Origin of the sequence: Nonlabens sp. Asnod2-A12 (genome assembly GCF_045063745.1) — a bacterium.
Taxonomy (GTDB): Bacteria; Bacteroidota; Bacteroidia; order Flavobacteriales; family Flavobacteriaceae; genus Nonlabens; species Nonlabens xylanidelens.
Window position 1 is genome coordinate 2775001 of sequence record NZ_JBEFOB010000003.1, and the last position, 115343, is coordinate 2890343.

Sequence of the window (115343 nt, forward strand, 5' to 3'; positions counted from 1 at the left end):
GTCAATTCAAAATATCTAATAAGGCGCTTTGAATTCTCAACGTCTAAAATTTCCTATATAATTTAAATGAACAATTATGATAAATCATTATTGTAGTCTCAGGCAGACTCGAACTGCCGACCTCTACATTATCAGTGTAGCGCTCTAACCAGCTGAGCTATGAGACTATAACTCCGAAGAGTAGGTCTTGCGACTTCTTTTATTGACAACTTTATAAATAAACACGCTAATTAAGCAATCTTTCATAAATCACTTTTGTAGTTCTGTTATTTCAAGAACTCCAGAAAGGAGGTGTTCCAGCCGCACCTTCCGGTACGGCTACCTTGTTACGACTTAGCCCCAGTTACCGGTTTTACCCTAGGCAGCTCCTTGCGGTCACCGACTTCAGGCACCCCCAGCTTCCATGGCTTGACGGGCGGTGTGTACAAGGCCCGGGAACGTATTCACCGCATCATGGCTGATATGCGATTACTAGCGATTCCAGCTTCACGTAGTCGAGTTGCAGACTACGATCCGAACTGAGATAGGGTTTGAAGATTCGCTCCTTCTCACGAAGTGGCTGCTCTCTGTCCCTACCATTGTAGCACGTGTGTGGCCCAGGACGTAAGGGCCGTGATGATTTGACGTCATCCCCACCTTCCTCACGGTTTGCACCGGCAGTCTCACTAGAGTCCCCGACTTGACTCGCTGGCAACTAGTAATAGGGGTTGCGCTCGTTATAGGACTTAACCTGACACCTCACGGCACGAGCTGACGACAACCATGCAGCACCTTGCAAATTGTCCGAAGAAAAGTCTATTTCTAAACCTGTCAATATGCATTTAAGCCCTGGTAAGGTTCCTCGCGTATCATCGAATTAAACCACATGCTCCACCGCTTGTGCGGGCCCCCGTCAATTCCTTTGAGTTTCATTCTTGCGAACGTACTCCCCAGGTGGGTTACTTATCACTTTCGCTTGGCCACTCAGTACTCAATCGTACCAAACAGCTAGTAACCATCGTTTACGGCGTGGACTACCAGGGTATCTAATCCTGTTCGCTACCCACGCTTTCGTCCATCAGCGTCAATATATTGTTAGTGATCTGCCTTCGCAATTGGTATTCTATGTAATATCTAAGCATTTCACCGCTACACTACATATTCTAACCACTTCACAATAATTCAAGACTAACAGTATCAATGGCAGTGCCGGAGTTAAGCCCCTGCATTTCACCACTGACTTATTAGCCCGCCTACGGACCCTTTAAACCCAATGATTCCGGATAACGCTTGCACCCTCCGTATTACCGCGGCTGCTGGCACGGAGTTAGCCGGTGCTTATTCTTACGGTACCGTCAAATATCTACACGTAGATATATTTCTTCCCGTACAAAAGTAGTTTACAACCCATAGGGCCGTCTTCCTACACGCGGCATGGCTGGATCAGGCTTCCGCCCATTGTCCAATATTCCTCACTGCTGCCTCCCGTAGGAGTCTGGTCCGTGTCTCAGTACCAGTGTGGGGGATCTCCCTCTCAGGACCCCTACCTATCGTAGCCATGGTAAGCCGTTACCTTACCATCTAGCTAATAGGACGCATACTCATCTATTACCGTAACCTTTAATTATCAAACCATGCAGCTTAATAATACTATGAGGTCTTAATCCAAATTTCTTCGGGCTATCCCTCAGTAATAGGTAGATTGTATACGCGTTACGCACCCGTGCGCCGGTCGCCATCTTCTAGCAAGCTAGAAATGCTGCCCCTCGACTTGCATGTGTTAGGCCTGCCGCTAGCGTTCATCCTGAGCCAGGATCAAACTCTTCATCGTCGAATCTTTTAAAGATCATTTAATTATATGACTTTATCGAAACCACTCAATTAGCTTTGTGTCTATCTTATTTTTTTAACCTACTGTTATTAAAACAATAAATCTTTTTTTTGTGCTGTCAATATCTCAATGAACTCCTTCAAATACCTTAGCTAAAATCTTACTGCAAATCTTCACGACTCACTAACTGATCTTTTAACCTATCTGAAGAACATTTGCCTCGTTAAACATTTAGCTGTTTTCCTAAGCGGCTGCAAATATACAATGGTACTGCTATTTGTGGGAGAGTATGTCGCCGCCTTCTTTTAAACCCTTGTCAATTAGACAAGGGTTTTTTTTGTTTATACATGTCCGTGCTAGAATGAATAATGTTATGAGTTTGTTCATCTAGGGTTATTACTGTCAAGACTTCATTATAAAAAAAAGAGTGGGTGTGTTGGGTTGTTAACAGGATTAACCCTTTCATTAATGACTAGGTACAAATAACATTTATTCGGTTGATTGAATATTTTGTCAACTTGAGTATTGATTAATTTGTTGACATTGTTTAGATCGCTTAAATTGTTTGTTACAGCTGTCATGATCTAAATGAAATCAAATCTATAATTAGATATCATATTTGTTATATTAAAATTATTAGCTATTAGATTAGTTTTATTAGATATTTCAACATGATATACCAAAAGTTTTTAAAGATTGTAATCCTTTTTGAATAAATATTACACTTTTATTGCCAATTTGTATAGCCTTAAGCTGTTTAAAATTAATATTTAAAGTCTTTATTATCTTTTAATTTGAAACCATCTTCGACCATATGAAAAGTGTGTTTTGTTTTTCGTGTTGATATTTATTTTACGTGTATTAAAATAAGCTTTAAGATACTAGTTAGCGGCTTTTAGTTAAAAGAGTTGGAATTTTATAGAAGTTTTTGAAATCAATAATCTACAGACTAAGTTCTTTTTGATTTGAATTTATTCAGTTGATACAAGAATATCTTCTAAATTGAATTACTAGAACAATTGTATAGTAATTTATTTGATTTGTGTTTTTTTGAATTGAATAAAATAAAATCCAGGTACCAAAATCAATAAAAATATTGGGTGAATCAGAAACCTTCTAATGTAGAATAATAGCATTTTAATCCAATTACTTTCAAATTCTGAAAATATTATGAAGCTTGTTAGAAGAATTACAAAAAAGGTGAAATTAACCCAGAGAGATGCTTTGAGATAAGTTTTATTTTTAAATAATACCCATATAATACTTAAAGAGATTGTTAGATTGATTAGAAAGCGTAGTGTTAGTGAATATGTTAATCGTACTATGTTAAAATCAGGGATTGGTAAATTTTGAAAGTTACTTTTGAAGTAAAAATTGAAAGGATCGTAAAATAAATTTGATTCAAAAACTCTTACTGATATCAATGCTACGATTAATAGAGAAACGGAGATAATCATCTGGACTTTACGCATTTTTAATATGTTTGATCCAGTATAGCCATAGTGCGATAACAGCACCGTAGATAATAGTTGGGAATATTATTTCATGAGCAAAATGTGCATGTTCTTTATAGGATACATATATTAATGCCAACAGTACTAATCTAATTAAATTAACTATGTATATAAAGACTATTCCAAATAATATAAATAAAAGTGTTTTCTTCAAGCCTTGAGCAAAAGCAATGATAAATGATGTAAATAATATCATTACGCTTACCGCATTACAACCTTCTATCACTCTGTAAATTCTCATTTCATTTATAAACATAATTACAGATGGATGCTTTGGTGAATTGATGGTTTCTGCTTGATGTCCTATTAAGTTGAGAATTCTTTTAGTTTGATGTGCTATTTGTGAAGTTATAGGGTCTGGATAGTTGTAACTACTCCAATCCCAATTTAAAAACAGATAGTAACTTATTGAAAGCAGAATGTATATACCGAAAAAAACAGCAACAAACTTGAATATAGGATAATAAGGTTTTAATGTTTCCAAATAGATTTATTTTACACAAATTTAGTTATTATAAGGAAACCAAATACTAGCTTTGCTTTTAATTAAAGTTAGAATATGAATTTAGATACCTTAAAACCTCAAATTACAGATATTATAAATAATAATGTTGATGTTAAGAAAACTATGCAATCAATTTGTGATCTACTACAGAGTAATATCGATACATATAACTGGGTAGGTTTTTATATGGCTCATCAGTCTGAGCCTACCTTGCATCTTTGGAGCCAGGCAGGGATACCGACAGACCACTTAGTAATACCATTTGGTAAAGGTATTTGCGGACAAGTAGCTGTCTCTAACTCTAATTTTGTTGTCGAAGATGTGCATGCGCAGGATAATTATATTGCTTGTAGTATTCATGTGAAAAGTGAGGTAGTTATTCCCATGTTTAAAGATGGTAAAAATATCGGTCAGATCGATATAGATAGTAATACTATAAATGCTTTTAATGAATCTGATGAGCGTTTTCTAGAGTGGATTAATGTTCAAGTGGCAACATTACTATAAGATGTTTATTTTTAAGTAAATTGCAGTATGAATAATTTACTCTATTTTGATGCTGGTCTTGGAATGATGATTGCTCAGGGAGCTATTGCAGCACTAGCAGGTTTTGTTTTGTTTTACAAAAAAGTTATTACTATTATAAAGGGTTGGTTCGGTTTAAGAAAAGCGGCAAAGGAGAGTAGTTTTGAAAGTAATTACAACAAAGACTCTGAAATTAAGTAATATTGAGACACCCTTCATCATATAGAGATCCTTCTGGATTTATTTTTAAAGAGAATAATAAAGTCTATAGACAGATTAATCCGGTATTTTTTGATGAGTATAAAGCCGCGGTGTCTGCAGGTATATATAATTCTCTATTTGATAAAAAATGGTTAGTCCGACATAAGGAAATATCTTCTGATTCTAGTAGAATTGTACTAGAGCCAGTGCAATTAGATTTCATTACTTATCCGTATGAGTGGAGTTTTACACAATATAAACATGCTGCGCAATTAACTCTCAGATTGCAAATATGGTTATTAGAGAATAATTTTTCCCTTAAAGATGCCACTGCCTTTAATGTAACGTTTCAAAAGGGAAAGGCAATCTTTATAGATACTCTTAGTATAGAGCAATATAAAATAAATACGCCATGGAGAGGGCTCAAACAGTTTAATGAGCATTTTTTTGGGCCTCTTTTACTTGCTCAGTACCATGGAAGTTTACATTTGAAAACTCTACAACATTCTATCAATGGTATTGATCTTAATGTGGTAAAAAGGCAATTACCTTTTATTAGTAGATTTAACCCTACGGTTTACAGTCATATTTATTTATTATCTAAATCTGAAGCAGAAAATGATAATAAAGAAGGTGGATCTGACCGATCTGTGGATCTTAGTAAAGCTAGACAGATAAAAATGCTATCTGCCCTGGAGATGTATATAGATGGTATGGAATCCAAGGAGAACACAGAGTGGTCTAAATATTATTCTGAGACCAACTATAATAGGAAGTCTTTTGAGTTTAAGAAAGATCTTATTGTCAAATGGAATAAAGAATTAAATTCCAAAAAGGTTATTGATCTAGGTGGTAACGACGGTACGTTTGGTAAAGAATTATTACCACAGATAGATCAACTCATAGTGTGTGATATAGATCAGCCTGCTATTGATCAATGTTATCTAGAACACATTAAAAATGATTCTAGTAAGTTAACATGTTTGGTAAATGATCTGTTGCAACCATCTCCAGCAATAGGGTTTAATAACCAGGAGAGAGCTTCTTTTAATTCTAGAGTTATTGATTTTGCACCAGATTTGAGCATGGCGTTAGCTTTAATTCATCATATTACTTTAAGTGGAAACGTTCCATTTGAAATGAGTGCTCAATATTTTTCGCAGCTTTCTAAATACTTAATTATTGAATTCCCAGATAGAGAGGATAGTTGGGTTGAATTTATTCTAAATAGTAAGCGAGAGGCTCGTCATTTATTTGATGATTATACTATTTCTGCTTTCGCGAAAGCGTATCAAAAGTATTTTAATTTGATTAAATCTGAAAAGATACAAGGAACAGCACGTACATTATTCTTGTTTCAAAGACTGTAGTGACGAGAATTTAGATGTGTCTATATTTCTTTGATTATTATTCTTTCTTCATCATTCTAAATAAATAGATAATGTTTGTTTAATTGATTTAAGTAAAATCAACTTGTAGTTTCTTATATATGTTAAATGAAGACGATAATGAGTTTTTACAGCTGATTTAACTCATGATATTCTTGTGGTTACTGCCCTTTGAGATTCTACTTGATGAGTTTTATGTTTTTGCGCTGTGTTAAGCTCTTTAGAGGTCTTACTTTCTATTTTAACGCATACCTTTCTTTTAAGTGAATACATTGCTTAAAAGCTGCTGTAAGCCTTTATGGGTGTTTCTTATGGAATCGGTTGTGATCTATTTTGGAAAGAGTAAATCAATAGTATAAGATGATTGATTTTAATGAATTTTTCATGCTGCTAATTTAAGCTTGTTTCTGCTTAAATTTATTGCATAAAAAAAAGGTCTTCATTTCTGAAGACCTTTTGTGGGCGCTAAGGGATTCGAACCCCTGACCCCTTGGGTGTAAACCAAGTGCTCTGAACCAACTGAGCTAAGCGCCCTAAGCGGTTGCAAATATACGACCCTTTTTTGGAACACAAAGAATTTTTGGAAGTTTTTTTTAAATTATTTCTGAAATAACAAATGTACTACCAGTTACAAGGATCAAATCTTCATGTTTTGCAGCTGTTTTTGCAGTTTCAAATGCCTGATTTAGAGTAGTAAAGATGGTGTTGGGTAAGTCGTGATTATTTAAATGAGAACTTAAAATATTTTTTTTCATTCCTCGAGGAATATTTGGTGTTGAGATGTAATATGTGGCATTTTTGGGTAAAAGTTGGATAACACTATCCGCATCTTTATCGCTTACCATTCCTAAAACTATGTGTAATTCTTGAAATGACTCCTTTTTTACCTGATTTATCAATAGATTTATTCCTGCTACATTATGTGCGGTATCTAATATTGTTTTAGGACGCTCGTTAATTATATCATATCTGCCCCTTAATCCTGTATTGTGGGCCACGCTCAGTAAACCTTTGCTTGTGTGTTCTTTTGTAATAGTGAAGTGTGTTGGACTAATTAACTCTATCATTTTACTCGCAACTCTTACATTTGACTTTTGATAATTGCCTTTAAGATCTGTTGGTAAGCTCGTTGTTCTATGGTCTATGATATGTATAGGGCTGTCTAGCTCATTAGCAATTTGGGTGAATAGCTGTTTTAAGTAGCTTCTTTTTTCACCTATAACTACCGGTACAGAATTTTTAATAATACCTGCTTTTTCTATTGCTATTTTAGAATAAGTATTACCTAAAATAGCAGTATGATCTTTATCTATATTAGTAATAGCACTGATAATAGGAGTGATGATATTAGTAGAGTCTAGTCTACCACCTAGACCTGTTTCTATAACAGCTATATCAACATTCTCTTCTTTAAAGTATTGAAAAGCCATGCCTACGGTCATTTCAAAAAATGATAGTTGGTTGTTCTTAAAGAATGTTTGATGTTTGTGGATAAAATCTATTACAAACTGTTCGGTACACATTTTACCGTTTATCCTTATGCGTTCTCTAAAATCCTTGAGATGTGGTGATGTGTATAAGCCTACTTTGTAACCAGCTTCTTGTAATACGCTAGCAATCATGTGGCTGGTAGATCCCTTACCATTAGTACCTGCTAGGTGTATTGTTTTATATGCTTTATGAGGGTTACCTAGATAATTATCTAGGTTTATGGTGTTTTGTAAATCGGCTTTATAGGCTGCTTTTCCAGCTCTTTGATACATAGGTAGCTGTGAGAATAGCCAGTCTAGGGTTTCTTTATAAGTAAGCAATGTTATTCTCCTACTTTAAATATGACTTCTATAAACCCTACTTGTGTAGGCTGGGCTTTAGGTGCAGGGCTAAATTTATAAGTCATAGCACTTTGTTTTGCTGCTTGCAATAAACAATTTGCTTTATTTGTGGTTCCTTTCTTACCTGGGAATGCTTGTGTAACCTTTCCAGATCGATCTACATGAATCTCTACGATTACTTTACCACTTTCAAAACAGTCAGGAGTAACGCCGCTACCAGCAACTTTACCGCGACCATTTAATCCATATCCTTTACCGCCTTGTCCGCTGCCAGGTGCTCCATAATACGTGTTTGCATAAGGATCTCCATTAATGTCTCCTTTATTACCAGGACCGTCTCCAGGACCTTGTCCTGTGCTAGTTTCTCCATCTACAGTTTCTGCTCCTGCGACACTATTTAAAGCATCTAATACTGAAGAATCTGGTTTAGGTTCTGGCTTAGGTTTTACAGGTTTGGTGACTGGTTTAGTTACAGGCTTCGGATCTGGTTTTGCATCAGGATTTGATTCTACCGTAGGTGCGTCTGTATTTTCTTGTGTGACTATATTTTCAGATTGCGGCGTTTCTTGTTGTTCAACCACTTCTGGTTTAGACTCTGGGGCTACTTTAGTTGGTTTTGCCGGTTCAACAGGTCCAGATCCTACAGCTGTGTTACCAAAGTTGATAGCGATACCTGCATCTTCTGGTGGTTCAATTACATTAATTACAGAGACAAATCTGAATACGAGAATAAGCATCAGAATAAGTAGAGTACTTATTCCTGCAGATATCTTTTGTTCTTTTGTCTTTAAGTAACTCATGTTTAATTGTTTTTGACCGCCAGGACTATTTGAATTTTATTCCTATTTGCAATATCCATTACTTTGACAGAGTAACTAACTGCAGCGTCTTTGTCAGATCGCAACATGATAGTAGGTTTTTCCTTGCCTTGTAAGGTGTTCAATATTCTACTTTCTAGATCTTCTTCTGTTGCCTGTGTTGCATCTACATAGTACACACCTTCTTTAGAGATGCTTACAGTTACCTTACCTTGTGTAGATGTTTTACCGCCAGCACTAGGTAATAATAGGTCCAGAGCTTCTGGAGTTATAGATGGAGATGTGAGCAAAAAGAATACCAAAAGTAAAAACACGATATCAGTCATGGACGACATCGAGAATTCTGGACTAACTTTATTTCTACCTCTTAAATTCATAATTAAGCAGGTTCGTTTAATAGATCTAAGAAGTCAGATGCATTCTCTTCCATCTGGTGTACCACCTTGTCAGTTTTTACAACTAGATGATTGTAACCTATATAAGCAACGATTCCTACTATAAGACCAGCGACTGTAGTAATCATAGCTGTATAAATACCACCAGCTAGACTTCCCATGTCTGCACTACCACCAGCATCTGCTAGTGTTTTAAAGGCTAATACCATACCGATAACGGTACCTAAGAATCCTATCATAGGTGCGGCACCTGCAATAGTTGCTAGCATGCTCACGTTTTTCTCTAATTTGTAAACCTCTAATTTACCAGCGTTTTCTATCGCACTATTGATATCTTCTAGAGGTGAGCCTATACGGCTTATACCTTTTTCAGTCAGTCTTGCTACTGGAGAATCTTCTTTTGCACAAAGCATTTTTGCACTGTCTAGTCTACCATTAGAGATATGGTCTTTAATGTTAAGCATGAATGAGCTGTCTATTTTAGAACTAGATCTTATTTTCATAAGTCGCTCAAAATAAATGTACAAAGCAAAAAATAACAAAAGAATTAATACAGCTATAATGATAGTTCCAGATGGTCCACCAGCGGTAATTAATCCTAGCAAAGATTCAGATTGTTCGTTTACTAGAGGTGCTGCCTCTGTGGTAACGTCTGCGGTTTCTTGAAAAAGTAGGCTCATTAATTAAGTAATTTGTATGGTTGTTAACGCAATTTAAGGGCGTTTCATTGCCTTTTAAATTGCGTTTTAATTTTAAATGTTCCGCTTTCGCGAAAGCGAGATCACAACAATCTCTTACAATAATACTCTTTTATTATAAAAAGTATACTACACAACCTAATCCTACTAGTGTCAATACAATAGTATAAGGTAAAGCCATTTTCACCATTTTACCATATGATAAATTGATAAGAGGTGCTAGTGCAGATGTCAGTAAGAATAAGAATGCCGCCTGACCATTAGGTGTTGCAACACTAGGCAGGTTAGTACCTGTGTTAATAGCTACTGCTAGATGTTCATACTGTTCTCTTGTGATAGTTCCTGCAGTATAAGCGTTACTAACCTCGTTAATATATACGGTTGCAACAAAAACATTGTCTGAGATCATACTTAAGAAACCATTTGCAAGGTAAAATATTGCTGGCTGACTAGATGCGTCCTGGCTTAATGCCCATTTTATAATAGGAGCAAATAAGTGTTGATCATGTATCATAGCAACGATTACAAAGAAAACAACTAATAAACCTGTAAAAGGTAATGCTTCTTCAAATGCTTTACCTAGACTGTGCTCGTCAGTGATACCCATAAATGCAGTTTGAATCACTATTAATCCTAGTCCTATAAATCCTACTGGGGCAAGGTGTAATGCAAGAGCGGCAATTAATAAAACAGCAGATATACCTTGTACAACTAATGCATATTTTTCTTTACTAGTTCTTTCTGCATCTCTTTTTTCCATCCATCCTTCAATAATAGATCTTACTACAGGAGGCATTTTTTGACCAAAACCAAAAGTTTTAGTCGTTTCTAAAAAGACAGTTGTCAATACACCGGCAACGAGTACAGGCATAGTTATAATAGACATTACTTTAAAGAATTCAATGAAATCCCAACCCATTTTAGAACCTATCAATAGGTTTTGAGGTTCTCCTACTATTGTACAAACACCACCTAGTGCAGTACCTACAACACCGTGCATTACTAAACTACGTAAGAAAGCACGGAACTGTTCAAGAGTTTCACCACTTAATTGTTCTCTATCTAATTTGTTGTCTTTATCTAAATCTAGATCACTAGAATGAATAGTGTGATATACATTATAGAAACCTATACCTACACTTATTAATACAGCTGTCACAGTAAGAGCATCTAAGAAAGCAGATAGAATCGCACTTAATAAGAGGAATACTAGTGATAGAACTATTTTTGATTTAATCTTAGTAAAAAGTTTTACAAAGATGTACATTAATAGAGGTTTCATGAAGTAGATACCTGCTACCATGAATACCAGAAGAAGAATTACCTCTAGGTTTTGAGCAACCTCTGCATATACACCACCCAGCACATGATTACCTAGCTCATCCAGAACAGGCTTGTGTGTGTCGTGGTCTATTTTATACATAGGGTGCGTTAACCCTAAAACTAAAACTTGTATGGCTAGTAGACCACCAGATTGTAGTGGGTAACATTTTAATGCCATCGCTAGACAGAAAATAAATTCTGCAATGAAAACCCATCCCATGACCATACCGCTTAGTGCAAAGTAACCGATCACGTTAAAGATTAAGAAAAATATCATGGTTAATTTAAACCACTTGGGACTATTACCTAAAAAGTATTTCATCAAACTAATTGTTTAAGTGCTATTTCAAATGCAGTAGAACTGATTTGTTTTTTTGAACTGTTATTATTAAAAGTATTCTGAATAGCATTACGTATAGTCATGCTAGTATCATTAAAAATTGCTTCGTCGGTCATTTGTACACGACGCTCCATGAAGTAGGCAAATACTCTAGCCATACCACAATTAGAGATAAAGTCAGGGATTAAACTAACTTGCTCATCTGTATGCTCCATAATAGAGCCGAAGAAAATTTCCTTGTCTGCAAACGGAACATTTGCACCACAAGAAATAACCTCTAATCCAGATGCGATCATTTGATCTATTTGATCTTGAGATATTAATCTAGAAGCCGCACAAGGAGCAAAAATCTCAGTTTTGATTTTCCAGATGCGATCATTTACTTCTTCAAAAGGTATAAGATTTTTTGCCTTAAGAGTGTTTCCGTCCTTATTTAAAAATAATTGGGTAATCTCTTCATGGCTAAAACCATCTTCATTAATCAAACCGCCAGCGCGATCTATAATTCCTACTATTTTTGCTCCCATTTGAGAAAGGTAAAAAGCAGCAGAGCTACCTACATTACCAAATCCTTGAACAACCGCGCGTTTTCCTTTTACGTTACCACCATAAATATCATAGAAATGCTTTACGGCCTCTGCAACACCATAGCCGGTGATCATGTCTGCAACAGTATATTTTCTAGAAACGTCTGGAGAAAATGTAGGGTTTTCTATAACTTTAATTACACCCTGACGCAATTGTCCGATGCGATTAATTTTATCTGCTTCACTAGGAGAGAAATGTCCGGTAAAAACACCTTCTTGTGGGTGCCATACTCCACAATCTTCTGTCATAGGTATAACCTCGTGAATTTCATCTACGTTAAGGTCTCCACCGGTACCATAATAACTTTTTAATAATGGAGATACTGCTTTGTACCATCTTTCTAGAACGCCTTTTTTACGAGGGTCTTGTGGGTCAAAGTTAATTCCAGATTTTGCTCCACCTATTGCTGGACCAGAAACTGTAAACTTTATTTCCATTGTTTTTGCTAGAGAAAGCACCTCGTTTTTATCAAGTCCTTTTCTCATTCTAGTACCACCACCTGCTGCACCACCACGTAAACTATTAATAACTGTCCATCCTTCGGCATCTGTTTCTGGATCATTCCAGTGGAAAACGATTTCGGGACTCGCGTTTTCATAACGTTTAAGTAGTTCTTTCATTTAGCTAGATTAGTTTGCACAAATATAATATAGTGACAATTGGAAATCTACTTTTTTACAATTTCTTAAGGTACGTAGATAACGCCGCTACTATGGTCTTTATTTGCTCCAGTAACACTTGATAAACAGTTGTTTGTGTTGCGCAATTTTAAAATGCCTAGTAAGGCAAATATTAAAGCTTCCTTATTTTCTACAATTTCATCTTCTGGAATGGTGATTTTTACCGCTGTATGTTTCTTTAGAGAATCTATTAAATAAGTGTTGAAAGCGCCGCCACCAGTGATTAGTAATGTTTTTTTATCTTGTAATTGGTTTGCTATTTGAATTGCAACGTGTTCTGTGAATGTAGCTATAGCATCTATGGTTTGAATAGAGTCTAGGATCTTAAAAATGTGTTCATTCACCCATTCCATGCCTAGGGATTTAGGGGCGACTTCTTGATAAAATGCTAGTTGATTTAATAATTTTAACTGAGGTGTTTGAATTTTTCCCGCTTTCGCGAAAGCGCCACCTGCATCATACTCTTTACCTAATTTTAGGGAATAGTGATTGAGAACAACATTTACAGGGCATATGTCATAAGCGATTCTTTGCGTGTGTTTTTCAAAACTCAGGTTTGCAAATCCGCCTAGGTTAAGACAGTAGTCGTAATTTCCAAATAATAAACGATCGCCTATGGGTACTAATGGTGCTCCCTGCCCATGTAATTCTACATCTTGTACTCTAAAATCGCATACCACGCGTTCTTTAATAATTTTAGCTAGATGAGGAAGATTACCTATTTGTAGCGTATATTTTTCTTGTGGTTTATGAAAAATGGTATGACCGTGAGAACAAACGGCTACTATTTCTTTGATTTGATTATTAGTGATAAAGGTATTTATTGTGTTACCTAAATACTCAGTGTATTCTTCATTTAGTTCTTTTATTGCCGCAGGATCAAAGTGAATAGCCTCGGCTAGTTTTTGTTTCATCGATGGCGTGTAGGCTATAGTTTCTGCACTGTGAATTTGAAAGCTCCAGACATCTTTGCGTACTAATGTAATGTGTGCGATGTCTATGCCGTCTAGGGAAGTTCCGGACATTACTCCTAAAACGTTATAGTACTGATGATTCATAAGTTAAAGGTGTTGAAAATGGTGTAGAATAACATTAGATTTGCAAAACGGAAAAATAACTAAAAAAATACAAGAATAAATGGATTTTGGCCTAACAGAAGAGCATCTAATGATAAGAGATGCTGCAAGAGATTTTGCAAGAACAGAGCTTTTACCTGGAGTTATAGAAAGAGATAATCTTCAAAGATTTCCTGCTGAGCAGGTTAAGAAAATGGGTGAGCTAGGTTTTCTAGGTATGATGGCTTCTCCTAAGTATGGTGGTGGTGGTATGGATACTATTTCTTATGTACTAGTGATGGAAGAGCTTTCTAAAATAGACGCAAGTGCATCAGTAATCGTTTCTGTAAATAATTCATTAGTATGTTGGGGTCTTGATACATATGGTACAGAGGCTCAAAAGGAAAAATATCTAACTAAGCTTACTACTGGAGAATCTATAGGAGCTTTTTGTTTATCTGAGCCAGAAGCTGGTAGTGATGCTACATCTCAAAAGACTACAGCTATAGATAAAGGTGACCATTATGTACTTAATGGAACTAAAAACTGGATTACTAATGGTAATAGCGCAGATTTTTACCTTGTAATCGCGCAAACTGATAAAGAGAAAAAACATAAAGGTATCAACGCTTTTATAGTAGAAAAAGGTTGGGACGGTTTTGAAGTAGGTGCAAAAGAAGATAAGTTAGGAATACGTGGTAGTGATACTCATTCTTTAATTTTCAATGATGTTAAAGTGCCTAAAGAAAATAGAATAGGAGAAGATGGTTTTGGATTTAAATTTGCCATGAAAACTCTTTCTGGTGGTCGTATTGGTATTGCTGCACAGGCATTAGGTATCGCGTCTGGTGCTTATGAGCTAGCTAGAGATTATTCTAAGGTGAGAAAAGCATTTGGTACTGAGATCTGTAATCACCAAGCTATTGCTTTTAAACTAGCAGATATGCACACTAATATTACTGCTGCTCGTCATCTAGTTATGCAAAGTGCCTGGGATAAAGATCAAGGACGTAATTATGATATGAGTGGTGCTATGGCAAAACTTTTTGCTTCACAAACTGCAATGGACGTGTCTGTAGAAGCGGTGCAAGTGCATGGAGGTAATGGTTTTGTTAAAGAATATCACGTAGAACGTTTAATGAGAGATGCAAAAATCACTCAGATTTATGAAGGTACTAGCGAGATTCAAAAAATAGTAATCTCTAGAGGATTACTTAAAGACTAATATTCTTAAAAGAATATAATTTAAAGAGCTGTAATTTTTACAGCTCTTTTTTTATGTCATTTATTTAAATAATGTAGCTTTACAATCTATGAAAATATTAGTAACAGGAGGTTTAGGTTATATAGGTTCTCATGTGGTGGTGGAGCTACAAGAACAAGGTTATGAGGTTGTAATTATAGATAACTTATCTAACACTTCTATTGATGTTCTAGATAATATAAAATCCATTACTAATATTGAGCCGGCGTTTGAAAATGTAGACGTAAGAGATAAAGATGGTCTGTCTAAGTTTTTTAATCAGTATCCAGATATATCCGGAATTATTCATTTTGCCGCTTCAAAAGCGGTAGGCGAGAGTGTGAATAATCCATTATTGTACTATGAGAATAATATTAACGCATTAGTTTATCTATTACAAAATGTTCAAGATAAAGAAATGAGTATTATATTTAGTTCTTCTTGTACTGTTTATGGTCAGGCAGACGTGTTGCCAGTTACTGAAAATGCACCTATAAAACCTGCGGAATCTCCATATGGTAATACAAAGCAAGTAGGGGAAGAGATAATTAAGGACACATGTAAAGTAAAACCTAATCTTAAAGCGATTGCATTAAGGTATTTTAACCCTATAGGTGCTCATGAAAGTGCAAAAATAGGCGAGTTGCCACTAGGTGTACCTCAAAATCTAGTTCCATATATAACTCAAACCGCTATAGGTTTAAGAGAACAACTTTCTGTTTATGGAGATGATTACCCAACTAGAGATGGTACAGCTATAAGAGATTATATTCATGTAGTAGATCTAGCTAAAGCTCATGTAGCGGCTCTATCCAGACTGTTAGAAAAGAAAGCTGATGAAAACTTTGAAGTATTTAACGTAGGTACAGGAACTGGGTCAACTGTGTTAGAAGTTATTGCTGCTTTTGAAAAAGCTAGTGGACAAAAATTAAATTATAAAATAGTAGGCCGCCGTGCAGGAGATGTGGTAGAGGCTTATGCTCAAACTGATAAAGTAAGAAATATTCTGGGTTGGGAATCAAAATATAATCTGGAAGAAGCATTAGGTAGTTCTTGGGTTTGGGAAAAAAGAGTGAGGAATAAATAAATAATATTTATATTTTAAAAGCAGCCGATTCATTACTTATGAGTCGGCTTTTTTATGGTTACACTTTCTCCATCCTGATTAAAGTATTGATAGACGCCACTATTACTCGTCTCTTTAATTATTATGTAACTAGATGCATCTCTAATGGTGTGAGGTTGGGACTGGCCCGAAAGGTAAGTGAATAGTTCTGGGAATAAGTTGATAGAACTGGTTATTCGTTCTTGATAAGGGGCAAACGATTCAGGTGCTTTAACTGCTAGCAAAGAATTAAATATACTTTTCTTTAATTCTAAATTATTAGTAATTTCCTGATAAGCCTTCTCGGTATATTCAAAGCCGGCAAACCCTCCATGATCTGCTGCAATTATAATTATTCCATCCTTGTCATGAGTTGTAATTAAATTTATAAGCTTATTTACCTCTGTGTTGATATCAGGTATTTTTTCTAAATAAATCTCAGTTTCTTTTTCAATTCCTAAACTAAATGTTTTGCTGTGACTAATATGACTAGGGCTCAATATCTCTATAAAGAAAAATTGCGGTGCTATACTTTGGTTATCGTTCAATCTGTTTTTGAAATCAAAATAATAATCAATATCATTATGAAATACGGGAAAAAAGGAAATGTCTTCCATTTCTATGTTTGTATAATCATAGAACACATCAGGTCTATTATATAATAAGTAGTTACTCTGTAGAATAGCATTTGTCTCGTATCCATTATTTTTAAAAGTTCTCAAAACTGGATTTGTTCCCATGATTTTATCTCTGGCATTAAATAGCTCGTTCTTTGCCTTGCCTTGGTTGAAATAATGATGTTGTGCGTTAAATAGTGTACTGTTAGATGATAGTGTAGAGGGATAGTTACTGCGGTAATTGTGATTAAAATTAAAGTTGTAGGTTTCTAGATTATCATAAAATTGATCATTTGGGTAATTGTATAGCTGTCCAGTCATCGTGGGTTTACCTACATAACCATCTGGTTGAATAAGATATATATTAGGTTTTTTTTGAAAAGTGAATTTTTCAAAATCTTCTGGTGTAGACCATTCTTGAAGACTGTATACAGATTGATAATAATAATTGCCAAATTGTAATACTGCCGGAATAATCATAAGACCTAAAAGTAGTACGCCTATTTTATAGAATTTAGATAAGTATTTAGAAGTAGCTATGGTTATTATAAATACTAGAATAAGAGGTTTCCATCTCCACCTCATAAAAACAAATAAGGATAGAATGATAGCAAGGTTAATGATTAAAAAACAATAGTATAAATGTTTTCGGTCTATACAGACTTTCTTTTTGAATACCAAGTCCAATAAAACTAGAGCTGTAGATGGGGCAACTATAAAATAAATTAAGAAGGCTATAAACTGCTCCCATGAATTAATTAAAGTAAAGTTGTTTTGGTATAAATATAGCAGAGAATAGATGCCTGGTAAAACAGCTACGGTCCACCAGTAATGATGGTCGTTTTTCAAATATTCTAAAATTTTGGCTTTCATATTTTAATTGGAATATTCGTTTTCTTCTTAATATAGTTTAAGGATGGAGTAGGAAGTAGAGTGAATATGGTTAGGAATCAAATATAAATAAATAGCTTTTAAATGTGGATTATGATATCTATTCAGTTGATTTTATTGAATAGAAAAAGCCGATTCATTTATATGAATCGGCTTTTGATGAATTTCTAAATGTAAACTAATTACTTAGGATCAAGTATCATGTTAATTCTTTCTACTAAATCTTGTAGGTGAATTTTAGATAACTTATCACTAGTACGACTAGCTGCACGAGTAGCATCTCTTTTAAGAGTAACTAACTCTGCACGTACGATAGGTCTAATATCACTTTGTTCTACATCTACTCTTGTACCACCAAAACGGCTTCTAGGAGCTTCATTAGTCATGATAAACTCAAGTCTTTCTACATAAGCACGTTGTAGGTTACGACGGTAACGATCAATAGTTTGACCTTTAGGTAGTTCTTTGAAGAGACCTTTTCTTAATTCAGTCATCATATCAAGTAAACCATATGCATTGCTACCGTTAACTTCTTCATTTTCCATAAGTCTAGCCATACGGCCAAAGTCAAGAACACTATTAAGTGTGCGTACTTGCATACCACGTATTCTCTCTATACCACCAGCAGATTCTATTTTATTGAAAATATTTTGATCGATTAACCACTCTGGTGTATCAAATAATTGAGTGTGTAAGAAAGCCATTGCACGTTGTTGTTTGTCCTTTGAAGCATGCTCATAAACAGCTCCTTCTTGGCCATAAGCTTTGTAAGTTTCTTTAACTCCACCTATGTTTCCAGTAACGTGGCCCATATAACGGTTAAACTGTCCTACAAGTTGACCATACATACCTTCTAACTCGTCAAAGTTCTCACCTTCTTCACCTGTCCATTTACCTAAGTTAGGAACAATACGTTTTAAGTTTTTAATACCGTATTCACTAGCACGCATAGAGTCATCCCCTAAATCTTCAGTTTGTGAAGTATGGTCTACCACACCAAATTGCTGACGACCAAATCTATAAACTGGATCTCCAGCCTTTTCAAGAATCCAGCTGTCAAGTGTTTTCTTTTCTTCAATTGCAGTTTTATCAGGTATAGGCATGTAACCCCATTTGATAGAGTATTTATCATAAGGACCTACTTCTGGCATAAGAGCTACATCTCCATCTTCTGGCTGTGCGATATAATTAAAACGAGCATAATCCATAATAGATGGTGCAGTACCGAATTCTTTAGTAAAAGCAGGGTCTCTTAATTTTTCTACAGGATAAGCAATAGAACTACCCATGTTATGAGGTAAACCTAGTGTGTGACCTACTTCATGAGAACTTACAAAGCGTATTAAACGTCCCATAACCTCGTCATCAAAGTTATTCATACGTGCATCTGGATTAATTGCAGCCGTTTGTATAAAGAACCAGTTGTGTAATAAAGTCATTACATTGTGGTACCAGTTGATGTCGCTTTCTAGAATCTCTCCAGATCTTGGGTCACTTACGTGAGGCCCATTTGCATTAGGAATAGGAGATGCTAAGTATCTTACCGTTGAGAATCTAACATCTTCAGGACTCCATTCTGGGTCTTCTTCTTTGGTAGGTGCATCTTTTGCTATGATAGCTTCTTTAAAACCAGCAGCTTCAAAAGCAACTTGCCAGTCTTCAATACCTTGCTTGATATATTTTCTCCATTGAACAGGTGTTGCAGGATCGATATAATAAACGATTTGCTTTTTAGGTACTACTAATTCACCAGCCTTAAATTTAGCCATGTCCTCATCTCTTACCTCAAGTCTCCATCGGTCTAGGTAGGTAACTGTTTTTGTTTTCTGATCATTAAGACCGTAATCTTGTTGGCCTCTAGCAAACCATCCTACACGCTGGTCAAAGTAACGTCTCTTCATAGGTACTTTAGGTAAAAGTATCATAGAGTTACTTAATTCTAATGATATAGATTGCACACTTCTGTTAGAAGGTGGTGCGCTAGAAAAGTATGTTTTTACGTGTCTAGTTTCTATATTTTGTGGATAAGAACGTAGAGTGTCTATGTATGATCTCGTAGCGTCGACTCTACTTACTTTATATCTTGTTCTAGCTCTTTGTGGAAAACCTATAGCCTTAACATCCTTAGTAAAGAAGTCTGTTACGTCTATTACTGTATTGTTAGTAACACTGTCTTTCTTTATAGCCTTAATAGGGAAAGAGTAAAGAATAGGTTCAAAATTTGAGTTTTCTACTGCAATACTTACCGGTAAAGAGTCTGCTGCAACTACTTGATGAGATACAACTCTTAGAAGTACGTCTTTATTTTTCTTTTGCCATCTTAAGGTTTGGGTATTTTGTTTACCACCTCCGAAACCTAAGCCTGAAGCAGTTTTTGCAATACGAGTTACCATTAACATCTCTCTATTAAAAAGGCTGTCAGGTATTTCATAGAACCACTTTTCTCCTACTTGATGTACGGTAAATAAACCTTCATCACTTTTAGCTTTTTTAGTGATTACCTTTGAGTAAGGTTGTATGTCACCTTTTTTAGGTTTCTTAGCTGCTGCGCTTGTCTTAGGCGCTGTTTTCTTTTTCCCTTGGAAAACAGAACAGCTTGTTGTCATGAAGACTGCTAGTAGCAGCATCATCAACATTTTAATTTTGCTCATTGATTTTGTTTTTTTATTGATGCCTAAATATATTGTCATAAACCTCAATATTTCTTAACAAGACGTTAACGCGATATAGGATTTTCTGTTAAAGTTAATTTTTGTAAATGAATTCTTACGTATTCCGCTTTCGCGAAAGCGAGATTAAAACAAAAAAAAACTCGATAATTAAATTATCGAGTTTCTAGTAAAGGATTATAAAGATGTGATTTTACATCAAAATTTAAATAGTTGGCTAATCCTTAGTTTGTAGGAAATGCCCACATGTCGTTGTCTAGTAAATGTCCACCTTGTGCACTAATTGCTGCATTATAATTAGTACCGTTAGTTAATCTTTCAGAGATAGGGTAAAGAAATCTACGAGGAATAACTCTAGAAGGATTAACACCACCTACAGCACTTGGATTAGGTGTTAAAGCAGGGAATTTTGTTCTTCTAAAATCTGTCCACGCTTCAATCGGCGCGTTACCATAAAAAGATTTGTACTTTTCAGTAATAATCGTTTCTATTTTATCATCCATACTTCCTGAAAGAGCTAGAGCTGCAGTATAAGTGTCTGCATCTGCTTGTGATACTCCTACATAAAGCATGTTAGCCTCTACAGCATCTTGCAATGCAGCAAGAGCATCTGCATCGGTACCGCTTGTTCTTACGATAGCTTCAGCTTCTATGAATTTTACTTCCCAATAAGAAATTAATGGAGTAGGAGAGTCTGCTTGTCCCCAAAATAATCCTGCTCCTGCAAAATCACCGTCTACGTTAGTGTAAACTGGTAGCCTTGGATCTCCTGTCATTAAAGAAGTTAACTGTGGGCTTACACCTAGTGTACCTGGTCTGTCATTGTCAAACAAGAACAAAGGATTTGAATTTGCTGCTGGCGAAGAATAAACAAAATCTGCTTGTTCACTTGTACTAGATAATGCTAACTGTGCTTGTGCAAGAGCACTAGCTGCAGCAGTATTATCAACTGAAGTTAAATGGATGTAATAACGAGCCTTTAATGCTCTCGCTGTTTTTTCCCAATCTGCTCCACCAGATCCAACACCATAAAATTCTCCGATACCACTAGATACTCCTCCAGCTATAGATTCATCTAGTAATCTTTGGATAGTAGCATAAACATCTTCTTGAGAATCAAATGTTGGGTTAAAATTTCCTTGATCTCCAATAAATGCATTATCATAAGGTACATCACCCCACATAGTAGTAGCTAGACCTAGGTTAGTAGCCATATATAACTTTGCTAGTGCTCCTACTTCTTCAGTGTTACTTGTGAAAATACCATAACAGTCTGGCATTGCTCCTGTACCGTAAAGTGCCGCATCCCAATAATCATCAGTGTCATCTTCACCAATATTATACTGGTCATATGCTATTTGCTGTGCATCTAGCCCTTCATATTGCTGGGCAACTATACCTGCTATTCTAGCATTGATGGCAACCATATTTCTATGTGTTTGTGCAATCATACCAGGGTAAACCGCACCTGCATTTACTGATGCGCCATTAGGGTTATTTTGATCTATGTTTTCGTCTGTTATTTCACAGGATACTAAGCTGAGAAATAGGACTCCTATTAATATTTGTATTTTTTTCATATCGGCTTTTTTTAAAAATTAAGATTAAGGTTTACACCATAACTCTTGGTATTAGGTTGATTGAAATAATCTAAACCATAACCATTACTATCTCCTGTTAAGTTCGTCTCAGGATCTACTCCTGGATAATCAGTACTTAACCATAGGTTTCTACCATATGCAGAAATAGATGCGCTTTCAAAGAATGTCTTTTCTAGTAACTTAGAAGGTAAGTTGTAAGTAACTGTTAATTCTCTAAGTCTTATCCATGAACCGTCATAGATATTACTTTCACTAGTACCACCAAAGCCATATCTTCTATAGAAGTTGTTGTTTTCACTAATAGTTGAATCATAATAAGGAACAACTTGTGTATTAGGTAGTCCAGTAGACTGTACTGTACCTTGAAAAACAGTAGTTTGATCTCTGTTTAAAGTACGAGTAGATGTACCGAAGAAGTCTAGGATACCACAAGTACCACACCATACATCACCACCTTTTCTAATGTCAAAAAGGAATGATAAAGAGAAGTCTTTATAAGAAATAGTATTGCTTATTCCTGCTTGCCAGTCTGGAGTAGGATCACCTACTATAGAATTCTCAGTACTTTGAATAGGGTAACCATCGTCACCTATTAAAACATTACCAGCGTCGTCTCTTTGAAAACTACTACCGAATATCGCACTAAAAGGCTGTCCAGCAGCTGCTACTGCAGATGTGCTAGAGAATCCATTTAAAGTTACTTGCTCTACACCTGGTGCAAGTGATTCTACAATGTTCTCATAAGTAGTCCAGTTAACATCTATATTCCATTGAAAATCATCAGTTCTTATAGGTGTATAACCTAGTGCGATTTCCACACCTTTGTTAGAAACCTCTGCTGCGTTATCTATTTTACTAGTAAAACCTGAAGAAGATGCAACATCTACTGGTAAGATTACATCAGAAGAAAGTTTATCATAATAAGTTACGTCAAATTTCAATTTGTTATCGAACATTTTTAATTCCATACCTACTTCAAATTCTCTTGCTTTTTCAGGAGTTAAGTTTGGATTACCAGCTAGACCAGATCTCTCAAAAGATACCGTGTCATATGCAGGGAAAGAAACGCCTTGAATAAAGCCGTCACCGCCTATGAATGATCCACCGAATACAGTAGTTGTTGCTAGGGTAGGAGCATCTTTTCCTACAGATCCATAAGATAATCTCAGTTTACCATAGTCTAAGAAGGAATCGTTTTCTTCAAAAAGTTCAGTAAATACAAAACTAGTACCTACAGAATAGGATTGGAAAGAATTGTTACCTACAGGTAATGTAGAAGACCAGTCATTTCTAAATGATGGAGTTACATAAATCATGTCTTTGTAGTTAAAACTAGCCGTTGCAAATGCACCGATTAATTTTTTACCTCCAGCAGACTCACGTACCTGGTTAGAAGAAGCATTGCTTACATCAAAGAATCCTGGAATAGTTAATCCATCACCTATTTGGATACGACGACTAAATTTAGTGTAATAACCATCATAACCTACATTGTATGTGAAGCCTAGGTCTTCATTTAATTGCTTAGAACCGTTGATAACCATGTTCCAGTTAATATCAGCATTTGCAATCTGGTCATTTATAACTCTACCAGAACCGAATGATGCATCTAAAACATTAAATCCTGATTTTCTTTGATCTGTATATTGATCCACAGAAAGTGCAGATCTTATTTCAATTTCATCAGATAATTTGTAGTTAAGACCAACTTTACCTATAAAACGACTTACATCATCAGTGTTAGAATTTTGTGCTACGGTAAAGTATGGGTTGTTGTAAATCCCATCTCTATAACTTCTTTGACCAGGTAATTCTTGACCTGCAATGTTGTAAAAGTAAGAAGAAGAATTATCTGCAGCATCTTGACCTGTTAGGCCGTTACCGTTATCAAAAGTAGGGGTGCTTCTTACTAGACCTAGCATAATACCAGATATGTTGGAACCTCTTTGCACGCGGTTACCACCAGATACACTATACTGTCCAGACATGTCTAGGCTAAATTTGTCATCTAATTTTGCATTTATATCTGCTCTAAAAGTCTTTCTGTCAAATTCTTCGTTAGGTGATATACCGTCTTGTGTTAATCTACCTATAGAACCACGGTATCTTATTGTTTCATTTCCACCTGCTACAGAAAAGTTATTTTCTTGAAGTACTCCAGTTTTAAAGAAATCATAATGATCGTAAGTATTTGCAGCTTGTCCATTTCCTGTTCCAGCAGCAACTAGTCGACCGTTACTATCAAAAGGGTAGTCTGTTGCGCCATCATATTCTAGAGTGTTAACGTTAGGTCCCCAAGAGTCTCCTTCAAAAGTTTCAGGACCTCTGTAAGTTAAAACGCCACCAACAACACCACCTTGAGCATAGGTTCTTTGAAGGTCTGGGACTTTATTGTATTGAGAGAATGTTGTGTTAGAAGTAATACTTGCAGTTGTTTTACCTAATTTTCCTTTTTTAGTAGTTATCAGTACCACACCATTAGAAGCTCTAATACCATAAAGTGTTTGAGCTGCTAGTCCTTTTAATACCGTTACACTAGCAATGTCGTTAGAGTTAAGGTCTACTGCTCTGTTTGAGAAGTCAGTACCGCTTAAACCTCCATCACCATCTGCTTCAGATGTTGAGGAGTTGTCAATAGGCACACCATCTACAATGAATAGAGGAGAGTTTCCACCTACGATAGAACTATTACCTCTAATTCTGATGTTAGCAGATGCTCCAACAGAACCAGAAGAGTTAGTTACACTCACACCAGGTGCTTTACCAGCTAGAGCAGATATAACGTTAACCTCTTTAGCTCTTGTGATCTCGTCAGAATCTACTGTTGCAATGGCATATCCTAAACCTCTAGGTTTAGCTTTTATCCCTTGCGCGATAACTACCACTTCTCCTAGTGCTTCAGCATCATCGGTTAATACAACATTGAGTACTGGCTCTCCAGTAACGCTAACTTCCTTAGTCTGCAGTCCTAAGTAAGAAAAGATAAGTACGTCGCCTTCTTGAGCGAGAATACTATACTTACCATCAATGTCTGTTTGTGCTCCGGTTTTAGTTCCTTTCTTAAGAACATTAACACCGAGTAATACTTCTCCTGAAGAGTCTGATACTGTACCAGAGATCTGTTTTTCTTGTGCAAAAGAAAATTGCACAACTAGCATCAATAGAAATACTAGTCTTTTGTGTAGAAATAATTTCATACAATTTGATTTATTTGGTTAAAACGCTAAAAGTATCACAATTAACTATTGTTAACCTAATTTCCTACAAATTAAATCCTAGTTATTTTATAGGGTTAATAGTTTAAAGTATTTAAAATGCTATAAATGAATTAATTACGTTTTTAACTTTAACATTTGATTTTTTCATCTAAATATCGTTTTTGCATATTTAGATAGTAATTTTTTTAAAAATTAACATTTATATTAATGATCTATTACCCTATAGTTTTAATGTAGTTATTAATTTTTCCCTTTTTGTTTTAATCTAATTAGTGCTTTTGCATTTTTTTTGATTGCTGTAGAGTATAGTATTTAAGTTATGTCTTAAGTTTTTATCATTCCGCTTTCGCGAAAGCGAGTTTAAAACAAAAAAAAACTCGATAATTAAATTATCGAGTTTCTAGTAAGGAGATTCAAAATAGAGATCTCTATTTTTTTTAATGTAAGTTCAATTTAAGATTAAGCAACAAGGGTGTTTTGTTCACTTACTATATTTTTTTTTTTGATAAAATTTTTACTTTGAATAAGACTAGTTAAATAAATACATCGTTCGTTTCTGATCGTTAGGTAGGCCTATTATATTATTAGCATAATCTTCTTGGTAGATCATATCGCCTTTTTTAATATAGCCTTGTGCATAAGGGACGCATGTTGCCCATGATCCTGATGGTTTGCACTTAGAGACATCGTCTATTTTTACTACTGTATGGTTTTCTACGGTGATAAAAATGTATTTAAAATCTGTAGCTTTTTTTAAAGCTTCTCCAAAGTTTTCTTTTGAAATATCGATTTTTTCTGCTGCGGTGTCATCGGCAAGTTTTTGAAAATTTTCAATAGAGTTCCCTTTTTCAGATCGAGCAAACGACTTTATATCTTTTAAAAAATCAGTAACGCTGCCACTAGCGACTATTGCATTGCTTTTTGTAGCTGAGGTTACTGTGTTACTATCTGCGTGTTGATCAGTAGAAGTGGCTGCGGTGTTTTCATTTGCAGGAGGTAGGCTAGTGGTGATTTCTTTATCTTCTTTACAGCTTACTAATAAAGTTAGTAGGAAAAGAATACTTAAATATTTCATAGTTCGGTTTTATGATTAACGGTTTTTGGGATTCTATATTTTATATAGCCCAATGTACGTGAGTTAATTAAAATATAAAAGCCATCTCTTAAGAGATGGCTTTTATTTAAAATAAGGTTAAGAAAAATAATTTACATCATTCCGCCCATTCCTCCTGGCATACCAGCAGGTATACCGCCACCAGCGTTATCTTCCTTAATTTCTATAAGTGCACACTCTGTAGTAAGTATCATTCCAGAAACAGATGCTGCATTTTCTAATGCAACACGCGTTACTTTTTTAGGATCGATAATTCCTTCTTTAAGCATGTCTACATATTTATCGTTTTTAGCATCATAACCATTAGATCCTTTAGTCTCTAATACTTTTGATACGACAACACTTCCTTCACCACCAGCATTTTCTACGATAGTTCTTAGAGGTGCTTCTATAGCACGAGCTACGATAGAGATTCCTGTTTCTTCGTCTGCATTGTTAGCTTTAACTTTAGAAAGAACAGATTTTGCACGTACTAGAGCAACACCACCACCGGCTACGATACCTTCTTCTACAGCTGCACGAGTTGCATGAAGTGCGTCATCTACACGGTCCTTCTTTTCTTTCATTTCTACTTCACTTGCAGCACCTACATAAAGTACAGCAACACCACCTGCAAGTTTTGCTAGACGTTCTTGAAGTTTTTCTTTATCATAGTCAGATGTAGTATTCTCAATTTGAGATTTGATCTGTCCTACTCTAGATTTAATATCGGCATTATTACCAGCACCGTTAACTAGAGTTGTGTTATCTTTATTGATATCTGCTTTTTCACAAGTACCTAGCATTTCTAGAGTTGTGTTTTCTAAAGTAAATCCTCTTTCTTCAGATATTACAGTACCGCCAGTAAGAATAGCAATGTCTTCTAACATAGCTTTTCTTCTATCTCCAAAACCTGGTGCTTTAACAGCAGCAATTTTTAAAGAACCTCTTAATTTGTTTACTACTAATGTGGCAAGAGCTTCTCCATCTACATCTTCAGCAATAATAAGGAGAGGTTTACCAGTCTGAGCAACTGGTTCTAGAACTGGCATTAATTCTTTCATGGTAGAGATCTTCTTGTCGAATAACAAGATGTATGGATTCTCCAGTTCGGTAGTCATCTTTTCAGAATTAGTTACGAAGTATGGAGATAGATATCCACGATCGAACTGCATTCCTTCTACTACGTCCACGTAAGTCTCGGTACCTTTAGCTTCTTCTACGGTGATAACACCTTCTTTACCTACTTTTCCAAAAGCCTTAGCTATAAGATCACCTACTACCTCGTCATTATTTGCAGATATAGATGCTACTTGCTTAATCATCTCGCTAGAGTCACCTACCTTTTTAGCTTGCTTTTCAAGATCTTTTACAATAGATTCAACAGCTTTGTCGATACCGCGTTTTAAATCCATAGGATTTGCTCCAGCAGCTACATTTTTAAGACCTTCTTTTACGATAGCTTGTGCAAGTACAGTGGCAGTTGTAGTACCATCACCTGCTAGGTCATTAGTTCTAGAAGCAACTTCTTTTACCATTTGCGCACCCATGTTTTCCAGCTCGTTTTCTAGCTCGATTTCTTTGGCAACACTTACCCCATCTTTTGTTACTACAGGAGCACCAAATGATTTACCTATAATTACATTACGACCTTTAGGGCCTAATGTTACTTTTACTGCATTAGCAAGTGCATCAACTCCACGTTTGATTCCGTCTCTTGCTTCTATATCAAATTTTATGTCTTTAGCCATTTCTTTAATTTTTTAAAATTTACTGTTTTGAACAGTTGTTTTTTTAATCGTTAAAATTATTGATGTTGTTCTCGCTTTCGCGAAAGCGGATCATTTTATTAAACTATCGCTAGAATATCATCCTCTCGCATGATAAGGTAATCGCTACCGTCTAGTTTTAATTCTGTACCACTGTATTTACCATAAAGAACGGTATCACCCACTTTTACAGTCATGTCGTGATCTTTTTTTCCATTTCCTACAGCAACTACTTTACCTTGTTGAGGTTTTTCTTTTGCTGTATCAGGAATATATAAACCAGAAGCTGTTTTTTGCTCTGCAGCAGTTGGTTCTATAACTACTCTGTCTGATAAAGGTTGAATATTTAATGCCATTTTAAAAAATGTTTATTTGATTATTAATGATGTTGGGAGTTCCATAAATATGCCAATTTATTTTCACTGACAAAACTTCTGTAAACAAAAATATCCAGCCTTGTGGGCTGGATATTTTGTCAGTTTATGATGTAGTGATTTACTATTCACTGTCAGTATCTGTACCTTCAGTAGTGTTAGTAGCATCGCTAGGTATATTGTTAGTTGTGCTTTCTACAGCTGTAGGATCTGTTACCTGGATAGAGCTTACAGACTTACCTTGAATTAAAGATGTACTAGCAAGAAGTATAAGGACAAGAAGTGCAGTAGAAAGTATCCATGTACTTTTATCTAAAAAATCACCTGTTTTCTTTACACCACCTAATTGTTGTGTGCCGCCACCACCAAAGCTAGAAGATAAACCACCTCCTTTAGGGTTTTGTACCATGATAACTACTATTAGTAAAAATGCTACTAAAACGATGAGTGCTAAAAAAATATAAAATGTTGTCATTATGTGTTGTTACTTTGTAAATTCTTAATTTCTTGAATTTGGTCTGCAAATAAACCACTTTTTTCTGGATGTTGCAATACTAAAATCTCATAAGCCTTCAAGGCTTTGGAATAGTTTTTTTGTGCAAGGTAAACTTTAGCGAGAGTTTCAGTCATAAATTGACTCGGATCTTGATATTGGTTTGCTACATTAATCGAGGGACTGGGCGATTTACGAGGCTTTATCTTTGGTTTTTCTGCAAGAAATTGATCAATGCGAGCCATCTTTCTAGCGCGATCATCTTCTTCCTGAATTATTTCTGAAGATATTAAATTTTCATTTATTTCTTCTTCTTTTTTTGAAGTAACCTGCTTTTCATCTTCAATTTGCGTTGTTCTATCAATAGGTTGAAGACTGGTTAATTGCAACCACTGAGAGAAACTATAGGTTTCATTTTTGTTAAACTCTAATGGCTCATCTGCTATAGAGGTGCTTTTCTTTTTTTCAAAAAGATCTATATCTGTTACTTGCGTGAAATCAGTGCTGGCATTAAAGTCTTCTTCTATAGGTTTTTGAATAGCAAGTACTTCAGGAGTAGTTGATAATGTATTTTCAACATTTTCGTTTTCCTTTTCTTCTTCTCGAAGTTGCTTTATTTGTTCACTAACTTTATTCTGTATAAATGAATCTGACGTGATGAAATCAAATAATACAGATCTGTCTGTTGTGTGTGAGGCTGTCCTTTGTAATTCTTTATTATATAAAGGACTGCTTTCATTTTTTAGTCCTTTAAGATAAATGCTGCGAGCCGCCTGGAAATATGGGAACTCTATAAGTGTCTCTTGTAGCAAGGCTATATGATCTACAGTGACCTGGTCAGGTTGTGCAAGTACATTATTTATGTGATTTACATCTACCATTTAGCTAGTGTGTCGTTTACAATATCTTGTGTGATTTGCTCATAGATAACCTCTAGGGCTGTATCTAAAGCAGCGCCTTGTAATTGCACATTTGCGCTGTAGTCATAGAAAAAACTGTATTTCTTTTCAAAACTCTCTTCGTCTCTCTTAGTGTCTGTAAATCGTACATTTATCTCTATAGTTAATCGGTTTTGAGAGGCTGTACTATTTGCGGTAGCAGTCATAGGAGCGATGTAGTATCTAGTAATTTCTCCTTGATATATGTAATCGCCATTTTTAGTAACTAGATTTAAAGATGATTGATCTTGAATAAGTTCTTCTAATTTTATTTTAAAATCTCTTTCTATACCTGGTTCTACTAACGTTGCCTGATAACCGAAGTAATCTACTTGATAGGTCTTAATGTCTGCCGGTATGGTTACTCCACTTAAACTATAAAGCCCACAAGAACTTAAGCTTAAAAAAGCGAGTCCAATAATTAAAAAGCGTAGATTCTTAAAGATCATATTGTTTTATTTTACGGTATAGAGTGCGCTCTGAGATCCCTAGATCGTCTGCTGCGGCTTTTCTTTTACCTTTATGTCTGTCTAACGATTTTTTAATCAGTTCTATTTCCTTATCGGCTAGAGAAAGTGATTCTTCTTCTTCTATTTCTTGTGCAAAGTCATAACGGTCACTACTAGGTTGTACAGGTTCTACATAGTGATTATCTATGTTTGCTTTTTGAACAGGCGCTATGTGTTCTTCTTGTGTGTAGTCGTATGCGTTATCTATAACGTCTTCATAATCCTGCTCATTTTCTTTATGGTTCCCATAAATACGTTTAATTAAACCAGGATTCTCTTCTCTTACATCTTTTGCGTTACCATTTTCCATCAACTCATTGGTGAGTTTTTTGAGATCGTTCAAGTCATTTTTCATGTCAAATAAGACTTTGTACAAGATCTCACGCTCGTTTGCAAACTCACTATCGGTTTTTTTCTTCTCACCTATAACAGCAGGTAAGTTTTTACCAGCGTCTGGTAAGTAATTGTGTAAAGTTGCGGCGGTTATATTTCTTTCTTTTTCTAGAACACTTATTTGCTCTGCAATGTTGCGCAACTGTCTTATGTTACCACTCCATCTATAATTGGTGAGCATGGAGATAGCATTTTCATCGAGACGCAAAGTGGGCATCTTGTACTTCATTGCAAAGTCACTTGCAAATTTTCTGAAAAGCAAATGAATATCTCCCTTGCGTTCTCTTAATGGCGGTAAGTCTATTTCTACAGTGCTTAGTCTGTAGTAGAGGTCTTCTCTAAATTTTCCTTTTTCAATCGCATCATACATTCTTACGTTAGTGGCTGCAACTATGCGTACATCAGTTTTTTGTGTGGTAGAAGATCCTACTTTAAGAAACTCACCATTTTCTAATACACGTAATAAACGTACTTGTGTAGGTAGCGGTAATTCTCCTACTTCGTCCAGGAATATGGTTCCGCCGTCTGCTACCTCAAAATATCCAGATCTAGTAGAAGTGGCACCTGTAAAAGCACCTTTTTCATGACCAAATAATTCTGAGTCTATGGTTCCCTCTGGGATTGCACCACAGTTTACAGCGATATATTTTGCATGTTTCCTAAAAGATTGTGAGTGTATGATTTTGGGTATACTTTCTTTACCGACTCCACTCTCTCCAGTAACAAGTACAGAAATATCTGTAGGAGCGACCTGTAATGACTTTTCTATCGCTCTATTAAAGCCGGGATCATTACCTATTAATTCAAAACGCTGTTTTACTGATTGTACACTTTCCATATTATACGGTGTCGTAAGTTAATGGCCCTTTCATGTCGCTATACCCTATAGCTTTTCCTTTAAGAGTAGCGCTTGTACAGTCTGTAATTTCTACCATAACATATTCACCTACTTTGTAATCTTCTTTATCAAAAATAGCAACGTAGTTTTGGGTGTTTCTTCCAGCCCAGTGTCGATCAGATTTTTTAGATTCCTTTTCAATGAGGCATTCTACTGTTTTACCTACAAAGTATTGTGCTCTTTCATGACCAGTTCTTCTTTGTACGGCTATAATCTCACTAAGTCTCCTGCTTTTTACTTCTTCAGGTACATCGTCTTCTAGTTTACGAGCTGCCATTGTTCCTGGTCGCTCAGAATAAGAAAACATGAATCCATAATCATACTTTACATATTCCATAAGACTTAAAGTGTCTTGATGATCTTCTTCTGTTTCTGTTGGGAAACCAGTGATCATATCTTGAGAGACCGCACATTCTGGTATAATAGCGTGTACACGATCTATTAGATTCATGTATTCTTCACGAGTGTGTAGTCTGTTCATTTCTTTTAAGATACGATTGCTACCAGACTGTACAGGCAGGTGTATGTAATTACATATGTTTCTATGGGCTGCAATAGCATGTAAAACATCATCACTGATATCTTGTGGATTACTTGTAGAAAAACGTATTCTTAAGTCTGGATGTGCGTTTGCTACTTTGTGTAATAATTGAGCAAAATCTACCGCAGTAGCCTTTGCCATTTTACTAGCTTTCTTAAAATCTTTTTTAAGACCACCACCGTACCACAAGAAAGAATCTACATTCTGTCCTAATAAAGTGATTTCTTTAAAACCTTTATTCCATAAATCATTCACCTCTTCTAGAATAGAATGTGGGTCACGACTGCGTTCACGACCACGAGTAAATGGTACTACACAAAATGTACACATATTATCACAACCTCTGGTAATAGATACAAAAGCAGTTACTCCATTTGAGTTTAATCTTACCGGCGCGATGTCTCCATAGGTCTCTTCTTTAGATAGAAGTACATTTACAGCATCTCTTCCTTCATCTATTTCTGCAACGAGATTAGGTAGGTCTTTATAAGCATCAGGTCCTACGACCATATCTACTATTTTTTCTTCTTCAAGAAACTTAGATTTCAACCTTTCGGCCATGCAGCCTAGAACACCTACTTTCATGTTAGGGTTCTTACGTTCCTTAACACGGTTATATTTTTCTAATCTTTTACGTACAGTTTGTTCGGCTTTGTCTCTAATAGAACAGGTGTTAACTAATACTAAATCAGCCTCCTCCATGTTGTTAGTAGTGTTGAATCCTTCTTTTGCAAGAATAGAAGCAACTATCTCACTATCAGAAAAATTCATCTGACATCCGTAACTTTCTATATAGAGTTTGCGTGTGTTGGTGGCATTGTGTTCTAACACGACAGCAGTCCCTTGCTTATCTTCTTCAATAATCTTTTCCATCAATCGTCATCATTAATATAACGTTGCAAAGATATGTTTTATGACACAATGGCAGCATTAAGTTGGTTAATATTTTTTCAACCTAATTTAAGGCCTCCTTTCATAGAGGTAATAAACTATATAATAAGGACGGTTTTTGATGTGGTCTCGCTTTCGCGAAAGCGGAATTCTAAACGTCTTTTTACACAAAAAACATTTTTATAGAGTAAAATAATGGTAAGATACGGATATGTGCCTAAGGTTAAACGTCAAGAACTGAACGGTTTAAAATTTCAAGAGTCTTTTTAACTACTTGTTTAACAGATGTTTGTGGAGGTCATAAAAATAACTCATACCTTTGCATTTCAAAAATCATAGTTTAATGGCAAAGAATCTTGTTATTGTAGAGTCGCCGGCTAAGGCGAAAACGATAGAAAAATTTCTAGGTAAAGATTTTAAAGTGGCGTCCAGTTTTGGGCATATTGCAGACTTACCTTCTAAGGAATTAGGTGTAGATGTAGATAAGAATTTTGAGCCTAAATACATAGTGAGTAGTGACAAGAAGGATCTTGTTAGAAAACTCAAAAAAATGGCTGCCGATGCAGAAATGGTCTGGCTAGCAAGTGATGAGGATCGAGAAGGTGAGGCCATTGCCTGGCACCTGGCAGAACAACTGGATCTTAAAGCAGGAAATACTAAGCGTATCGTGTTTAATGCGATTACTAAAAGTGCTGTGCAAAACGCGATTGATAACCCACGTACTATAGATTATGACCTAGTTAATGCGCAACAAGCGCGTCGTATATTAGATCGTATAGTTGGGTATGAAATTTCACCTATTTTATGGCGTAAGGTAAAAGGTGGAGCGAGCGCAGGACGTGTACAGTCGGTAGCTGTGCGTTTAATCGTAGAACGTGAGGATGAAATACTGAACTTTAATTCTGATAATTTTTTCAGAGTCGATGCAGATTTTAATACGGAAGAAGGAGCGTTACTTAAAGCAAAGCTACCTAGCAATTTAAAGTCTCTTAAAGAGGCTCAAGATTTTCTTGAGGTAAATAAAGGGGCTAAATTTGAAGTAGCAGACCTTGTTAAAAAGCCGGCTAAAAAATCTCCAGCACCACCATTTACTACTTCTACTTTACAACAAGAAGCGTCACGTAAATTGTTTTTTAACGTAAGTCGCACTATGCAACTAGCACAGCGTCTTTATGAGGCTGGTTTAATTACTTATATGAGAACAGATTCTGTTAACTTAAGTAAGGAGGCAAAGCAAGGTGCTGAAGAGGAGATACATAAAGCTTATGGAAGTGAATTCCATAAGGAACGTAATTATAAAGGAAAGTCTAAAGGTGCTCAAGAGGCGCATGAGGCTATACGTCCTACTAATTTTGCTGTCCATAGTTCTGGAGCAGATCGCGACCAGATACGTCTGTATGAATTGATCTGGAAAAGAGCAATTGCAAGTCAGATGAGTGATGCAAAATTAGAACGAACTAATGTAACTATATCTGCAGATAAGCATGAGAAGAATTTTACTGCTAGTGGTGAGATTGTAAAGTTTGAAGGTTTCTTAAAAGTATATTTAGAAAGTACGGATGATGAAGATCTTGAGCAGCAGGGATTATTACCAGATCTTAAAATAGGGCAATCGTTACTAAATAAAAGAATTACAGCTACAGAGAGGTTTACTAGACCACCTTACAGGTATACTGAAGCATCTCTAGTTAAACAGTTAGAAGAATTAGGTATAGGACGTCCGTCTACATATGCGCCTACTATTACCACTATTCAAAATAGAAAATATATAGAAAAAGGACAGTCAGAAGGTCTAGAGCGTGATTATGTTCAACTTACTTTAAGTAAGGATAAGGTGGCAGAGAAAAAGCTTACTGAAAAGACTGGGTCTGATAAAAATAAAATGATTCCTACCGATGTTGGTAGAGTTGTGAACAGCTTTTTAGTAGAACACTTTGGTAGTATTTTAGATTATAATTTCACAGCAAATGTGGAAGAGTCTTTTGATAATATCGCCGAAGGTAAGGAAGAATGGACCGACATGATGGGGCATTTTTATAAGAGTTTTCATCCTACGGTACAAGATGTTGCTGAAAATGCAGAGCGTGAAGTGGGAGAACGTGTATTAGGAGTCCATCCAGAAAGTGGTAAGCCTATTAGTGTGCGTTTAGGAAGATTCGGTGCTATGGCGCAAATAGGTACAGTAGAAGACGAAGAGAAACCTGAGTTTGCTAGTTTGTTACCTACTCAACACCTGAATACGATTACTCTAGAAGAGGTAATGGAGTTGTTTAAATTGCCTAGAACTGTAGGTGAGTATAATGGTTATCCAGTAGAGGTGAATCAAGGGCGTTTTGGTCCCTATGTGAAATTTAATGAAAAGACCTTTGTAAGTCTAGAGAAGGATGATGACCCTATGACTCTTACATTTGAGCGTGCTGCAGAGTTGATTCAGATGAAAGAAAAAGCAGATGCTCCTATTTATAGTTATGACGAGCAGCCTGTGACTAAAGGTGTTGGTCGTTTTGGTCCGTATATTAAATGGGCAGGCATGTTTATTTCTGTAAACAAGAAATATGATTTTGATAATCTATCTAATGACGATATTGAAACCTTGATAAAGGACAAGATTCAGAAAGAGAAGGATAAGCTTATCGTAGACTGGGAAGAAGAGGGAATACGAATTGAGAAGGCTAGATGGGGTAGGCATAATGTTATTAAAGGGAAGATTAAGGTTGAGCTTTCTAAGGATATCGATCCGTTGAAAATAACATTAGAAAAAGCTCAAGAGCTTATCGCAAAAAAGGCTCCTAAGAAAAAAGCAGCGGCTAAAAAGAAGGCGCCTGCAAAAAAGAAAACCGTTGCTAAGAAAAAAACACCGGTTAAAAAGAAAACAACAAAGAAATAAGTAAATGGCTTTAGAGTTTCTAAAACCTCTCAACGATACCGTTGTTACACATGCCGAATTGCAACCTAGTCAGACTATAGCGAAAACTATAAGGTTGCATACTGTACAAGATGGCTTGCCTAGTTTAAAAGGTGTGCAGTTAGTTCTTATAGGCGTATTAGAAAATCGTAGAGATTCTAATGCACTTTTTCAAGTGGAAAGCCTGGACCATGTGCGTGAGAAATTATATGAACTATATCCTGGTAACTGGAGTAGTGCGCTAGCAGATCTTGGAGATGTTCACGCTGGAGATAGTGTTGAAGACACGTATTATGTAGTTCGACAAATTACGGAGTATTTCTTAAGAGAAGGTATTATTCCTATATTCTTAGGAGGTAGTCAGGATTTAATGTATCCTATATATCGTGCTTTTGACGAATTTCAACACATGATAAACGTGGTGAACGTAGATTGCAGATTTGATTTAGGTGATATTGAGCTACCTATTACTTCTCGCAGTTATGTAGGTAAAATGATTGCTTTAGAACCTTATAATTTATTTAATTATAGCAATCTAGGTTTTCAGACTTATTTTAACTCGCAAGATGAGATAGATCTTTTAGATAGGATGTATTTTGATGCAATACGATTGGGGCACTTGGATAATGATATTACGTTAGCTGAACCTGTTATTAGAGATGCAGATATTGTTGGGGTAGATATGAGTGTAGTGAGAGCTGGAGATCTTTCTTACAAAAAAGCAAACCCAAACGGACTTGATGGAAAGCAAGTATGCAGTTTGTCGAGATATGCAGGGATTAGTGATCGGCTTAAAGTGTTTGGAGTTTTTGAGATTAATAGTGAGAGAAATTCTGGAGCTCAACTTGCAGCAGAGATGATTTGGTACTTCATCGAAGGGTTCAATTATCGAAGTTTTGAGTATCCTGTCGATATCTCAAATGGATGTATGATCTATAAAGTACCTATTGATGATGAAATTCTTACCTTTTACAAATCTAATGATAGTGGACGCTGGTGGATTGAATTACCATTTATTTCAAATGTTAATAATAAACTAAAACAAAATACGTTATTACCATGCGATCGACGAGATTATGAGATGGCATGTGATCAAATTCTTCCTGATAGATGGTTGAAAGCGAGGCGTAAGAATGAAATATAGAGAAGGTATCTTTTCTTATATTAATTTATTGATAAAAAAAAGTTGTGGAATCGAAATCTTTTAGATAGGTTTACGGCCTTAATTCATAAAGAAAACTTAAAATACCCTTATGAAAAAGTTATTTGTCCTTTTAGCAGTAGTAGCACTGTTTGCAAGTTGTGGAAAAGGAGACCGAGGAATGGTTACAGGAGAGCGTGGAAAGAAATGGCATCCAGAAAAACCTTATGGTATGACGTTAGTGCCTGGTGGTGCATTTATTATGGGTAAATCCGATGATGATATTGCGGCAACTCGTAACGCGCCTACTAAGACCGTTACAGTTCCTTCCTATTATATGGATGAAACTGAAATTACTAATGCAGAATATCGTCAGTTCGTTTACTGGACGAGAGATTCTTTATTCAGAACTAATCTTGCGATTATGGCTGATGAGAATGGAGCTCTTCCTGGAGATGATGGAATCGGTGAGTTTGCATTTCTTGACTCTGAAGGAGTTGAAGGAGAGGAGTTAACGCCTTGGGAGCAATATGTTCAAGATAACTATGTAGGGTTAGGTCCTACAGGTTATGAAGGTCGTAAATTGAATCATGATATTGATTTAATTTGGGATACGGAAGATATGCCGGATGAATTCTATGCAGAAGTTTATGATAATATGATCATACCTTTTGAAGAAGCTTATAACGGAGAGCGTACTATTGATACAGAGAAAATTATCTTTACTTATACGAGTCTTGATGTGAATGCGGCGGCTAGAAACCGTGATGAGTCTAAGTCAAGAAAAGATTTTATCGAGCAGGTTCCTGTAAAAATCTATCCTGATACAACTGTATGGATTCGTGACTTTAACTATAGTTATAATGAGCCTATGCATAATGATTATTTCTATCATGAAGCATATAGTGATTATCCTGTAGTAGGTGTTAACTGGAATCAGGCTAAAGCTTTTTGTCAGTGGAGAACATTGTATCACAATGCTTATCGTAAGCAAAGAAATGTAGAGCGTGTAAATGAATACCGTCTTCCTACTGAGGCAGAATGGGAATATGCTGCTCGTGGTGGTTTAGAAGGAGCGACTTATCCTTGGGGTGGTCCTTATGCAAAGAATGATAGAGGTTGTTTCTTAGCTAACTTTAAACCTTTAAGAGGTGATTATGCTGCTGATCAAGCTTTGTATACTGTAGAGGCTGATGCATATGAGCCTAATGAGTATAATCTTTATAACATGGCAGGTAACGTTTCAGAATGGGTAAACTCTTCTTATGAAGCTGGTGCATATGAGCATATGTCTTCTATGAGTCCTGTGGTGAATGATGCGAGTAATAAGCGTAAAGGTGTACGTGGTGGATCTTGGAAAGATGTTTCTTATTTCCTTCAAGTTGGTACACGTGATTATGAATATCAAGATAGCGCAAGAAGTTATATAGGTTTCCGTACGGTACAATCGTACATGGGTACTGATGTTACTCTTAACGCTGCAACTAACTAGATTTTCAATCAAGTAAATAATAACTTAACTTAACTTAATTTAAAAAACTTAACACAATGGCACAGTCTAAAACAACAAAGAAAATATTTAACATGGCTTACGGTATCGGAGCCTCTGTAGTAATTGTTGGAGCATTATTTAAAATCCTTCACTGGGATTTCGGATACGGTTTTTCTGGAAACAACCTTCTTATGATCGGTTTGATCACTGAAGCAGTTATTTTCTTTATCTCTGCATTTGAACCAGTAGAAGATGAATTAGACTGGTCTCTAGTATACCCAGAATTAGCTGGTGGACAATTAGCTAATAAAAAAGCCGTTAAAAAAGAAGAGCCTAAAGATGCTCAAGGATTATTATCTCAAAAGTTAGATGCTATGCTTAAAGAAGCTAAGCTTGATGGTGAGTTGATGTCTAGTTTAGGTAACAGTATCCGTTCTTTTGAAGGTGCTGCTAAAGGAATTGCTCCAACTGCTGAAGCAATGTCTTCTACTAAAAAATATTCTGAAGAAATGGCTCTTGCTGCTGCTCAAATGGAATCTTTAAACAGCCTTTATAAAGTTCAAGTTGAAAGCTCTTCTCGTCAAGCGCAAGCTAATGAAGCTATTGCAGAAAATGCAACAAAACTTCAAGAGCAAATGGCAGGTCTTACTAATAACTTGTCTTCTCTTAACGGAGTTTATGGTAACATGTTAGGAGCTATGAAAGCTTAATTAGTTTATTATTAAAACTATTATTAAAATAACTAATTAGAATATTATGGCAGGAGGAAAACAGTCCCCAAGACAGAAGATGGTAAACCTGATGTATCTGGTTTTTATCTCAATGTTAGCATTAAACATGAGTAAAGAGGTGCTTAATGCATTCGGTTTACTTAATGTAAATATAGAAGAGAGTAATGTTGCTGCAACTGCAAAGAATAATGCAGCTATGGCAGGATTAGCAGAGCTAGCTGGTGAGCAACCTGAGAAGTATGCACCGCTTAAAGTTAAAGGTGAGCAAGTAGAAAAAATTTCTAACGATTATTATTCTTATCTAGAAGCTCTTAAAGGTGAAATGGAAGGTAGTGTTGAAGATGCAACTGACTATGCAACTATGGATAAAGGAGATTTTCTTGACGTAAAATTCCTTAAAGGAGGTGTTATTACTGAAGATGGTCAAGAGTTTTTATCTAAAATGGATACTTACCGTAAGGATATGCAAGCAATCGTTCCTGAGAATAAGGAAATTCAAACGGCATTAGGTGCTAAATTTACTCCTAGTGATGTAGAAAACGGTGAAGGTGTAACAATGTCTTATTTAGACTATAACTATAAAGGTTATCCTATCATTGCTTCTATTGCTAAGGTTACTTTATTACAAAGTCAAGTTAAAACAACACAAGCTGAAGTTCTTAGTTCTTTACTTGCTGGACAGATGAAGAAAGAAGTTAGTATGGATAATTATACTACTCTTATGGAATCTCCTAAATCAGCTTACTATAATGGCGAAACTTTTGATGGTCAAATCGTATTGGGTCGTAAAGACGCAACTTTAAAGCCTAAAAGAGTAGAGCTTAAATTAGACGGTAGAACACTTAGTGAAAATCAATATACTATCGAGTCTGGTAGGATTAGTCTTAAAGTTGGAGCAGGGTCTGCAGGTGATCATAAGATTACTGGTGCACTTTATTTTGACGAGGATGGTGAGGAAAAAGAAGTTGTTGTAGATCAATCTTTCGCAACTATTCCTAAACCTAATTCAGCAACTATTGCTGCAGATAAGATGAATGTTGTTTACCGTGGTGTGGCTAACCCAATGACTATCTCTTTTGCAGGTATTTCTGGAAATAGCGTTAATGCTTCTGCACCTGGTTTAACTAAGAAGAGCGGTAATAGTTATATGATGAGTCCTGGGGCAGGTAAAACTGTTAAGATTAATGTAACAGGAACTTTGCCTGATGGAGCTAAGGTTTCAGATTCAAAAGAATTCCGTATTAAGAATTTACCTCGTCCTACTGGTATGATAAGTAAGTCTTATGAAAATGTGAGTAAGACACGTTCTAACCTTGGTATTTCTACGGTTTCTGCTGAGTTTTTAGACTTTGATTTTGACTTAAAACCTCGTGTTACAGGTTTCTTATTTAAAGTTCCTGGACAGCCTTCTGTGCCTGTTTCTGGTACTAAGTTAAATTCATCTGCTAAGAATACTTTGAAGAAAGCACGTAAGGGAGATATTGTTCAGATTACTAAAATCAAGGCATCATTGCCTGGTGTTAATGTGAAGAGTGTTTCTGACATTGCTATCGAAATTACAGATTAATAAAAATTTAAATTCAAATTATGAATAAGATCATAGTTTTATTAGCAGCAGTTGTCCTTTCAGGAACGGCTTATGCACAAAACAATATCCTTAACGCTAAAAGTCCTGCTGAATTCGGTACTAAAACTGAATCTCAAATGGAAAATGATAACGATAAGCCATTACCATATGGTTTTGTAGGTGATCGTGATATCTTATGGCAACGTACGGTATGGGAATCTATTGATCTTGATGAGAGAGTTAATTTCCCATTATACTATCCTGTAGATACTAATTATGTCGGTAAGGAACGTCGTTCTTTATACCATGTTTTGACTAAGGCGGCAATGTCTGGTGAGATTACTCTTTTTGGTGATTCTTATTTCAATGAAGCTCGTGAATTTAAAGATATTGAGAGTACTTTAAAAAGTCAGATTATTACTAATGCTGGTATTGACGTTCTTAATGACGAAGGAGTTGTTGTTGATGAAGGTGTTAGGCCTTTAGATATAGATACTACTTATAATATTCCAGGTTTTGATGAATATATCGAGACTAAAGCTATAGGTGCTGATGATGTAAAGGAGTATAGAATCAGAGGTTTGTGGTATTTTGATACACGTCAAAGTGAATTAAGATATAGATTATTAGGTATTTGTCCAGTAACTCCAGATGTAAACTTCCCAGATGATCCAACAGGTGTTGAGTTGTTTTGGATCTATTATCCAGACGCAAGAGAGATGTTACATAATTCAAAAGCATTTAATACTTTGAATTCTGCTAGACCTATTTCTTTTGATCACATTTTAAATTCAAGAAGATTCAATGCTCTTATTTATAAGATGGATAACGTTCAAGGAGATAGAGAGATCGATCAGTATATTTCTGATAACTCTATGATGCAACTTCTAGAGTCTGATAGACTTAAGGAGATCGTTCGTAATTTTGAAATTGATATGTGGAACTATTAATAGTTCACGTATGATAATATTAATGCCTCGCAATAGCGAGGCATTTTTTTTGCTTTTAATTTTAAATGATATTTGTAACTTATATCATCTTTATTAAATATTATGAGTTTAAAAAAATCGGTAGATGTAGTAATTGTAGGTTCTGGAATTGCTGGTTGTACGCTTGCCTGGCAGTGGATTTTAAAAGGGGAATCTATTATTATGATTTCTGATGTAGAGAAAGGATCTTCAGCAGTTGCAGCAGGTGTTTATAATCCTACTATACTAAAAAGGTTTACTAGTGTGTGGAAGTCTAGGGAACAATTAGAGGTTCTTAATTCATTTTATCCTTTAGTGGAGCAAACGGTAGGCGTTTCTTTTCTGCATCCTATCAATATTCTTAGAAGATTTCACGACGATAAAGAAATTAAGACGTGGTTGAAAAAATCTCATAAGGAGGATTTGAAGGATTTCATGTATTCGGACATAATCGATCGTGATATTGATGGTATTGATGCTCCATTTAATTTTGGTCTTGTAAAAGAAACCGGTTGGTTGGATACTATTGGTTTTATGAATGCTAGTTTAGATTATTTCAAGAGTTTGTCTTCATTGATTTTGGAGTCCTTTGATTTTGATCAATTGTCTCATCACGAAGATTATATTTATTATAAAGAGATCAAGGCAAATAAAATCATTTTTGCTGAGGGTTTTAAAATGCGATCTAATCCTTATTTTAGTGATTTGCCTTTACAGGGTAATAAAGGTGAGGTGCTTACTATAAAAGTTCCTGGTTTAAAGTTGGATCATATTGTTAAATCATCTGTTTTCCTGATGCCTTATGTAGATGATTTGTTTTGGGTAGGCGCGACATATAGTAGAGAAGATCTTACAGATAATTCTACAGAAGTCGCAAAAGAGTTTTTAACCTCTAGGTTAGAACGTTTCCTGAGCTTGCCTTATGAAGTTATAGATCATAAACACGGTATAAGACCTACTACACTAGATAGGAGGCCGTTTATAGGATCACACAAAGATTATAAGAATTATTATGTGTTTAACGGTATGGGCAGTAGAGCAGTGTTAATTGCGCCTTGGGCTGCACAAAATTTATACGATAGTATGTATCATGATGCAGATATTAATGAAGAAATGAATGTGGATAGGTGTTATAAATAATTCACACAGTTCCATATATTAAAATTATAAAAGCCGCTTTAAAATATTTTAAAGCGGCTTTTGTAATATGTGTACTAGCTTAGTTTGCTATCTTTTTTTGTCTTTTGTTTTATCATAATCCATGAATATATTGATCCATATGTTTCTAGATACCCTTATAACCATGGGTAAGCTAATTATAGAAATTAATGTAATAGCTATGAATATATTCCATCGAGATAAGTCTAGTACGTAGTAACCCAGCACAAAAGTGGCAATAGCAATAGCTACACCTACTCCATAACTCACATACATCGATCCGTAGAAAAAGCTAGGTTCGATTTTATATTTAGTGTCACAATGACTACATCTCTCATTCATTTCCTGCGTTTTACTAGGATTATAGAGATTGTGACTAGTGTACATGGACTCATTTTGGCATACAGGGCATGTTCCTGTAAAAATGCTGTATAATTTAGTACCTTTTAGCATAAGAAAGCTTTAGTGTTAACGCGCAGTTGCGCATCTTTGCAAAGATACAAAACGACTATGCTCAACGTTCACGATTTACATGTAAGTTTCGGTGGAGAACCGTTATTTGAAGAAATTACTTTTAGGCTTAATCCGGGCAACCGTGTAGGTTTAATAGGTAAAAATGGTGCTGGAAAATCTACACTGTTAAAAGTTATTTCTGGTGATATCCCTTATGACCAGGGTAATATTGCTATCGAGAAGGACATCAGTATAGGTTTCCTTAAACAAGATATCGACTTTGTAAAAGGCCGTACGGTTTTAGAAGAGGCGTATACCGCTTTCGCGAAAGCGAGACAAATAGAAGCTCAAATAGAGATAATTAACGAGCAGCTAGCCACTAGAACCGATTATGAGTCTGACTCGTATTCTAAATTAATAGAAGATATAGGAGATCTTAATCATGAATATGAAATTATAGGTGGATATCAATACAAAGGAGAGACAGAAAAAATTCTTAAAGGTCTTGCTTTTAAACCAGAGCAATTTGACAAGCTCACAGATGAGCTTTCTGGTGGATGGCGCATGAGGATCGAACTCGCAAAACTATTATTAGAAAAGCATGACATTCTTCTATTAGATGAGCCTACTAACCACCTTGATATAGATTCTATTCTTTGGTTAGAATCATTTTTACAAACTTATCCAGGTGCAGTCGTTATAGTAAGTCACGATAAGATGTTTCTAGATAATGTAACTAATCGTACTATAGAGATAAGTCTAGGTCGTATTTATGATTATCCAAAACCTTATACTAAATTCTTAGCACTACGTGCAGAGATGCGCGAGCAGCAAGAAGCTACCTTTAAGAATCAACAAAAGGAAATAGAACGTACAGAAAAGTTAATTCAAAAATTTAAAGCCAAAGCCAGCAAAGCTACCATGGCGCAGTCGCTAGTTAAAAAACTAGACCGTATGGATGTGGTGGAAATAGAGCAGACAGATAATGCTGCGATGAATATAAATTTTGCTAAGTCCATACAGCCTGGTAAAATAGTTCTTGAGATCGATCAGGTGAGTAAATCATTTGGTGATAAAGATGTCTTAGATAACGTAAGTCTTACTCTAGAGCGTGGTAAGCGTGTCGCGTTTGTAGGCCAGAATGGAATGGGGAAATCTACCTTAGCAAAAATTATTGTGGGTGATGTAAAAGCTCAAGGTGATATTAATTTAGGACACAATGTTCAATTAGGATACTTTGCCCAAAATCAGGCAGAATATTTAGACGGAGAGAAAACCGTGTTAGATATCATGCTAGATGCTGCAACAGACAGTAATAGAGTAAAAGTGCGTGATATGTTAGGTTCCTTTCTTTTTAGAGGTGACGAGGCAGAGAAAAAAGTAAAAGTACTTAGTGGTGGAGAGCGCAATAGATTAGCATTATGTAAACTGTTGTTACAGCCATTTAATGTTCTAATTATGGATGAGCCTACTAACCACCTAGATATTCAGTCTAAGAATGTACTTAAGGCTGCCTTATTAAAATTTGATGGAACCTTAATTGTAGTATCTCACGATAGGGAATTCTTACAGGGTTTAACAGAGACGGTTTATGAATTCCGCGATCATAAATTAAACTTATACCTCGGTGATATAGATTATTATCTAGGTAAAAGAAAGGCCGAAGATATGAGGGCGATTGAAAAAGTAGATGTGGTTAAGGATGTTTCGCTTTCGCGAAAGCAAGAAACAGAAAAGAAACAACTCTCTTATGAAGATCAGAAAAAGCAAAAATCCCTTAATAATAGACTCTCTAAAGCCGAAGCTAAGATTAACGACCTAGAAAAAACCATTAAAAAGCTAGATGCAGAGCTTGCTGCAAACTATGATGAACTGGTTAAGAAAGAAGGTTTCTTTGATGGTTACCAAGCAAAAAAGAAAGAGTTAGAAGAGTGGATGACAAAGTGGGAAACCGTGTCTGAAGAATTAGATCAGTTTAACAGCTAGCTTTAAGGATAATTTAAGATTCGTGAATTTTTACTGAAGTAGATTTGGTGTCGCTGCAAAGCCTCACTAAATCAATACAATGCGTAAAGCTATTCTTACAATTCTTGCTGTTATAATTATCATTGGAGCTTATTTTGGTTCACAAATGATTGCTGATAGTAAAACAGCTCCTAAACCTATAGTAAAAAAGGACGTTAAAATCGTTGTTACAGACACGATCCAAAACACAACAGTACCCATTATAATTCCAGCAAATGGAATTTTACAAGCTAAAAAGCGTGTGGAATTATATGCAGAAGTAAGTGGTGTCTTTAATTCTACCGGTAAGTTGTTTAGAAAAGGTCAAGAATACGGCGCAGGTCAGACCATGATAAGCATGGATAACAGAGAATTTTATGCACAGGTACAAAGTGCTAGAAGTAATCTTAATAATCAAATTACTGCAATCATGCCCGATTTAAGACTGGATTATCCAGATTCTTTCGAGCAGTGGCAGTCTTATCTTTCTAACTGGAATAGTAACGCAAGTACTCCAGCTTTACCTACTGCTGTTAATGAGCAAGAAAAGTACTTTATTACAGGACGTAATATCTATACTACTTATTATAATATTAAAAATCTAGAAAGTCGTTTAAGTAAATATAGAATTACCGCTCCTTTTAAAGGTGTGCTTACTGAGGCTATGGTGACTGAAGGTACTCTAATAAGAAGTGGGCAGCAGCTAGGTGAGTTTATACAGACAGGATCTTATGAATTGCAAGTTGCTATAAGTGCAGATTTTGCTGACTTGTTAAAAGTAGGAGAAGAGGTAGAGCTCAAAAATATTTCTAGTTTAAAATCTTATAAAGGAAAGGTGACTCGTATTAATGGAAAAGTAGATCAAGCATCTCAAACTATTACTACAGTTATAGAAGTAAACAACGACAGCCTTAAAGAAGGTATGTACCTTACAGCAAATCTAGATGCACAACAAATTGAAGACGCGGTAGAGTTGGACCGTAGTTTAATACAAAATGAGAATCAATTATTTGCTGTTAAGGATGGTAAACTAGATTTGATAACCGTACAGCCTATTCATTACTCAGATAAAACAGTGGTGGTTAAAGGTATCAAAGATGGAACAGTTATAATATCTCAATCAGTGCCTGGAGCTTATCAAGGAATGATCGTGGAGACAGAAGAAACTGCAAGTAAGGCCAGTAATGATGAGTTAGATTCTAAAAAAGCAGCATGAGATCAATAATAGGTTATTTCATAAAGCATAGTGTTGCTGTAAATGTCGTTATAGTAGGGATGATAATTTTTGGGGTTTTTGGGATGGTTTCCCTTAAATCTTCTTTCTTCCCACTTACTGACTCAAAAATCATAAATATAAATGCGACTTACCCTGGAGCATCGCCTCAAGAGATAGAAGAAGGTGTTGTTCTTAAGATTGAGGATAATCTTAAAGGTATAGAGGGAATAGATAGGGTAACGTCTGCATCTCGAGAAAACTCTGGTAGCATTACTGTAGAGATACTTAAGGGGTATAATATAGACTTCATGTTGTTAGAGGTGAAAAATGCGGTAGATCGCGTTTCTTCTTTTCCTGTTGGTATGGAGCCATTAGTTGTTTCTAAAAGAGAAGAGTCTAGGCCTACTATATCTTTTGCCCTTAGTGGTGAAGACGTGCCGCTTAGAACCTTAAAACAACTAGCTAGAGAGATAGAAAATGATCTAAGGGGTATAGACGGTATTTCTCAAATAGCCATAGAAGGATATCCAGATGAAGAAATAGAGATCGCTGTAAATGAAAATACACTTAATGGATATGGTCTTAGTTTTCAGGATATTTCTGACGCTGTATCTAGTTCAAATATTCTCACCACAGGTGGTAATATTAAAACAGATACAGAAGAATACCTGATTAGAGCAAATAGTAGATCTTATTATGGTGATGAATTAAGTCATATCCCTGTAAAAACATTGTCCGACGGTACAAGTGTTCTTTTAAAAGATGTTGCTATAATCAGAGATCGATTTTCTGAAACACCTAATGCTACTTATTTTGATGATAAACTTGCTGTAAATATTACAGTAACAAGTACAAATGCCGAGGATTTAATAGATGCGGCAGATAATGTTAAAGAATATATAGAAAATTATAATCAACGATTTACTAACGTACATCTAGATATTGTTAGAGATCTCTCTGTAACTTTAAATCAGCGTACAGCACTATTGACAGAAAACGCTATCGTCGGTATGTTGTTAGTTTTGTTGTTTCTTTCTGTGTTCTTAAACACTAGATTAGCATTTTGGGTAGCCTTTGGTTTACCTATTGCATTTTTAGGAATGTTCATATTTGCAGGTCAGTTTGATGTTACCATAAATGTACTTTCCCTCTTTGGGATGATTATCGTAATAGGTATTCTAGTAGATGACGGTATTGTGATAGCCGAAAATATCTACCAACATTATGAAGATGGTAAGTCACCGGTACAAGCAGCTATCGATGGTACTATGGAGGTGATTCCACCTATTTTAAGTGCTATCATAACTACATTACTCGCGTTTTCTACATTTTTATTCTTAGAAGGTAGAATAGGAGATATTTTTGGAGAAGTCTCAGTCATTGTTATTTTAACTCTTATTGTGTCGCTAGTAGAAGCGCTGGTTATACTTCCTGCTCACTTAGCGCACTCTAAAGCTCTACAGCCTAAGTCGGATAAGCCTAAAAAAGGTATTGCAAAGGCATTTCAAAAAATGCGAGTGATTAATGAATATGGAGATAAAGCCATGAACTGGATGCGTGATAAACTGTATGCACCTGTTTTAAGGTTCTCATTATCTAACAAGCTCTTTGTTTTCTCACTTTTCTTTGCTGCTTTATTTTTAACAGTAGGGTCTATGAATGGAGGTGTTATTAAAAGAGCCTTCTTTCCACGTATATCAAGTGATCAAGTTACAGTGACACTAGCCATGCCTAACGGTACGTCAGAGTTTATAACAGACTCGATCATTAACTCGATAGAGGTAAAAGCGCTGCAGGTAAACAAAGAATTTACAGCAAAATATTTGCAAGACGAGATTTATGGTGATAGCATCCAGTTGTTTGAGAATATCATTAAATCACAAACATCGTCCTCATCAGCTAGTTTACGTATCAATCTATTGCCAGGAGAGAGTAGGCCAGATGATTTAGACGCCGCCATAGTGTCTAATTATTTGAGAGATCTTGTAGGGGTTGTTCCTAGTGCAGAAACTCTTACTTATGGTTCTGGTGGTAACTTTGGTGGTAGTCCTGTGGCAGTTTCTTTACTAAGTAATGATATTACAGAACTTAAAGCCGCCACAGCAGAGTTTAAAGAAATACTAGCGGCAAATCCTTTATTGAAAGATATAGAAGATAACGACCCTGCTGGTATAAAAGAAATCAATCTAGTATTGAAAGAGACAGCCTATTCACTAGGTCTAACCACTAGAACAGTAATGGCACAGGTGCGATCTGGTTTCTTTGGGACAGAGGCACAACGTTTTCAGCGTGGTCAGGATGAAATAAGAGTGTGGGTGCGTTATGATCGAGATAATCGTAATAGTATTAAAGACTTAGATGAATTTAGGGTGTTAACTCCTGCTGGTGACCGTGTGCCACTAAGAGATGTAGCATCTTACACGATAGAAAGAGGAGATGTTGTCATCAATCACCTAGAAGGTAGAAGAGAGGTTCTTATTAGTGCAGATCTTAAAGACCCTAGCCAGGATGCTACAGAGATATTAGAGAATATTAAGTCAGAGGTTATTCCTAGTCTACAAAACAAATATCCGACTATATCGCCTAATTATTTGAGTGGTCAGGCACGTGAGGCAGATAAATTTATATCGAGCCTTAATGTAGCAGGTCCGGTTATCTTGCTATTGATTTATTTTGTGATTGCATTCACCTTCCGTAGTTGGTTGCAACCTATCATGCTTATTGTTCTTATACCTTTTAGTTTTGTAGCTGTAGGGTGGGGGCACTGGATTCATGGTTTTCCGGTTAATATTTTATCATTGCTCGGTATTATCGCCTTGATAGGTATTATGGTAAATGATGGACTTGTGCTTATAGGTAAGTTTAATAGCTCCATAAAAGAAGGGTTGAGTTTTGATGATGCTCTTTTTGAGGCAGGAAAAAGCCGTTTCAGGGCAATTTTCTTAACCTCTATAACTACCATAGCTGGTCTAGCGCCACTATTATTAGAAAAGAGTAGGCAGGCACAGTTTTTAAAACCTATGGCTATTTCTATTTCTTATGGTATAGCAATGGCTACCGTGCTAACCTTGATTATGTTGCCACTATTTTTAAGTTTTGGTAATAGTGCAGAGGCTGCTATATATTGGTTACGTACTGGTAAAAAAGCTAAAAAAAGAGATTTGACAGGTGTCGCACCAGAGCAAAATGAACTAGATGATAATGAAAATGAATAAGCAATTATATAGTTTAGGTCTTGTTATGTGTTTCGCTTTCGCGAAAGCGTACTCACAACAATTCACAGAGACATTATTAAGTAGGGAGCAGGCTGTTGAGCTCATGCTAAAAAATAACTACGGAATTAAAATTGCAAAGAACACGACTGAAATTGCTGAAAATAATGCAGGTATCTTAAATTCAGGTTACCTACCTTCTTTACAAGGAACGGCTAGTGCTAGTTATGACGATACAGATTCTACTACAGACTTTGACGGTGCGCTAGATGCAAGTGGAGTGCCGCGCACAAACATTGAGATCAATGATGCAGAAACTAGACAGTACAATGCTGGTATCGCTTTAAATTATACTTTATTTGACGGATTAGGTAGGTTATATAATTACAAGCGTTTAAAAGAGCAATATAGTCTAAGCAAATTAGACGCTCGAGCGACTGTAGAGAATACGACTTTACAATTAATGAGTGTTTACCTAGAGATTTCAAGAATTACAGAAAACTTAAGGGTTTTTGAACAAACGTTGGAAATTTCTAAAAAACGAGAAGAGAGAGCACAGTACCAGTTTGAGTACGGCCAGGTAAATAAACTAGAGGTGCTCAATGCGAGGGTAGATATAAACACGGATAGTGTAAATGTTCTTAATACTAGACAACAGCTGCGTAATTCTAAACGCGATCTTAATTTGTTATTAAATAGAGATTTAACAAGTGATTTTAAGGTAGATACTACTATTATACTTCAAAATTTATTAAAAGTAGATAGTTATCTGGAAAAGGTAAGTGAAAATAACATACGTCTATTGCAGTCTGCATCTACTTTACAAATAAGTGATTATGATATAAAGACGAGTAAAGCACTGTTACTACCTAATATCGGTTTATCTGGTTCTTATGGATGGAATCAAACTGATAGTCCATCTAGTGCGTTTTTTCCTGCTACTACTAGAACAAGTGGTTCTTTGAGAGTAGGAGCAACTCTAACATGGGATGTTTTTGATGGTGGTAGAAGTATTACTGGACTGCGCAATGCAAAAATAGCTTTTAAGAATGAAGAGTTTTTTAAGAAGCAAGTAGAGCAAGAGGTAGGTCGGGATATAGCAAATGCCAAAGGCAATTATACCAATGCCCTTGCTATTTATAGAATGCAGCAGCAAAATGTGCTCACTAATAATAGTAATTTTGAAAGAACTGAAGAGCAATTTAAGTTGGGACAGGTGTCAAGTATCGAGTTTAGACAGGCACAGGTAAACTTGTTAAATGCAAAAACTATTGAGAATCTAGCAAAATATGATGCAAAACTAGCGGAGTATCAATTGCTACAACTAGCTGGTCAATTGCTTAATATCCCTTTATGATAGAACATTTTTTCATGTGTCCTCATTGCTGGCAAGAGATATCTATGTTATTAGATCCGGCTTATTCACAGGTTTATGTCGAGGATTGTGAAGTGTGTTGTAATCCTATTGAGTTAAAAGTAACTTTTTTTGATGGTGAAATGTCTGATTTTGAGGCTAGAGAGATTGGGCAGTAAAAGTTTTTTCAAAAAAGCTTGTGTAAGGTTTAAAGGCTGCGTATATTTGCAGCCCATTAGAACAGGAAGTTGTCAGAGTAATGATCTGAGGTTGTAAAACAAGTAACTGATCGTTTTTAAATCGCGAGGTAGAGCAGTAGGTAGCTCGTCGGGCTCATAACCCGAAGGTCGCTGGTTCGAGTCCAGTCCTCGCTACTAAGAAAAGAAAGCTCTTGAGAAATCAAGGGCTTTTTTTGGTTTTATATATTTAAGTGCGGCCCGCTTTTATGGGAAAACACTATTTTTATATTAGAATATTTTTCAAATGATTTCAAGAACAACTGTAGATGCTGTATTTGACGCTGCTCGTGTAGAGGAGGTGATCGGTGATTTTGTTCAATTAAAGAAATCTGGTTCTAATTTTAAAGGATTGAGTCCTTTTACCGAAGAACGATCGCCTAGTTTTATGGTTAGTCCGGTTAAGCAAATTTGGAAAGACTTTAGTTCTGGTAAGGGTGGTAATGCAGTTACTTTTATTATGGAACATGAGCATTTTACGTTTCCTGAAGCGATAAAATGGCTGGCAAAAAAGTATGGTATTGAAATCGAAGAAACACAACAAACTGATGAGCAGAAACAGGTTCAAAATGAGAAAGAGTCTATGTTTCTGGTTTCTAAGTATGCAGCAGATTGGTTTCATGGGCAGTTAAAAACTGATGAAGGTAAAGCGATAGGATATAGCTATTTTAAAGAGCGTGGCTTTACAGATGAAACGATAGATTATTTTCAGTTAGGTTATAATCCAGATCAATGGAGTGCTTTTACCGACGCAGCTATAAAAGCAGGTTATCAACTAGAGTTTTTAAATAAGACAGGTGTTTCAATTGTTAAGGAGGACAAGAAATTTGATCGATTCAAAGGTCGTGTTATGTTTCCTATACGTAGTCTTTCTGGGCGAGTTTTAGGTTTTGGAGGTAGAATTCTCAATAATGAGAAAAAAGCGGCTAAATATCTCAATTCTCCACAGAGTGAGATTTATGATAAATCAAATGTTCTTTACGGTATATATGAGGCAAAGCAGGCTATAGCAAAAGAAGATCTTTGTTATCTAGTTGAGGGTTATACTGATGTAATTCAATTGCATCAGGCAGGAGTTAAGAATGTGGTTTCTAGTTCTGGTACTGCGCTGACTAGTCAACAAATTAGATTAATACAGCGACTTACAAAGAATATTACTGTATTATATGATGGTGATGCGGCTGGTATGAGAGCGGCCATAAGAGGTACTGATCTTATATTAGAAACCGGAATGAATGTACGTGTTTGCACTTTTCCTGATGGTGAGGATCCAGACTCTTTTGCAAAATCTCATACGGAATCTGAAATAGTAGATTTTCTTACTAATAATGCTCGTGATTTTATTTCGTTTAAATCAAACCTTCTTAAAGAAGAAGCTGCTGGTGATCCCATTAAGAAAGCTGATATGATTAGGGATATAGTAAATAGTATAGCAAAAATACCTGATGATATATCTAGAGAGATATATGTTAGAGAAAGTGCTGCTATTCTAGATATAGGTGAAGATGTGTTGTTTTCTACCCTAGCACAAGTACGCAATTCTGGACTAATGGAGCAAAAAAAGAAGCAGGTCAAAGAAAAAGCGCAAGCGCCTATGACCAAAGTGGAGATTTCTCCAGAGAACTTAAATGTAGACCGTAGAGGATTGTTAGAACGCTCTATTATTGCTATCTTGTTATTATACGGAGGAAAAGATGAAGTTTTTGAAGATGAATATATTCAGGATGGTAGTGGTGTAGAAGTCGAATATGAAACAGTAAAAGGAGAGCAACGTGTTTATGAGAAAATATACATGGACCTACACTCTGATGAGATTAAGTTTGCTAATCCTGATTTTCAGGCGATATATACTAAAATAATTGATGTTCTACTATTAGAGCAAAAGCTGGACGTTCAATTGATACTATCTGCTTTTGAGGGGCAATATGCAAGTGTTATCGCAGATATTACCATGTCAGATGATAAGTATAGTCTTCATGATTGGGAGCGTAATCAGATTTTTCCTAAACACAAAGATCAGTCTGTGTCGGAATATACTAGTCAAGTTCTATTGCATTTTAGGCAGTTTCTTATTTATGATCTAGTGGAGAATATTAATAGGATTATAGCAAAAAACTCACCTGAAATTGATAATCAAGAGGCTTTAAGGCAAGTAATGGATTATAATTTGTTAAGGACTAAAATTGATTTAAAAAACAGAACGGTTATACCTTCTGATGGTTTAAGTAGGTTCTTGTTTAGCTAGTGATTTGTAATAAGCGTGACTGATGTATTAAGTCTGCTATATTATCAACGTTTAGTTTTTTAAGTAATCTAGTCTTATAAGTACTTACTGTTTTCTCATTGATAGATAGTTGTTGAGCTATTTCTTTATTACGCTTACCTCTAGATAATAAGTTTAAGACCTCTATCTCTCTAGTAGATAGTTTTTTGAATTTAAGAATATTACTAGTTTGCTTGTTGTTTAATTGATTTTTAATATCCTCAGAGAGGAATGTTTCTCCACTGGCAACAGTAAGTAATGATTTTCTTATTTCTTTTACAGAACGCGTTTTTGCTATGTAGCCATTTGCGCCTGCTTTTACTGAGCTTATAGCGTATATTTCTTCAGGATGACAGCTTACAACTAGAATTTTGATATTTGGAAAATGAGACCTTATTTCTCTAAGGGATCCCACACCGTTAGAATTGGGTAAATCGACTTCGAGAATTAGCACATCGGGATCGTGTTTTGTGATACCAGAAATAAGATCTTTACCGTCATCTATTTTGCCTACAAATTGAAAGTCTTTATAGTCTTTCATCATAGCTTTTAACCCTTTATTAAAGATGGGATGATGGTCTGCTAATAAAATGTCCATTTCTTATTAATTATTGTATCTACAAATATATACAGCTCATAGTAATTCTTACAAAATCAAGTGTGCGTATTGCCTTACATCACAGAGAATTAGGTGTTAAAAATTACCTAAAATTAGAGGGTATTTCGCACACAGGAATAGGGTTCATCTTGTGTTGATTCCTTCTGTTAAATGATAAATAAATGTTTAACACTTCTTGCTCTCTATCGCTTAAATCTTCAACATTATGACCTTTATCTATTTGATTCATAGCCCATTCTAGCTCGTCATAACTGGCTCCTATTTGGTCTTCGTCTGTTTTTTCAGCTCCATAAAGACCGTCACTAGGTGCTGCTTTCATAATGCTTTCAGGTACGTTTACCAGTTTACCGATGGCATAAACCTCACTTTTCATTAAATCTGCAATAGGACTAACGTCCACACCGCCGTCGCCATATTTAGTGTAAAAACCAACTCCAAAATCTTCTACTTTATTACCTGTTCCAGCAACTAATAAGCCATTTACACCTCCATGATAATAGAGTGTGGTCATTCTCAATCTTGCTCTAGTGTTTCCTAGAGTAAGTTCTACCTGTGGACTGCTGTCTATGCTAGGCATGTTTGATTTGAAAATATCAAAAACAGGTGTTAGGTCACTACGTACATCGCTAACATTGCTGAAACGATTTTTTAGTTGCTCTATGTGTTCTTGAGCTCTTGTCACATGATCTTCATGCTGGTGGATAGGCATTTCTACGCAAAGTAGATCTAGCCCGGTCATTGCGCATAAAGTAGAGGTAACGGCGCTATCTATACCGCCACTTACGCCTACCACATAACCTTTAACTCCGGCTTTCGTAGCATAATCTTTTAACCATTTTACTATATAATCAGTAACTTTATCAGTTTTCATAATCGTATTTTTGCAAGCCTAAAAATAAATAAAATAATAGCGAGTTATTGATGTATGAAGATTAAGTTATTTAAGTTTTTTGTTATTGTCGCTTTCGCGAAAGCGATAACCTCATGTACATCTAGTTCAAAAGTAGAAGAAGAGATTTCTAATATACCTCTAGATGTAGAGTTCGTGAAATTTCATGAGGAATTTGCAGATGCTCAAAAAGCAGATTTGTCTACGATGAAAGGAGAGTATCCACTGTTTTTTCCAGTAACAGTGCCTGATAGCGTGTGGATGGCAAAAATGGAAGGTAAAGATTCTATACATAATGTATTAGAAAAAGCCGTAGACGACGCTGATTTTAATTATGTAGAAATAGAAGAAGAGTTAGAAGATGTAATGCGCCACGTGGTGTATTATTTTCCAGATTTTGAACCTACTTCTGTTGTAACAGTCCTGTCAGATGTGAATTATAGACAGAAGGTGATACCTACTGCAAGTCAATTAATAGTTTCTATAGATACTTATTTAGGTAAGGATCATGAGTTGTATATAGGGATTAATAAGTATCAGAGGGAGAATTTAAATATAGAACAGCTACCGGCTGATGCTTCTCTAGCGTATGCGCGACTCTTTGTTGAGCCTAGTATGGAACGTAGTTTACTGGGTAATATGATTTATCACGGTAAGTTACATTATCTACAAGAATTATTTGCGCCTAACGCAACTGGTGATCAGTTGTTTAGTTATACTCCTGAGAAATATGCTTTTACTGTTGAGAATGAAGGTGAGATGTGGAGGTATTTTATAGATAACGAGTTATTATACGATACAGATTCAAAATTATTATCTCGTTTCATACTACCAGCACCTTTTTCTAAATTCTATCTAGAGGTAGACCAGCAGACGCCAGGTGGTGTAGGTCGCTATATAGGATACAGAATGGTGAAATCATTTATGGAGAATAACGAGGTGGATATAGAAACAATGATTCAATTAAAACCAGAAGAAATTTTTAAACGATCTAAATACAAACCATTACAATAATGTCAGATAATAAAAATAGATCTACTATTAAGATAGGGATCGAGCTAGATGAAAATAGAGTGCCAGAACACATAAGATGGAGTGCGCCAGATGGTGGTGTAGATGCTGCAGAGGCTAAGGCTATGATGGTTTCTATGTGGAATAGTGTAGAGAAGGAGTCTTTCCGTATAGATTTATGGACCAAAGATATGCCTGTGGATGAGATGAGAGTCTTTTTTCATCAGACACTTGTTTCTATGGCAGACACTTATCATCGTGCTACAAATGATGATAAAATGAGAGATACGATGATTGATTTTTGCGATTATTTTGCAGAAAAATTAAACCTTAAAGAGAGTAAGTAACTCTTTTAAATAAATGGAAGAACCATTATTTGATCACAATCTATTGATAGAAATGTCATGGTATAAAATGCCCTTCGGTGCTCACAAAGGTAAATTCCTTAGTGAGTTACCGGAGTCGTATTATGTCTGGTTTAGAAGGCAGGGGTTTCCTAAAGGTAAATTAGGTAACTATATGACAACTGTTTTTGATATGAAAGTAAATGGTATCGAGGGTATCTTACGTGAGATACGTAAAAATACGGTTAATGATAGACCAGTTTTTTAACGGTCTTATAAGCTATCGTTTATACCGCCTATGTATTCTAATAGTTCTTCTTTTCCTTGATTGTTTGAAGAGCTAGTGACAAAGTATGGGGGCATTTCTTCCCAAGATCCTTCAGTAAGGTACTTTTTGTAAGCCTCTACATTACGTTCTAAAGCATTAGGCTTTAATTTGTCAGCTTTGGTAAAAATGATACTAAAAGGAATACCACTCTCGCCTAGCCATTCCATGAATTCAACGTCTATAGGTTGTGGCTCATGTCTTACATCTACTAATACAAATCCTGAGATTAACTGCTTGCGCTGTTCAAAATATTTAGTGATAAATTTTTGAAACTTTGCTTTGCTAGTCTTAGAAACTCTCGCATATCCATAACCAGGTAAATCGACTAGGTGCCAAGATTTATTGATTAGAAAATGGTTGATTAATTGCGTTTTTCCAGGTCTGCCAGATGTTTTTGCTAGGCTCTTCTTGTTTGTAAGCATGTTGATTAAAGAAGATTTTCCTACATTAGATCTACCTATAAATGCATATTCTGGAATTCCAGAGTTAGGACATCTTTTTACGTCTTGGTTAGATATAACAAATTCTGCGCTAGTAATTTTCATATGGCAAAGGTAATGATTAGTCGGCTAGATTTATGATCAGACAGTGTATAGTAACTGTTTGATTCACGATGACTATGGATTAATAATGGAAAAATATTTCTTTATAATAAATTTCTTTTTTCTAGCCAGCTATTAAGAATTTCATTGAACTCATCAGGATGTTCCATCATGGCTGCATGCCCACATTTATCTATCCAGTACAGGTCGCTGTCTGCAAGTTTTTCATGAAACTCGTCTGCAACTGCAGGTGGGGTCACGCTATCTTGTTTACCCCATATGATACAAACTGGAGTTGTCATATTAGGTAAATCCTTAGACATGTTATGTCTAATAGCACTTTTTGCTATGGCTAGTGTTTTAAGCAGTTTATTGCGATCGTTAACCGTAGCAAATACTTCGTCTACTATTTCTTTAGTAGCGACAGCAGGATCATAAAATACGTCTTGACTTTTTTCTTTGATGTAGTCGTAATTTCCTTTTTTAGGATAACTCTCACCCATCGCGCTTTCATAAAGGCCAGAACTACCAGTGATTATAAGAGCTTTAATTTTTTCAGGAAATAACTTTGTAGTAACTAGTCCGATATGGCCTCCTAGAGAATTGCCTAGTAAAATAACCTCTTTCCAGCCCATATGGTCGATAAAGGCGTTGATGTGCTTTGCAAATGTACCGACGCTAGTTTTAATAAGTGGCGTGGTGTACAGCGGTAAAGTAGGCACAACTACTTGATAACCTTTTGAGGGGAAATAATCGATCACACCCTGGAAATTACTCAATCCACCCATTAAACCATGAAGTATGATTATAGGTGTTCCTTCTCCTGTAATGTAATATTCAAATTTACCGTCTTTGATTAAGTCGTGCGTCATAGGGTAATTCTAAGTGGCAAATATAGTTGTTTTGAATGTAGCAAGATGCCTCAATTTCTTTAGTTTTTAAAGAGAAAATTCAGTTTTTATTTAAAATATTAAATGTTGCTGTCTCGCTTTCGCGAAAGTGGAATTAACATCCTTTTTGAATATTAAGTACCGATTCTTAAATTGTTAATAACTAGGGTAGTTATTCAGAATAAGGCTCACTTATCAACAATGTGGTAAAATGTGGTAAAAAGTGGTATTTAATTTCTTATTTTTGATTTAATAGCGCTAAACAGCTATTTCTAGTGAACAATTTTATAGGTACATACGAGTGTAAAACTGACGCCAAAGGGCGATTTATGATGCCAGCTGCTTTAAAAAAGCAACTGACACCGGTCGTTCAGGATGGTTTTGTGATTAAACGAGCTGTTTTTCAGCCTTGTTTAGAGCTCTATCCTATGAGTCAGTGGAATAAAATGATGGAAAAATTGAACGGTTTAAATCGTTTCAATAGAAAGCATAATGATTTTATACGTCGTTTTACAGCAGGAGTTAAAACTGTTGAGGTAGATGCAAATGGACGATTACTTATACCTAAGGATCTTATAACCTTTGCTGGAATTACAAAAGAAGTAACCGTGTCGAGTGCGGTGAATATATTAGAAATCTGGGATAAGCAAAAGTATGAAGCGGCTATAGATGACTCGCTAGATGACTTTGCTGATCTCGCTGAAGAAGTAATGGGAAATGACACAATCGACCTCTTATCATAATCCGGTTCTTTTAAAAGAAACCGTAGATGGATTAAATATTAATCCGTCAGGAACGTATGTGGACGTCACCTTTGGTGGTGGTGGTCACTCCCGTGAGATTCTCTCACGTTTAGGTCCGGATGGAAGACTGTTTGCATTTGATCAAGATACAGATGCGCTGGCAAATGCCATTGATGACGATCGTTTTATGTTGATCAATCAAAATTTTGGTTACATGAAAAGGTTTTTAAGGCTTTATGGAGCTAAAGAGGTGGATGGTATTCTTGCTGACTTGGGTGTTAGTTCTCATCAATTTGACGAGGCTGCGCGTGGTTTTTCTACTCGATTTGACGCTAGACTTGATATGCGTATGAATCAAGAACAAGAGTTAGACGCTGTAGTCGTAGTTAATGAGTATGATGAAGAAGATCTCGTAAGGATTTTTAAGGCTTATGGAGAGTTGCGTATTGCGCATAAACTAGCTAGAAGAATAGTAAGTGCTAGAGAAGAGGCTGAGATATTAACCGTCGCAGACCTTAAAGAGATTTGTTCACCACTTGTGCCGGAGAGAATTGAGCATAAGTTAATGGCTCAAGTGTTTCAGGCTATACGTATAGAAGTGAATAAGGAAATGGAGGTGCTGTATGATTTTTTAAGACAGTCAGAAGAGGTGCTTAAAGTGGGTGGTAGATTGAGTGTTATTTCTTATCACTCTTTAGAAGATAGGCCTGTAAAAAGGTTTATGCGCAATGGTCTTTTTGAAGGAGAACCAGAGAAGGATGTTTTCGGTAGATCTAGTGTTCCTTTTAAAAGGATAGGTAAAATGATTATCCCTTCTAAAGAAGAGATAAAAATGAATAATAGGGCAAGAAGTGCCAAGTTGCGTATAGCAGAAAAAATAGAGAGAGAATAAATGGCTACCAAAGTATATGACATATTAAAGGGTAGTTTCTTAACTAATGACGACGCTTTTAAAAACTGGCGTTTCATATTATTTGCTGCGGTACTTGCAATTGCTATGATTTTTACTGGTCATAGTTATGAGAGAAAAGTGCATAAGCTAGCTGCTGTTAATGAACAAGTGACAGAGCTGCATAGCGAGTATACAGATTTAGAAAGAAGATTAATGTTTATGCAAATGGAGTCTACCATTGCAAGAAAAATAGGGAATAAAGGGATTGCTCCGGCTAAGAGTCCGCCGCAGAAAATAGTAATTGTAAAAAGCAAAGATGGCAACAACTAATAAAAATATATTGAACAAGATGTACTTGGTGAGTGCACTGTTTGTTGTTGTTGCATTATTGGTAGTGGTTCAAATTATCAATATTCAATTTATTGAAGGAGATGATTACCGTGCCAAAGCAGAGCAACGCGTTTTTAGAAACGACACTATTCCTTCTACTAGAGGTAATTTATATGATGCAAATGGACAGTTGCTAGCAACTTCTATAAGTAAGTACGATATACGATTTGATGCTTTAGCGCCATCTAGTAAAGATTTTAATGAGAATATAGCTGCTCTTGCTGAGGAGTTGGGAAAGAAATTTGACAAATCTAAAAGTTATTATTTACAGAAATTAAGAAAAGCGCATAGTAACAAAAATCGTTACATGCTTATCGCAAAAAATCTCAATTATGGAGATTATAAAGAAATAAGGGAGTTTCCTCTTTTTGAAAAAGGGCCTTACCGTGGTGGTTTAATAGTAGAGAAAAGAATAGTGCGCGAGCATCCGTTAGGTAAAATGGCAGAGCGTATCGTGGGTTATGATCGCAGAGGAAGTGCTCCTGTAGGATTAGAAGGTGCTTTTGCTCCTTATTTGAGAGGTAGTGATGGTGTTAAATTAGAGCAGAAAATAGGTAAAAATCAATGGAAACCTATTAATAGCGAGAATGAATTAGATCCTAATGATGGTTTTGACGTATACACGACCATAGATGTGAATATGCAGGATGTTGCGCATCATGCATTACTAAAACAATTAGAATATTTTGAAGCAGATCATGGTACTGCGGTAGTAATGGAGGTTGCAACAGGTGAGATTAAGGCGTTATCTAATCTAGGTAGAGGAGATAACGGTAAGTATTTTGAAAAGAGAAATTATGCTGTATGGGAATCTCATGAACCTGGTTCTACATTTAAATTGATGAGTGTTATAGCTGCGCTAGAAGATAAAGTAGTAGATACCAGTACTGTGTTTGATACAAAAGGTGGTAAGATTTCTTATTACGGCCGTAATGTACGCGATTCTAAATATGGTGGTTATGGTAAAATAAGCGTGGCTAAAGCCTTTGAGGTTTCTTCAAATACAGCACTTGTGCAAATGATACAGAATAATTATAAATCTAATCCAGAAGATTATGTGGATAGATTATATAGTATGAATCTTAACGAGAAGTTGAGCCTGCCTATTAAAGGAGAAGGTGTTCCTATGATACCTCACCCAGATGATAAGAACTGGAGTGGATTATCGTTGCCGTGGATGGGGTTTGGTTATGGGGTACAATTAACGCCTTTGCAAACTCTTACATTTTATAATGCTGTTGCAAATAATGGTGTAATGGTAAAGCCTAGATTAATTAGAGAAGTGAAGTCAAAGGAAAAGGTCATTGAAAAATTTGATCGAGAGATAATAAATCCTGCGATTTGTTCTCAGAATACAATTGATAAGGTAAAAGTAATGATGGAGAATGTGGTGAAAAGAGGGACTGCAGATAACCTGTATAGTGAAAACTTTTCTATGGCTGGTAAAACAGGGACATGTCAGACAGAATACTGGAAGTCTTCAGGTAATTATATAGCTTCTTTTGCAGGGTATTTTCCGGCAGATAAGCCTAAATATAGCTGCATAGTGGTGATAACAAAACCTAGTGTTAGAAAAGGGTATTACGGTAATATAGTTGCGGGACCTGTTTTTAAAACAATTGCGCAAAAAATATATGCTAACAATCCTTTAATAGATCAGCTAGAGTTGCAACAGGCTATACCAACACAAATGGTTGTTTCAACAGATTCTTATTTAAGTAAAGCTCATGCCCAAAATGAAGTTTCTTCCATGAAGATTCCTAATTTGATAGGTATGGAAGCGATGGATGCCATTGCAATAGTAGAAAATTTAGGAGCTAATGTTATTTTAAAAGGTTCTGGAAAAGTAAAATCACAAAGTCTAAAAGCAGGTACTAAAATATCTCCATCAGATAAAGTAACTCTAACATTGATATGATGATTCTAAAAGACATATTATATAAAGTCGGTCTAGATATAGTTATTGGCTCAACAGATGTTCAGATCAATGATATACATTTTGATTCTAGAGCTGTAAAAGAGAATGATCTTTTTGTGGCTATTAAAGGAACAGCTGTAGATGGTCATGATTACATTGAAAAAGCAGTATCACAAGGGGCTAAAGCTGTCGTTCTTGAGGTAATGCCAGATTATCAAGATGAAAATGTGACTTATATAAAAGTTGAGAACGCACATAAAGCGCTGGCTTTAATGGCTGCTAACTTTTATGAAAACCCATCTAGACAACTAAAGTTGGTAGGAGTTACTGGAACAAATGGTAAAACGACTACAACATCTTTATTATACCAGCTTTTTAAAAAGTCAGGCTTTAAGACAGGTTTAATTTCAACCGTAGAGATTTTAATTGATGAGAAAGTAGTTGCGACAAAGCATACAACTCCAGATCCTATGACTATTAATAAACATCTTGCAGCTATGGTTGCGATAGGTGTAGATTATTGTTTTATGGAGGTAAGTAGTCATGGAATAGCGCAAGAAAGAGTGACAGGCCTTGAGTTTGCAGGAGGAGTGTTTACTAACCTTACTCATGATCATTTAGATTACCACAGGACTTTTGCAGAATATCGAGATGTGAAGAAAAGATTCTTTGATCAGTTGCCTAAAGATGCATTTGCATTAACAAATCTAGACGATAAGAATGGAGCTGTGATGCTGCAAAATACAAAGGCTAAAAAGCTGGGGTATGCATTAAAGACATTTACAGACTATCGCGCTCAGATTATAGAAAATCAGTTCGGTGGTTTGTTGTTAAAGATCAATGAGCATGAAGTGTGGTCTAAAATGGTAGGTGAATTTAATGCCTATAATGTTTTGGCTATTTATGCTTGTGCTATAGAATTAGGACTAGAAGAGATAGAGGTGTTAGAAGTGATCTCCCAGTTAGAAGGTGTGTCAGGTAGGTTTCAATATTTTACTACGGTAGAGAATAGAATTACTGCCATTGTAGATTATGCCCATACACCAGACGCTCTCAAGAATGTATTAGAAACTATTAATTCTATACGTACTAGAAATGAGAATGTAATAACAGTAGTAGGTTGTGGTGGCGATCGTGATACATCAAAAAGGCCTAAAATGGCTCACATAGCTGCTGCTTTAAGTGACCAAGTTATTTTCACAAGTGATAATCCGCGTACAGAAGATCCACAATTGATTCTTGATGATATGGAAGCAGGAGTAGAGCCACAGGATTATAAAAAGACTATAACTATTCTAGATAGAAGTCAGGCTATTAAAGCGGCAGCAAAAATGGCAGATAAAAATGACATTATTCTAATAGCAGGAAAAGGTCACGAAACATACCAAGAGATAAATGGTGTACGATCTGATTTTGATGATCGTAAAATAATAGCCGATATCCTTAATAAACTCAACAAGTAAAAAATGTTATACTATTTATTTAAATATTTTGAAGAAGAATTTAATATGCCTGGTGCATCACTCTTTGGTTTTATAACCTTTAGAGCCGCTATAGCATTTGTTCTTTCTTTAGCATTTTCTACCATTTATGGTAAGCGTATTATTACATTTTTACAAAGACAACAAGTGGGCGAGACTGTTCGTGATCTTGGACTAGAAGGTCAGGCGCAAAAGGCTGGTACGCCTACCATGGGTGGTATTATAATTATACTAGCGACTTTAATACCGGTATTTCTATTATGTCAACTAGATAACATTTATGTGGTTATGCTTATCATCACTACAGTATGGATGGGGCTAATAGGTTTTACAGACGATTATATTAAAATCTTTAAAAAAGATAAGGGTGGTCTTAAAGGTATATTTAAAGTAATAGGTCAGGTAGGTTTAGGTGCTATTATAGGTTCTATTATGTTTTTTCATGATGGGGTTACTATAAAAGAAGAAAAAGTAAACCCAAAGAACTCACAGGAATTAATTACTCAAAACTCACCTATCGAGTTTGAAGCTGCAAAAAAGTCTACAAAAACGACTATTCCTTTTGTAAGAGATAATGAGTTTGATTATGCGAGCCTAATTGATTGGATAGATCCTAGCCTTGCTAACTGGGCTTGGTTAGTTTTTATACCTATAGTAATCATAATAGTGACAGCAGTTTCTAACGGTGCAAATCTTACAGACGGTATAGATGGGCTTGCTGCAGGAACCAGTGCTATAGTTGTGATAACCCTGGCATTGTTTGCATGGATTTCAGGAAATATCGTTTTTTCAGATTATCTCAATGTTATGTATATACCTAACTCTGGTGAGATGGTAGTTTTTATTACCGCATTTGCTGGTGCTTTAGTTGGTTTTTTATGGTACAATACTTTCCCTGCGCAAGTATTTATGGGAGATACTGGTAGTTTAACTATAGGTGGAATCATTGCAGTACTGGCTATTGCTACTAGAAAAGAATTATTAATACCTATTCTTTGTGGGGTTTTCTTAATGGAAAATCTTTCTGTTATGATGCAAGTAAGTTGGTTTAAGTATACTAAAAAGAGACATGGAGAGGGCCGCCGTATATTCTTGATGTCACCTTTACACCATCATTATCAAAAACGTGGTATTCATGAAAGTAAAATAGTCGTGAGATTTTGGATCGTTGGTATTTTGCTAGCTATCATAAGTGTGGTAACCCTTAAAATGCGATAATGAATCAATCGCAAAAACATATCGATAGAAAACGCCTGGTTATTCTAGGTGGTGGAATCAGTGGCATGGGAGCGGCAATATTAGGAGCTCAAAAAGGCTACGATGTTTTTTTAAGTGATGGAGGTGATTTAGGTTCCGCTTTCGCGAAAGCGTTACAAAAACATTCTATTACCTATGAATCTGGAGGGCATTCTATGGAAAAGATTCTTGATGCATCTCTAGTGGTAAAAAGTCCTGGGATACCAGATACCGCCGCAATGATTTTAAAGATTAAATCTGAAGGAATTGAGGTGATTTCTGAAATAGAATTTGCGTCTAGGTTTACTGAAGAAAATATTATTGCTGTGACAGGAGCAAATGGTAAGACTACCGTTACCAGTCTTATAGATCATATTTTAAATGTGGCGGAGTTAGATCATACTACCGGTGGGAATATCGGTAAGAGTTTTGCTCAGCAAGTATTTGAAGGTGAATCAAAGAATAGATTACTAGAAGTGAGTAGTTTTCAATTAGATGGGATAACCAGTTTTAAACCTCACATCGCGATTATTTTAAATATCACTCCAGATCATCTGGATAGGTATGATTACAAGTTTGAAAACTATGTCGCTAGTAAAATGCGTATTACGATGAATCAAGATGAGAACGATTACCTCATTTACAATATCGATGATATAGCAATTACAGACGCTATAGAAAAATTAGATATTAAAGCACAACTCATTCCTTTTTCAATGGAAAGAGAATTAAAAACAGGAGCGTGTTTGCTCGATAACAACATACATATTAACACCCATAACTCAGTATTTACTATGCCTACAGAAAAATTATCAATTAAAGGGAAGCACAACACTGCAAATGCAATGGCAGCTTCTACTGCGTCAAAACTTTTACAGATAAGAAAAGAGACTATTAGACAAAGTCTTACTTCATTTGAAGGAGTGGAGCACCGCCTGGAAAATGTGTTGAAAATCAATAAGGTTCAATACATCAATGATTCTAAGGCTACTAATGTAAATGCTACTTATTATGCGCTAGATACTATGGAGCAACCTACGGTATGGATAGTAGGAGGTGTTGATAAAGGAAACAATTATTCAGAACTTTATAGTCTGGTAAATCGTAATGTAAAAGCAATCGTATGTCTAGGAGAAGATAACTCTAAGATAGTAGAGGCTTTTGGCAATTGTGTAGAGCAAATGGTAGAGACTAGTAGTATGGAAGACGCAGTTAGAGTAGCTTATAAATTAGCTCAGGCTGGTGATAACGTATTATTGAGTCCTGCTTGTGCAAGTTTTGATCTTTTCAAAAACTATGAAGATCGTGGACGTCAGTTTAAAAATGCAGTAAGAGGATTATAAATTGAGGATTAAAAACTACATATCTGGAGATACCTTTTTGTGGGCGCTAGTAATCATATTGCTGGTGTTTTCTTTCCTGCCTGTATATAGCGCAAGTGCAAATCTTGCCTACATAGGTAAGGGAACAGGTAATACTACCAAATTTTTGGTAAAGCATTTTGGTCATGTAGTTATAGGTTTGGGGCTTTTGTACTCTGTACATAAAATCCCTTATAGATATTTTAGAGGATTGAGTGTATTGCTACTTCCGGTGGTGATAATTTTACTAGGTTACACTGCTATGCAAGGCACCGTTATGGGTGGTGCCAGTGCAAGTAGATGGATGACAGTTCCTGTTATAGGGATGAAATTTCAGACCAGTACGTTTGCCTTTGTAGTACTTATGGCATATGTGGCAAAATATCTAGCCTCAATTAAAGATAAAGTAGTAACGTTTAAAGAATCTATACTACCATTATGGATTCCTGTAGGGATTATTTTGATGCTTATCGTTCCTTTTAACCTGTCTACTGCTGTACTCATTTTTGCGATGATTTTATTGATTTGTTTTGTAGGTGGGTATCCTTTAAAGTATTTACTAGCGATGTTAGGTGTAGGGTTTGTAGCGCTTACTTTATTCGTTTTAACTGCTAAAGCTTTTCCTGGTGTATTCCCTAATCGTGTAGATACTTGGGTGTCGCGTATTGCTACATTCGGTGGTGAGGGAGATTCAGATTCTACATATCAAGTAGAGCGAGCAAAAACAGCTATCGCAAATGGTTATATAGTAGGAGTAGGTCCAGGTAAAAGTGTTACAAAGCATGTGTTACCGCAGTCTGCTAGTGATTTTATATTTGCTATTATCTTGGAAGAATTTGGAATTATAGGTGGTTTAATTATTCTGTCTTTGTACCTATTCTTCTTGTTTAGGCTTATAATAATATCAACAAAGGCTGCTTCTGTTTTTGGGCAGTTGCTGGTTATAGGTGTAGGATTCCCTATTGTTTTTCAGGCACTGACTAATATGGCTGTGGCGGTAAATTTAATACCGGTTACAGGACAGACGCTACCATTAATAAGTAGCGGTGGTACTTCTATTTTGATGACTTGTATGGCAGTTGGGATAGTGTTAAGTGTAAGCGCGCAAAGAGAAGAGGTGAAAGCCCGAGAGAAAATAAAAGAAGATGAAATGAACCCTTTAGACGTACTTAGTGAAGCCATTTAAAATAATCATATCAGGAGGAGGAACAGGTGGTCACATCTATCCAGCTATTTCTATTGCAAATGAATGCAGGAGAAGGTGGGCAGACTGTGAGATACTTTTTGTAGGAGCAAGCGATCGTATGGAGATGGAAAAAGTCCCTGCAGCTGGTTATGACATTAAAGGATTGTGGATAAGTGGTATTCAAAGAAGCTTGTCTCTCAAGAATCTTGCTTTTCCGTTTAAAGTAATAAAGAGTTTATATGATGCTGGTAAGATTATTAAATCTTTTCAACCAGATATTGCTATAGGTACTGGAGGATTTGCTAGCGGTCCTTTACTTTTCATGGCAAATAAAAAAGGGATCCCTACATTGATACAAGAGCAAAATTCTTATCCTGGAATTACTAATAAATTGCTGAGTAAGAAAGTAAATAAAATATGTGTCGCGAGTACAGGTCTGGAGCGATTTTTTCCAAAGGAAAAGATAGTTTTAACTGGTAACCCTGTACGTCAGGACTTACTTAACGTTGACTCTTTAAGAGCAGAAGCTTTATCGCATTATAATCTAGACGCAAGTAAAAAAACATTACTTGTTCTGGGTGGTAGTCTAGGAGCAAGAAGAGTAAATCAATTAATAGATAGTAATCTAGAGTTGTTTACAAAAGAAAATGTTCAAGTAATCTGGCAATGTGGTAAGTTTTATTATCAAGAATATAAAGAAAAGGCACAACCAGGAATTCAGGTACATGCATTTTTAAACAGAATGGACCAGGCATATGCCGCTGCAGATTTTATTATCTCGAGAGCAGGTGCTGGCTCTATTTCAGAATTATGTATAGTAGGTAAACCGGTAGTTTTTATTCCTTCACCTCACGTTGCTGAAGATCACCAAACCAAAAATGCACAAGCAATCACTGCTCAGGATGCTGCCTTAATGATTAAAGAAGTAGATCTAGATCAAAACTTTAAAACCTTATGGACCGGTTTATTATCAAATATAGAATTGCAGAAAAAACTTTCTGAAAATATAAAGAAACAAGCACTTCCAGATGCTACTAAAACTATAGTTAACGAGTTAGAGCAATTATTAAAATGAAAGAACTAGAACACATATCGCATTTTTATTTCATCGGTATCGGTGGGATAGGTATGAGTGCGCTTGCTCGTTACTTAAATGATCAAGGTAAGCACGTGGCTGGTTATGACCGCGTCGTGACAGCTCTTTCTAAAAAGTTGGAAGATGAAGGTATCTCCATTCATTATTCTGATAGTTTTGGTAAAATACCTGAAGAGTTTAAAAACATAGAAACGGCACAAGTAATTTATACACCAGCTGTTCCAGCAGATTTTGGAGAATTAGTTCGCTTTCGCGAAAGCGGAATTAACATCTTAAAACGTGCCCAATTATTAGGTCAGATTTCTAGAACCATGACCTGTCTTGCAATTGCAGGAACGCATGGTAAAACAACAACTAGTGCTATACTAGCGCACTTGCTTTATAAGAGTGACGTTAAGGTAACTGCCTTTTTAGGTGGAATTCTAGAAGGCTACGATACTAATTATTTGTGTTCTGGCACGGATGTTATGGTGGTAGAAGCAGACGAGTTTGATAGGTCTTTCATGCAGTTAGATCCGGATATCGCAGGAATAACATCAATGGATGCAGACCATCTTGATATTTATGGAGATGCTGCGACTTTTGAAAAGACTTTCCATGATTTTGCCGGTTTACTCGATGGTAAAACCTTGCTATTAAATGAAAAATTAGACCTTCAAGGTTTAAAAGTAGGATTAGATTCTGGTGATTATGAGGCTGTCGATGAGGTCATCATAGATGGTGCTTATCATTTTGATTTAAAAACACCTCAAGGTAAAATAGGTAAATGTCTTTTAAAATTACCAGGTAAACATAACTTGAGTAATGCTATACTAGCTATGGCTGTCGCATTAGAGCAAGGTGCAAATCCTGAAAAATTAAAATATGCACTCGCATCATTTCCAGGTGTGAAACGTAGATTTACTTACAGGGTTGATAATGAGCGTAGGGTTTTAATTGATGATTATGCACATCACCCTAAGGAGATAGATGCAGTTTATCAAGCTGTTACAGAAATGTATCCTGAGCAAGAGAAACTAGTAGTTTTTCAGCCGCATTTGTTTTCTAGAACACGAGATTTTATAGATGAATTTGCATTATCGTTGAGTAAGTTTGATAAAGTAGCTCTTCTAGACATTTATCCAGCTAGAGAATTGCCTATAGAGGGTATAACGTCAGAGTTGCTATGCAGAAAGATTAATGCACTAGAGCAATCACCTGAGGTGGTTACCGTTGTAGAAAAAGACGATATAGAAGAGTTTATTAACGATATGGGCACGAGAATTGTTATTATGTTAGGTGCTGGAGATATAGGAGTGGAGATAAATAAATTAACTGAAAAGTGGTCCAATGCATAAAATAAAAAACATCATAAAATTGGTGTTGGTTATCGTGTTGGTAATCAGTCTTTACGCATTTGCGTCAAATAGATATGAAGCTAGAAAGCTTAAAGATGTAAGTATCACATTTACAGATTATAGTGATCCTTTGATATCTGAAAAGAACGTTAATAAATTGTTGATACAAAATAACGATTCTATAGAGAACTTGACGATAGAAAATCTAGATTTGAATAAGAGTGAATTACGACTTGTTCAAAACGCAATGATCAGAGATGCAGAGGTTTCCGTTTCTCTCGATGGATTGCTTAAAGCTGTTGTGCGCCCTAGAAAGCCTATTGCAAGGATTATGGGTACGCCAGATGCTTATCTAGATCAGGATAATTTAATGATGCCGTTATCAAAAGAACACACTGTAAATGTGCCTCTCGTTTACGGTTTTAGTGAAAATGTGCAGGATAAAACATTTGAGCTGATCAATTTTATTAGAAATGACGAGTTATTAAAAGCATCTTTTACTCAAATCAAATTTGATAAAAGAGAAGAAGTAACACTTTCTGTAAGAGCTTTAGATTTTAAAGTGAAGCTGGGAAGAGTTGAAAAACTAGATCATAAGATGATCAATTACAAAGCGTTTCTAACAAAAATGCAAAAAGATAAACAACTAGGTGATATTAAAACAATAGACTTGAGATTTGATAATCAAGTAGTAGTAACAAAAAGGTAGGGAAATGGAACAACAAGAATATGCAGTAGGTCTGGATATAGGTACAACAAAGATTGTAGCTATGATAGGTCGCAAGAATGAATACGGCAAACTTGAGATTCTAGGTGTAGGTAAGTCAAAAAGTTTAGGAGTACACAGAGGTGTAGTGAATAACATCACACAAACTATAACATCTATACAGCAGGCGGTTAGTCAGGCCGAAGGTGTGAGTGGTATAAAAATAAATGATGTTACTGTAGGTATAGCAGGACAGCACATACGCAGCTTACAACACAGTGATTATATCACACGTGGAGATAGCGAGACAGTAATTGATCAAGAGGATATTACAAAATTATGTAATCAGGTTTTAAAATTAGTCATGTTACCTGGTGAAGAAATTATACATGTTTTACCTCAAGAATATAAAATAGACGGGCAGTCAGACGTTAAAGAGCCTGTCGGGATGTACGGCGGTCGCTTAGAGGCAAATTTTCATGTTGTCGTAGGTCAGGTGGCTTCTATACGCAATATTTATCGTTGTGTTAAAAGTGCTAATTTAGGACTGAAAGCTATTACATTAGAACCTCTTGCTAGTGCAGACGCTGTATTGAGTCAAGAAGAAAAAGAAGCCGGTGTTGCGCTTATCGATATAGGTGGTGGTACTACAGATCTTGCTATTTTTAAAGATGGTATTATACGTCATACAGCTGTAATCCCTCAAGGAGGTAATATCATTACTCAAGATATTAAAGAAGGTTGTTCTATAATTGAAAAGCAGGCAGAATTGCTCAAAACTAAATTCGGTAGTGCGTGGCCTGGAGAGAATAAAGAAAATGAAATAGTTTCCATTCCTGGATTAAGAGGTCGCGAGCCTAAAGAAATTACACTTAAAAATTTAAGTAAGATTATTCATGCTCGTGTCATTGAAATTTTAGAAACAGTTTTTGTTGAGATAAAAAACTATGGTCATGAAGAGCCTAAGAAGCAATTGATAGCCGGCGTGGTTTTAACAGGTGGTGGTAGCCAGTTAAAGCATATCAAGCAACTGGCAGAGTATGTAACAGGAATGCCTAGTAGAATTGGATATCCTAACGAGCATCTTGCTGGTGGTAGTGATACAGAAAACACAAGTCCTTTATTTGCAACCGCAGTAGGATTAGTGATGAAAGGTCTAGATGCACAACAAGAAGAAGTGGTAGAGGAAGAAGAGGTGATTGAACCTGAAGTAGAAGAAGTTGTAGAAGAGGAAGAAGAGAAAGTAGTAGAAGAGGAGCAAGAAGAAAATACCACACCTCAAGAAAATAAAAGTAAAGGGATTTTTGATTCTTGGGCAACTAAGTTCAAAGAGTTCTTAGATAAAGCAGAATAACGATCTATTGATAGTTAATTTTGCAGATTGAAAAAAAAAGAAAAAGAAAAATACCGTGGTGTTAGAGCCACAAGCTTAAACCATAAAGTAGCAATATTATGAGTGAAGAATTTAACAGCATCGCGTTTGATTTGCCTAAAAACAAATCTAACGTTATCAAAGTCATCGGTGTAGGTGGTGGTGGTAGTAATGCTATCAAACACATGTACCAGCAGGGAATTAAAGGAGTGGATTTTGTAATCTGTAATACAGATTCTCAGGCACTAGATAATAGCCCTGTGCCTAATAAAATACAGCTAGGTGTTACCTTAACAGAAGGTCTAGGTGCTGGAGCAAATCCAGAGGTAGGAGAGCATGCAGCTAAAGAAAGTATAGAAGACGTTAGAGCATTATTAGATAGTAATACTAAGATGGTTTTCATCACAGCAGGAATGGGTGGTGGTACTGGTACAGGTGCTGCACCAGTTATTGCTCAAATTGCTCGTGATATGGACATACTTACAGTAGGTATAGTTACAACACCGTTTCAGTTTGAAGGAAAAGTACGTAATGAACAAGCGCAAAAGGGAATTGAAAAATTCCGCAGTAGTGTAGATTCTCTAATAATTATCAATAACAATAAACTGAGAGATGTGTATGGAAACTTAGGTTTCAAAGCAGGATTCTCAAAAGCAGATGAGGTACTTGCTACTGCCTCTCGCGGTATTGCAGAGGTTATTACAAATCACTACACTCAAAACATTGATTTACGTGATGCAAAGACAGTACTCGCTAATAGTGGTACTGCTATCATGGGTAGTGCACAGTCTACTGGTTCTAACCGTGCTCAAGAAGGGATTCTTAAAGCATTAGATTCTCCACTTTTAAATGATAATAAAATATCTGGAGCAAAGAACGTGTTGCTGTTAATAGTTTCTGGTACAGAAGAGATTACTATTGATGAAATAGGTGAAGTAAACGAGCACATTCAAAATGAAGCTGGTGGTGTCGCAAACATTATTATGGGTGTAGGTGAAGATGAAGCTCTGGGAGACGCCATCTCTATTACGGTTATTGCTACTGGTTTTGATGTAGAACAGCAAAATGAGATCTCAAATACTGAGGCAAAAAGAATTATCCATACGCTAGAAGAAGAGCAACGTGCTACGGCTATCCTGGACGAGGCAAACAGCGATATTGTTGCAGGTGAGCTTATCATGGATCTTGAAGAAGAGGTGGTTGAGGATATCGCTTTCGCGGAAGCGGAACCAGAACCAATTCCTGTGCCAGTGGAGCCTGAAAAACCTTTAGTTATTGTTCATGAATTAGGTGAAGAAGAGCCAGAAGAAGCCGCTATTCCAGTTGTTGAAGAAAATGTTTTGATACCTACTACAGAGTTTATAAATAACTTAAATGTGGTTTATGAAGAAGTTTTAGATCAAACTCAAGACTTCGTGATCAAAGAAGTATCTGCAGAAAAAGTAGAGACCGAAGAACAGATAGTAATTAAGGAAGAAATTGAAGTAAAAGAGGAGGATGAAGATCAGTTCTTTTTAGACTTTGACATGCCATTATCTGCTCAATTAAAAGAAGAAGAGCAAACGCCACCAGCAAAGAAGTATCATCAATTAGAAGATATTGAAGTTAACGAGCCGATTAATGTTGTCCCTGTTAATGATGATACTAAAGAAGGTGTTACAGTTTATTCTCTAGAAGATTATGCTGAAGAAGAAGAGCGTTTAAATAATGCAAAGCCACAACATAGAATTGAAGAGAAGGAAGTGGTTGTAGAGCCAGAACCTGAGATTAAAATCGTTTCTAAAACTGCTCCTGTAACACCGCAAGAACCTAAAACTGAAATAATAGATAAAGATGTAGATCCTACAGATTTACCGCTTAATGAGGTTTTAGTGCAAAGAGCAGAAGAACGTAAACGTAAAATGCATGCTTATAATTATAAATTTAAAAACTCTCATAGATTAGATGAGATAGAAAAGCAGCCAGCATATTTGAGACAAGGTGTTGAATTGGATAAATTACCTAAAGAAGGAGAAAGGTCTAGAACCACTCTTTCTACAGATGAGAATAATGAAATCCAGTTCAGATCTAACAATAATTCTTTTCTACATGATAATGTAGACTAGAAGCATTTTCCCCTAAATGCACATAGCCCAAATACTGTAATGGTATTTGGGTTTTTTTATGCAATTCAAATTCGTATTTTTGAAAGGTATTAAGAGCTATATAAAACATAATCGTTGTTACGGATTAAATGTACAGCGGTGAATAGATAATAAAATTATGAGTTTAGAAAAAGATATAATGGCAGCTATGAAAGAAGCCATGAAAGCAAAAGATCAAGTTGCACTGGCGTCTTTAAGAGCGGTAAAAAGCGAGTTGTTATTATCAAAAACATCTGGAGGTGGAGAATTAACCGAGGAAGATGAAATCAAAATTGTCCAAAAACTAGTTAAGCAACGCAAGGATAGCGCTCGTATATTTTCTGAACAAAATAGAGAAGATCTTTCTGAGCCAGAACTAGCTCAAGCGGCTGTATTAGAAAAATTCTTGCCAGAGCAATTAAGTGAAGAGGACGTTGCTGCCATAGTCAAGGAAATTATTTCTAAGACTGGAGCAACTGGTATGAAAGATATGGGTAAAGTAATGGGTATGGCAAACAAAGAACTTGCTGGTAAAGCAGATGGTAGAACTATAAGTACTGTAGTAAAAGCACAGCTTACATAACCTATTTTAAATTATTTTGTAAAAAAGGCTGCAATCTCTTGCAGCCTTTTTTTTGTGTAAATTTCTGTAATTGCTTGTATTAATAGGTGATTAAGACGCATTATTGATAGAGAAAATTATACTCATTAGGTACAGGATTGTATAATTATTGCACAAATCTATTGATATGCCTTAAGTTTGTGCCTCAACTAAAAGAAATTATGTCACAAAAAGTAGTAACTCTAGGTGAGGTTTTGATGAGATTAACCGTGCCTAATAATAAAAGATTATTTCAAACTGTCAATTTTGATGTGACCTTTGGTGGTTCAGAGGCTAACGTAGGTGTTTCTCTTGCTCATTTTGGATTAAAAGCTACACACATAACCGCTTTACCTCATAATGATTTAGGAGAGCGCGTTTCTCGTTTTCTAAAATTAAATGGTGTAAGTAATAAAGGAGTGGTCCGTAAAGAAGGACGTTTAGGTATCTATTATTTAGAATCTGGCGCAATGCAAAGACCTTCTAGGATAGTTTATGACCGTTTTGACACCACTTTTGGAGATCTAGATGAGTCAGAAGTAAATTGGGATGTAGTTTTTAAAGGTGCTGACTGGTTTCATTACAGTGGTATTACACCAGCTATTTCTCAAAAAGCTGCAGATGTTACTCTACGCGCTTTAAAAGAAGCTCGTAAAAGAGGTATAACGACTAGTGGGGATATCAACTATCGAAGAAATTTATGGCAATATGGTAAGCAGCCGCTAGATGTAATGCCTGGTCTTGTAGAACTTACAGATGTGGTAGTAGGTGGACGTGTAGATCTAGAAAACTGTTTAGGTATAGTTAATGAAGACTGGGAGACTAATTGTAAAATGGTACAGGAAAAATATCCTCACATAAAGGCTTTTTCTAAAACTATACGTAATGCAATGTCTGCTTCTAGAAATGAACTGACAGCAGTAATGTATAAAGACGGAAAGATGTATACATCTAAGACCTATGAAATGAAAAACATTGTAGACCGTATAGGTGGTGGAGATGCATTCATGGCAGGTTTAATTTATGGATTACTAAATTTAGAAGAGCAACAAACTGTAGAGTTTGCAATAGCAGCCTCTGTTTTAAAGCACAGTACAATAGGTGATGTGAACTTGAGCAGTAAAGAAGAAGTAGAAGAACTAGTTAGTGGTAATAGTGTAGGAAGACTTTTAAGATAATGGATACTAAAAATTTTATAAAACTTACAGAAGATCATAAAATAGTGCCTGTTTTTTTTAATGAAAACAGTGACGTTGTGATCAAAACGATACAAGCCTCTTATAATGGAGGAGTTAGGATTTTTGAATTTGTAAATCGTGGTACAAATGGTTTAGAAACTTTTAAAAAGGTTTCTAAGCATTTTTCTGATTTAACCGATTTAATTCTAGGTGTAGGAACTATTTATGATTCTCAAACAGCTCAAACTTTTATCGAGAGTGGTGCGCAATTTATTGTTTCGCCTGGGCTAGTTATTGAACTGGGTGAGTATTGTAAGAAAAGTAATGTTGCTTACATTCCTGGAGTTGCTACTATTACAGAAACGATCACTGCTATGCACTTAGGTTGTGAGATGATTAAGATATTTCCAGCAAATGTTATTGGTTCCGCTTTCGCGAAAGCGGTAAAATCAGTTATGCCTCACTTAGCAATTATGCCTACAGGAGGTGTAGAGCCTACCAGCGACTCTATGGGAGAATGGTTTAATGCAGGAGTAAATTGTGTAGGAATGGGAAGTCAGCTTTTTGATAAAAAGAAAATAAGCAGTGGCGACTTTGAAGGATTACAAAAAGATATATCAATCGCGGTAGAAGTTGCGAAAACGATAAATATGTAGCCTTTTATTGACATATGTTCATCTAAAAATGCAAATATTACTAAATCTAAAAATTTTTGGCTTAGAATATTTGCATATCTCTAACTATTCACTTTAATTTGGGCAACCAGATTGGTAAACCAATTTTTGAATGCTAGAACACGGTCTACAACTTGTAAATTTAATAACTGACAACGATAACGATGTAGATCGCGACGTTGAGGTTATGAATAAAATAAAAGCACTAATTGAAAAACATCAATTAGAGGTTGGAGATAAGTTACCCTCAGAACGAAAGCTTTCTGAAAAGCTTAGTGTATCACGTAATCAGATACGTGCAGCGATTCAAAAATTAGAGTTTTATGGTATTATTAAAACAATGCCTCAAAGTGGTTCTGTAATTACAGGTATAGGAATGCCATCTATCAATAGTATGATGACAGATATTCTAGACCTAGAGTTACCAGATTTTAGATCTTTAGTAGAAACGAGAGTCATTATAGAGACGCAAGCTATAAAACTAGCAGCTGTTAGACGTAGTGAAGAGTCTTTAAAAGAATTAGAAGAAGCTCAATTAGATTTTCAAGAGAAAATACTTAATGGAGAACCTTCTGTAATTGAAGATTTGAAATTTCATCTTGCTATAGTTAAATGTAGTGAGAATACAGTAATATATGGCCTTATGAAAATTATTGTTCCAGGTATTATCGGTCACTTTAATAAGGAGCATATATGTGATAGATCTGAGGCTGTGAAATTGAATAAAGAACACAATGCTATTTTAAAAGGGATAAAAGATAAAAATCCAGAAGAAGCTTTAAAAGCAATGGAGATTCATTTTACCGCCTTGAGAGAATACATTAAAAAATAAAAAAGCACGAGCTGCCACTCATGCTTTTTATGAAAATTAAAATAATCAACAAAAAGAGTAAGACTCTTTAATAGCGAAATTAACAATTTAGGCGCATTTTTTATAAGAATGTGATGCTTATTTTGATGATTTTAAGTTAAAGTGTCTTAACAAATATTTTAAAAATGAATATGAGAAAGATACTTTTTATTTTCTGCTTACTTTGTTTACCCACTATATCGATTGCGCAAAGTGGTAAGGAAGTCACTGGTACTGTGACATCTGGAGCAGATTTAGAGTCTATTTTAGGCGCTACTGTCCAAATTTTAAATACCAATAGAGCTGCTGTTACAGATTTAGATGGGAAATTTAAAATTATGGCAAGTCCAGAAGATGTTCTGGTTATTAGTTCTTTGGGTTTTAAGACTCAAAACATTATTGTAGGTGATAAAACTACATTTGAAATCATCATGCAGGAAGATGAAGAAACTTTAGATGAAGTAATAGTAGTCGCTTACGGTAAGTCTTCCAGAAGTAACCTTACTAACTCTGTAAGTCAGCTTAAAAATGAAAACCTTGATGAATTAACTTACTCAGGTGTCGGTGACGCTTTAAAAGGTAAGTTGGCAGGGGTGCAAATTAAGAACACCTCAGGTCAAGTAGGTGATGCCCCAGAGATTAGTATTCGTGGTTTATCTTCAATTACAGCTAGTGGTACACCTTTAATAGTGGTAGATGGTTTTCCTATCGCAGATGCGTTAGAGTTTATCAATCCTAGTTCTATTAAATCTATTGAGGTTCTTAAAGACGCTAGTTCTGCTGCTCTTTATGGTTCTCGTGGTGCTAATGGTGTTATTTTAGTTACTACTAAAGATGGAGACGGTGAGCCTAAGTTTAGTTTCAAAGCATTTACAGGTGTAAAATCTGTTTTAAGATTGCCTGAGATTTTAAATACAACTGAGTTTACTGAGTTAACAAGAAATGAAAGACAAATAGCAGAAAATGCAACTGCATTGAGTGAAGGTCGTGATCCAGCTTCAATTGGTTTTTCTAATTTAGAACTTGCTCGTCGTATCATTGCTCAAGGAACAAGTGGAAGTACAGATGGTACAGACTGGTTAGAAGAGGCTAAGGCAGATGATGTGACGATACAGAATTATCAATTTGATGTAGGTGGTGGTAGTCGTTTAACTAAATACTATTTCTCTGGTCAGTATATACAGGATGAAGGATTAGTAAAAGGTATGGATTATAAAGCGTTGAACCTTCAGGCACGTTTTAATACTAAGTTAAACGACAAGGTGAAGTTAGGTGTTAACTTTAGACCTTCTTATTCTAGACAACAACGTACTGCATTAGATTTCTCAAATTTTTCTAGAAATTATAATTTCTTTGCTCCTTATCACAATGAGTTCAGTAGTAATTTAACAGGACAGCCTGTAGGTAGTTATGCACACCCTAGACATTTTACAAACTTAGATTTAAGTTATGTAGATGACGAAGGTCAACAACAAGACTTTACACAGTCTAGTATTTGGGGTTCTAGTAATAACAATCCATTATCTAGATTATTAGAAGATAAAAGAGTACGATATGAATACCGTTTTGTAGCAGATGGTAAACTAGATTGGAAAATTGCAAAGAATTTTAATTATCAAGGTAGAGTAGGTGCTTATTTCAGATTAAGAGTTGATGAGCGTTTTAGAACATCTGAAGGTAATAGTAATGGGCAGTCCTTTGGTGAAGATGTGAATAGCATAAGAAACCGTGTAGTAACTGAGCATACATTTGATTATAACTACAAAACTGGTGATCATAATTTTGACTTTTTAGCAGGTGGTACTTATGAGTATACTTTCTTAAAAACTTCAAGCATTTTGGGTAACAATTTCCCAACAGACTTTATTGAGACAATTAATGCAGCTACTATTATTGATGCAAATGATACATTTACTCTTAAAGAAGAGATAGGTTTACTTTCTGGTCTTGCTCGTGTAAACTATAATTATGATAACAAATATTTGATTTCTGTTGCTGCTAGAGCAGATGGTAGTTCTTTATTTGGTCCTGAGAATAGATATGGTTTCTTCCCTTCAGCTAGTGCGGGATGGAATATTCATAATGAAGATTTTTTCAATGAAAAAGTTCCTTTCTTCAATCAATTAAAAATGAGAGCTAGTTATGGTGTTGTAGGTAATAATAATATTGACAACTATTCATTTACTAACTTATTATTCCCATCAAACTATTCATTAGGTGATGGACCTGGAGCGATTGTTTCTGGTCTTGCAGAGAGTGGAAATACTCTTGCAAACAGAAGTATCAGTTGGGAGCAAACAGATTCTTACGATTTAGGTATCGATGCAGCTATCTTAGATAAAAGGGTGAGATTTACTGCAGATTATTATTATTCGATCACAAAAGATCTATTGCTTAATCAAAATGTTTCTTTTGCTACTGGTCATGATAATTTCATAAATAATGTTGGTAAAATTCAAAATCAAGGTATTGAATTTGCAGTTTCTACTGATTTTGATTTTGGTGATCTTAACTGGGTATTCTCAGGTAACATAAGTTCTAACAGTAATAAATTAATATCTCTAGGTGGAGAAGAGCAATTTATTAATAACGGAGAAAGAGAAGATCAATACATTTCTAGAGTAGGTGAAGAAGCTATTCAGTTTTATGGATATCAATCTATAGGTGTATGGCAAAGTCAAGCAGAAATTGATGCAAATCCTAGTTCTGCAGAAGACGCGCCAGGAGGAATAAGAGTAGCAGATATTAACGAAGATGGTGTTATAACAACAGCAGATAGAACTACTTTAGGTAGTCCTTTCCCTGACTTTACTTGGGGTGTGTCTAACACGTTTAAGTATAAAGGATTTGACTTATACTTCTTGTTACAAGGTAGCCATGGTGCTGAAGTGTTTTATGGTGATGGATTCTATATTGAAACTAGAGCATTACATGCAGACTTCTTAGAAGATCGTTGGGTACATGCAGACGTGCCAGCTAGTCAGCCTACTGGTCGTGTAGGTCGTGAGTGGACAGCAACAGATCAGTTAATTCAAGATGCTAGTTATGTAGCATTAAGAGAAGCTGTTTTAGGTTACACTTTTACAGATAAAGTAACAGAGTCTATGGGTATTGAATCTTTTAGAATCTTTGCTTCGGCACAAAACTTATTTTACATTTTTGCCGATGATTATTATGGTAATAATCCTGAAGAAGTACGTACGTCAGGACAGTATGCTTCACCTTTAGTTTCTGGATACCAGAGAGGTGCTGACCCATTAAGCAGACAGTTTGCAGTAGGAATTGATATTACATTTTAAAAAGTAGCATGATGAAGACATATATTTATAAAATAGCCGCCTTAATAGTAATTGCAACTGCATTACACTCATGTGAGGACGCCATAGATTTAGAACCTATATCAGACATAGGTGCTGATGGTTTTTATGCCAATGCAGATCAGGTAAATCTTGGGATAATAGGAGCTTATAACTCTTTACAAGAAAAACAATTTGATGAATGGGTGGTTACAGAATTGCGTAGTGATAATACTCAATTAAGTTTTGATAATTCACAAAATGCAAACGTACCTTACCGTCAGTTAGACCAGTTCGTTTCTAACCCATTAAATGAATTTACTTCCAGCTACTGGAGAGCATCTTATAAAACTATAGGTTTAAGTAATCACGTAATTGAAGCGATAGATGTAGTAGAAGATGCAACTCTTGCAGCACAGTATGAAGGAGAGGCAAGATTTTTAAGAGGTCACTCTTTATTTAATTTAGTTAGATTATACGGTGGTGTATTTATAGTTACAGAAACAGTTGATGCTTCTCAGGCTAGAAACCTAGAGCGTAAAAGTATTGAAGAGGCTTATACAGTTATTATAGAAGACCTAGAATTTGCTTATAACAATTTACCGGACAGTTATGGTTCTGATCAAGCAGGTAGAGCAACCAAATGGGCTGCAGGTTTAGAATTAGGTAAAGCATTACTAACATTAGGGACTAGTGATAGTAAAGTAAGAGCAGAGATTGTTTTACGTGATGTAGTTTCCTCTAGTGGTGGACGTCTGTTAGATAACTATGAAGATGTATTTGATACCAATAATGAAATGAATGACGAGATATTCTTTGCAGTTCGTTATCAATCAGGCCTAGTAGGTTTAGGTGCTCCATTTGCAAATTTATTCTCACCTAGAGCGAGTGAAAATTCTGTAGTATTCGGTGGTGGAGATGAGTTTAACGTTCCTACAGAAGGTATGGAATCTCTTTATGCTGCAAATGATCCTAGAGCTGGTGTTAACTTTTCAACTTCATGGGTTGATAATGTTGGTAATACAAATTTTGAACGTTTCATCAGTAAATATAATTCTGATTTTGGTAATGTAGATGACGCTCCTAACGACTGGGTTATCAGCCGCTATGCAGATGCTGTTTTACTTCTTGCTGAAACAATCAATGAAAATTCAGGTCCAACTACAGAAGCTGTAGATTTATTAAACCTTGTGAAAAATAGAGCAAACCAACCTGACGCAGTTGCAACAGATGTGGATACTTTCTTTGAATTTAAGTTAGCGCTAGAAGAGGAAAGACGTAAAGAATTTGCATTTGAAAATCACAGATGGTTTGATTTAGTTCGTAATAATAGAGCTGTCACAGTAATGAATAATCACTTTGCAACAGATTTTCAATACAATGATCCAGACGCACCATTTTTCAATACTGCGCCTATTCAACAGTTTCAGACTTTGCTTCCTATTCCTCAGTATGAGATCGATTTAAATCCGTCAGTTGCACAAAACGTAGGTTATTAATGAAGATTAGAGTTAACATAATCATATGGTTTGTTTTGTGTTTCGCTTTCGCGAAAGCGCAAAATATACCAGTAGATAATTCTCAATCTCTTAATGCAGCTATTAAAAAAGCTGTGCCAGGTGATACTATTATCATGGCAGATCAAGAATGGCGTGATATAGACATTAAATTTAAATCTAATGGTACTGCTGATAAACCAGTTGTTCTTAGATCCCAAACACCTGGTAAAGTAAAATTAACAGGTAGCTCTTCATTGAGAATAGGAGGAGATTATCTAGAGGTTCATGGATTATGGTTTGATGGTGGAGATACCGGAAAAAATAATGTCATCAGATTTGAGGCAGACTCAGATACGCCTGCGAGATATAGTAGACTGACTAATTGTGCCATAATAGGTGTAGGGCCAGAGCAAAGAGATATTACTTCTTATTATGTAGCATTACATGGTAAGAATAATAGAGTAGATCATTGTGCTTTTTTAGGTAAAACTAATAAGGGACCTACGGTAGCTGTTAGACTTAAAAATGGTGCCGATAATCAACATAGGATTGACCATAATTATTTTGGTGAACGCATACCGTTAGGGTTTAATGGTGGCGAGACTATACGTATAGGTACTTCTACTTACTCGATGGAATCTTCTCGTACTATAGTAGAGAATAATTTTTTTGAAAAGTGTAATGGTGAAATAGAAATTATCTCTATTAAATCTGGGAATAACATTGTACGTAACAATTTAATTCTAGAGAGTGAAGGGACTATTACTCTACGTCATGGTAATAATAATTTAATTGATGGTAACGTCATTATAGGTAACAATGTACCTAAGTCTGGTGGTATCAGAATGATTAATAAAGGTAATATCGTTCAGAATAACATCTTAATAGGAATAAAAGGAAAGGAATATCGAGCACCTTTAGTTATCATGAATGGAATTCCTAATACTGAGTTGAATGGCTACCATCAGGTTGAAAACGGTATTATTCAAAACAATACTATCATTAACTCTGCACCAGTTGCACTAGCAATTAATTCCAGAAAAGGAGCTGATGCTGCACCACTGAATACTAAGTTTTTAAATAATCTTTTTTATAGTAATGATAGATCGTTAGTTGCAGCTGCCTTTGGAGATGTAACAGGTATTCATATGGACGGTAATGTAGCAAGTACGTTTGTTATTCAGGATTTTAAAGGAATAAAGACGATAGATTTTAAGATGACTGCGGTTAATGGTATCGCTGTGCCGTCTAGAGAATTTGATTCATTACTTGTAGGAGTAAAAACGAAACCTAAAGTACGTGTTGACGCTACAGGAACTCTTAGATCTAATCTGAGAGCTGGTGCAGTTGTACCAGGTAACTTTAAGCCACCATTGGCCTTAGTGTCTGAAGCAGGTGTAAGTTTTATCAGTATAGCAGAGATGAGAGCTATTGCTGAGAAAGTGTCTGAAGTGGTTGTTAAAGTCGCTCCAGGAGAACGTACGCTAGAAAAAGCAATTAAAAATACGATAGGTCCCACTACAATTATTCTTGAAGAAGGTATTTACTCTCTTTCTAAAGGGAATAAAATAGCCAATGAAATTACTATTAAAGGTGCAGGGATAGATAAAACATTTATTAAGATAGCTGAAAATGTAGAGAAAACACCTCAGTATATTTTTAGAATGGATGGTTCAAAGTCTTTGACTGTTCAAGATGTTAGTATCGACGGTGCTAATGAAGGAAACGATGCTGTGAAGTATGCGTTTACTTCTCCTAATAATGCTACTACTCAAATTTATAACCTTTTTGTTCACAATGTAAGGTTGGATAATTTTAATAATTCTGATGGAGGCGCTGTCTATAAAGCTTATAAAGGTACTAAGGCAGATACAATCTCTTTTTCAAATACACATATTAAGAACGCTTTTAGAGGTCTGAATCTTTCTTATGAAAAAAGTTCTGACGGTAAGTATAATGCAGAAAATATAATGATTTTCAACAGTTCGTTTACAGATATAGAAGAGTTTGCAATTAACTATTCTAGAAAAGGTAAAGAATTGGGGACTACTGGTGGAAACCTTTTAATAGATCATTGTGTCTTTTATAGAGTAGATGATTCTGAAAAAGGTAGAATTATAAAAGTCCAAGGAATAGAAAATGTTAGCATTAAGAATTCAATCATTGATAATTCTAGAAATACTGAAAGTATCATTCAGTTAAAAGGTGCTAATCAAAAAATTGAAAATTGTGTTATTTATAATAGCGGTAAAGTGAAAATCACGGGAGGCGCTTCAGATAATAATATATTAAGAACTAACCCTAAGTGGGATAGTTTAGAGTCTTTCTCATTAAAAAGTAATTCTGAGCTTTTAAATGCAGGAACAGATCAAAAGAATATCGGATTAATTAAATAGGAAATTAAAAATTCAAATCATGAAAAACATATACAAATTACTTGTTGTTTTGACCATATTTGCTGGAGTGTTTATCGCTTGTGATGCAGATGTTGAGATAGACCAAACAGTAGAGGAGATCCAGTCGGCACAGCCTACTATTACTTCTTTTTCACCTGGTACAGCTGCAGTAAACTCTATTGTTACAGTAGAAGGTACATTTTTGAACTTTGCTACAGAAGCTTATATCAATGATGTTGAAGCAGTTATTACATCTAGAATTACAGGTGAAACATTACAAATTCAAGTACCTAATAATGCAACGAGTGGAGTGATCAAGATCGTAACAGAGCAAGGGAAAGAAGCTGAAAGCGCAGACGGTCTAACAGTTACTTATCCTGTTCCTGCAGTGACTAATACTTTACCTGCGGCAGGCGATGTGAATTCTGTTATTAATTTAACTGGTACTGATCTAGCTGGTGTAACAGAAGTTTCTTTTGGAGGTACTCCAGCAGTTATTGAATTTCAAGAAGATCAAGCTTTAGTAATTCGTGTTCCTAATAACGTAGGATTTGTGGATGTAGCTATTAACTATTTATCTTCTACCGGCCCTGAATCTACAATTATAGCAACAGGTTTTGAAGTAATTCTTCCACAGCCTACGATAGGTGGTTTTCCATCTGTGTTAACTCGTGATAATGAAGTAATCGTTACAGGTCAAGATATGAACCTTATTACTGATGGTAATGTAAATGGTACTAATGTTGTTTTTACAACACAAACACCTACTGAAGTAAGATTTAATGTGCCTACTTCAATCGTTACTGGATATGTAGACGTTAATCTTAACTTTCAAGGAGGTGGTACTATATCGCAAACAGGTCTACCATATATTAACGGTCAGTTTGAGCAATTATATGAATTTGATTCAGATTCTGCATCTGTTTTTGCAATTGATGCTTCTAAAGATCCTTTAGCTGTTGTTTCTGTTAACGGTAATGTATCTCAGCCACCATTTCCTGGTAACAATTATTATGCGCTAGAGATGAACACATCTACTAGTTCTACAGTAGGTAGGGCAAAAATTCATGATACTACGACTAGCGCAACATTCAATAATATTCTAGACGCTGGTAACTACGGTGATAATCCAGTACTACACTTCTGGATGAATACTGAAGATACTGAGATGGCATTTAAAATATACCTAGGAGGTACAGGTTCGGCTAATAGACGTAGTCTTCAAGGGTCTGCAGCAAATACTGGTAATAACTGGAAACTTCACGCCGTAAGACTTAATGGATTTATTCCAAATCAGTCTAGTGTAGCTAATGTTTTTGAATTAAGAATTACACCAGGTAGTAGTAGTGCAGCAGTACCAGCTTATTTCAATTTTGATTGGTTGATTGTTACTGATAGAGTTCTTACTGAATTTGGTGCAGTAGATGTAACTGATGACTTTAGACCAGCAGGATAGACTTAGCTCTATTGTAAAAAGAAAATATTTTTTAAATCAAAATATATAGTAAAAGCGGTATTGTTTAAAATGCCGCTTTAAGTAAAAAAAAGATTATTACTCTATACAGTTCATGCTGTAGAAGCTATACTATTTTGGTGTCATTTTAATTTAATCCATATTTATTTATGAAAACAAAATTACCTTTAATAGCTATGCTTTTTGGAATGTTTGCTTTTGCGCAACTTCCAGGAGATATCATTGTTTCAGAGATCATGATCGATCCTAACGGTGATGAGAGAGTAAGAGAATGGTTTGAAGTTTACAACACAACTTCTACTGCCATTGATATGAATGGATGGACCATTTTAGATAAATCTAGTAACGGTAGAGCTCACGTTATCACTTCTGCTACACCAGTGATGGTTCCAGCGGGAGAGTATGCTGTATTAGCAAATAGTACAGATGTATTGTTAAATGGCGGTATGACTGCTGCCACTAATAATATTATATATGTATACAGTTACAATAGCCCAGTAGGTGGACCAGCAACTCCAGGTGTAGGAACAGACTGGCCTACATGGAACAATGAAACAACGTATTCTGGTGGATCTACAAATGACGATGGTATCGGACTAGAAACAGCGTCAGGAGTTTTGATAGATGAAATTCTTTACGGTTTTGGTTATGCAGGACTTAACGCATGGCCAGCACAAGGTGCTCCACAGTTTACAAGTTACCAGTTAGATGCCTCTACACTAGATAGTGCTTCTAATGATGTTGCTGCAAACTGGTTAGAAAGCACTGCTTCTTATGGTACAGATGGAGCTGTAGGGACTCCAGGATTAGCAAATTTCTCTGCAGGTGGTACAGCAGCTATTAATGCTGGAGATATTGTTATTACAGAAATGATGATAGACCCAGACGGTACTGAAGCAAACACGGAATGGTTTGAAGTTTATAATACTACGTCTAATCCTATTGACATGATGGGATGGACTATAGGTGATGAATCTTCTAGTAGCCGTATTCATGAAATTACTACATCAGTAATAGTAGCGCCAGGTTCATATGCTGTATTCTCACCTACTTCTGACGCGACACTTAATGATGGGATTACAAACGTGGCTTATGCATATGGTTTTGACTCACCAGTAGGTGGTCCAGTAAATTTAATGGGTACTAGTTTCCCTAGGTTCAATAATGAATCTTCTTTTAACGATTCAGATCAAACAGATAATGAGACTGACGGTATCGTTCTTAGCTCTGATACTGGTCTTGTTATTGATGAGGCAATTTATGACTATGGTTATGGTACAGCACCTATAGGGTGGCCTGCTCAAGGTACTTCTGGTGGTGCTAGTTGGGAATCAAATACTTTTGATAATGTTGCAAACGATATGTCTTCAGCATGGGATAGAGCTACCGCTACTTATGGTAGTAGAAGCACTTTACAGCAAGGTACTCCTGGGGTAAGAAACACATTAAGTGTGTCTTCAGCTACTTTAGGTACTATTAAATTATACCCTAACCCTTCTCAAGATTTTATTTCTATTACTATGGATAATGGTCAGTGGGATACTTTGCAAGTTTATAATGTAACTGGTCAGGTTGTAATGAATGTTGCTAGCTATACAGAAAGAGTAAATGTTACTTCTTTAAATACAGGTACATATTTTGTAAAAGTTAATGCAACGCAAGGATCTGAAACTATACAGTTTTTAGTGAAATAAAGTTCACTTAAATAGTGATATTAATCACAGCCTTATCTTTACTTTTTAAGTAGGATAAGGCTGTTTTTATTTTTAAGATTACTAGATATGTCTTAATGATGTTTTAAATTTCAATGGCTAGTTGTAGAATATATTAGTAATTCATGAGATTTGAAACTAATAATAGCAATTTAAGATACAATGGTAATAACTTTTATACGATGTGATACTATTGAAATATAAACATTGGATATTTGTTAAGTGCCGAGTAATTGAAGGTGTAGGTTCAGAAAGTTATTTAAAACTTTCGGATCTAATTATTCTAGGAAGAAGTAGTTTGAAGGTTACGCTTTCGCGAAAGCGAGATACCCACATAATCCATATCTATAATTATTACTGGTTTATGTAGTGAGATGTGACCATGTTTTACATACTAACAATGGTTTTGTATAAGGCTCAATATGCTCAACAGCTATGATCGGTTATGGAATGTGAAAGTGAAATGGAATGTTTAATTATAACAAGTTTGAAATTATAAACATGAAGAATTATATTATACTAGTACTATTAATGTCAGGTTTATCTGGAGTGTGTCAATCACAAAAAGAAGATCTTATTAGAATTCTAGTCGCTCCGGTAAGTGATAGTTATGAATATGAAGTAGGTGAAAGAGCAGACTTTGAGATCTCTATTTTTAAATATGGTAAACTAGTAAAGAATGCAAAGGTTCAATATACCATTGCCGAGGAGCAAATGAAACCTACCGTTAATTCTACCATTACACTTAAAACAGGTCATGGTACTATAGAGGGAATTAAGATGGATCAACCAGGTTTTTTAAGGTTAACGGTAAATTATAAAGAGAATGGCAAGACTTTTTCTAATACTGCCACAGCAGGAATAGATGTGGATAATATCAAGACCTTTACTCAAATGCCAGCAGATTTTGATTCTTTTTGGAAAAAAGCGATAAGACAAGCCCGTAAAATAGAACTGAATCCGCAGTATACAAGACTTCCAGAGCAGGATACAGATAAGAACCTTGCTTATCATATAAGATTTAATCACGGTAAGAAGTCTTACATATATGGAATTTTAATGATGCCTAAAAAAGAAGGGGTTTATCCAGCTGTGTTAACTGTTCCAGGTGCAGGTGTGCGTTCTTATAAAGGCACTAATAAGAGTGATGACGTTATTTCTTTACAAATAGGTATTCATGGTATACCAGTAAACTTATATGGCAGCGATGTTTATGATAACCTTGATAAAGGAGCTTTATATAAATATTACTGGAATAGAATGGACGACCGTGATGCGTATTATTACAAGCGTGTGTACACCGCTTGTATTAGAGCGATAGATTTTATTCATACGATCGATAAATTTGATGGTGATAACCTAGCAGTAATGGGTGGATCTCAAGGTGGAGCGCTTACTATAATGACAGCTGCTCTAGATGATAGGGTAGATGCTATTGCAGCGTTTTATCCGGCACTAGCAGATCTAGATGGTTTTAATAATGGGCGCGCAGGTGGCTGGCCTAGAATTTTTGAAAGAGGATTTGATTTTACAGAAGAAAAAAGAGCAGTAGCTAGATATTATGACATCGTGAATTTTGCTAGAAATCTTAAAACGCCAGGTTATTATGCTTATGGTTATAATGACAATATAGTTCCGGCCAGCTCTGTTACCGCTATGTTACAGGAGATAAAAGCAAAGAAAACCATAGAGATCGCATATGATGCTGCCCACTGGATGTACCCAGAAGTACAACAACAAGGTAAAAAATGGTTGTTCAAAAAAATTAAAGTGTCAGGGTATTAATCCTCAACCAACTATTAGATAATTTGATTTTGATAACACAGCGATTTCTGTGTTTATCTTAAGAGTGGTATGTATTCTATGATATTAATCGCTATACCTGTCTTTTTAACACGGCAACTCTAGTTAATTTAGATACCTAAAAGTCGCAATTTGTTTTCTATTTGCGCAATACATTTATACTAATTTTCATAAGTAATGTCAATTGTGTAACCGTTGGAATCAATAAGAATTAAATAAAAAAATAGACAACTAACTTATTACATAGTAGTTTATCTAAGCTTACAGTAAAATGGTTTAAAATCAAACTATTTAACTATTTTTAAACCCCAACTTATTTTACTCTTTATGTGTAGATCGCTTTGCGCCATTATATTTATTTTTTCTTGTATTGCGACTGCCCAGACCGGTCGTTTTCAATTTAAACATTTGTCTACAGATGACGGTCTGTCTCAAAGTAGCGCTACTGCCATAGAACAAGATAATTTAGGGCAAGTATGGATAGCCACTAGAGATGGTCTTAATCGCTATGATGGTCATAAAATTTCTGTATTTAAAACAGAAGATGGTAATGATAATTCTTTAAGTAGTAGCGACATATTATCATTAGAAACAGGTCTAGATGGTAAATTATGGATAGGCACCTATAATGGATTAAATAATTATGATCCTAGGACAGAGTTGTTTACTCGATTTTTTGCACAAGAAGGAATTAATTCTATTCTAAGTAATAAAATACAAGAAGTTTACGCTACAAAAGATGGTCATATATGGTTAGGTACCTCTAAAGGACTTTCTATCTATAACCCTCAAGAAAATGTCTTTTATAATGATGTTTTTAACGTAAATCACTCTTCAATAAAAGTAGAAAGTGTTTTAGAATTAGAAAACGATTCTTATTTAGTAGCTTCTAATAATGGTCTGTGGCTAATTATAAAGCAAGATAAAGGTAAATATGACGCTCAAAAAATACCAGTTTTTAAAGATGAACATATATCAGATTTAATTCCTGCTGGTGGAGATGATTATTTACTTGCCACTAACAGCTCTGGGGTTTTAATTTATAATAAAAATACCAAGGCAATAGTTCCACATCCTATCAATAAAGTTCAAAAGATTGATGAAATTAGAAAATTAAGGGTGGATAATTCTGGACGATTATGGATTGGTACAGATAACGGTATCTATATTTATGAAGACGGCATAGTAACTCATCTCCAAAATAATCTAGAAGATAAAAATAGCCTTTCAAAAAATTTGGTAAAATCACTGCATAAAGACTCTAGTGGATCTATATGGGTAGGAACCTATTATGGAGGTGCAAATATTTGGAACGCTACAAATGGTAATTTTAGAAATTATATAAACAATGGAGAAAAGTCTGGTCTCAACTATTCTGTCGTAAGCCCGTTACAAGCAAATGATAAATATTTATTTATAGGCACAGAACAAGGAGGATTAAATATCCTTGATCTACAGACAGAACTTTTCTCTTATCTAACCACAGCAAATAGTGAGTTGTTGGATGATAATATAAAATCCAGCTATCTAGATAAAAATAGATTGTTTATCGGTACTTTATCTCATGGTTTTCAAATCTATAATATCAATACCAACTCATTTGAAAAGGAAGATAGATTTGCTGCGATAAATGATTCTTTGCTTAGTACAGGGGTTTATGCTTTTGCCAAAGATCAAGACCAGTTATTTATAGGTACTGCTGGTAAAGGAATAGGTGTGGTGTCTACCCTGCTAGATGCAGAAGTGTCATTTTTTAATAAAAGCAATGGTTTGAGTAGCAATATTGTGAGAACCTTATTGCTAGACAATAATAAAACTTTGTGGATAGGAACAGAAAATGGATTAAATGCTCTTGATGAGAATAAAAATATAAAAAGTTATTTGTACAACAGTAATCAAGCGGCTGGTTTTAATATATTGACTGTCTTCCAGTCTTTTGATAATAATTTATGGGTGGGTACAAAGGCTCATGGACTTTTTGTGAAATCTAACGACACATTTAATCAGGTGCCTCTTAGTTATGAAGGAAATGATATAACGACCATTCACGCTATTCTACAAGATAAAGATGGTTATTTATGGTTAAGTAGTAATCAAGGTGTTCTACAATATGATGTTCTAGAACAAAAGGTAATCGCGCTCAAAGGTAAAAAGGATGGTTTGGTCGGAAACGAGTTTAGCAATGGATCTGCCATTAAATTGTTTAACGACGATTTACTCTTTGGCGGTATATCTGGGATTACACGTTTTAACACCGCTAGATTGTTTAAAGATTCTTTCGTCCCTTCAGTTTTGATAACTGGTTTTTCTACAGGTTATGACAGTAAACCGATCTTAGAATATGATGGAGATGTTGTTGATAATATCGCTTTCGCGAAAGCGGTAAAACTAGATCATCATCAACGTAATTTTACTATAGAATTTGCTATGCCTAGCTTTCATAACGCATCGAGCAGTACTTATGAATACAGGTTAAGCGGTCTAGAAAAAAACTGGAATGTTACTAGTCAAAATGCGGCTACCTATACATTACAAAATTCTGGAAATTATGTTTTTGAAGTAAGAGGTATTAATGGAGATGGAGCAAAAAGCGGTATTACTAGACTAGATGTGGCTGCTAAACCTACTCCGTGGTTGAGCTGGTGGGCTTTATTAGGATATGCGTTAGTCCTAGGAATAGCGATTTATTTTATTCTTAACGTGTTGAAATCTAAAACTCGATTACAGCAAGAGCTTAAATTCGAGCAATTACAGAAAGAAAGAGATCGCGGTATAAACGAGGCAAAATTAAAATTCTTTACAAACATTTCTCACGAGTTTAGAACACCTCTTACGCTCATTTTAGGGCCATTGCAGCAATTACTTGCCGATTATAAGGGAAGTAATAAGATGTACAAAAAATTACTCGTTGTAGAGAGCAATGCAAATCATCTCTTACAATTGATTAATAGATTAATGGATTTTAGAAAGCTAGAACAAAATCAATTTGAGCTACAAAGCGCTCGAGGTAATATTGTTAAATTTCTAGAAGAGATCTATCTTAGTTTTAATGAATATGCTAAAGTAGGAGAGTACGACTACAGCTTTGAGTCTGTAGAAGATGAGATTTTAGTTTATTATGATAGAAAAAAGCTAGAAAGAGTTTTCTTTAACCTTATTTCTAATGCATTTAAATATACGGACAAAGGCGGTGCCATTGATATTAAAGTGACTAAAAGTGATAGAGAAATATTTGTGTCTATTAACGACACTGGTATAGGGATATCACCAGTAGAACAAGATAAAGTATTTGATAGGTTTTATGAGGTAGAAGCAGATAGAGAAAAACCTTCTCCATACCATCAAGGTACCGGTATAGGTTTAAATATTGCAAAGAACATAATAGAATTACATCATGGTACGATAATCATAGAAAGTGAAAAAGGTCAGGGATCTAGTTTTAAAGTTGCTTTAAAATTAGGAAGAGAGCACCTTGAAGATCATGAGATTTTAAAAGATTTTAAATTTAGTGACGACCTATCTCAATATACATCGCAGTTAAGTGAACTTCCTACATTTTCAAATAGTGAAGATCTAGATCTATTAAGTGACGATGATAAGCCTACCATACTAGTTGTGGAAGACAACCACTCATTACTTTCTTTTATGGTTAATTTATTAAAACCAGATTTTAATGTTATCGAGGCAGATAACGGTGAAGATGCTTTTAAACTAGCTATTAAAAACAGTCCAGACTTAATAGTAAGTGATGTGGTGATGCCTAAGATGGCAGGTACAGAGCTATGTGCAAATGTTAAAAAGGATATTAGAACTAGCCATATACAGGTGATTCTATTAACATCTAGATCTTCTTTAATATATAAACTTGAGGGACTAGAAAGTGGTGCAGATGATTATATAAGTAAACCGTTTAATATAAATGAGTTTCAATTACGTATTAAAAACTTACTGCATAGTAAGGCAAAACTGAAAGAAAAATTTGGTTCTTCAAATGACTTCTCTCCCGAGGAGATAAATGTAACCTCTGTAGATGAGCAATTACTTAAAAAAGCCATTGCTATCGTCGAGGAGAACATTCCTAATGAACAATTTGATATTCCATCATTCAGTTCTGAATTAGGTGTAAGTCGTACCATGTTATTTATTAAAGTAAAGGCATGGACTAATTTTACTCCTAATGAATTTATTCAACATTTTAGAATGAAAAGAGCGGCTCAACTTCTTGAATTAGGAACTCTTAATATTTCTGAAGTGAGTTATAAAGTTGGGTTTAGAAACCCAAAATATTTCAGTAAATGCTTCCAAAAAGCATATGGAGAAACGCCTTCTAATTATTCAAAGAAATTCTCAGAGTAATTTACGGAAAATGTAAATTTTTCACCGTGAAGCCTATATTTTTAAGGGTTTCGGATTTTTGTATACCCTTTTCTGAATTATTGATCGCTAAGGTTAAGTTAATTTTATCACAACGTTAAAGAGGTGTTCTCTGCCGCATGGTTTTCGCAAACGATGTAGGACATTTTTTTAAAAACTAACTTAAAATATTTCAACTTAAAGAAAATCTTATGCAACAAAAAAACAAACCGCAATTATTAAGATATGGACTCTTGCTAATTTGCATTTTTGGTTCATTCTTAACCTATGCGCAAACTTCTACAATAACAGGTAAAGTTGTGAGTACTGAAGGAGAAGAGCTATTAGGTGTGAGTGTTTCTATAAAAGGTACATCTACAGGTACATCTACAGATTTTAATGGTGATTATACGATAACAGTTCCTAATGCAGAGGCTGTATTAATGTTTAGTTCTATAGGTTACACTACATTAGATGTTCCTGTTAATGGACAGACTGTAATTAATGTTACGTTACAAGATGATCTAGCTTTACTAGATCAAGTAGTAGTTATAGGTTATGGTAGTGCAAAGAAAAGTGACCTTACTGGTTCTGTGTCATCTGTTTCTTCAAAAGAGTTGAATCAATTTCCAGTTCTTGATGCTGCACAAGCATTACAAGGTAGAGCAGCTGGTGTTGTAGTACAATCTAACAATGGAGGTGAGCCTGGAGCGCCTATCAATATTCAAATTAGAGGTAATACATCTATTAGTGCAAGTAGTTCTCCTCTTATAGTAGTAGATGGGTTTGTAGGTGCTACTATGCCACAAGCTAACGATATTCAATCTATGGAGATTTTAAAGGATGCGTCTGCAACAGCTATTTATGGATCAAGAGGATCTAATGGTGTTGTATTAGTGACTACTAAAAAAGGTAGAAGCGGTAAGATGATAGTTGAGTTCAATACCAACTATTCTTTTCAAAATACGACTAATGAATTAGACCTATTAGATGCAAATCAGTTTGCGGCTTATCAACAAGACGTAAATAATAACACAGCTATTACAACAGGTCAAACACCTGCTATCTACAATCAAGGTACAGGAAATACAGACTGGCAAGATTTAATTTATAGATCTGCAGTGACTCAAAATTATCAACTTTCATTTTCGGGAGGTTCTGACAAGATTAATTTCTATGCGTCAGGAAACTATTTTGATCAAGAAGGACTAATTATTAATTCTGATTTTGAAAGAGCTACTTTCTTAACTAATGTAGATGCTCAAATAAATGATAAATTAAAATTAGGTCTTAATCTTTTCGGAAGTACAGGTACAAAAAATGGTGCTGCTACTCAATCAACTGGTTCAGGTGGTGTAGGTGCAGGTGGAGATGATGTAGTATCGCTTTCAGTGCGTTATGCTCCAGATCAACCGGTTTTTAATGATGATGGTTCTTATAACTCAGGGAATACGGTTGGAGATTTAGTAGATAACCCTTTTGCAATTGCAAGTGAGCGTATAGATGAGACTAAAGAAGATAATTTTAGAGCAAATTTTTATGCTGATTATGAAATTATGGAAGGTCTTTCTTTCAAAACTACTTTTGGTTTAAACAGTGAGAACGTAAAGCAAGGTACTTATAATCCATCAATATTAGAAGTTACTGCAGGTGGTGTAGGTGGTAGAGCTGCTGTAACACATGCTAGAAGAACAAGTATATTAAGTGAAAACTACTTAACTTATAAAAAAGAATTAGGAAGAGGTGAATTAACTTTATTAGGAGGTTTATCTTATCAAAAAACAAAAACAGAGGCATTTTCGGCAGCTGGAACAGGTTTTATTTCTGATGCTTTTTCTTTCTATTCTTTAGGAAGTGCAACAGGTTTATTACAACCTAGCTCTTCATTGTCTGAAACTGTTATTCAGTCACAATTCGGTAGAGCTAATTATAGTTTAGATGACAAGTATTTAATTACTGCAACGGTAAGAAGAGATGGAGCTTCAAATTTTGCGGCTAATGAAAAGTATGCAATCTTCCCTTCAGCAGCTTTAGGTTGGAAAGTTTCAAATGAAGACTTTTTAAAGAATAGTGAAACTATCTCAAACTTAAAGTTGAGAGCTAGTTATGGTGTTACAGGAAATCCTTCTATTAGTCCTTACCAGTCGTTAGCTAGATTTGCATCTCTTTATGCAGCAAGTAATGGTGAGACTGTAAATGCGATCACTCCAGACCAGCCTTCTAATCCAGATCTTAAATGGGAATCTTCATACCAAACCAATATTGGTGTAGATTTAGGATTGTTGAAAAATAAAATTACTCTTTCATTAGATTATTATAACATTGATACTAAAGACCTGATTTTAGGTAATAACGGTATTCCTGAATACTTCGGATTTGCTAATGATGAAATCTTAACTAATTTAGGAGAAGTTAGTAATCAAGGTTTTGAACTTGCATTAACTACTAGAAATATTAGTAATGAAAACTTTACATGGTCGACTGATTTTAATATCTCTTTTAACAAGAATAAAGTAGTTGCATTAATTAATGATGCAGATTTATTTGATGACGGTACACCTAGTTACTTTAGTCATGATCAAAGTACTATCCTAAGAGTAGGAGAAGAAGTGGGTCTATTTTGGGGTTATGATTATGCAGGTGTATACCAAGGAGGAGCTTTACCAGCAGGAACAGCTACTCTAGCAAATGGTGTTGCAGGTGATCCGTTGTTTAGAGATATCGATGCTAATGGAACAATAACTGAAGATGATAGAACTACAATAGGTAACCCTAATCCTGATTATACTTTTGGATTTACTAACAACTTTAGCTACAAAAACTTTGATATGAGCATCTTTTTCCAAGGTTCTCAAGGTGGTGAAATTTTTAATCTAACAAACGTTCAGTTAGTTAATGGAGATGCAAACACTACTCAGGCTAATTATAACAATGCATGGACACCTACAAATACAGATACTAATGTGCCACGTGTAGGTAATAATAGTAACAGAGAGATTTCTTCTCGTTTTGTAGAAGATGGTAGCTACATTAGATTGAAAAACATTGCTATAGGGTATACTTTACCAGAAAACCTGATAGAGCAATTAGGAATTGAGAGATTAAGGTTTTCTGTAAGTGCTCAAAATTTATGGACTATCACAGACTATTCTGGTTTAGATCCTGAGGCAAGTTACTTCGGTGGCGGTGGAGCTAATAACCAAAGAAGTAACACGATTCGTGGTTTTGATTTTGGAAACTACCCAACTTCTAGAACGGTAACTTTTAGCCTTAACGCGACTTTTTAAATAAAAATAAACTTAGTTAATTATAATATACAAAATTATGAAAGCACTCAAAATTTTATTGTTATTGATAGCGGTATCAATAATGGGATGTTCAGATCTGGAAGAAGAGCCTGTCGGTTTATTAGCTCCAGAAGGTTTTTTCCAATCTACTCAAGATATACAAACAGCTGTTAATGGTTCTTATACTCATGCTATAAATGAAAAGTTCTGGGGTAGAAAACTATCTATTGCATTAATGTTGCGTTCTGATATGGTAGATCTTGCCTCTAATGAGACAAGAAGGATGGAAATGAATGATTTAACAACGTTAGGTAATAACGGTATGATCAGTGAATTCTGGCCTAAAACTTATCAAGGTATTGCTGCGGCAAATCAAGCTATAGCAGGAGCTGAATTTGTTGCAGCAGACGAAGCTATTAAAAACCCAGTTATCGCACAAGCTCGTTTTATAAGAGCATTTTATTACTTTCATTTAGTGAGACAGTTTGGTGATGTTCCTTATTTAGACCAACCGGTGTCTGACGCTGCTGCTGCTGCAAGCATAGGTAAAACTCCTGCTGCACAAGTTTATGAGAATATTATTGCAGATTTAGAGTATGCTAAGACATGGTTGCCAGATACGCAACCTACTCGTGCAATACCTTCTAAAGGTGCTGCTAGTTCTTACTTAGCTTTAGTTTATTTAACTATGGCAGGAAATAATGATACAGCAATGTTTCAAAGAGCTTTTGACGAGGCTGAAGAAGTGATTCTTAATGCAGGTACATATCAATATGATTTGGATTCAGATTTTCAAAATCTATTTAATGCAAATGTGATAGATGGTTCTGTTGAGCCAATATTTGCGTTAGATTACAATAATTTTGAAGCACCTAATAATGCTTATGATCAAATAGCACCTATGACTGGGATAAGAGGAGATGATCGAAATGAAGGTGGTGGTTGGTCTGTAGCTGTCCCTTCTCTAGCAGTTTATACAACATGGCCTGCAGATGATTACAGACGTGCGGTAAGTATGGATGATGGTGCTTCTATAGATGGTAATTTAGAGCCGTTTACTAACTTTATAGCTAGTGGACACCAGTTTGCAAAAAATCAACCATATATCGCTAAGTATACACGTTTCCCTGGCCCTTTTGCTCGTGGTAATGCTAGAGCAACTAGTCATAACTACTCTATGATTCGTTTTGCTGAGGTATTATTAATTGCTGCTGAAGCAGGAGTAGAGGTTGGTGAAAACCAAGCGGCTATAACTTATATCAACCGTATTAGAGCGAGAGCTAGAATGGGTGGTACTACAGAAAAAGATGGTGTGACTGTAACTGTAGCGCCTAGTGCAGTGCCTGCAGATATTTCTGGAACTGTAACTGTAAACGATGTTCTTGAAGAGCGTAGATTAGAGTTAGCCTTTGAAGGTAAAAGATGGTATGATATCGCTAGAAGACAAATCGGTGCTACTGTATTTGGAGCGTCTGGTCTAGAAGGTGCAAAATCCGATTTTTCTGTTACAGATTACTTAATGCCATTGCCGGCAGATGAATTAGATAGAAATCCTAATTTATTACCTCAAAATCCAGGTTACTAAATAGAAGATTGAAATAGCCAATTGCTTTAATCCCAACGATGTTTATTCGTTGGGATTTTTGTTTGCTTAAATTTAAGTAGCATTTATCAAGGCTATTTATTTTTATCCATTTAATTAGAGAATTAAAAGTCATAATAAAACTAGACGTTGTAGTTTTGTCGGCTGTATAATTGACTAGTATATTATTAATAACTCAACATCATTGATGTTTTATTTTATTTAAAGTGAAAGACCTACAAAAAGCTATCGTTTACATGTTGTTCAGTACACTGGCATTTGCAGTTATGAATGGACTTGTAAAATATTTGGTAGATTTCAGTGCCTATGAATTAGTGTTTTTTAGATCGCTAGGGACTTTAATTCTTACTATGGTGTTCTTACTTTATAAGAAAATACCAATATTAGGGAATAAAAGAAGTTTATTAGTAACTAGAGGTATTGCTGGTGCTGTTTCTTTAATATTATTTTTTCTTTCTTTAAAGTATTTACCTGTAGGGACTGCCGTTGTACTTAGGTACTTATCACCTGTATTTGCAGCTATTTTTGCTGTGATATGGCTCAAGGAAAAAATAAGACCTATTCAATGGTTGTTCTTTCTATTAGCTTTTTCTGGTGTGTTAGTAATGAAAGGTTTTGATAACGACCTTAGTTTAATTGGTCTCGTCTTGATATTTTCATCTGCATTGGTAATGGGAATCGTATTTGTAACTATTTCTAAAATAGGTAAGCAAGATCACCCTATTGTAATCATTAATTATTTTATGGCGATAGGAACTTTGCTAGGAGGTGTTTTGGCTCTCAATGATTGGAGGACTCCTCAAGGTAATGAGTGGATTATTTTAAGTAGTCTAGGTGTTGTAGGTTTTGTAGGGCAACTTTTTATGACCAAAGCTTTTCAAATAGCATCTACAAATCAAGTTGCACCTCTTAAATATCTAGAAGTTATTTTTACTGTCCTTATAGGCGCGTTCTGGTTTATGGAAACCTATACGATATGGGCTATTTTAGGTATGGTGATGGTCATTGCAGGATTATTACTTAATATCTTTTACAAGTCAAGAAAAGTAAGCTAAAACACTCTTATTTTTAATGAGTTAATTCCTAGTGTTTCACAAATAATACATCTCTTTCTTAAGATAGATGCCTTTGTGTCTATAATTCCTTAAACAAACTATAGTTTAATTTGCAAATTCGCATTTATTGTCTTTAATTTGGGCAACCAGATTGGTCAACCAATTTATTTTTATCTTTTGATAATACTATTGGTTTTTACTCAATTAACCTTCTAGAAGATTATGAATTGGAAATTAATTTTAATTGTATGCCTTTTAGGTGTTGTCTCTTGCGAGGACAGTACTACTGCAGGTGGTGATACTACAACGATAGAGGCTACTAACTCTAGTTCAAAATTGCTTTTAAGCGACGATGGAATAGCAGATTTTAAATCCTCAAATAGTGATGTTGTAAAAAACACTTTAAAAGAATTATCACAATCTGTAGATGTTATTCTTACTGCACCTATAGAGATACCGCAACCAGTAGATGCAGGTGGTGGTTATTCTCATGAAAAACACAAACAAAATTATGCCGAACTTTATAAAGTAGCATTATCTCAAAGTTTAGATCCTCAAGAAGATAAGCTTACTTACATAAGAAATATGTTTGATGGATATGCAAATATGTATCCTACCTTAGGTATGCACCCTAAAGACAAGGAGAATCATCCAGGCGGTAAATTATACTGGCAAGGTCTTAACGAGGCAGTAACTCTTTTTTATATGATACAATCATATGATCTTACTCGTGGTTATTTAACCGAAGATGAACGCTTAAAAATAGAAAAAGATTTATTACGCCCTATGGCAAAATTCTTAAGTGAAGATAGTTATGAGGTTTTTAATAAAATCCACAATCATGGAACATGGTCTGTAGCTGCTGTCGGTATGACTGGTATGGTGTTAGGAGATGATGATATGGTACAAAGATCTATTTATGGATCTAATAAAGATGGTAAAACTGGTTTTATAGCACAACTAGATCATTTATTCTCTAGCGACGGTTTCTATAGTGAAGGTCCTTATTACCATAGGTATGCTATTTTGCCCTTTATTGCATTTGCTCAAGCTATTGAAAATAATGAACCAGAGGTTAAGATCTTTGAACATAGAGATGGTATTCTTAGAAAAGCGGTAACTACATTACTGCAACTTACAGATGAGCAAGGAAGATTTTATCCTATTAATGATGCCATTAAAAGTAAGACATGGGAAAGTGATGAGGTAGTTTTTGCCACTAACATAGCTTATAAGCAATATAAAGATGCAAGTCTTTTACCAGTCATTAAAATGATGAATAAAATATCATACACTGACGCTGGTGTTATAGCTGCCAATGCTATTACAGACGATACAGAAGATTTCTATAACAGACCTAGTATGTTTATAGCAGATGGTGTAGAAGGAAAAAGCGGTGGTCTTGCATTAATGCGCAGTCCACAAAATACATCAGGTCAACTACAGGCGGTTCTTAAATTTTCTACTCAAGGAATGGGTCATGGACACTTTGATAGATTAAGTTTATCTGTATATGATTATGGTAACGAGATTATGCCTGATTATGGTGCGGCACGTTTTTTAAATATAGAAACTAAAAGAGGTGGTAGGTATCTACCAGAAAATAAAACATATGCACAGCATACCATTGCACATGGAGCAGTTGTTCTAGATGAGAAATCTCAATATAAAGGAAATGTAAAATATTCTGAAGAACATGTTTCTCATGTTGTAAAAACAGATATGAGTGGAGAACGTTTGCAAGTAAGTATAGCAGCAGATTCAACAGCATATAATGGTACTAATTTGTCTCGTTCTATAACGATGATTAATGAGCCAGAAATTTCTAACAGACCATTCCTTATTGATTTGTATCACATCGATTCTAAAACAAGTCATCAAATGGATTTAAATTATCCTTTCTTTGGTGATATTATAGATACTCAATTTGATTATAGCAGACCAGTTAACAAAACGGTTTTAGGAAAAGATAATGGTTATAATCATCTAGAAGTATTAGCACAAGGTTCTCCTAAATCAAATGCTACTAACACTCAGTTTTCATTCTTACAAGCACAACGTTTTTATAGTATTACTAGTGTTGCTGATGCTAGTACGCAACTATTTATTACCCAAACTGGTGCTAATGATCCTGAATTTAATATAAACCTACAGAGACAGTATTTGATCAGACAGCCTAAGAATAAGACTAGTCACACATTTGCAAGTGTTATTGAGCCTCATGGATTCTTTGATCCTGTTAAAGAGACAGTAACTTATCCTAAATCTGTAATTTCAAACTTAAAGCATGAGCAGCAAGATGGTTATGATATCGTGACCTTTAATGCTGGCGGTGCTATGTATTTATACACGCTTTCGCGAAAGCGAGATAACAACAAGAATCATACAATAGAATATAATGGGAAATCCTATTCTTGGGATGGAACACACCAATTAATAAAATTATAAGTCATGAAAAGATATAGTGAAAAGTACATTCTTACAGAAGAAATGAAATGGGAAAATCTAGGAGGTGGAGTTTCTCGTAAATTTTTAGGGTACGATAACCAGATAATGATGGTTCAAGTAAAGTTTGAAAAAGGAGCTGAAGGAGCGCCACACAAACATTTTCATACACAAACTACTTATGTAGCGGCTGGTAAGTTTGAATTTATTATTGATGGAGTAAAGCAAATAGTGAGCGCTGGAGACGGTGTTTATATGGAACCTAACCTTTTACATAGCGCAGTATGCCTAGAAGAAGGGATGTTAATTGATGTTTTTGCACCGGTACGTGAAGATTTTTTAGATGGTAGTGGTGTATCTTATTTTGGAGACAAAGAGGCATAATCTATGAAAGTCAAAGGATTAAGATGGTGGGTAGTAGGGTTAATTGCCCTAGCAGCCGTAATAAATTATATAGACAGACAGGCGTTTTCTGTTTTATGGGAAACTGAAGGAGGTATTGCTGATGAGCTTTACCCTGAATTAGATGCAGACGGTAGAAAAAAAATATATGGAAGTATTGGTACATATTTCATTATCGCCTATGCTTTAGGTCAGGCATTATTCGGTAGAATTTTTGATAAATTAGGAACACGTTTTGGTTTTGCTTTATCTATTGGTTTTTGGTCACTAGCGACTGGTTTACATGCTTTAGTAAGTGGTGTTCTAGGTTTTACATTTGTGAGATCTCTTTTAGGACTAGCTGAAGCTGGTAACTGGCCTGGTGCTGCAAAAGGTAATGCAGAGTGGTTCCCTACTAATGAGCGTGCAATCGCCCAAGGTATATTTAATTTTGGTGCTTCTTTTGGAGCGTTAATATCGATACCTCTTATTGGATTTATGGCACAAAAACTACATTGGCACATCATCTTTATGATTATCGCTTTACTAGGGTTTCTTTGGTTAATACCATGGTTAGTTGTTGTGAAAATTGGACCTAAAAAACACCCTTGGCTTACAGATGAGGAAAAAGATCGTATTCTTAATGGTCAGAAAAATGAAGTTGCCACTGTAGAAGGTGAGGTAGAACCTAAGAGTATGTCTTACGGTAAATTATTAGGCTTTAAACAAAGTTGGGGTGTTATTATAGCATCTGCGGCTATAGACCCTATCTGGTGGATTTTTGTAGTCTGGATACCTAACTACCTTGTAAACGTATTCGGTGTGGGTATAGAAGGTATTACAAAATATGGATGGATACCCTATCTAGGTGCTATGATTGGTGCTTGGTTCGGTGGTTTGTTAGCAAAGAATTTCTTTAATAGAGGGTGGGATGTTAACAAGGTAAGAAAAACAACTATAGGTGTAGGGTGTGCAATCATGCTTCCTGCATTATTATCATTAAGTAATCCTGGTAGTCCATTAATAGCTGTTTTAATCATGGCTGTCGTTTTATTCGGATTCCAAACTGCGATAGGAAATATTCAAACTTTACCTAGTGATTTATATAGTGGTAAATCGGTTGGTACGCTATCAGGACTAGCTGGTATGTCTGCAAAGTTTGCTGCTGCAGGACTAACATGGTACATAGGTTCAAAATTACCAGCAGATAAGTATTCTTTTGTATTTCTTATAGGGGCTGTACTTGTAGCAATCGTAGTGTTTGCTGTTTGGGTGCTTATCCCTAAGATTAAGCCATTACAAAGAGCTTAAAAAATTAAAAAAAAATAAATTTAAACTAAATCAATAATATGAAATTTGAAGGAAAAGTAGCGGTAGTAACTGGGGCAACTGGTGGTATCGGTTTTGAAGTAGCAAAAAGATTAGGTAAAGATGGTTATACGGTTGTTTTAAACGGTATAGATGATGAGGCTGGAGCAAAAAGAGTTGAAGAACTTACTGCTGAAGGTGTTACTGCTGAATACCTAGGTTTTGATGTTACTAAAGAAGATGCTGTAACTGCTAATATTACTGAAATAGGTAATAAATATGGTAGAATTGATGTGCTAGTAAACAACGCTGGTGGTTTAGGTGGTAGATCTAGATTTGAAGAGATGACTACTGAGTTTTATAGATTTGTAATGGCTCTTAACCTTGATTCTGTATTTTTTGCATCAAGAGCAGCTATACCATTTCTTAAAAATGGAGAACACCCTTCTATAATTAACTATACTTCTAACGCTGCATGGAATGCTGGTGGACCAGGTGCAGGTATTTATGGAACGTCTAAAGCTGGTGTGCATGCTATTACAAGAGCACTTGCAAAGGATCTTGCAGAATATGGAATTAGAGTAAATGCAGTATCTCCTGGTACTATCGATACTCCTTTCCATGCGCAAATCAAATCTACTAAGCCAGAAGTATTTGCTTCTTGGGCAAATAATATCTTATTAGGTAGACTAGGACAGCCAGAAGATGTTGCTGGTGTTGTTTCTTTCTTAGCTAGTAAAGATGCATCATTCATAACTGCAGAAACTATCCAAATAGGTGGTGGTCAGGCATTAGGTATCTAATAGTAGATACTATGAATTCTGAAAAATCAATTTGATTTTTCAATAAATTAGCCAACATGTTTAAGAATTATCCCTGATAGATTTCCTATCAGGGATTTTTTTATGCAAAATTTTGAGATTTATTTTTCAATTTGATAGTGAACTATAAATCTTAAAATAGAGGCTTTCTTCCATGTTTGTACAAAGTGTTCTTGTATTATGATGCTATATAAATCTATAGAAAGAGCTGTTTCATGAACTTAATTTGCATAGAATAAGATTATACAAATGATTGACCATGTCCAATGATGTCCTTATGAAGAGATATAAGGGAGGTTTACTAGTTTACGATACGAGCTTTATAAGTGATTTATATATATCTATTTAGAAAGATTGGGCGCTATTTTACTAGTGTTTATAGATTTTAGGATTATATGAAAGCACATAAAAAAAGCCTAATGATTTGAATATCATTAGGCTTTACTTTAAGAGAATTAAAAATTAATTCTACAATATTCTTTAAATTAATAAACTAGTTTCAATTCTATATTTTCAACTACTTTAATTTCACCAGAGTTAGTAACTGTATTGTTAACCGGTTGTTGCCCTTTGGCACCCCATAAAACAGCTGTAAACTTAGTGTCGTTATTAGTAAAAGTATTGTTCTCAAAAGTCACGTTTACGATACCTCTAGTATTGATTAGAATTTCATCTTTATCTAGATTACCAGAGTTAGTAAAAGTGTTGCCAGAAAGGTTTAAAATACCTCCTATGGTAGACTCATCATAACCACCTCTATAGAAATCTATCACTTCGTTAGATATGTTGTCAAAATTAGATTTTGTTATAGTTAGAAACTCTACGTTGTAATCTCCTTTATCATCTATTTCCTTGTCTAGCAAAAATCCGTTGATACAGTTTTTGAAAGTAGAATTGTTAACTATAATCTCATCTGCAAATGAGCTTTTAGACGCATCTAACACAGATTTGAAATTTTCAACACTTATGTCATTAAGATGAATACCATAAGCCTTAGACATATCCTTATCTTCTGTTCTGAAGAGATCTTGGTCTGCAGTACCTAGAATATTTAAATTTTCTAAATGTAAAATACCTTTAGGTTGCATTAAGAAAGCAGTCTTTAAATTATCAAATTGTATAGTTGCTCTAGCATCTTTATTGGCAGATGTTATTTTTAACTCCTTAGCTAGTGTGATCGTTTCATCTATCAAGTAAGTACCTTCTTTTAAAGAAAGAATATCTTCAGAATTAGCATCTTTAATAGCTGCCATGAACTCACTCGCATTTGTAACTGTATGAGTTTTTATATCTTTATTTCCAGTAGAAGGTGTAAACCATTTTGCACCATAAATAGAATAATCTACCGTTGCTTTTTTATCGCTCACTGGTGGGATAATAGCACCTATGTAATTTTGATCTTGGTTTCTAGATTTACCAAAAAGATCTACATCGATATCATTAAAACCATAACCATCATATAACTTACCATCATACTGTGCAGGAGTGTAAAAAAGCTCGTCACCTAACGTATTAGAGATAGATTTTAATGTGAAATCTTCACGATCAGAATCCATATTTTTATTACTTAACAGTAAATTGTTTTTAAATTTCACACCATCTATTTTATCATAAGCCTTAATAGGATAAGAAGTAAATCGGTCATTATATACAAGATTATTAGCAAATATGACTCTTTTAGGACGTGCAGATCTTATTTCAGACGGTGGTAAAACCTCTGCCTGATCAGTGTTTACACCTACAGAAAAATGTATAGGTTGTTCACAGTCTATCCAGCTATTGTGTGCTATAACTACATCAGTTACCTGGTTATATCTATTTAAAGGAGATTTAGGGATACCGTTCATAACAGCCAGTCCACTACGGAATTCTGTACCGCGCATTTTATAGAAATAATTATTTGTTACTACGTGACCAGTATTAATAACACGTATTCCACCTACATAAGGGTTATCATTACCTATAAATATGTTACCACTTATAGTTGCATAATTACCATGTCTAGTTACTACAGATCCTTCACTCTCTAGAAATACGTTATTAGAAAAGTTATTGAAATTAGATTTACTAGAAATAATTTCTACCTCACCATTACATTTTTCAAAAAGGTTATTAGTTACTTGAGTATAGGACGGTGTCATAGACGTTGTACTAGCACCTAGTTGCATAGTCTCAGCCTTAGGACCACCTTTTCTAGGTCTAGGCCCGAAATGGTTGTCATGTATCTTATGATAATTATTTACATGTTCGTTACCATTAAGATATACCTTTAAAGTAGGTCCTTCATTAGATTTTCCAGCAATATAACTGTGATCTAGTTCATTATGTTTGCCATAAAACTCTATCCAGTGATCTTTTCTATGACGATCAGGTTGTGTAAACTCTTCTATAACTGTACCAGTAACACGACAGTTAAAAGCGATAGAGTCAGGGGAGTTTCTAAATATTATAACTGCTTCGTCTGGTGTGTATCCATTCTTAAAATAAAGATCTTTGGCAACTAGATATTCACCACTTAACTTTAAAAAAGACTGTCCTTCTAAGATTACCTCACCAGGTGTTTCTGCTTTTAAAACTATAGGTTTTTGCTCTGTTCCCATTCCATGAAATTTGATTTGAGCATCCTTCCAGATACCGTTTTTCATGGTGATAACATCTCCGGCTTTTGAGTCGTCAATTGCACTTTGCAGCTCGTCTATATTTGATACGTTTATAGAAGTCAGCTTTTGATCATTACATGAGATTAAAGCTATGGCTAGCGCTAGTAAAAATATTCTTTTCATAGGTTGTTTTAAGAGAATTCAAGATACCTACTAAAACGATATAGCCAGGTCTTAAAGAGTCCTAAATGAAGTATAGAATCGTACCGTTTTCATTAATTTCTCTATTTAAGGCTACTAAAACAGAGAGATTCTCATTTTTAGACAATTGTTTGTAATAATTCCGCTTTCGCGAAAGCGGAACCTAAAACACATAGCTATAAATAATAAAAAGCCTATCTTTAAGAACCAACTTAGCTTTATGAAATCAATAAAACATTACGATATAGGATATGCAGATATATTCATTTTTAAACTTTATTTAATTGTACAAGTTAAAGAGGGATATTCTGTTGAAGTAGATGATATCGATATCTTCCATGCGTTGATTGAAAATCATTTCAGCGATCAAAAATTCATTTATATTTCTAACCGAGTGTATTCCTATTCAGTAAATCCGTTAATTTACCCTAAGGTTGCAGCTGTTGAGAATTTAATCGGTATGGCTGTAGTTGCAGACAATGGAATTAAAATCAAAACAGCTAGTTTTGAAAAAAACTTTTTATCAAAGCCTTTTATAATTTGTGCTACACTAGATGAGGCTATTATTTGGGCTTCACAACAATTTTAAGTGCTGTATTGATATTTCTATTTTACAGCACAACCTTTTGCTTCTTTCTTAACACCCAATTTAACTAGAATAGTTTCTAGTAAACACCACTTTGTAAATGCAGACTGTATAAGGTTAACACCTATAAATACCGTAAACCACATCCAGTTTGGGTTTACATAAACGGTTAACACCACGCTTAAAAGTACCATGGTACCTACGATTACTCTAAAATATGTATTTAACATTGCTTGATTTTATTATTTATAATTTTTCTTTTCTATCATATAATAAACTAATGGTACTACCAGTAGGGTCAATACAGTAGACACAATAGTTCCACCCATTAATGATATTGCCAACCCTTGAAAAATAGGGTCAAATAGTATGACAAATGCGCCTATAACAACTGTACCTGCTGTAAGCAAGATAGGAGTGGTACGTACAGCACCAGCTTCAATAGCAGCCTGTTTAAGAGGCACACCTTCGGCAGTTCTTAAGTTGATGAAGTCTATTAATAGTACAGAGTTCCTAACCATAATGCCGGCTAGGGCTATCATTCCTATAAAAGATGTTGCGGTAAAGAAAGCACCCATAATCCAGTGACCTAAAATAATACCGATTAGGGATAACGGTATGGCCACCATCATAACGATAGGTGCTTTAAAATTTTGAAACCATCCTACAATTAATATGTAGATTAAGATGATAGCTCCTAAAAATGCAATTCCCAGATCTCTAAATACTTCTAATGTTATTTGCCATTCGCCATCCCACTTTACCGTATAATCATCTTCAAAATCTGGTTGGCCTAAATACATTTCGCTAATACTGTAGCCTTCAGGCATAGGGATCGATTTTAATTTTTCTTCCATTCCTAAAATAGCATAAGCAGGACTTTCTAGTTCTCCTGCCATATCAGCCATGACGTAAACGACTCTTTTTTGATTTTTACGATAAATACTTTTTGCACTTATAGACTCACTGATCTCTACTAAGTCTGCGATAGGTACCATGGTTCCCTGATTAGAAGCAACTTTAAGTTGTGAAATGTCTTGAATCGTTGACTTCTCTTTTTCATCTAGTGCTAGTACGATACCTATTTGCTGTACAGCATCTTCATCATATAGATTTGTTATTGGTCTATCAGATAGTGCTAGGTGCATGGTGTAGGCTATTTGTTGTGGTGCCACGCCATATAACATTGCCTTTTCTTTGTTGATGGTAAATTGATATTCAGTTTGGTCGTTTTCTACCATCCAGTCTATATCAACTACATCATCCGTGTTCTTTAAAATATTTTGAACCTCATTTGCTACAGTAATTTGCTGTTCATAATCTGGACCATAAATTTCTGCAACAATTGTGGAAAGTACTGGTGGTCCTGGCGGTACTTCTACCAGTTTTACATTAGCATTATACTTCGCAGCGATTTTTTGAATATCAGGACGCATCAAGCTAGCAATATCATGACTTTGTGCATCGCGTTTTTCTTTATCGATAAGGTTGACTTGTATGTCAGCCATATTACTACCACCACGCAAATCATAATGACGCACTAGTCCATTAAAAGTGATAGGTGCAGATGTCCCGATGTAATTTTGATAATTGACTACTTCTGGTCTAGTAGATAAATACTGAGATATTTCTTGAGCGACCACACCAGTGCGTTCTAGAGTTGTACCTTCAGGCATATCTATGACCACTTGAAATTCATTTTTATTGTCAAATGGCAACATTTTTACCGCAACAGAATTTGTGAAAAACAATCCCATGGTAACTAGTAAAATCAAAAAAGTACCACCTAGAAATAACCATCGTTTGAAACGATTTTCCATTAAAGGACGCTCAAATTTATTATACAGTCTATAAATAAGAGTTTCTTCAAGTGGTTTTTCTGTTTTTTCAACGCTACCTTTTTTGTCTTTTTCTCTTAGGAATATATAACCTAAGTATGGAGTAATGGTTAAGGCTACAAACAAAGATAAAATCATGGCAATGGAAGCTCCTATAGGCATAGGTGCCATATATGGTCCCATTAATCCAGATACAAAAGCCATAGGTAATACAGATGCGATTACCGTAAAAGTTGCTAGGATAGTAGGGTTCCCTACTTCGTTTATAGCATATAAAGCAGCATCCTTAAAAGGCAATCGCTTCATTTTAAAGTGCCGGTGCATATTCTCTGCTATAATGATGGAATCATCAACTACAATACCGGTTACAAACACTAATGCAAATAAGGTGATCCTGTTTAAGGTGTAGTCCAGCATGTAATAACTCAATAAAGTTAATGCAAACGTGATCGGTACAGAAAGAAATACAACGAGTCCACCACGCCAGCCCATCGCTAGCATTACAACAAAGGTTACAGCAATAATAGAACCTATAAGATGCAATAATAATTCTGAAACTTTATGAGATGCCGTCTCGCCATAATTACGTGTAATTTCTACTTGCACATCATCTGGTATTAAGGTCTTGCGCAGGTGTTCAACTTTGGCAATAATGACATCTGCAATTTTCATAGCATCTGCACCTTTACGTTTTGCAACAGATATAGTTACCGCTGGATATTCAGATAAGAAATCGGTTTTTTTATCACTTCCTTGACCAAAGCCTAAACTAACATAACTTTGAGGCACCTCTGGTCCATCAATTATTTGAGCGACTTGTTTTAAATAGATAGGTTGATTTTGTTGCACACCAACTACAAGATTTTCAACATCAGTAGTACTGGCTAGAAAATCACCAGTGTTAACGATAAACTCGGTGTCGTTTTTATCAAATTTTCCAGCATTAAGTTGTGCGTTATTAGCCTTAATCATTTGAGAGACTTGCATAAAGTCTAGACCACTAGAGGCTAGTTTATCCTTATCTAAAACAACTCTTAGTTGACGTTCTCTACCACCTATTTTATGTGTGATAGCGACATCGTTTATTTTCTTTATTTCGGCCTCTAATTCATGAGCCATTTGTCCTAGTTGATAATCACTATAGTTCTCACTCCATAAAGTAAGGCCTAGCATCGGGACATCATCTATGGCACGAGTTTTTACTAGTGGCATGGTCACGCCTTCAGGCATTTGATCCATGTGTTTATTAATCTCGTTGTATAATTTTACAAAACTGCGTTCAATATCCTCGCCCACATAAAACTGCACAATCACCATTCCTTGTTCCTTCATAGAAGTAGAGTAGACGTACTCGACACCTTTGATGTTAGAAATAAGTTGCTCCAGTGGTTTAATAACACGAGATTCCACCTCAGTAGGGCTAGCACCTGGATAACCTACAAAAATGTCTGCCATAGGCACATCGATCTGTGGTTCTTCTTCACGTGGTATTAAAAATGAGCTGTATACTCCTACGACCATAAAGACGATCATTAAGAGCACAGTCAGCTTTGAATTCATAAAGACTTTGGCAACTTTACCAGCTAATCCTTCTTTCATTAGATATATTTTTTGGGCGTTTTAACAGGCTATCCGTTACAATCTTTTTGAAGGCAGTTTTCGCGAAAGCGAAAAAAACCACAAAAAGGATTTTCACTACTATCCTTAACGCAATATTGAATTATTGTATAGTCACTTTTGCACCGTTAAATAGCTTACCATTTGATGAGGTAATGTATTTTTCATCGGCATTAAGTCCTGATAATATTTCTACTTGATCACCTAGAGTTCTACCTAATCGCAACCAGCGTAGCATGGCTGTATTATTCTCACTGATGGTATACACACCAGTAAGTTGACCTTTTGTAATAAGTGCCGATGACGGAATTAGAACATTATGATTTGCAGCTTTTCTTTCAACAGGGAAAGCAATAGTGGCAAACATGCCTGATAGAACCGGTACCTCTGTTTTATCTAACGTTATTTTTACTAGATACTGACCACCAGTTTGTTGTGCAGATGTACTTACTTCTTTTACCTTACCAGTTAATGTTTGTTGAATGGAAGATATCGTTACCTGTACTTCTGATTCTTTTTTAATTTGAGAGATCTCAGTTTCAGGTACCATAGCCATTACTTCAAAATCGCCAGGCGCCTCTATAGAAAGTAACGGTTGTCCAGGATTTGCCATGTCACCTTTTTTAATGTTTTTGCTAGTAATAACACCATTAAAAGGCGCGGTTATATTAGAATATGCAAACTGAGCATTAATTTCATTTTTCATTTGCTGTGCACCTTCTAGACGAGCCTTGGCCATATTAAAATTTGCCGTGATGTCATCTAGTTCTTTTTGTGACGCACTATTATCTGCAAAGAGATTTTTAAATCTGTTGTAATCTTTTTGAGCATTATTAAATGCTGCAGTAGCTTCGGTTATACTAGCGTTTACTTGTCCTTTTTTTGCTTGTAAATCTGCATTATTAATGGACACTAACAACTGACCCTTTTTTACTGGATCACCTACGTTAACTAGAACATTATTTACAAATCCCATCATGCGTGTGCTCAATTGTGCGCTATTTGCTGCTTGAACTTTACCGCTTACCGCAAGAAAAGGACTGCTATTATTGTCAATTACTGCCTGTACCGTTACAGGAATTGCAGGAGAATTGTCCACCACTGGTTGAAACTCTTTTTCACCACAGCTCATTATTAGTAAGGTAAAGACTGCGGTTAATAGGATATATGATTTTTTCATTCTTTATATTTTATAAATAAAAAGCTTGGGCTCTTTTATTATATGGGTTTGTTATTTTGACTTGGTTAAAAAGTTGATATACGCCTGTGCATAGTTGAATTCAAAAACCGTTTGATAATATTCTAATTGTTTTTGAGCAAATTGGGTTTCGGCATTTAGTAGGTCCGATGTTTTTTCAAGACCTTCTTTAAATCTATTGGTACGTATGCGTAATGATTCTTTAGACTGATCTAGTGCTAGCTGTGCTAGTTTTAATCTGTTTTCTGCATCATTAAGCATGCGTTGTGCCTTATTAATTTCTAATTTTGATTTAGAAACATATTGCTCGTATTGCAACTTAGATTTCTCTAATGTTGCTTTACTTTTATTAGCCTGACCGATACGTTGTGATCCTTTAAAAAGATCCCAGCTCAATTGTGCACCTACCACATATCCATTTGCACTCGCTTGAAATAGGTTTTCATCATACAATTCATAAGATCCAAATGCATTAAGTCTAGGTAGAAAAGCCATCTTGTCTGCCTTGTTTGCTGCTTCATAAGCAGTAGTAGCAAGTTGCATGGCTTTAATATCTGATCTGTTTTCAGAAAAGTTATTGTCCTTTATAGTGATGTTTTTAATCGTTAAGCTATCACTAGGCTTGTATATAGTATAACCATCGTCATCCATTAAATAAGAAAGATAATCTGACGCATTTTGCACGTTACTACGCGCAGTTTGTAGTTGGTTTTGAACTTCAGTAAGTCTTACCTCTACATTAAGAACATCTGCACGTTGCAGGTATCCTTGCTTTAATCTGTCTTGGGCTAGTTTTAAATTTTCTTGAGCTGCTTTTTGAACTTTTTCTAATACAGCAATCCCTTTGTAAGCTAGTTGTAATTGCATGTATGCATTTTCTACTTCAAAAGATAGATACTCTTCTGTGCGCTGTTTCTTAAGTAATACAGCTTCCATTGACGCTCTTGCTGCTTTACGTTGATACAAACCATCTATATTAATTAAGGGTTGTTGTACTTCAATTATAGTAGCAAAATTTTGAATCTGATCTGGATCATTAAGAAGATCTGGATTGAAGTCGTTTGAAGTTAAGATTCCTTGATTTAGTTTAGAACCAAAAGCCATCAATGGATTAGTGGTGATAATACCAGTATGACTAGCGGTTATATTAGGCAAGAAAACAGCTTTAGTCTGATCAAAATCTGCTTTTGCTTCTAGAAATTCTTGCTCAGATATTTTTATAGAATTGTTGTTTTTAACCACTTTTTCAGCAACTTCTTCTTTTGAAATTAGAGTAGTTTGCTGTGCTGTCGCTTGCGTTAATATCGCAATACTAAAGGTTATAAATAATAAGATTTTCTTCATTACAAGAGATTAGTAAAGCAAATTTAACTCGCTATTTTTCTTGCTAGAGTAACCTATGTTACTCAACCTTATTTAAATTAAAAAGCCACCTATTAATAGATGGCTTTTTGTTGATTTATCTCGCTTTCGCGAAAGCGTAATTATACCTTTTTATGACTAGTAACTGGTATCGTCTAATTGAACTTTACCATTAAATGTTTTATATAAAAAGATAAGATATCCAGCAAGAAGTGGAGCTCCTACGACTACCATAGTAAGCATGATTCCTAATGACTTTTGAGAAGATGCTGCATTGTATATCGTAACGCTAAAAGCCGGATCTATCGTTGATGGTAATAATACTGGATATAGTTGAAAGGCTACTAACATTAATAAAAAGGCCATCGTTAAAGATGAAAAGATCAATGCTTGAAAATATTTTTTCTTAGACACCAATCGAGGCACATTTGCCACTGCTAGAAATGCTAATATAGGAAGTGCAAAAAATAATGGTTGTTCCTTAAATCGATCTGTCACACCTGGTAAGAATATCAGTGTGTATAACGAGGTCACAGCAAAACTAATGATAAAGAAAATCATCCCTTTTTTGAGTAAAAAAGTTAATCTGCTGTGTAGTCTTCCTTCTGTTTTAAGCAACAAGAAAATAGCACCTTGGGTCATAAATAATGATAAGGTTGTAAATCCAGCCATGATGGCATAAGGACTTAGAAAAGCAAAGAAAATACCACCTTTATAAGTGTAGTTTTCTCCTATTTCAAAACCTTGTAAAACATTACCTAAAACCACTCCTAATAAAAATGCGATTAATGTATTAGATATAAAATAGATGATGTCCCAAGTGGTGCGCCACCATTTCATCTCTTCAGAACTTCTAAATTTAATGGCAGATGATCTTAGGACCAGCAATAATAAAAACAGCATAAATGGAATGTACATAGCAGATAACATGGTAGCGTACATCACAGGAAACCCTGCAAATAAGGCGCCGCCACCTATAATAAGCCATACTTGATTTGCATCCCATAAAGGTCCTATGGCATTAATAGCGATACGTCGACTTAAATCTTTTTTGAAAAATAAATGCCATGCGCCAGCACCATAATCAAAGCCTTCTAAAATTGCATATCCTGAAAATAATAATCCA

General features: G+C 35.4%; 85 protein-coding genes, 3 tRNA genes and 1 rRNA gene (1 of these 89 running past the window's edge). 54 read left to right on the forward strand and 35 right to left on the reverse strand.

Going from position 1 to position 115343, the window contains the following annotated elements; translation table 11 throughout:
- Nucleotides 1-93: 93 nt before the first annotated feature.
- The 4 genes from ACJJVJ_RS12615 to xrtF all read right to left on the reverse strand — a co-directional run bounded on the left by ACJJVJ_RS12615 (nt 94) and on the right by xrtF (nt 3808).
- Nucleotides 94-167: transfer RNA gene (locus ACJJVJ_RS12615), tRNA-Ile, on the reverse strand.
- 117 nt (nt 168-284) lie between these two features.
- Nucleotides 285-1810: ribosomal RNA gene (locus ACJJVJ_RS12620) — 16S ribosomal RNA — on the reverse strand.
- 1031 nt (nt 1811-2841) lie between these two features.
- A complete protein-coding gene (locus tag ACJJVJ_RS12625; protein ID WP_405370678.1) occupies nt 2842-3282 on the reverse strand; it encodes an exosortase F system-associated membrane protein in 441 nt (146 codons plus the stop codon).
- Nucleotides 3275-3808 carry an exosortase family protein XrtF gene (xrtF, locus tag ACJJVJ_RS12630; protein WP_405370680.1) on the reverse strand — a complete coding sequence of 178 codons (534 nt, stop codon included), beginning with the start codon at nt 3806-3808 and terminating at the stop codon, nt 3275-3277. The genes ACJJVJ_RS12625 and xrtF overlap by 8 nt, the downstream gene beginning before the upstream one ends.
- A 75-nt stretch (nt 3809-3883) precedes the next feature.
- Between xrtF and ACJJVJ_RS12635 the strand changes: the two genes are divergently transcribed.
- The 3 genes from ACJJVJ_RS12635 to ACJJVJ_RS12645 are packed head-to-tail and all read left to right on the forward strand — an operon-like array spanning nt 3884 to nt 5925.
- Nucleotides 3884-4336 (forward strand): GAF domain-containing protein, encoded by a 453-nt coding sequence (locus ACJJVJ_RS12635; protein ID WP_104515809.1) that lies wholly within the window; start codon nt 3884-3886, stop codon nt 4334-4336.
- A gap of 27 nt (nt 4337-4363) precedes the next feature.
- Nucleotides 4364-4555: a hypothetical protein gene (locus ACJJVJ_RS12640; protein WP_405370682.1), complete on the forward strand. Its 192-nt coding sequence runs from the start codon at nt 4364-4366 to the stop codon at nt 4553-4555.
- A gap of 2 nt (nt 4556-4557) precedes the next feature.
- Nucleotides 4558-5925, forward strand: a complete 1368-nt coding sequence (locus ACJJVJ_RS12645) for a class I SAM-dependent methyltransferase (RefSeq protein WP_405370684.1) — start codon at nt 4558-4560, stop codon at nt 5923-5925.
- Nucleotides 5926-6402: 477 nt separating this feature from the next.
- Here the strand turns inward: ACJJVJ_RS12645 and ACJJVJ_RS12650 are convergent.
- The 8 genes from ACJJVJ_RS12650 to ACJJVJ_RS12685 all read right to left on the reverse strand — a co-directional run bounded on the left by ACJJVJ_RS12650 (nt 6403) and on the right by ACJJVJ_RS12685 (nt 13675).
- A tRNA-Val gene (locus ACJJVJ_RS12650) sits at nt 6403-6477 on the reverse strand.
- A gap of 59 nt (nt 6478-6536) precedes the next feature.
- Nucleotides 6537-7706, reverse strand: coding sequence for a bifunctional folylpolyglutamate synthase/dihydrofolate synthase (locus tag ACJJVJ_RS12655; RefSeq protein ID WP_405371265.1), 1170 nt, complete (start codon nt 7704-7706; stop codon nt 6537-6539).
- Between the two features lie 50 nt (nt 7707-7756).
- Nucleotides 7757-8575 (reverse strand): hypothetical protein, encoded by an 819-nt coding sequence (locus ACJJVJ_RS12660; protein WP_405370685.1) that lies wholly within the window; start codon nt 8573-8575, stop codon nt 7757-7759.
- A 2-nt stretch (nt 8576-8577) separates the two neighbouring features.
- Nucleotides 8578-8970: a biopolymer transporter ExbD gene (locus ACJJVJ_RS12665; protein WP_104515805.1), complete on the reverse strand. Its 393-nt coding sequence runs from the start codon at nt 8968-8970 to the stop codon at nt 8578-8580.
- A 2-nt stretch (nt 8971-8972) separates the two neighbouring features.
- Nucleotides 8973-9668: a MotA/TolQ/ExbB proton channel family protein gene (locus ACJJVJ_RS12670; protein WP_104515804.1), complete on the reverse strand. Its 696-nt coding sequence runs from the start codon at nt 9666-9668 to the stop codon at nt 8973-8975.
- 133 nt (nt 9669-9801) lie between these two features.
- Entirely contained in the window at nt 9802-11331 is a 1530-nt protein-coding gene (gene nhaB / locus ACJJVJ_RS12675; protein WP_405370690.1) for a sodium/proton antiporter NhaB, read from the reverse strand.
- Complete coding sequence (locus tag ACJJVJ_RS12680; RefSeq protein ID WP_104515802.1) at nt 11331-12557, reverse strand: Glu/Leu/Phe/Val dehydrogenase dimerization domain-containing protein; 1227 nt, start codon at nt 12555-12557, stop codon at nt 11331-11333. The genes nhaB and ACJJVJ_RS12680 overlap by 1 nt, the downstream gene beginning before the upstream one ends.
- 65 nt (nt 12558-12622) lie before the next feature.
- Nucleotides 12623-13675 carry an anhydro-N-acetylmuramic acid kinase gene (locus tag ACJJVJ_RS12685; protein ID WP_405370693.1) on the reverse strand — a complete coding sequence of 351 codons (1053 nt, stop codon included), beginning with the start codon at nt 13673-13675 and terminating at the stop codon, nt 12623-12625.
- Nucleotides 13676-13754: 79 nt separating this feature from the next.
- On the opposite strand from ACJJVJ_RS12685, the gene ACJJVJ_RS12690 reads away from it, so the two are divergent.
- The gene (locus tag ACJJVJ_RS12690) at nt 13755-14897 is read left to right on the forward strand and encodes an acyl-CoA dehydrogenase (protein WP_405370695.1); all 1143 of its coding nucleotides are present in this window, start codon (nt 13755-13757) and stop codon (nt 14895-14897) included.
- An 88-nt stretch (nt 14898-14985) separates the two neighbouring features.
- On the forward strand, nt 14986-16002 hold the full coding sequence (gene galE / locus ACJJVJ_RS12695; RefSeq protein ID WP_405370696.1) for a UDP-glucose 4-epimerase GalE: 1017 nt from the start codon (nt 14986-14988) through the stop codon (nt 16000-16002).
- Nucleotides 16003-16034: 32 nt separating this feature from the next.
- Here galE and ACJJVJ_RS12700 read toward each other — a convergent pair whose 3' ends face one another.
- The 12 genes from ACJJVJ_RS12700 to miaB form a co-directional block, all read right to left on the reverse strand.
- A complete protein-coding gene (locus ACJJVJ_RS12700; RefSeq protein WP_405370698.1) occupies nt 16035-17510 on the reverse strand; it encodes a hypothetical protein in 1476 nt (491 codons plus the stop codon).
- Between the two features lie 200 nt (nt 17511-17710).
- The gene (locus ACJJVJ_RS12705) at nt 17711-20179 is read right to left on the reverse strand and encodes a zinc-dependent metalloprotease (protein ID WP_170034603.1); all 2469 of its coding nucleotides are present in this window, start codon (nt 20177-20179) and stop codon (nt 17711-17713) included.
- A gap of 242 nt (nt 20180-20421) precedes the next feature.
- A complete protein-coding gene (locus tag ACJJVJ_RS12710) occupies nt 20422-21777 on the reverse strand; it encodes a SusD/RagB family nutrient-binding outer membrane lipoprotein (RefSeq protein WP_405370700.1) in 1356 nt (451 codons plus the stop codon).
- Nucleotides 21778-21788: 11 nt separating this feature from the next.
- On the reverse strand, nt 21789-24995 hold the full coding sequence (locus ACJJVJ_RS12715) for a SusC/RagA family TonB-linked outer membrane protein (RefSeq protein WP_405370702.1): 3207 nt from the start codon (nt 24993-24995) through the stop codon (nt 21789-21791).
- A gap of 550 nt (nt 24996-25545) precedes the next feature.
- Nucleotides 25546-26091, reverse strand: a complete 546-nt coding sequence (locus tag ACJJVJ_RS12720; protein ID WP_104515797.1) for a hypothetical protein — start codon at nt 26089-26091, stop codon at nt 25546-25548.
- A gap of 131 nt (nt 26092-26222) precedes the next feature.
- On the reverse strand, nt 26223-27860 hold the full coding sequence (gene groL / locus ACJJVJ_RS12725) for a chaperonin GroEL (RefSeq protein WP_405370704.1): 1638 nt from the start codon (nt 27858-27860) through the stop codon (nt 26223-26225).
- 98 nt (nt 27861-27958) lie between these two features.
- The gene (groES, locus tag ACJJVJ_RS12730) at nt 27959-28234 is read right to left on the reverse strand and encodes a co-chaperone GroES (protein ID WP_104515795.1); all 276 of its coding nucleotides are present in this window, start codon (nt 28232-28234) and stop codon (nt 27959-27961) included.
- A gap of 142 nt (nt 28235-28376) precedes the next feature.
- Nucleotides 28377-28727: a preprotein translocase subunit SecG gene (secG, locus tag ACJJVJ_RS12735; protein WP_405370706.1), complete on the reverse strand. Its 351-nt coding sequence runs from the start codon at nt 28725-28727 to the stop codon at nt 28377-28379.
- Nucleotides 28727-29626 (reverse strand): hypothetical protein, encoded by a 900-nt coding sequence (locus ACJJVJ_RS12740; RefSeq protein WP_405370707.1) that lies wholly within the window; start codon nt 29624-29626, stop codon nt 28727-28729. Before ACJJVJ_RS12740 ends, secG begins: the two co-directional genes overlap by 1 nt.
- Nucleotides 29620-30132 carry an LPS assembly lipoprotein LptE gene (gene lptE, locus ACJJVJ_RS12745; RefSeq protein ID WP_405370709.1) on the reverse strand — a complete coding sequence of 171 codons (513 nt, stop codon included), beginning with the start codon at nt 30130-30132 and terminating at the stop codon, nt 29620-29622. The genes ACJJVJ_RS12740 and lptE overlap by 7 nt, the downstream gene beginning before the upstream one ends.
- Nucleotides 30122-31423, reverse strand: coding sequence for a sigma 54-interacting transcriptional regulator (locus ACJJVJ_RS12750; protein WP_405370711.1), 1302 nt, complete (start codon nt 31421-31423; stop codon nt 30122-30124). The genes lptE and ACJJVJ_RS12750 overlap by 11 nt, the downstream gene beginning before the upstream one ends.
- Before the next feature lies 1 nt (nt 31424).
- A complete protein-coding gene (gene miaB / locus ACJJVJ_RS12755) occupies nt 31425-32897 on the reverse strand; it encodes a tRNA (N6-isopentenyl adenosine(37)-C2)-methylthiotransferase MiaB (RefSeq protein WP_104515790.1) in 1473 nt (490 codons plus the stop codon).
- Between the two features lie 361 nt (nt 32898-33258).
- Here miaB and topA point away from each other — a divergent pair, with 361 nt between their 5' ends.
- From topA to ACJJVJ_RS12790, 7 genes are all read left to right on the forward strand, one after another.
- A complete protein-coding gene (gene topA / locus ACJJVJ_RS12760) occupies nt 33259-35802 on the forward strand; it encodes a type I DNA topoisomerase (protein ID WP_405370713.1) in 2544 nt (847 codons plus the stop codon).
- Between the two features lie 4 nt (nt 35803-35806).
- On the forward strand, nt 35807-36964 hold the full coding sequence (locus ACJJVJ_RS12765) for a formimidoylglutamase (protein WP_405370715.1): 1158 nt from the start codon (nt 35807-35809) through the stop codon (nt 36962-36964).
- Between the two features lie 109 nt (nt 36965-37073).
- On the forward strand, nt 37074-38453 hold the full coding sequence (gene gldK, locus ACJJVJ_RS12770) for a gliding motility lipoprotein GldK (protein WP_104515787.1): 1380 nt from the start codon (nt 37074-37076) through the stop codon (nt 38451-38453).
- A gap of 56 nt (nt 38454-38509) precedes the next feature.
- Complete coding sequence (gldL, locus tag ACJJVJ_RS12775; RefSeq protein WP_104515786.1) at nt 38510-39163, forward strand: gliding motility protein GldL; 654 nt, start codon at nt 38510-38512, stop codon at nt 39161-39163.
- 46 nt (nt 39164-39209) lie between these two features.
- Nucleotides 39210-40751, forward strand: coding sequence for a gliding motility protein GldM (gene gldM / locus ACJJVJ_RS12780; protein ID WP_405370718.1), 1542 nt, complete (start codon nt 39210-39212; stop codon nt 40749-40751).
- A 20-nt stretch (nt 40752-40771) separates the two neighbouring features.
- Nucleotides 40772-41701 carry a gliding motility protein GldN gene (gldN, locus tag ACJJVJ_RS12785; RefSeq protein WP_104515784.1) on the forward strand — a complete coding sequence of 310 codons (930 nt, stop codon included), beginning with the start codon at nt 40772-40774 and terminating at the stop codon, nt 41699-41701.
- Between the two features lie 102 nt (nt 41702-41803).
- Nucleotides 41804-42859: an NAD(P)/FAD-dependent oxidoreductase gene (locus ACJJVJ_RS12790; protein ID WP_405370720.1), complete on the forward strand. Its 1056-nt coding sequence runs from the start codon at nt 41804-41806 to the stop codon at nt 42857-42859.
- A gap of 87 nt (nt 42860-42946) precedes the next feature.
- Here the strand turns inward: ACJJVJ_RS12790 and ACJJVJ_RS12795 are convergent, their stop codons facing one another.
- Entirely contained in the window at nt 42947-43330 is a 384-nt protein-coding gene (locus ACJJVJ_RS12795; protein ID WP_405370721.1) for a DUF983 domain-containing protein, read from the reverse strand.
- A gap of 57 nt (nt 43331-43387) precedes the next feature.
- Between ACJJVJ_RS12795 and ACJJVJ_RS12800 the strand changes: the two genes are divergently transcribed.
- The 7 genes from ACJJVJ_RS12800 to dnaG all read left to right on the forward strand — a co-directional run bounded on the left by ACJJVJ_RS12800 (nt 43388) and on the right by dnaG (nt 53597).
- Nucleotides 43388-45316 carry an ABC-F family ATP-binding cassette domain-containing protein gene (locus tag ACJJVJ_RS12800; protein ID WP_104515781.1) on the forward strand — a complete coding sequence of 643 codons (1929 nt, stop codon included), beginning with the start codon at nt 43388-43390 and terminating at the stop codon, nt 45314-45316.
- A gap of 79 nt (nt 45317-45395) precedes the next feature.
- Nucleotides 45396-46550, forward strand: a complete 1155-nt coding sequence (locus ACJJVJ_RS12805) for an efflux RND transporter periplasmic adaptor subunit (protein ID WP_405370724.1) — start codon at nt 45396-45398, stop codon at nt 46548-46550.
- Nucleotides 46547-49765 carry an efflux RND transporter permease subunit gene (locus ACJJVJ_RS12810; RefSeq protein WP_405370726.1) on the forward strand — a complete coding sequence of 1073 codons (3219 nt, stop codon included), beginning with the start codon at nt 46547-46549 and terminating at the stop codon, nt 49763-49765. The genes ACJJVJ_RS12805 and ACJJVJ_RS12810 overlap by 4 nt, the downstream gene beginning before the upstream one ends.
- Nucleotides 49758-51119: a TolC family protein gene (locus ACJJVJ_RS12815; protein WP_405370727.1), complete on the forward strand. Its 1362-nt coding sequence runs from the start codon at nt 49758-49760 to the stop codon at nt 51117-51119. Before ACJJVJ_RS12810 ends, ACJJVJ_RS12815 begins: the two co-directional genes overlap by 8 nt.
- A complete protein-coding gene (locus tag ACJJVJ_RS12820) occupies nt 51116-51295 on the forward strand; it encodes a CPXCG motif-containing cysteine-rich protein (RefSeq protein ID WP_104515778.1) in 180 nt (59 codons plus the stop codon). Before ACJJVJ_RS12815 ends, ACJJVJ_RS12820 begins: the two co-directional genes overlap by 4 nt.
- Nucleotides 51296-51417: 122 nt before the next feature.
- Nucleotides 51418-51490: transfer RNA gene (locus tag ACJJVJ_RS12825), tRNA-Met, on the forward strand.
- 109 nt (nt 51491-51599) lie between these two features.
- Complete coding sequence (dnaG, locus tag ACJJVJ_RS12830) at nt 51600-53597, forward strand: DNA primase (protein WP_405370729.1); 1998 nt, start codon at nt 51600-51602, stop codon at nt 53595-53597.
- Here dnaG and ACJJVJ_RS12835 read toward each other — a convergent pair.
- On the reverse strand, nt 53590-54213 hold the full coding sequence (locus ACJJVJ_RS12835) for a response regulator transcription factor (protein ID WP_104515776.1): 624 nt from the start codon (nt 54211-54213) through the stop codon (nt 53590-53592). The two genes, dnaG and ACJJVJ_RS12835, sit on opposite strands and share 8 nt — an antisense overlap.
- Nucleotides 54214-54316: 103 nt before the next feature.
- A complete protein-coding gene (gene nadE / locus ACJJVJ_RS12840; RefSeq protein ID WP_405370731.1) occupies nt 54317-55105 on the reverse strand; it encodes an NAD(+) synthase in 789 nt (262 codons plus the stop codon).
- 54 nt (nt 55106-55159) lie between these two features.
- Between nadE and gldB the strand changes: the two genes are divergently transcribed.
- Genes gldB through ACJJVJ_RS12855 form a run of 3 tightly spaced genes read left to right on the forward strand, consistent with a single transcriptional unit; the run spans nt 55160 to nt 56746 of the window.
- Nucleotides 55160-56137 (forward strand): gliding motility lipoprotein GldB, encoded by a 978-nt coding sequence (gene gldB, locus ACJJVJ_RS12845; RefSeq protein ID WP_405370733.1) that lies wholly within the window; start codon nt 55160-55162, stop codon nt 56135-56137.
- Nucleotides 56137-56481 carry a gliding motility protein GldC gene (gene gldC / locus ACJJVJ_RS12850; RefSeq protein ID WP_104515773.1) on the forward strand — a complete coding sequence of 115 codons (345 nt, stop codon included), beginning with the start codon at nt 56137-56139 and terminating at the stop codon, nt 56479-56481. Before gldB ends, gldC begins: the two co-directional genes overlap by 1 nt.
- 13 nt (nt 56482-56494) lie before the next feature.
- Nucleotides 56495-56746 carry a DUF3820 family protein gene (locus tag ACJJVJ_RS12855; RefSeq protein WP_405370735.1) on the forward strand — a complete coding sequence of 84 codons (252 nt, stop codon included), beginning with the start codon at nt 56495-56497 and terminating at the stop codon, nt 56744-56746.
- Between the two features lie 5 nt (nt 56747-56751).
- Here ACJJVJ_RS12855 and yihA read toward each other — a convergent pair whose 3' ends face one another.
- Nucleotides 56752-57351: a ribosome biogenesis GTP-binding protein YihA/YsxC gene (gene yihA, locus ACJJVJ_RS12860; RefSeq protein WP_104515771.1), complete on the reverse strand. Its 600-nt coding sequence runs from the start codon at nt 57349-57351 to the stop codon at nt 56752-56754.
- A gap of 101 nt (nt 57352-57452) precedes the next feature.
- Entirely contained in the window at nt 57453-58220 is a 768-nt protein-coding gene (locus tag ACJJVJ_RS12865) for an alpha/beta fold hydrolase (RefSeq protein ID WP_405370738.1), read from the reverse strand.
- 293 nt (nt 58221-58513) lie between these two features.
- Between ACJJVJ_RS12865 and mraZ the strand changes: the two genes are divergently transcribed.
- The 31 genes from mraZ to ACJJVJ_RS13020 all read left to right on the forward strand — a co-directional run bounded on the left by mraZ (nt 58514) and on the right by ACJJVJ_RS13020 (nt 104797).
- On the forward strand, nt 58514-58981 hold the full coding sequence (mraZ, locus tag ACJJVJ_RS12870; RefSeq protein WP_405370740.1) for a division/cell wall cluster transcriptional repressor MraZ: 468 nt from the start codon (nt 58514-58516) through the stop codon (nt 58979-58981).
- Nucleotides 58956-59873 carry a 16S rRNA (cytosine(1402)-N(4))-methyltransferase RsmH gene (gene rsmH, locus ACJJVJ_RS12875; RefSeq protein WP_405370742.1) on the forward strand — a complete coding sequence of 306 codons (918 nt, stop codon included), beginning with the start codon at nt 58956-58958 and terminating at the stop codon, nt 59871-59873. The genes mraZ and rsmH overlap by 26 nt, the downstream gene beginning before the upstream one ends.
- Nucleotides 59874-60203 carry an FtsL-like putative cell division protein gene (locus ACJJVJ_RS12880; RefSeq protein WP_170034601.1) on the forward strand — a complete coding sequence of 110 codons (330 nt, stop codon included), beginning with the start codon at nt 59874-59876 and terminating at the stop codon, nt 60201-60203. It abuts the gene before it with no gap.
- Entirely contained in the window at nt 60190-62181 is a 1992-nt protein-coding gene (locus tag ACJJVJ_RS12885) for a penicillin-binding protein (RefSeq protein WP_405370744.1), read from the forward strand. The genes ACJJVJ_RS12880 and ACJJVJ_RS12885 overlap by 14 nt, the downstream gene beginning before the upstream one ends.
- Nucleotides 62178-63644: a UDP-N-acetylmuramoyl-L-alanyl-D-glutamate--2,6-diaminopimelate ligase gene (locus ACJJVJ_RS12890; protein WP_405370746.1), complete on the forward strand. Its 1467-nt coding sequence runs from the start codon at nt 62178-62180 to the stop codon at nt 63642-63644. Before ACJJVJ_RS12885 ends, ACJJVJ_RS12890 begins: the two co-directional genes overlap by 4 nt.
- 3 nt (nt 63645-63647) lie before the next feature.
- A complete protein-coding gene (gene mraY / locus ACJJVJ_RS12895) occupies nt 63648-64880 on the forward strand; it encodes a phospho-N-acetylmuramoyl-pentapeptide-transferase (protein ID WP_104515766.1) in 1233 nt (410 codons plus the stop codon).
- On the forward strand, nt 64880-66241 hold the full coding sequence (gene murD / locus ACJJVJ_RS12900) for a UDP-N-acetylmuramoyl-L-alanine--D-glutamate ligase (RefSeq protein ID WP_405370748.1): 1362 nt from the start codon (nt 64880-64882) through the stop codon (nt 66239-66241). The genes mraY and murD overlap by 1 nt, the downstream gene beginning before the upstream one ends.
- Nucleotide 66242: 1 nt before the next feature.
- Nucleotides 66243-67445: an FtsW/RodA/SpoVE family cell cycle protein gene (locus ACJJVJ_RS12905; protein ID WP_405370750.1), complete on the forward strand. Its 1203-nt coding sequence runs from the start codon at nt 66243-66245 to the stop codon at nt 67443-67445.
- Entirely contained in the window at nt 67432-68520 is a 1089-nt protein-coding gene (murG, locus tag ACJJVJ_RS12910; protein ID WP_405370752.1) for an undecaprenyldiphospho-muramoylpentapeptide beta-N-acetylglucosaminyltransferase, read from the forward strand. Before ACJJVJ_RS12905 ends, murG begins: the two co-directional genes overlap by 14 nt.
- Nucleotides 68517-69878: a UDP-N-acetylmuramate--L-alanine ligase gene (gene murC / locus ACJJVJ_RS12915; protein WP_405370754.1), complete on the forward strand. Its 1362-nt coding sequence runs from the start codon at nt 68517-68519 to the stop codon at nt 69876-69878. The genes murG and murC overlap by 4 nt, the downstream gene beginning before the upstream one ends.
- Nucleotides 69871-70587 (forward strand): cell division protein FtsQ/DivIB, encoded by a 717-nt coding sequence (locus ACJJVJ_RS12920; RefSeq protein ID WP_405370756.1) that lies wholly within the window; start codon nt 69871-69873, stop codon nt 70585-70587. The genes murC and ACJJVJ_RS12920 overlap by 8 nt, the downstream gene beginning before the upstream one ends.
- Nucleotides 70588-70591: 4 nt before the next feature.
- Nucleotides 70592-71938: a cell division protein FtsA gene (gene ftsA, locus ACJJVJ_RS12925; protein WP_104515761.1), complete on the forward strand. Its 1347-nt coding sequence runs from the start codon at nt 70592-70594 to the stop codon at nt 71936-71938.
- Between the two features lie 98 nt (nt 71939-72036).
- Entirely contained in the window at nt 72037-74061 is a 2025-nt protein-coding gene (ftsZ, locus tag ACJJVJ_RS12930) for a cell division protein FtsZ (protein ID WP_405370758.1), read from the forward strand.
- A 157-nt stretch (nt 74062-74218) separates the two neighbouring features.
- Nucleotides 74219-74662: a GatB/YqeY domain-containing protein gene (locus ACJJVJ_RS12935; RefSeq protein ID WP_104515759.1), complete on the forward strand. Its 444-nt coding sequence runs from the start codon at nt 74219-74221 to the stop codon at nt 74660-74662.
- A gap of 200 nt (nt 74663-74862) precedes the next feature.
- Nucleotides 74863-75858: a sugar kinase gene (locus tag ACJJVJ_RS12940; RefSeq protein WP_104515758.1), complete on the forward strand. Its 996-nt coding sequence runs from the start codon at nt 74863-74865 to the stop codon at nt 75856-75858.
- Nucleotides 75858-76514, forward strand: a complete 657-nt coding sequence (locus ACJJVJ_RS12945; RefSeq protein WP_405370761.1) for a bifunctional 4-hydroxy-2-oxoglutarate aldolase/2-dehydro-3-deoxy-phosphogluconate aldolase — start codon at nt 75858-75860, stop codon at nt 76512-76514. Before ACJJVJ_RS12940 ends, ACJJVJ_RS12945 begins: the two co-directional genes overlap by 1 nt.
- Before the next feature lie 130 nt (nt 76515-76644).
- Complete coding sequence (locus ACJJVJ_RS12950; protein WP_104515756.1) at nt 76645-77364, forward strand: FadR/GntR family transcriptional regulator; 720 nt, start codon at nt 76645-76647, stop codon at nt 77362-77364.
- A 170-nt stretch (nt 77365-77534) separates the two neighbouring features.
- Nucleotides 77535-80681 (forward strand): TonB-dependent receptor, encoded by a 3147-nt coding sequence (locus ACJJVJ_RS12955; protein ID WP_170034597.1) that lies wholly within the window; start codon nt 77535-77537, stop codon nt 80679-80681.
- Nucleotides 80682-80692: 11 nt separating this feature from the next.
- Nucleotides 80693-82177 (forward strand): RagB/SusD family nutrient uptake outer membrane protein, encoded by a 1485-nt coding sequence (locus ACJJVJ_RS12960; RefSeq protein ID WP_104515754.1) that lies wholly within the window; start codon nt 80693-80695, stop codon nt 82175-82177.
- Nucleotides 82177-84573, forward strand: coding sequence for a polysaccharide lyase 6 family protein (locus tag ACJJVJ_RS12965; protein WP_405370763.1), 2397 nt, complete (start codon nt 82177-82179; stop codon nt 84571-84573). The genes ACJJVJ_RS12960 and ACJJVJ_RS12965 overlap by 1 nt, the downstream gene beginning before the upstream one ends.
- Nucleotides 84574-84592: 19 nt before the next feature.
- Entirely contained in the window at nt 84593-86029 is a 1437-nt protein-coding gene (locus ACJJVJ_RS12970; RefSeq protein WP_405370764.1) for an IPT/TIG domain-containing protein, read from the forward strand.
- Between the two features lie 167 nt (nt 86030-86196).
- Entirely contained in the window at nt 86197-87741 is a 1545-nt protein-coding gene (locus ACJJVJ_RS12975; protein WP_405370766.1) for a lamin tail domain-containing protein, read from the forward strand.
- Nucleotides 87742-88260: 519 nt separating this feature from the next.
- Nucleotides 88261-89544 (forward strand): acetylxylan esterase, encoded by a 1284-nt coding sequence (locus ACJJVJ_RS12980; protein ID WP_405370768.1) that lies wholly within the window; start codon nt 88261-88263, stop codon nt 89542-89544.
- Nucleotides 89545-89889: 345 nt separating this feature from the next.
- Nucleotides 89890-93918, forward strand: coding sequence for a two-component regulator propeller domain-containing protein (locus ACJJVJ_RS12985; protein WP_405370769.1), 4029 nt, complete (start codon nt 89890-89892; stop codon nt 93916-93918).
- Between the two features lie 209 nt (nt 93919-94127).
- Nucleotides 94128-97202, forward strand: a complete 3075-nt coding sequence (locus ACJJVJ_RS12990) for a SusC/RagA family TonB-linked outer membrane protein (protein ID WP_405370771.1) — start codon at nt 94128-94130, stop codon at nt 97200-97202.
- A gap of 37 nt (nt 97203-97239) precedes the next feature.
- Complete coding sequence (locus tag ACJJVJ_RS12995) at nt 97240-98787, forward strand: RagB/SusD family nutrient uptake outer membrane protein (RefSeq protein WP_405370773.1); 1548 nt, start codon at nt 97240-97242, stop codon at nt 98785-98787.
- A gap of 224 nt (nt 98788-99011) precedes the next feature.
- Nucleotides 99012-99860 (forward strand): DMT family transporter, encoded by an 849-nt coding sequence (locus tag ACJJVJ_RS13000; protein WP_405370775.1) that lies wholly within the window; start codon nt 99012-99014, stop codon nt 99858-99860.
- Nucleotides 99861-100082: 222 nt separating this feature from the next.
- Nucleotides 100083-102308 (forward strand): heparinase II/III family protein, encoded by a 2226-nt coding sequence (locus ACJJVJ_RS13005; RefSeq protein WP_405370777.1) that lies wholly within the window; start codon nt 100083-100085, stop codon nt 102306-102308.
- A gap of 3 nt (nt 102309-102311) precedes the next feature.
- Entirely contained in the window at nt 102312-102689 is a 378-nt protein-coding gene (locus tag ACJJVJ_RS13010) for a cupin domain-containing protein (protein ID WP_104515746.1), read from the forward strand.
- 3 nt (nt 102690-102692) lie between these two features.
- Nucleotides 102693-103997, forward strand: a complete 1305-nt coding sequence (locus ACJJVJ_RS13015; protein WP_104515745.1) for an MFS transporter — start codon at nt 102693-102695, stop codon at nt 103995-103997.
- Between the two features lie 38 nt (nt 103998-104035).
- Nucleotides 104036-104797, forward strand: coding sequence for an SDR family NAD(P)-dependent oxidoreductase (locus ACJJVJ_RS13020; protein WP_104515744.1), 762 nt, complete (start codon nt 104036-104038; stop codon nt 104795-104797).
- A 503-nt stretch (nt 104798-105300) separates the two neighbouring features.
- On the opposite strand, the gene ACJJVJ_RS13025 is transcribed toward ACJJVJ_RS13020, so the two are convergent.
- Nucleotides 105301-107598, reverse strand: coding sequence for a chondroitinase-B domain-containing protein (locus tag ACJJVJ_RS13025; protein WP_405370781.1), 2298 nt, complete (start codon nt 107596-107598; stop codon nt 105301-105303).
- Nucleotides 107599-107836: 238 nt separating this feature from the next.
- Between ACJJVJ_RS13025 and ACJJVJ_RS13030 the strand changes: the two genes are divergently transcribed.
- Entirely contained in the window at nt 107837-108205 is a 369-nt protein-coding gene (locus ACJJVJ_RS13030; RefSeq protein WP_405370783.1) for a hypothetical protein, read from the forward strand.
- Nucleotides 108206-108222: 17 nt separating this feature from the next.
- Here the strand turns inward: ACJJVJ_RS13030 and ACJJVJ_RS13035 are convergent, their stop codons facing one another.
- From ACJJVJ_RS13035 to cydB, 5 genes are all read right to left on the reverse strand, one after another.
- Nucleotides 108223-108432 carry a DUF2892 domain-containing protein gene (locus ACJJVJ_RS13035; RefSeq protein WP_405370784.1) on the reverse strand — a complete coding sequence of 70 codons (210 nt, stop codon included), beginning with the start codon at nt 108430-108432 and terminating at the stop codon, nt 108223-108225.
- A 12-nt stretch (nt 108433-108444) separates the two neighbouring features.
- Nucleotides 108445-111639, reverse strand: coding sequence for an efflux RND transporter permease subunit (locus tag ACJJVJ_RS13040; RefSeq protein ID WP_405370786.1), 3195 nt, complete (start codon nt 111637-111639; stop codon nt 108445-108447).
- A 121-nt stretch (nt 111640-111760) separates the two neighbouring features.
- Nucleotides 111761-112837 (reverse strand): efflux RND transporter periplasmic adaptor subunit, encoded by a 1077-nt coding sequence (locus ACJJVJ_RS13045; protein ID WP_405370787.1) that lies wholly within the window; start codon nt 112835-112837, stop codon nt 111761-111763.
- Nucleotides 112838-112888: 51 nt separating this feature from the next.
- Nucleotides 112889-114199: a TolC family protein gene (locus ACJJVJ_RS13050; RefSeq protein ID WP_405370788.1), complete on the reverse strand. Its 1311-nt coding sequence runs from the start codon at nt 114197-114199 to the stop codon at nt 112889-112891.
- A 156-nt stretch (nt 114200-114355) separates the two neighbouring features.
- A protein-coding gene (gene cydB / locus ACJJVJ_RS13055) for a cytochrome d ubiquinol oxidase subunit II (RefSeq protein ID WP_042247779.1) crosses the window boundary here: on the reverse strand, nt 114356-115343 show its 3' portion. It continues 50 nt past the right edge of the window; the window shows 988 of its 1038 coding nt (coding positions 51-1038); its start codon lies beyond the right edge, outside the window; its stop codon occupies nt 114356-114358.

What these genes read in the sequence shown, in the direction of transcription:
- ACJJVJ_RS12995 (WP_405370773.1), top strand. Translation starts at nt 97,240, where the DNA reads ATGAAAGCACTCAAAATTTTATTGTTATTGATAGCGGTATCAATAATG.
- ACJJVJ_RS12655 (WP_405371265.1), bottom strand. Translation starts at nt 7,706, where the DNA reads ATGTATCAAAGAGCTGGAAAAGCAGCCTATAAAGCCGATTTACAAAAC.
- ACJJVJ_RS12810 (WP_405370726.1), top strand. Translation starts at nt 46,547, where the DNA reads ATGAGATCAATAATAGGTTATTTCATAAAGCATAGTGTTGCTGTAAAT.
- ACJJVJ_RS13025 (WP_405370781.1), bottom strand. Translation starts at nt 107,598, where the DNA reads ATGAAAAGAATATTTTTACTAGCGCTAGCCATAGCTTTAATCTCATGT.
- nadE (WP_405370731.1), bottom strand. Translation starts at nt 55,105, where the DNA reads ATGAAAACTGATAAAGTTACTGATTATATAGTAAAATGGTTAAAAGAT.
- ACJJVJ_RS12705 (WP_170034603.1), bottom strand. Translation starts at nt 20,179, where the DNA reads ATGAGCAAAATTAAAATGTTGATGATGCTGCTACTAGCAGTCTTCATG.
- ACJJVJ_RS12750 (WP_405370711.1), bottom strand. Translation starts at nt 31,423, where the DNA reads ATGGAAAGTGTACAATCAGTAAAACAGCGTTTTGAATTAATAGGTAAT.
- ACJJVJ_RS12950 (WP_104515756.1), top strand. Translation starts at nt 76,645, where the DNA reads ATGCTAGAACACGGTCTACAACTTGTAAATTTAATAACTGACAACGAT.
- ftsA (WP_104515761.1), top strand. Translation starts at nt 70,592, where the DNA reads ATGGAACAACAAGAATATGCAGTAGGTCTGGATATAGGTACAACAAAG.
- ACJJVJ_RS12790 (WP_405370720.1), top strand. Translation starts at nt 41,804, where the DNA reads ATGAGTTTAAAAAAATCGGTAGATGTAGTAATTGTAGGTTCTGGAATT.
- ACJJVJ_RS12685 (WP_405370693.1), bottom strand. Translation starts at nt 13,675, where the DNA reads ATGAATCATCAGTACTATAACGTTTTAGGAGTAATGTCCGGAACTTCC.
- ACJJVJ_RS12640 (WP_405370682.1), top strand. Translation starts at nt 4,364, where the DNA reads ATGAATAATTTACTCTATTTTGATGCTGGTCTTGGAATGATGATTGCT.
- lptE (WP_405370709.1), bottom strand. Translation starts at nt 30,132, where the DNA reads ATGATCTTTAAGAATCTACGCTTTTTAATTATTGGACTCGCTTTTTTA.
- ACJJVJ_RS13050 (WP_405370788.1), bottom strand. Translation starts at nt 114,199, where the DNA reads ATGAAGAAAATCTTATTATTTATAACCTTTAGTATTGCGATATTAACG.
- ACJJVJ_RS12865 (WP_405370738.1), bottom strand. Translation starts at nt 58,220, where the DNA reads ATGACGCACGACTTAATCAAAGACGGTAAATTTGAATATTACATTACA.
- ACJJVJ_RS12985 (WP_405370769.1), top strand. Translation starts at nt 89,890, where the DNA reads ATGTGTAGATCGCTTTGCGCCATTATATTTATTTTTTCTTGTATTGCG.
- gldL (WP_104515786.1), top strand. Translation starts at nt 38,510, where the DNA reads ATGGCACAGTCTAAAACAACAAAGAAAATATTTAACATGGCTTACGGT.
- ftsZ (WP_405370758.1), top strand. Translation starts at nt 72,037, where the DNA reads ATGAGTGAAGAATTTAACAGCATCGCGTTTGATTTGCCTAAAAACAAA.
- murC (WP_405370754.1), top strand. Translation starts at nt 68,517, where the DNA reads ATGAAAGAACTAGAACACATATCGCATTTTTATTTCATCGGTATCGGT.
- ACJJVJ_RS12935 (WP_104515759.1), top strand. Translation starts at nt 74,219, where the DNA reads ATGAGTTTAGAAAAAGATATAATGGCAGCTATGAAAGAAGCCATGAAA.
- ACJJVJ_RS13045 (WP_405370787.1), bottom strand. Translation starts at nt 112,837, where the DNA reads ATGAAAAAATCATATATCCTATTAACCGCAGTCTTTACCTTACTAATA.
- ACJJVJ_RS12700 (WP_405370698.1), bottom strand. Translation starts at nt 17,510, where the DNA reads ATGAAAGCCAAAATTTTAGAATATTTGAAAAACGACCATCATTACTGG.
- ACJJVJ_RS12990 (WP_405370771.1), top strand. Translation starts at nt 94,128, where the DNA reads ATGCAACAAAAAAACAAACCGCAATTATTAAGATATGGACTCTTGCTA.
- nhaB (WP_405370690.1), bottom strand. Translation starts at nt 11,331, where the DNA reads ATGAAATACTTTTTAGGTAATAGTCCCAAGTGGTTTAAATTAACCATG.
- ACJJVJ_RS12820 (WP_104515778.1), top strand. Translation starts at nt 51,116, where the DNA reads ATGATAGAACATTTTTTCATGTGTCCTCATTGCTGGCAAGAGATATCT.
- ACJJVJ_RS12665 (WP_104515805.1), bottom strand. Translation starts at nt 8,970, where the DNA reads ATGAATTTAAGAGGTAGAAATAAAGTTAGTCCAGAATTCTCGATGTCG.
- ACJJVJ_RS12890 (WP_405370746.1), top strand. Translation starts at nt 62,178, where the DNA reads ATGATGATTCTAAAAGACATATTATATAAAGTCGGTCTAGATATAGTT.
- ACJJVJ_RS12660 (WP_405370685.1), bottom strand. Translation starts at nt 8,575, where the DNA reads ATGAGTTACTTAAAGACAAAAGAACAAAAGATATCTGCAGGAATAAGT.
- ACJJVJ_RS13015 (WP_104515745.1), top strand. Translation starts at nt 102,693, where the DNA reads ATGAAAGTCAAAGGATTAAGATGGTGGGTAGTAGGGTTAATTGCCCTA.
- groES (WP_104515795.1), bottom strand. Translation starts at nt 28,234, where the DNA reads ATGGCATTAAATATTCAACCTTTATCAGACAGAGTAGTTATAGAACCA.
- ACJJVJ_RS12965 (WP_405370763.1), top strand. Translation starts at nt 82,177, where the DNA reads ATGAAGATTAGAGTTAACATAATCATATGGTTTGTTTTGTGTTTCGCT.
- ACJJVJ_RS13020 (WP_104515744.1), top strand. Translation starts at nt 104,036, where the DNA reads ATGAAATTTGAAGGAAAAGTAGCGGTAGTAACTGGGGCAACTGGTGGT.
- ACJJVJ_RS12920 (WP_405370756.1), top strand. Translation starts at nt 69,871, where the DNA reads ATGCATAAAATAAAAAACATCATAAAATTGGTGTTGGTTATCGTGTTG.
- ACJJVJ_RS12670 (WP_104515804.1), bottom strand. Translation starts at nt 9,668, where the DNA reads ATGAGCCTACTTTTTCAAGAAACCGCAGACGTTACCACAGAGGCAGCA.
- ACJJVJ_RS12835 (WP_104515776.1), bottom strand. Translation starts at nt 54,213, where the DNA reads ATGGACATTTTATTAGCAGACCATCATCCCATCTTTAATAAAGGGTTA.
- dnaG (WP_405370729.1), top strand. Translation starts at nt 51,600, where the DNA reads ATGATTTCAAGAACAACTGTAGATGCTGTATTTGACGCTGCTCGTGTA.
- ACJJVJ_RS12800 (WP_104515781.1), top strand. Translation starts at nt 43,388, where the DNA reads ATGCTCAACGTTCACGATTTACATGTAAGTTTCGGTGGAGAACCGTTA.
- ACJJVJ_RS12710 (WP_405370700.1), bottom strand. Translation starts at nt 21,777, where the DNA reads ATGAAAAAAATACAAATATTAATAGGAGTCCTATTTCTCAGCTTAGTA.
- ACJJVJ_RS12720 (WP_104515797.1), bottom strand. Translation starts at nt 26,091, where the DNA reads ATGAAATATTTAAGTATTCTTTTCCTACTAACTTTATTAGTAAGCTGT.
- ACJJVJ_RS12795 (WP_405370721.1), bottom strand. Translation starts at nt 43,330, where the DNA reads ATGCTAAAAGGTACTAAATTATACAGCATTTTTACAGGAACATGCCCT.
- topA (WP_405370713.1), top strand. Translation starts at nt 33,259, where the DNA reads ATGGCAAAGAATCTTGTTATTGTAGAGTCGCCGGCTAAGGCGAAAACG.
- ACJJVJ_RS12715 (WP_405370702.1), bottom strand. Translation starts at nt 24,995, where the DNA reads ATGAAATTATTTCTACACAAAAGACTAGTATTTCTATTGATGCTAGTT.
- ACJJVJ_RS12885 (WP_405370744.1), top strand. Translation starts at nt 60,190, where the DNA reads ATGGCAACAACTAATAAAAATATATTGAACAAGATGTACTTGGTGAGT.
- ACJJVJ_RS12690 (WP_405370695.1), top strand. Translation starts at nt 13,755, where the DNA reads ATGGATTTTGGCCTAACAGAAGAGCATCTAATGATAAGAGATGCTGCA.
- mraY (WP_104515766.1), top strand. Translation starts at nt 63,648, where the DNA reads ATGTTATACTATTTATTTAAATATTTTGAAGAAGAATTTAATATGCCT.
- galE (WP_405370696.1), top strand. Translation starts at nt 14,986, where the DNA reads ATGAAAATATTAGTAACAGGAGGTTTAGGTTATATAGGTTCTCATGTG.
- secG (WP_405370706.1), bottom strand. Translation starts at nt 28,727, where the DNA reads ATGACAACATTTTATATTTTTTTAGCACTCATCGTTTTAGTAGCATTT.
- gldN (WP_104515784.1), top strand. Translation starts at nt 40,772, where the DNA reads ATGAATAAGATCATAGTTTTATTAGCAGCAGTTGTCCTTTCAGGAACG.
- ACJJVJ_RS12855 (WP_405370735.1), top strand. Translation starts at nt 56,495, where the DNA reads ATGGAAGAACCATTATTTGATCACAATCTATTGATAGAAATGTCATGG.
- ACJJVJ_RS12880 (WP_170034601.1), top strand. Translation starts at nt 59,874, where the DNA reads ATGGCTACCAAAGTATATGACATATTAAAGGGTAGTTTCTTAACTAAT.
- ACJJVJ_RS13035 (WP_405370784.1), bottom strand. Translation starts at nt 108,432, where the DNA reads ATGTTAAATACATATTTTAGAGTAATCGTAGGTACCATGGTACTTTTA.
- gldC (WP_104515773.1), top strand. Translation starts at nt 56,137, where the DNA reads ATGTCAGATAATAAAAATAGATCTACTATTAAGATAGGGATCGAGCTA.
- rsmH (WP_405370742.1), top strand. Translation starts at nt 58,956, where the DNA reads ATGACACAATCGACCTCTTATCATAATCCGGTTCTTTTAAAAGAAACC.
- ACJJVJ_RS12635 (WP_104515809.1), top strand. Translation starts at nt 3,884, where the DNA reads ATGAATTTAGATACCTTAAAACCTCAAATTACAGATATTATAAATAAT.
- ACJJVJ_RS13005 (WP_405370777.1), top strand. Translation starts at nt 100,083, where the DNA reads ATGAATTGGAAATTAATTTTAATTGTATGCCTTTTAGGTGTTGTCTCT.
- ACJJVJ_RS12955 (WP_170034597.1), top strand. Translation starts at nt 77,535, where the DNA reads ATGAGAAAGATACTTTTTATTTTCTGCTTACTTTGTTTACCCACTATA.
- ACJJVJ_RS13040 (WP_405370786.1), bottom strand. Translation starts at nt 111,639, where the DNA reads ATGAAAGAAGGATTAGCTGGTAAAGTTGCCAAAGTCTTTATGAATTCA.
- ACJJVJ_RS12970 (WP_405370764.1), top strand. Translation starts at nt 84,593, where the DNA reads ATGAAAAACATATACAAATTACTTGTTGTTTTGACCATATTTGCTGGA.
- gldB (WP_405370733.1), top strand. Translation starts at nt 55,160, where the DNA reads ATGAAGATTAAGTTATTTAAGTTTTTTGTTATTGTCGCTTTCGCGAAA.
- murD (WP_405370748.1), top strand. Translation starts at nt 64,880, where the DNA reads ATGAATCAATCGCAAAAACATATCGATAGAAAACGCCTGGTTATTCTA.
- ACJJVJ_RS12815 (WP_405370727.1), top strand. Translation starts at nt 49,758, where the DNA reads ATGAATAAGCAATTATATAGTTTAGGTCTTGTTATGTGTTTCGCTTTC.
- ACJJVJ_RS12765 (WP_405370715.1), top strand. Translation starts at nt 35,807, where the DNA reads ATGGCTTTAGAGTTTCTAAAACCTCTCAACGATACCGTTGTTACACAT.
- ACJJVJ_RS12980 (WP_405370768.1), top strand. Translation starts at nt 88,261, where the DNA reads ATGAAGAATTATATTATACTAGTACTATTAATGTCAGGTTTATCTGGA.
- yihA (WP_104515771.1), bottom strand. Translation starts at nt 57,351, where the DNA reads ATGAAAATTACTAGCGCAGAATTTGTTATATCTAACCAAGACGTAAAA.
- ACJJVJ_RS12680 (WP_104515802.1), bottom strand. Translation starts at nt 12,557, where the DNA reads ATGAAAGAACTACTTAAACGTTATGAAAACGCGAGTCCCGAAATCGTT.
- ACJJVJ_RS13010 (WP_104515746.1), top strand. Translation starts at nt 102,312, where the DNA reads ATGAAAAGATATAGTGAAAAGTACATTCTTACAGAAGAAATGAAATGG.
- ACJJVJ_RS12975 (WP_405370766.1), top strand. Translation starts at nt 86,197, where the DNA reads ATGAAAACAAAATTACCTTTAATAGCTATGCTTTTTGGAATGTTTGCT.
- miaB (WP_104515790.1), bottom strand. Translation starts at nt 32,897, where the DNA reads ATGGAAAAGATTATTGAAGAAGATAAGCAAGGGACTGCTGTCGTGTTA.
- ACJJVJ_RS12960 (WP_104515754.1), top strand. Translation starts at nt 80,693, where the DNA reads ATGAAGACATATATTTATAAAATAGCCGCCTTAATAGTAATTGCAACT.
- ACJJVJ_RS12945 (WP_405370761.1), top strand. Translation starts at nt 75,858, where the DNA reads ATGGATACTAAAAATTTTATAAAACTTACAGAAGATCATAAAATAGTG.
- ACJJVJ_RS12740 (WP_405370707.1), bottom strand. Translation starts at nt 29,626, where the DNA reads ATGGTAGATGTAAATCACATAAATAATGTACTTGCACAACCTGACCAG.
- gldM (WP_405370718.1), top strand. Translation starts at nt 39,210, where the DNA reads ATGGCAGGAGGAAAACAGTCCCCAAGACAGAAGATGGTAAACCTGATG.
- gldK (WP_104515787.1), top strand. Translation starts at nt 37,074, where the DNA reads ATGAAAAAGTTATTTGTCCTTTTAGCAGTAGTAGCACTGTTTGCAAGT.
- ACJJVJ_RS12625 (WP_405370678.1), bottom strand. Translation starts at nt 3,282, where the DNA reads ATGCGTAAAGTCCAGATGATTATCTCCGTTTCTCTATTAATCGTAGCA.
- ACJJVJ_RS12805 (WP_405370724.1), top strand. Translation starts at nt 45,396, where the DNA reads ATGCGTAAAGCTATTCTTACAATTCTTGCTGTTATAATTATCATTGGA.
- groL (WP_405370704.1), bottom strand. Translation starts at nt 27,860, where the DNA reads ATGGCTAAAGACATAAAATTTGATATAGAAGCAAGAGACGGAATCAAA.
- ACJJVJ_RS12940 (WP_104515758.1), top strand. Translation starts at nt 74,863, where the DNA reads ATGTCACAAAAAGTAGTAACTCTAGGTGAGGTTTTGATGAGATTAACC.
- ACJJVJ_RS13030 (WP_405370783.1), top strand. Translation starts at nt 107,837, where the DNA reads ATGAAATCAATAAAACATTACGATATAGGATATGCAGATATATTCATT.